The organism is Moritella sp. Urea-trap-13 (assembly GCF_002836355.1).
Classification (GTDB): Bacteria; Pseudomonadota; Gammaproteobacteria; order Enterobacterales; family Moritellaceae; genus Moritella.
The window spans coordinates 57,672-173,014 of the sequence record NZ_PJCA01000040.1 but is presented as its reverse complement, the minus strand read 5'-3'; the positions used below and the strand labels follow the sequence as shown (position 1 = coordinate 173,014).

Here is a 115,343-nt window from a genome sequence, read left to right as displayed (position 1 = left end):
CAATCTGTTTTAAGCTTAATCCCTGATATTGATTCGCAATTGCTTTCGCGGCGACACAAACATGCTGTTCTTCATACAACAACATCGACGGACAGGTGAGCGGAATAAACGCCGGAAAGGTTAAGGCTAAATCAATCTCGCCGGTGGCCATTAACTGATTTAAATTATCCGATTCAAAGCGACGAATAATGATTTTTAAGTGCGGCGCATGTTGTCTAATCTGCACCAATAAAGACGGTAAAATAACCCGCATGGCATAGTCTGAGGCACTGATTTTATAGACGCCATTTAAGCGTTGTGGGTCGAATTCCGCTAATTCAGTTAATTCACCAATGGCCATTAATATTTGTTGGATCTTAGGGGCGAGTTCTTGCGCTTTGGGCGTAGGCACCACACCATGACTGCTACGAATGAATAACCGATCTTGGAATATATCGCGGAGTTTTTTCAGTTGCTCACTCACCGCTTGCTGCGTGATCCCTAACTTAACCGCTGCCTTAGTTAAGCTATGTAGTTGTAATAGTGCAGCTAACACCCTTAATTGTTTTATTTCCAGCTTACTGATATCAGCCATACTTGTTTCTCATACATACTTCACTTGATTTTCATTGTACCTAAGCAGGCATATAGTTCAACTCATTAGCCACCCACTTTGATAGAAACCATGATGAAAAATGACGCATTATTCACTTCGACTACATTAGGTGCACACGTTTTAAAAAACCGTATCGTGATGCCACCATTAACCCGTTCACGTAGTACCCAACCTCACAATATTCCGAATGAATTAATGGCTAAGTACTATACGCAACGCGCTTCTGCGGGGTTTATGGTAACCGAAGGCACTCAAATTGAACCCCGTGGTCAGGGTTATGCGTGGACGCCGGGTATTTACTCTGATGCACAAATTGAAGGTTGGAAAATAGTAACTAAATCTGTGCACGATGCCGGTGGTATTATCTTTGCTCAGCTTTGGCACGTGGGTCGTGTTTCACATACCAGTTTACAACCAGATGGCGCAGCACCAATCGCCCCCTCTGCAATAAGAGCAGATAATGTAAAGGTGTTCATTGAAACCGGTCCTGGTGAAGGCGCACTAGCAGATCCAAGTATGCCACGTGAATTATCAACCGCAGAAGTAAAAGAACTCGTCGCCCTTTATGCTCAGGCTGCTCGCAATGCCATGGCTGCCGGTTTTGATGGTGTTGAATTACACTGTGCAAACGGTTATTTAGTGAATCAATTTATTTCTGAGCACAGTAATAAACGAACTGATGAATACGGTGGCAGTTTAGAAAACCGTTTACGCTTCTTAAAAGAAATTACTCAAGCGGTAGCAGATGAAGTGGGTAAAGAACATGTCGGCGTTCGATTTGCACCATTGTTTGCCACGACTGACGATGTACGTGTTTATCTTGGTTTAGTGGAAGAAAATCCACATGAGACTTATATCGAAGCAGTTAAAACTATCGAAAGTATCGGTATTGGTTACCTGTCATTAGCAGAAGCTGATTGGGATAATGCACCTGATTTACCTGACGCTTTCTATAAAGACGTTCGTGACACTTTCTCTGGCCTCATCATGTATGCAGGCAAATACACTGTAGAAAAAGCCAAGCATATCCTTGATCTCGGTTACGGTGATATATTTGGTTTTGGTCGTCCCTTTATTGCCAATCCAGATTTACCTGCGCGCATTAAGCACGATTGGTCATTTAATGACGCGGATCCGACAACCATGTACGGTGGTACAGAAGTGGGTTACGCGGATTATGCTGAATATAGCGCTTAGTTAAAGCCAGTCATGACCCCACGTTACCTGCTATAACAGGTAAACGGTGATTAACTTGTCCCTTCCCTTTTTCAAGGGGAAGGCTAGGATGGGGTTTGGATTAGCACGGGGTTAGTTTTAAGCTTGGCTTAATTGCCCTTGTTCTTTAGCTACTTGCTTATGTTGATGCCATTGCGCTAACAAGTACACAGCGCAGACTTGCAACACTAGCGCACCAACCAACACCAATGATGTTTCGAAGATTCCCGCGACAACAAAGCTGATTAGCGCGATGCCGCCATTTAATAACGCATACGGTAATTGGGTACGGAAATGTTCATACTGGTCACAGCCTGCGCCTGTAGATGACAAGATAGTTGTTTCCGAGATAGGTGAACAATGGTCGCCAAACAAACCACCTGACAATACCGCGCCGATGCTGGCGTATAACGGCGCATCAATAGCAACTGCGGTTGGTATCACTAACGGCATCATGATCGCAAACGTGCCCCATGAAGACCCCGTCGCAAACGAAATAATCGCCGCAAGCAAGAAAGCCACCGCAGGCACTAACCAACTTGGGAAACCACCCTGCGCTTGTTCTGCAATATAGGCAGCTGTGCCTAAGTCTTTACCGATACCACTTAAGGTCCAAGCCAACACTAAGATGATCGCTACTTGCATCATATTGCCCATGCCTTTTAAGTACACTGCAATACCGTCAGTTAAGTTACGCACGCCGTAAACCGCCATCAAAATCAATAACGTCATTGCCGCAAATAAATATGAGGTTGATAATGCGGCACGGAATGCCGAACCCGAGACTTTTTCAAATGGGAAACCTAATGGACCCAACATGCTAATCAATACCACCGCCATGACGAGTAATGGCGCCCATACAAAGGATGGTTTCGCATTTTTATGCGTAAACGCGGTCAGCTGATCTTGGCTTTGACCTGTGAATATACCTTTCTGCGCTTGGGCTTCCGCTTCTGCCATCGGTCCAAAATCTAGTTTTTTAATCGCCACTAACGGCACAATGAAAATAGCCAGAAACGCATAGAACTGAAACGGGATAGCATTAATAAAGGCCTGCCAATCGGAAGTCTCTAGCGCTAGCGCAGTAAACTCTTTTTGGATAAGTCCCATGATATACACACCCCAACCAATAAACGGGATCAGGATCGCTACAGGTGATGAGGTTGAATCAATAATGAAGGCGAGTTTTTGACGTGACAGTTTTAATTTTTCAAACAGTGGGCGGAATACCGGACCAACAATTAATGGCGTGCCGAGATCTGAGAAGAAGATAAAAATACCACCAAACCAAGCGGATAACTGTGCTTTGCATTTCGTGCTGATCCAATGTGTTACTTTCTCGGCAAACGCTTGACCACCACCCGACTGCTCCATCAAAGCAACAAAACCACCAATGAACACTAATAACACCAATACCCCGGCATTATAACCATCAGTTAATTGTGGCACCAGATGATCTTTGACCATAATGCCAAACGCGTCTAATGGCTGTAATCCATTCAGCATAAACACGCCAGTTAACACGCCCGCGAATAAGCCGATCACCACATTACGCGTAGACAGCGATAATACTAAGGTGATGATGATCGGCAGTAATGAGCTAATATCTGTTTGTTCCATTTCGTTATCCATCCTTGTTCACGCACTTAACGCAACACTTTAAAATCAATTAAATATTCACTATTAATGAATATACATTCAAAAGTTCATTTTTCATAGTCATATCCCTAATTTATTAGCCAGTAATAACAAATAAGGCTAAGTAATTAGAAGATATAGCTAAAAAAATCATCATTTAAATTATCATTGATTAATTACAGCGGATAACGACGAATAATATTGATTAACCTTTGCTTACTTCTTTAACGATAGCCAATTCAACCCAGCTATTTGGCGCTGCCGTTAACGTCATGATATAGCTGCCCCATTCATGCGTATTAACATGTGTAATTTGTTTATCTTCATCTTCGCAAGCCAAATTGGCGATGTTAGCACCGGTAATATCAGCACCTTTAATGGCTATCTTCATGTTGTTACTTGAGAATAAAACCAACTTCTCATTCCATTCGGTAATAGCGAGTTGTAAATAACCCACTCCATCTTCATTCATTTTCATACGATAACCACTATCAACATTTACATTGATCTCATGCTGGGCGGCGCTCTCTGTTGTTGCAGGTAACTGTAAGTCGGATTGCAGAAATTGCGTACATGCCTTGGCATAATCTTGCTTGAAATAGGCATTACGCTGTTGATTATCAGTGTTTTTAGCTTCATCGGCAGCCGCAAAAACAGCTGTATTCACTAGCAGTAAGACTGACGTTAATACCACTTTCTTTAACTTCATCATTCCATGTTTCCTGTGTTTTTATCGTATTTGTAATAGCGTTTATCGTATTGGTAATACTGTTTATCGTAAATACTGTTTATCGTAAATGCTGTTTATCGTAAATGCTGTTAATCGTAAATAGTACTAATCGGTATTTTCACTGCCGCGATAGATAAACGGCAAAATGCAATTAGCCGCATCTACCCTGCCGGGTAATTGCACCAAGGCACAAAATGGCGAGGCATGCTGATTTAATTGTGTTGGTGCAGGGATCGCTAGCGCTTCTAAAAAACCTAATAATTGCGATCTTTCTAATTGAGTTAAACTAAAACCAGTGATTAAGGGATCCTTTTGTGGGTGCTTGTTACCATCCCCTTGATTAGGTCCTGATACCGTCAATCGTCCGCCACGAGCATAACTATCGATAACAGCACCCAATGTACTAAAGCTGCCATCATGACCCCAAGGTCCCGTGGCAGTGACATTAACTAAAGACGGGATCCTGAATTTGCCATTATCTTCAATCCGACCCGTTGTGCTCTGTAAACCTGATGCTAGGGACGGATAGATATACCGCCCTTCAGACTCAATGCCATAAAGACCGGTATTGGCAAAATTAGCCTCGCGTTCATTTGCTCGACGATTTAACAACTCTCCACCATGACAAGCAGTGCAATTCAACCTGTCACTTTGAAACAGCATCAACCCTCTCTGCTGTGCTGGCGTTAATTGGTTTATATCAGCTTGCTCAAGATAGCGATGATAAGGCGTGTCAGTAGAACGGATTGTCTTTACGTATTCAGCTAACGCCAGCAATACTTTTCCCAGGGTTACTTGTGTACTACCAAAGGCGCTCATAAATAAGGGCGCATATACCAAAGATGCACGTTGCAGACGTGATACCAACAGTTGTTCTTGCATGCCCATTTCTTCGGGGGATGTTGATAATAACGGCCGTTTAATCGTTTCTGCTAAGTCGGTTAAATCTTCATTGGCTTGCATATAGGTCGTGAAGTCTATTGCATTAAGTAAGGATGGGGTATTAAGCGCGGTGATATTGCCATGAATATCAGGCGTCTTGCTAAAGGTATTACTCCAGCCATGGAAAGGCGAATGACAGAGTGCACAGCTACGGTTGCCAAATTTAGATAATCTGACATCGTTAAAGAGATAACGTCCTAACTCAACCTTTGGTGCTGATACTGATTCTGGGACTGATGCTGCGATTGATAGTTTAGCGCCAACAATACAGCTAATGACTAGCCAGCTTATACATTTAGTTATATACATTTAGTTATATACATTCAGTTATATACATTTATTTATATGTTAATCAATAAGATGAAAACGCAGAGTTTACTTAAAATATATTATCCTTCAACTACTTCCTTTTTGTTATGAGTTATTGATGGTAAAAAAAATGCCGCAGACCTAGGGTCTGCGGCATTAACAAGTAACCGACTAAATAATCCGAATATTAACGGATAATTATAGTACGTCTACGCTGTTTAGGTCTTTGTGAGCTTGTTCTAGACGAGCTACAAGACTTGTTTGACCAGCGCGTAACCATACACGTGGGTCATAATGCTTCTTGTTTGGAGCATCAACGCCAGTCGGGTTACCGATTTGGCCTTGAAGGAATTCTTTCTTACCTTCGTAGTAGTCTTTGATACCTTCCCAAGTAGCCCACTGTGTATCAGTATCGATGTTCATTTTGATAACACCGTAACCGATTGATTCTTGGATTTCAGCTTCTGAAGAACCTGAACCACCGTGGAATACGAAGTTTAGAGAGTTAGCTGGTAGGCCAAATTTCTCTGAAACGTATGCTTGTGAATCACGTAGAATAGTTGGAGTAAGTACAACGTTACCTGGCTTGTATACACCGTGTACGTTACCGAAAGAAGCAGCGATAGTGAAACGTGGGCTGATAGCGTTCAGTTTTTCGTAAGCGTATGCAACGTCTTCTGGAGAAGTGTAAAGCTCAGATGCGTCCATGTCAGAGTTATCTACGCCATCTTCTTCACCACCAGTACAACCTAGTTCGATTTCGATAGTCATGTCCATCTTAGCCATACGCGCTAGGTATTCACCACAAGTCGCGATGTTTTCTTCTAAAGATTCTTCAGAAAGATCTAACATGTGTGAGCTGAATAGTGGCTTACCAGTTTGTGCGAAGAATTCTTCACCAGCGTCTAGTAGTCCGTCGATCCAAGGTAGTAATTTCTTAGCCGCGTGATCTGTATGGATGATAACTGGAACACCATAAGATTCAGCCATAACGTGTACGTATTTAGCACCGGCGATAGCGCCCATGATAGAACCGCCGTGACCTTCAAGACCAATACCTTTACCAGCGAAGAATGCAGCGCCGCCGTGTGAGAACTGAATGATCACTGGAGAATTAGATTTTTTAGCAGCTTCTAATGTACCGTTGATTGAATCAGTGCTTACCATGTTTACAGCAGGTAGAGCGAAGTTGTTTTCTTTAGCAATTGCAAAAACTTTTTGCACGTCATCGCCTGTTACAACACCTGGTTTTACAACATCAAAGATCTTAGACATAATATTAGCCTTATTGTTTATATATTTAAGTACTGAATCATTCAGCACAAATTTTTAAAATATTTCTTGCCATCACAACCCGTGACAGCAAAACAACGATTAGTTATTATTTCTTTTTACTCATTGTTAGTTACGCGTTTTTAGCACGTTCTTCTAACATAGCTACTGCTGGTAATACTTTACCTTCTACAAACTCAAGGAACGCGCCGCCACCTGTAGAGATATAAGAGATACCGTCAGTTAGACCAAATTGGTCGATAGCTGCTAATGTGTCACCGCCACCAGCGATAGAGAAAGCATCACTTTCTGCAATTGCGCGGCCAATGATTTCTGTACCTTGTGAAAAGTTAGCGAATTCAAATACGCCAACTGGACCATTCCAGATAATTGTTTTAGCTTCTTTAATCATTTCAGCAAGTTTGTTTGCAGATTCTGGACCTAAATCGAAGATCATCTCGTCATCGTTTACGTCTGATGCTGCTTTCAATGTTGCTTCAGCTGTTTCTGAAAATTCAGTTGCTACTAATACGTCAGTTGCTACTGGGATTTCACATTTCGCCATTAATGCTTTTGCTGTATCAACAAGATCATGTTCACACAGTGATTTACCAACGTTGTGGCCTTGTGCTGCGATGAATGTATTCGCGATACCGCCACCAACTACTAACTGATCAGCAATAGTTGATAATGAATCTAACACTGTTAGTTTAGTCGATACTTTAGAACCACCAACAATCGCTAGCATTGGACGAGCAGGCTTGTCCATTGCTTTGCCTAGTGCTTCAAGTTCAGCACTTAGTAGTGGACCAGCACAAGCGATAGGAGCAAACATGCCCACACCGTGTGTAGATGCTTGTGCACGGTGAGCCGTACCAAATGCATCCATTACGAATACGTCACATAATGCTGCGTATGCTTTTGATAGACCTTCTTCGTTTTTCTTTTCGCCTTTATTAAAGCGCACGTTTTCTAGTACAACTAATTCACCTGCGTTTAGTTCTAAACCGTCTAGGTAATCACTTGCTAGTACAACGTTATTTTCTAACGCTTCTTTAAGGTAGTTTACAACTGGCTCTAGTGAGAACTCTTGTGCGAATTCACCTTCAGTTGGACGACCAAGGTGTGATGTAACCATCACTTTTGCGCCAGCAGCTAGTGCAAGTTTGATTGTTGGTAATGAAGCACGGATACGCGCGTCAGATGTTACTTTGCCATTTTTAACTGGTACGTTTAAATCAGCACGAATTAATACACGTTGACCTGCAAGATCAAGATCTGCCATTTTAATAATATTCATCGTTCAATCCTTAAAATATCAATTTTATAAAATTTATTTGAATTCGATTTATTTGACGTTATTCTTCGCTAATGTAGCGATGTAATACGTTGTATCAAGTAAACGGTTAGCAAAGCCCCATTCGTTATCGCACCAAGCTAACAATTTAACCAAGTGACCATCGCTGACTCGAGTTTGAGTGCCATCAATGATGCTAGAGCGTGGGTCATGGTTGAAGTCTATCGATACTAACGGTGCCTCGGTATAACCCAAGATGCCTTTTAATTCAGTTTCTGCTGCCGCGTGTAAGCAATTGTTAATATCTTCGATAGTGACATTTTTGCTTACCGTAATACTCAAGTCCATCGCCGTTACGTTCAAGGTTGGAACGCGCACTGCAATCGCTTCGAATTTATTGGCAAATTTAGGCAAGATACGTTCAATACCCGCCGCTAATTTTGTATCAACCGGAATAATAGAATGACTTGCTGCACGTGTGCGGCGCAAATCAGAATGATAAGAATCAATAACAGGTTGATCATTCATCGCGGAATGGATAGTGGTGATCGTGCCACATTTAATATCAAACGCTGCGTCGAGCGTATTAATCACTGGCACCATGCAGTTAGTTGTACAAGATGCACCAGAGATAAATGTTTCATCGCCGGTCAATTGCTGATGATTAACGCCAAATACAACCGTGGCATCAACATCCGAACTGGCTGGATGGGAAAAAATAACCTTTTTAGCGCCGGCTGCAATGTGTGCTTCAGCGTCTGCTTTAGTGCCAAAAATACCGGTACAATCGAGTACGATATCAATATCATGTTCCTGCCAAGGTAAGTCAGCAAGTTCAGGATGACGGACTAAATGAATACAATCATTTTCGATTTGTAGAATGTTATCGCCCAGCTGCACTGAGAAAGGAAAACGCCCATGCGTTGAGTCATATTGAGTTAAATGTACTATCGCTTCAGGATCGGCGAGTTCGTTGATCACAACGATCTTAATTTCGTCCTGACGGTTACTTTCATACAACGCTCGGACAACACTGCGTCCAATTCGTCCGTAACCATTAATCGCAACTCTAATTGACATAATCGGGGTTGAATACCTAATAACAAAAAACGAACTTCATTGTAGATTAAATTTAGGCATAAGCGAATATGCTGGGATAGGAAATGTATATAAATTTCGGGAAAGCATGATCCCGCCCACAAATTTTCGTAATAAAACAACATTTCGGCCTTTTAGACCGAAATTTTATACTATTAGGTAATTAAGTACGTAATTAAGCGATCTCTCGGTTACGAATTAACCCTTCTTGCATAGTGGTTGCTACCATTTTGCCGTCACGCGTAAAGAAACGACCGCGCACTAAGCCACGCGTACCTGAGGCACTCGAGCTATCAACCGCATATAATAACCAATCATCGAGACGGAAATCGCGGTGGAACCACATTGAATGATCTATGGTAACCACTTGCATATTCGGACTCATGAAACCTTTACCGTGTGGTTGTAAGGCCGTCGGTAAGAAACAGAAATCAGAAGCGTAAGCTAATAAATATTTATGAATACGCGCATCATCGGGCATTTGACCATTGGCTTTAAACCAAATGTAACGCTCTGGTGCAGACTTCTCTTCATTAAGCGGATCCAAGTAATGTACTGGGCGCATTTCAATCGGTCTTTCACACACAAATTTGGCGCAGATATCATCCGGTAACTCATCACGCAGGGATAACACATGGTCTTGTTCTGAAAGCAGGTCTTCCGGTGGTGGCACATCCGGCATCACATCTTGATGGTCGTAACCTTCACGCTCAATCTGATAAGACGCCGTCATATAAAAAATAGCTTTACCATTTTGGATGGCACGAATACGACGTGTGGTAATTGAACCGCCATCGCGAATTTTTTCAACTTCATAAATAATCGGTTTGTTAACATCACCAGCACGCAGGAAATAAGAATGAAACGAATGCACCTTACGATCGGCTGAAACGGTTTCTTTTGCTGCCGATAATGCTTGTCCCATCACTTGGCCGCCAAATACTGCGCCAAATCCTAAATCTTGACTTTGACCACGATAAATCCCTTCTTCAATGGTTTCTAACGTTAACTGTCCAAGCAGATCTTTTAATACCTTACCCATAAATGCCTTATTTTAAATCGAAGTGACTATTTTAGTGCGAATGAGCAACGCTACCCCTGTTATCAAAGATATTCAAGCGATAATTGCTGGTGTTGCAGGGCTGAAATAACATTTCGTTAACTAAATTTAGCGTTTAAGCCTTAATAATCAGCTTAGTAACTAAAATGAAGACAAAAAAATACCTTGCGGTCATGTCATCTATAAAGACATAACAACAAGGTATGCTCACAAAATGTGAGAGCCCGTTATTAAGGCTAGACTACGCCATTAAAAATGCACGTAATGCGGAAAAATCATTTGCCATATCAACCGATAAGTTTGGCTTGTCTGCACAATCAGCAAGTTCTTGTGGTAAACCAATATCACGACCAAGGATGTCTTCCACTGATTCTTTAAACTTCGCAGGGTGCGCTGTACATAAGAATAACCCGAATTCATCTTCGCTTAATTGCGCCGCTAGACGGTCATAAGCAATCGCGCCATGCGGTTCACATAAGTAACCTTGTGCATCTAACGCTGCGACGGCTTGTTTAGTGTCTTCATCAGACAAGAAATCTGATGCTAATTCAGATAAGTCCCAACCTTTAACACGCGCGAGTTCTTCGATACGTGGCCAGTTGCTTGGCACGCTCACATCCATGGCATTAGATAAAGTTGCTTGCGTAGCTTTTGGATCCCACTCACCGCTTTGTAAATAACGCGGCACAGTATCATTGATATTCGTTGCGGCAATAAAGCGCTTAACCGGTAGGCCTAATGTTTTAGCAAGTAAGCCTGCAGTTAGGTTACCGAAGTTACCACTTGGCACAGATACCACTGTTTGAGCACGTTGTGCTTTTGGCAGTTGCGCGAATGCTTCAAAGTAATAACAGATCTGCGCCATCAAGCGGCTAATATTAATCGAGTTCGCCGAGTTAAGGCCAATTGCTTGGCGCAGCTCTGCATCATCAAAAGAGCGCTTCATTAATGCCTGACAAGCATCAAAATCACCGTCAACTGCGATAGTGCGAATGTTGCCACCAAGGGTACAGAACATTTGTTCTTGTAAGAAACTGATCTTACCTTTTGGATACATCACCACTACTTCGATATTTTCAATACCGTAGAAAGCATGTGCAACCGCAGCGCCAGTATCACCTGATGTTGCAGTTAGGATGGTAATTTTCTCGCCGCGCCCTTTTTTATCAGCACTGAGACGAGATAGACATTGCGCCATGAAGCGACCGCCAAAGTCTTTAAATGCCAGTGTAGGACCGTGGAATAATTCTAGCGCGCTGATTTTATCGCTGATCTTGGTGACTGGCGCGGGGAAGTTAAACGCACCTTCAACAATGTCATGTAATTCTTGTTGGCTAAATTCATCACCAATCAAAGATTGTAAAATAACACGACTACGGTCTACTAGGTTCATCTCTAGTAATGCATCAATATCGTCAATTGGGTTGATTTCGCTCGGAAAGAACAAACCTTGGTTTTTACCCATGCCTTGTTTTACTGCTTGTGAAAAGCTGACCGTCTCTGCGTGATCTTTAATACTATATAATTTCATTGTTGTTCATTCCCTAAAACATTATTTTTGTAAGCTAACTTTTAACGGCTTATTACAATTCACTACCGACGACACGTGCGCCCTGTTTATCCAGTTTACAGATGTGGGTAAAACCATCACCGTTTTGGATAAAGTTAGCGTCTAACCACACTTTTAATTTTTCAGCTTGTGCTAAGTCAGTCATCACGTTAAATACCGTTGGTCCTGAGCCTGAGATACCAGTTGCTAACGCGCCCAGTTCTTTAGCATAGTCACGCACTTCATCAAATTTAGGAATAAGCTGTGAACGATACGGTTCCGCAATCACATCTTTTAACATCGCCGCGGCTAGATCTTGTTGTTTGCTATAACAGGCGTGGATAAAGCCCGCTAAGTGGCGGCCATACGTTAAACAATCACCACGGCTGTATTCAGTCGGTAAAATGTCACGCGCAGCAGCCGTTGAAATACTAATACCTGGATAAGCTACAACCCAATACCATTCATCGAAACAAGGCACAGATTGACTAACCACCCCATTCTCGCCCAGCATTAATTGCATGCCACCTAAAGCACAAGGCGCGACATTATCATAATGCACGCTACCACTGATTTTGCCTTCCAGTTCACCCATTAATAACACCATTTCGTGTTCATCTAGGGTGTTATCATGAAATACATTCAGCGCTTCTAGGCCAGCAACAATTGACGCTGCACTTGATCCTAAGCCACTACCAATCGGTAAGTTTTTTTCTAACTCCATGGCGATATTTTTAATCTTTAAACCACGTTTTTCTAACGCTGTAGCATAACCAAGATAACAATCATAAATGATGTTTTCACGGTAATCATCAGGCAGTTTATGCTTAAAACGACCACTAGAAACTAAGCTAAAGGCCGAATCAGCATCGGTAATGAATACTTTATCGCCGATGAGTGAGCCATCAATCGGCGCAATCGGAAAACCTAATGCATCAAAACCTGCACTTACATTTGCTACCGATGCCGGTGCGAATACAACAATGCTCATGACTAAACCTCTTGCTTCCAGTTAAGGGTACGTAATACATCGGCAAATACGCCTGCTGCAGTCACTTCTGAACCTGCACCATAACCACGTAATACCATCGGAATTGGTTGATAATAACGGCTGTAAAACGCTAATGCATTCTCGCCATCTTTGACTTTATTCAGTGGATCAGATTCCGGCACTGCGGCAATGGATACTTTACATTTACCGTCTTCAATCTGACCGATATAACGTAATACTTTGCCTTCTTGTGCTGCAGTTGCTTGTAAGTCAGCAAAATAAGCATCTGCTTTTGGCAAGTTAGCCATGAATTCTTCATTAGTCCCTGTGGCATCAAAGCCAGCTGGGATTGCTTCTTCAACTTCAACTTGGTCTAAGGTTAAATCCATGCCCGCTTCACGCGCAATAATTAACAGTTTACGAGCGATATCCATGCCGCTTAAATCTTCACGCGGATCCGGTTCAGTAAAACCATTATCACGTGCTTGTGCTGTCGCTTGCGAGAAGCTCATGCCTTCATCTAATTTACCAAAGATGTATGACATAGAACCCGATAAAATACCGTTAAAGCGTTCTAACTGATCGCCAGCACTTAATAAGTTCTGCAGGTTTTCGATAACCGGTAACCCAGCACCAACGTTCGTATCGTATAAGAAACGACGACGAGTTTTCAACGCGGTTAAACGTAATTCGTGGTAATAATCCATGCTCATGGTATTGGCTTTCTTATTTGCCGCGACTACGTGGAAACCACTGCCAAGGAAATCAACATACTGACTCGCCAGATTATCATTACTGGTACAGTCCACAATCACAGGGTTAATGATATGACTGTTTTTAACTAAGTCTTCCAGCGTCGTTAATGAGAATTCAATATCGCTGCCAGCAAGATCATCAGCCCAGCTTGTTAATGACAAACCTTCTGAGTCTAATAACATTTGACGGCTATTGGCGATACCACATACGCGGATCTCAATTTGACGTTCTGCTAAAAATGCTTTTTGACGTTTGATTTGCTCTACTAATGCCGCGCCAACACCACCACAACCTAATAAGAATAAGTCGATGTATTGTTGCTTACCAAAGAAGATATTGTGCGATGCTTTAATGGCTTCGTTGGCTTTGCTTTCATCAATAACGGCAGAAATTGAGCGTTCTGACGAGCCCTGGGCAATCGCCACAAGGTTAACCGATGCTTGGGCTAATGCGGTAAAGAAACGCGCCGCGATACCATTGGCTTTACGCATGCCGTCACCAACCAGTGACACAATAGCTAAACCATCACGCATCTCGATAGGCTCAAGTAACTGATTACTGATCTCTAGCTTAAATTCGCTATTCAATGCTAGCTTAGCTTTACCGGCATCATAACTGTGGATACAGAAGCTAACGCTGTATTCTGAAGATGACTGAGTGATAAGGGCAATGGATACACCCGCACGTGATACCGTTTCAAAAATACGGCCAGCCATGCCAACCATACCTTTCATGCCCGGACCTGATACGTTAATCATGGTCATGCCGCTTAGCTCTGATAATGATTTAACTTCGGCTTGGGTTTTTGACATCAAACCGCCGATCAGGGTGCCTTCGCCTTCAGGGTTTTTAGTATTCTTAATCAAACAAGGGATATGGTGCTGAGCAATCGGGGCAATGGTTTTTGGATGCAATACTTTAGCGCCAAAATAAGACAGTTCCATTGCTTCTGGATAACTTAATGTTTTAAGCAATTTGGCATCTTTAACTAAGCGTGGATCACAGGCGTAAACACCGTCTACGTCGGTCCAAATCTCACAACAGTCCGCATACAGACATGCAGCTAATACTGCCGCTGAATAATCTGAACCATTACGGCCAAGAACAACTGTGTTGCCCTCTTCGTCGCCCGCAGTGAAACCAGGCATTAAATAAATGTGGTCGGTTTTAATTGGCTCTTGTTCGAAACGCGCACGTGAGGCATCAATATCTACCGATGCTTCTAATACGCTGCCTTGGCCAACAAGTTTGTCTTGTGGCACGATCACTTCAACTTTAAAGCCGCGTGCTAATAACAATTGTTCCATGCACACAATACTGAGCTTTTCACCTGTGCATAAGATTTTTGCTTCAATATTTTCCGGGCATTGCGATAATAATTTAACGCCGTATAAGTATTCTCTTAATGTCGCTAACGATGTTGCTACCTGTGTTAATGCTAATTCGTCATTAAAATTAACGTACTGCGTTTTCAAGCCTGCAATAAGCGCACTAAAAATATCGTCGATTTCTGCGAGTGAAGACTCCGCGTCAAGGCCACGAACTGTTTGTTGCACCGCGGCAACCAAATTGTTGGTCACTTTTGCTGGTGCAGATAATACCAATGCTACCTGTGATTGTTCAATGTTACTCACAGAGATATCTGCAGCACAGGCAAATCGTTCAGCATTCGCTAACGATGTACCACCAAATTTTAAAACTCGCATCCTTTGCTCCCTTGTTGATACAAAAAAGCCCGTTCCTAAATGGTAACGGGCTTTTTCATTATTTCTGTCTTAGCCCTACGAATCATCCCACCGTTGTAATAACAGTGTTAATAATGGTGGTGGTAATGAACGCTAAGCAATAAGTCATAAAATATTTAATTAATCTGTTAATAATTTCAATACCTATAGCAATATCAAAAAATGCGATGTTAATCAAGTTTAAAATAGATTTAGTTGTTTCACTCTACATCGCTAAACAGGTGTAAAGATGTTGAAATAATGTAAAAACATTGCCATATTGTGACATGTCTTAAGTACAAGGATTTGTTGTATGGAAAAAGTATTAGAAGCGCAAATAGCCGGTTCTATATTAGCGTCGTGTGATGCTTTCTATAGCCGCTTTTTAGAAGTCACCCGTGGGGCAAAATTACGTTTTGAAAACGCCGACTGGCATGGTGTACAAATCGCCGCCAAAAAACGTATCAGCCTGTATGATTACCACGTCGGTAAAACCGCGCAACAAATGCAAGATCTCGCCGCCGAAACAGAAGCCGACCAGCCATTTCTACAAAGTATTAAATGCGAGTACGAAGCGCTATTACAACATTACCCCAATTTTGAAATTGCCGAGAGCTTCTTTAATTCGGTTTATCGCCGCGTGTTTAAACACACCAACATCTACAAAGACCAGTTATTTATTACCAACGCCAATCGCTTGCGTGACCCAACATACCCAAATAACTTTTATCGCAGCTATACTCGCGGTGGCAACTTTTCCGAGATCTTACGCAAGATCATCACGGGTTATACTTTTACAGCGCGCTGGGAGAATTTAAACCGCGATCTGGAAAATGTAGTGGATTACCTTAATCAACATGCCCCGAAGCAACTCACCGATGCTAAACACATCGAAGTGCACATGCTTAATGAAGTATTTTATCGTAACAAAGGCGCTTACCTGATGGGTAAGATCTTTGCTGATGGGCAAATGTATCCACTGGTATTTCCGATTTTAAATAACGAAGAAAACGAGATCTATTTAGATACAGTCATTTTTGAAAAAGAAGAAACCAGTATTCTATTCGGTTTTGCCCGCGCTTATTTCTTTGTCTATGCACCCGAACCCGGTGCCATAGTGCAGTTTTTAAAACCGATGATCCCAAATAAAACTAACTTTGAGATCTACTCGGCGATTGGTTGCCAAAAACATGCAAAGACCGAACTATTTCGCCACTATATAAAGCACCTCGATAACTCTGACGATCAGTTTATTATTGCCCCGGGTATTAAAGGCATGGTGATGAGCGTATTCACTCTGCCCTCTTATGATGTGGTATTTAAGATCATTAAAGATAAGTTTGCGCCGCCGAAGCAAATCGATCATGCCACGGTAAAAGCCAAGTATCAGATCGTAAAATCCCACGATCGTGTTGGTCGTATGGCCGATACCCAGCAATTTAAAAACTTTGCCTTTCCCAAAGAACGTTTCAGTCAAGAATTGCTCGATGAGTTATTAGTTGTCGCGCCGTCAGTCATCAAACTGACCAACACTAAAGTGGTGATCAAGCATCTGTATATTGAACGTAAGATGATCCCGCTAAACATGTATCTTGAACAGGCCAATGAACAAGAACTGGATAACGCCATTGATGAATACGGCAATGCCATCAAACAGCTCGCTGCCGCGGATATTTTCCCAGGTGATATGTTATTTAAAAACTTTGGCGTGACCCGCCATAATCGGGTGATTTTCTACGATTATGATGAGATCTCTTATATGCACGAGGTGAACTTCCGCTATATTCCCAAATCACGCTATCCAGAAGACATGATGATGGCGCAACCTTGGTTTGCCGTGGCACCTAATGATGTCTTTCCGGAAGAGTTTGAAACCTTCTTATTATCACGACCTGAAATTAACAAGCTGTTTAAGAAGTATCATGCTGATTTGCTGGATGCTAACTACTGGAAAGGACTGCAAGATAATATTAGCCGCGGTAAATACAATGATGTATTCCCTTATCGTCGGGCACGACGTTTTATTCGCGATGTATAGCGCGATAAATAGATTAATGGATTAATGAGTTGCTAGATAGGTAGCGTTAGTTTTCTACCACTAAAGCTGCCTATCTATTTACCTACTGGCAGTTTATCTACTTTATCTGCTTACCTACTTATCTACTTATCTACTTATAGATAGCTATAGATGAATATAGATAGCTAGTTACAGCAAGGGTTCTTTCGCGACCACAACACCGTTTAAATCAGCATAGATATAATCACCTTCTGCAATGCTCACACCGGCAAATTGTAAATCGATACCTGCATCGCCTAAACCACGCTTTTCAGTTTTAACCGGACAAGCTGTGATCGCTTTAACACCAAGCTCCAATGTATTAATCGTAGCAACATCTCTAATCGCACCATAAATTACAAACCCAGCCCAGCCATTACTGACTGCATTTTCAGCAATCATATCGCCCAGCAAGGCACGCCGTGTCGAGCCACCACCATCAATCACTAAAATACGTCCTTGCCCTGATGTGGCAGCGAGTTCTTTTACCAAAGAGTTATCTTCAAAACATTTAACCGTAACGGCTTGGCCACTAAAAATAGTCGCTTTACCATAACTTTGGAAAATAGGGTCCATCACGGATAATTTATCGAAATGTTGATCACACAGATCGGGTAATAGGTCTAACATAGTCCATCCTTAGCGTCGTTATTGTTGATAGCTGACAATCCCATAGCAATCTTGTCTAATTCATTAATAGTAATACTGTCTAATTCGTTAATAACTGCAAAATTAACTACAATTACTAACATATTAGCGCAGATCAATTATTCCAATCTATAATTAATTAACAAAGTCCATACATAGATAATTCTGTCTCAATAAAACTTACCAAGTTGTAATTTGATTACATTTTTACGAATTAAATAGTGCTTTTGCAACGCTTATTTTGACACTCCAAAATAAGTCGCTGAAAATAAATAATACAGCACTCTATTTATATCGATAAACTGTGCAAATAAGCACTATAAACCAGCAGTACAGGCATAAATGGATACGAATCCGGAGCCAAAATTAGATTAATGAAATTTTTTTTATCTTAAATAGCCGTTATCAACAGGCTTCATCGGTAAATATGTACTGGATTTAGCCTCATTGATACCGCTGTTAAACAACCTGAAAAATTAACATTATCAATGTAACAGATTGATTTATATACTTTAAACAACTATGAAATATAATGCTTAGTTACTATAATTAATTAAGCCTTACTTTGTAACCACCTTATTTAACTAAAATATAACCAATGAGGGTTAATTGATAAATATCAAATCATGTTTAGTTATTACGTAACATAATTACATTAGGTTGTTATGCGGCTGTTAATAACATATAATCCTATAGTTAAGGAAGCCATAAAACTAGATATTCTGCCGCAGCTCGCTGTTTTAGATAAATAGTCTTATATTTCATGGATGTATTACTCTTACTCCTGAGTTAATTGCGTAGATACTCTATCAATTAACAGGGCACTATTTGATCCAAAGCGGAACTAGGTACGTTTATGCAAACCCCAAACATTCTTATCGTAGAAGATGAACTCGTTACACGTAACACCCTAAAAAGCATCTTCGAAGCTGAAGGCTATTCAGTACATGAAGCAAGTAACGGCGATGAAATGTATGAGATCATTGCCAATAATCCGATCAGCTTGGTAATCATGGATATTAACCTTCCAGGTAAAAATGGCTTATTGTTAGCACGTGAACTACGTGACAAACATAATGTAGCTCTGATGTTTTTAACTGGTCGCGACAATGAAGTTGACAAGATTTTAGGTCTAGAAATTGGTGCTGACGATTACATTACCAAGCCATTTAACCCACGTGAATTAACTATCCGTGCGCGTAACCTACTTGGCCGTACTTTTACTAAGTTGCCTGTAGCAGACGAAGAAAAAGCCATCATTGAAGAATATGAATTCAATGGCTGGCGTTTAAATATCAACAGCCGTTCTTTAATTAGTCCGCTGGATGATTCATTTAAACTACCACGTAGTGAATTCCGTGCGATGCTACACTTCGTAGAAAACCCAGGTAAAATTCAAACACGTGCAATGTTATTGAAAAAAATGACAGGCCGAGAATTGAAACCACACGATCGTACTGTTGATGTAACGATTCGTCGTATCCGTAAGCATTTTGAAAGCATTGCAGATACGCCAGAAATCATCGCGACAATCCACGGTGAAGGTTACCGTTTTTGCGGTGAATTAAGCTAAGCAACAAACCGCTCAGCAATGAATGACAGATACAAAAAAAGCGCTTATTAGCGCTTTTTTTTATTTCTGTATAAAAATGTAATATCAACATTCTCACATTTTTATATTACATTAAGTAATATTTTCGCGACCTTTTACACCACGTAAAATAGCTTGCATTAACTCACTGGCATCAAATTTAGTTAGCGCTTCGTCGGCACCAATTTGCTGGGCACGTTCGGTACTAATTGCGCTGGATAATGACGTATGTAAAATAATATAAGTCGCCGATACATTAGGCGTACTACGCACTTCAAATGCCACTTCATAACCATCGAGTCCAGGCATTTCAATATCACTCACCAAGACATCAATTGGCTTACCCGATTCAACAGCCGATTGCATGGTAGTTAGCGCATCTTGACCATTTTTAGATACTTGATAATGGATCCCAGCAGCATCTAGCGCGCTAGCAAGTTGATTACGAGCAACCATTGAATCATCGACCACAAGGATCTCTTTATTACGTAACTCTTCAAGCTCTGCGGCCGTGAACTGAGGTAATTCGACATTCGCATCATCAGGGTAAATATCAGCTAACAAACGTTCTACGTCCATCAATTGCACTAATTTCCCTTCTAGCTCCATGACGCCAGTAGTGTAAATATTACAACCAAGCGTAGGGCTCGGTGCTGAAATATCTTTCCAGCTACACTCCATGATCTTGTCGATATGACGTACCAAGAAACCAACTATCTGACGACTACAGTCGGTAATAATAATATTACACGAATCGTATTCTTCTTTCGTGACTGGGCGGTAACCTACCGCACTCGCCATATCAATAATAGGAATAGTTCGACCACGTAGCGTCGCTGCGCCCATGACCATAGGGTGAGAACCTGGTAACGAATACAGACGTGTAGAAGGCACAATCTCTTGTACTTTCAAGGTACCAATCGCAAACTTCTGCTGCAGATTCAATTTAAATAATAATAAACCTTGTGACTGACCCATTATCCTTCCTACTCATAAATTAATATATTGACGACGACAATCGAGACTATAGCACAATTAAACATAGATATAATTTCATAGGGTTAAAATCACTTATTAAACAACCTTGCTATGATGCAAAGCAAAAAGCGCATCATCAATATAGTACGGATAAAATGCAAAAAAAAGGCCGCAATAATTGCGACCTTTTTTTATTAACACATCAACCGAATGACGAGTAACTTAAACGCTTAATTTAAGCCTTATTAGCCTAAGCTATTAACCTAAACTATTAACCTAAGTTAACGCGCGCATTACGGAACATACGCATCCATGGGCTATCTTCACCCCATTCTTCTGGATGCCATGAGTTGCTCACAGTACGGAATACACGTTCCGGATGCGGCATCATGATAGTTACGCGACCATCTGTGGTTGTTAAGCCAGTAATACCTAATGGCGAACCATTTGGATTTGATGGGTATTGCGTCGTTGGTTGACCGTAGTTGTCAACGAAGTTAAGAGCCACTGTACCACTGTTACTCAGTGCTTGCAGATGGGCATCATCGCGTAATTCAATACGACCTTCACCGTGAGATACAGCGATAGGCATTCTTGAACCAGCCATGTTACCTAAGAATAATGACGGATTTTTCGGTACTTCAACTAAGCTGAAACGTGCTTCAAAACGTTCCGATTGGTTAGTCACGAAACGTGGCCATAATTCTGAACCTGGGATAAGTTCACCCAAGTTAGATAACATCTGACAACCATTACATACACCCAGTGAGAAGCTGTCTTCACGTGCGAAGAAAGCCGCGAACTGGTCGCGTGCTTGTGGGTTGAATAAGATTGATTTAGCCCAACCTTCACCCGCACCCAGTACGTCACCGTAAGAGAAACCACCACAAGCGGCAAGGCCAGCGAAGTCTTCAAGGTTAACGCGACCACTAAGAATATCACTCATGTGAATATCTTGAGCAGCAAAGCCAGCACGATCAAATGCAGCCGCCATTTCCGTTTGCGAGTTTACACCCTGCTCACGTAAAATCGCCATTTTAGGCTGTACACCTGTCATGATGTAAGGAGCGGCAATATCTTCGTTGACGTCGAAGCTTAAGTTAACGTTAAGACCAGGGTCTTTCACATCAAGTTTAAGATCGAACTCTTGCTGTGCACAACTTGGGTTGTCACGCAGAGCTTGCATTTTAAGGGTTGTTTCAGCCCAAATTGCACGGAAGTAAGTACGGCTTTCAGCTAATACGTTTGCGCCATTACGCGTGAAACGCACCATGTCATCTGCATTTGTAGAACCAATTACATGACAACATGCAGCAAGACCGTGGCCTGCTAAAGTTGTCAGTACTTGTTCTTTCATTGCTGCAGAAACTTGGATAACTGCGCCTAACTCTTCTGAGTAAAGTGCAGCAAGATCATCCGTACCGAGCATATCAAGTTCAACATCAACACCACAGTGACCAGCAAATGCCATCTCTGTAATTGTTGAGAATAAACCACCGTCACTACGGTCATGATAAGCCAGTAAAGATTGCTCTTTCACTAATACTTGCATTGCATCGAAGAAGCCTTTCAGCTGCTCTGAGCTATCCACATCTGGTGTATGTTGACCCAGTTGCTTGTATACTTGTGCTAATGAAGATGCACCTAGACGGTTTTGACCATTACCTAAATCGATAAGGATGAGGTCTGTCGCGCCTTTGTCAGTACGTAGCTGTGGAGTGACCGTTTTACGTACGTCAGTCACACGACCGAACGCCGTAATAATCAGTGATAATGGTGAGATAACTTCTTTGTTTTCACCGTTATCTTCCCAGCGCGTCTTCATTGACATTGAATCTTTACCTACTGGAATAGTCAGGTTCAATTCAGGACAAAGTTCTTCACCAACCGCTTTAACAGCCGCGTATAAACCAGCATCTTCACCTGGGTGACCCGCTGCAGACATCCAGTTAGCAGAAAGGTTAATACGGGTTAAATCGCCAATTTCTGTTGCTGCAATGTTTGTTAATGCTTCAGCAACAGCCATACGGCTTGATGCAGGGAAGTTTAACAAGGCTAGTGGCGTACGTTCACCAATTGCCATTGCTTCACCAGCGTAAGTATCAAAACTTGCTGCTGTTACTGCACAATCCGCAACCGGAACCTGCCAAGGACCAACCATTTGGTCACGTGCAACTAAGCCCGTTACCGAGCGGTCACCGATGGTGATCAAGAAAGTCTTTTCAGCAATTGCCGGTAAACGTAATAAACGTTCTGACGCATCTTTAACGGTAATACCAGTAAAGTCTAATGCTTGACCTTCAGTCACTAGCGTTGTTGCGTCACGGTGCATCTTAGGTGCTTTACCTAATAATACTTCCATTGGCATATCAATCGGCGTTTCGTCTAATAACGAATCCGTTACAGTCAAATGCAACTCTTCAGTCGCGACACCAACCACAGAGAATGGCGTACGTTCACGCTTACAGATCGCTTCGAATGTAGCAAGATTTTCAGGTGCTACAGCCATAACGTAACGTTCTTGTGATTCATTACACCAAATCTCAAGCGGTGACATGCCTGGTTCATCGTTGTTAATATCACGTAATTCAAACTTAGCACCACGACCACCGTCATGTACAAGTTCAGGGAATGCGTTGGATAAACCGCCCGCGCCCACATCGTGAATGAAGGCAATTGGATTGTCTTCACCCATCTGCCAACAACGGTCGATAACTTCCTGACAACGGCGTTCCATTTCTGGATTTTCACGTTGTACCGAAGCAAAATCTAAATCTTCGTGTGATTGACCTGAATCCATTGATGAAGCAGCACTGCCACCTAAACCAATGTTCATTGCCGGACCACCCAGTGCGATAAGTTTCGCGCCTACTGGGATATCACCTTTTTGTACGTGTTGGTCACGGATATTACCGAGTCCACCCGCAAGCATAATAGGCTTGTGGTAACCACGTATTTCCACACCGTTATGGCTGTTAACTTCAGCTTCATAAGTACGGAAATAACCTAATAGGTTAGGACGACCAAATTCGTTATTAAATGCTGCGCCACCAAGTGGGCCTTCTAGCATAATGTCTAATGCACTAACGATACGACCTGGTTTACCAAAGTCGGTTTCCCACGGTTGTTCAAATGCTGGAATACGTAAATTAGATACGCTGAAACCAACTAAGCCTGCTTTAGGTTTCGAACCACGACCCGTTGCGCCTTCATCACGAATTTCACCACCAGAACCTGTCGCGGCACCAGGCCAAGGAGAGATTGCGGTTGGGTGATTGTGAGTCTCAACTTTCATCAGGATCTGAATATCTTCTTGATGATATTCATACTGCTGCGTTTGTGGATCAGGGAAGAAACGGCCGGCTTTTGAACCTTCCATAACAGAAGCATTATCTTTATATGCAGATAAAACATGATCACCCGTTTGCTCGAAGGTGTTCTTAATCATCTTGAATAATGATTTCTCTTGGTCTTGGCCATCAATAGTCCAATCCGCATTAAAAATCTTATGACGACAATGCTCTGAGTTTGCTTGGGCAAACATCATTAATTCGATGTCATTTGGATTACGTTTTAACTGCGTAAAGCTGGCAATCAAATAATCTATTTCATCTTCAGCCAGTGCTAAACCTAATTTAACGTTCGCATCAACAAGTGCCTCACGGCCACCCGCTAAGATATCAACAGACTTCAATGGGCGCGCTTGTGCTTGAACAAATAATTGTTCCGCTGCATCTAGACAGTCAAATACAGTTTCCATCATACGGTCGTGCATTAGGCTTGCAGCAGTTTGTAGTTGGGTTGGTGTAAGTGGTGTAGATGAAGAGAGGTAGTAAGCGATGCCACGTTCAAGACGTTTTACGTTAGCAAGACCGCAGTTGATTGCGATGTCGGTAGATTTAGAAGACCAAGGAGAGATAGTGCCGGGACGAGGAGTGACGAGAAGGAGAGTTCCTTCGGGAGCGTGCTCTGTAATTCTTGGCCCGTAGGTCAACAATTTTTCCAGGACACTCCGTTCTTTGTCACTGAGCGGGGTTGTTACATCGGCAAAATGGATGTACTCCGCGTAAATTGTTATATCCGATAATCCTACATCATTACATCGTTCGACTAGCTTGCTAGTACGAAACTCAGAGAGCGCTGGCGCTCCTCGCATTATATGCATTAACTTTTTCTCACTAATAAGGGTTACTGGGGAAAAATCCCGGCCATTATATGCAAATTATGACCATAACGATAGCGTTACATGAACAACAAGTTCATTTACTAATAAATTTTTTTGCGCCTTAGCCGATAACATCATTAACAGTACTGATAACATTATCATTTCATAATGATACCACCTGTGTTTTTATACAGTTCACAGTGATTAACTATTGTGTAATGGTAACGAAAACGCTATAAAGATAGATCTCATATAGATATTTATATCTTCATATTAAAAGGTTATGACTTGCAGACATTTTTAGCACGCTTACAGCTCTTTTTTAAACCTTGCTTGATCTTCATCTTAAGCGTGGCCGTTTCTGGCTGCATGCAAGAACAAGACACCAGAACCCAATTAGAAAAGATCCAAGCAGCGGGCGAACTGCATGTAAAAACTATTTATGGCCCTTCTAACTATTATATTGAAGGCAATAAACCGGCTGGTCTGGAATATGAATTATTAAAACAGTTCAGTGATTATCTCGGTGTGGAATTAATCATTCATCCTTACCATTCACTGAAAAGTATGCAGGAAGCAGAAGCCACTAGAAAGAAACCCTTTGCGTTATCAGCCGCAGGTTTAACCCGCACCAAAAACCGCCTCGAAGATTTCCGCATGGGCCCAAGCTACTATGAAGTAAAACAATTACTCATTTACCGTAAAGGCAGCCTGAGACCACGCAACCTACAACAAATTGTAGATCCTATATATGTGGTAAAAAGCTCTAGCCATGAAGAATATGTGCAAAAACTGCAACGTGAAAACCCTGAACTCAATATTACTTATAAGACCTTTCCTGACGAAGAGATCTTATTCAGTAATTTAGAACAAGGTAACATCAAGCTCGCAATCGCTGATGATACCTCTTTGTCTCAACATCAATATTATTACCCTCATCTAAATAAAGCCTTCGTATTGGAGGATGAACTTGATGTGGTTTGGATGATGGACAAAAGTGACGATGATTCGATAGCCAATGCTGTACTGGCTTTTTTTACCTTGCAGCAAATATCTGGATCGATGGAACAACTACAAGAAAAGTACTTTGGCCACATCGATACTTTTGATTTTGTTGATACCCGTACTTTCTTACGTCGGGTGGACTCACAATTACCTAAGTACGAGGCTTTATTTCGTGAGCATGCAGGTCAATTAGATTGGCGCTTACTCGCCGCTGTCAGTTACCAAGAATCCCATTGGAATCCAAAAGCAAAATCGCCGACTGGGGTACGTGGCATGATGATGTTGACCTGGCCGACTGCCAGAGAATTTGGTGTTACCTCACGTATAGATGCGACGCAAAGTGTACGAGCGGGCGCTGCCTATTTAACCAAGCTCATTAACCGGCTGCCTGATACCATTGCTGAACATGAAAAACCTTGGTTTGCCTTAGCCGCCTATAATATTGGTTACAGTCATTTAATTGATGCACGGAAAATCACCGCAAAACTCGGTGGTAATCAAAATAGCTGGACTGAAGTTAAAGCGATCATCCCGTTATTACAGCAACGTAAATGGTATAAATATACGCGTTTTGGCTATGCAAGGGGGAATGAAGCGGTGAAGTATGTCAGCAATATCCGTAAATATTACGATAGCTTGCGCTGGTTTGACGAACAAATAAACATGACCGAACAAGTTGCCCGTGACGTGGGTCTTGAAATTTCCACAAAAACAAATCAAGTATGGGAAACCAGTGCAGCAGAGTAACATTCATCCGCTGTCACAGCTGTCACAATAGTCACATAAAACTGACATAAAAGTTTCATGTGCAAGTTATTTATATTACTGTATGTTAATGAACATAAAGATAAAAAACGCCTAGGACTAGGCAGCGAAAATCAAAGGAAAGCATGATGCTAAAGAAAAGAGCAAAATTAAAAATAAAATCACCACGACGTCAAATAACACGTTCAAGAACCAACCGTTCGCTACTAAATCGTCAGCGATCTTTCTTTTTACAAAATGAATTTGACGGCCAACCCGCGATTCTAGACTAACCTTTCTGCAACAGCTTCAGGGCTTTTTTCTCTTTACGGCGACGTTTAAAAAAATTACTCAATAATGCGCCGGTCTCACTAGCAAAAACGCCTGAACGAACTTCAATTTGATGATTCAATTGCGCATGCTCTACCAAATTAAATACCGAGCCTGCAGCCCCCGTTTTTAAATCTACCGCGCCATATACCAACCGCTTCACCCTGCTATGCACCATCGCACCTGCACACATAGCACAGGGTTCTAACGTCACATACAGAGTGGCATCAATAAGACGATAATTCTCAACGGTTTTACCCGCTGCGCGCAATGCCATGATTTCAGCATGTGCAGTCGCATCGTGTAAGTTAATCGCTTGATTCCAACCTTCACCAATGACTTTATCATCAAGTACTACAACCGCACCGACCGGCACTTCATCAATCGCCTCCGCTCTACCTGCGAGCATGATCGCATGCTGCATCCAACGGTCGTCAGCTTGTCGCTGTTCGGGCGTAAGGGCTAAGTTTATATCTATATCTGATACTAGCGAACAATCTTCAGTAGTCGCTGCAATAGCTGATTCAGTAGTGGTTTCGATATTGTTTTCGGTACTTTTTTCGATATTGTTGTCGGTATTGCTTTCAGTCATGACTATCTTTGATTCAGGTGATTTATGTAGATCATAGCATAAATTACAGCGCATAAAAAAAGGGTAAGCCTGATTATCTCAGACTTACCCTTTTCGCGTTAATCTAGGTGATTAGCGTTATATTATGCCCAGTCGAGGATAACTTTACCTGACATGCCTGAACGCATAATATCAAAACCTTCTTGGAATTGATCAATTGGGAAGTGATGGGTAATGATTGGCGTTAAATCTAAACCTGACTGAATTAATGCAGCCATTTTATACCAAGTTTCAAACATTTCACGACCGTAGATACCTTTAATTACCAGACCTTTAAAGATAACATTGCCCCACTCGATACTCATCGTGCTTGGTGGAATACCTAACATGGCTACTTTACCGCCATGATTCATCTTATCTAGCATGTCGCTAAATGCAGATGGTACGCCTGACATTTCAAGACCAACATCGAAGCCTTCTGTCATTTTCAGCTCGTCCATCACATCTTTAAGTGATTCAGTTGCTACGTTTACAGCGCGAGTAACACCCATTTTACGTGCTAGGTCTAAGCGATATTCATTCACATCAGTGATCACAACATTACGTGCGCCAACGTGCTTACATACTGCAGCAGCCATGATGCCGATTGGACCAGCACCGGTGATTAATACATCTTCACCAACAACATCGAATGATAATGCCGTGTGTACAGCGTTACCAAACGGGTCAAAAATAGCAGCCATGTCATCAGAAACATCATCTGGTAGTTTAAATGCATTGAATGCAGGAATAACTAGGTATTCAGCAAATGCACCTTCACGGTTAACACCAACACCTGTAGTGTTACGGCATAAATGTGTGCGACCCGCACGACAGTTACGACAGTGACCACAGGTGATGTGACCTTCACCAGAAACACGATCACCTAAAGTGAAACCACGTACTTCTTGGCCAATGCCAACGACTTCGCCCACATACTCATGGCCTACAACCATAGGTACTGGAATTGTTTTTTGTGACCATTCATCCCAGTTATAAATATGGATATCAGTACCACAAATTGCAGTTTTACGGATCTTAATTAACAGGTCATTGTGGCCAAGCGTTGGCTTTTCCACATCTGTCATCCAAATACCTTGTTCAGGTTTTAATTTTGCTAATGCTTTCATTTTCTTAAATCCACTTGTCTCGATGATATTAAGCTTCGCCACTTAGACTCTAAGTCGTAGATAAGAACTACTTCGAAGCTTAACTAATTGTCTATTTAGATAATACCAAGGTCTTTACCGATACGGGTAAACGCGGCAATGGCAATATCAATTTGTTCTATGCTGTGCGCTGCTGACATTTGTGTACGAATACGGGCTTTACCATGTGGTACCACAGGGAAAGAGAAACCGATTACGTAGATGCCTTCTGCTAATAAACGCTCAGACATTTCAGCTGCAAGTGCTGCATCGCCGATCATTACCGGTACGATCGCATGATCAGCACCTGCAAGCGTAAAGCCTGCTGCACTCATTTCACGGCGGAAATGTTCTGCATTTGCTTTAACTTTTGCACGTAACTCATGACCATCTTCCATCATTTCGATAACGCGAATTGATGCTGCAACAATCGCTGGTGCAACAGAGTTTGAGAATAAGTATGGACGTGAACGCTGACGTAACCAATCAACGACTTCTTTTTTAGCCGATGTGTAACCGCCTGATGCACCGCCCAGTGCTTTACCTAATGTACCAGTGATGATATCAACACGATCCATTACGCCGCAATGTTCAGGAGTACCACGACCGCCTTCGCCAACAAAACCCACAGCGTGAGAATCATCAACCATAACCATGGCATTGTATTTGTCTGCAAGATCACAAACGCCTTCTAAATTAGCGATCACGCCATCCATTGAGAATACACCGTCAGTGGCGATTAACTTGTGACGTACACCAGCCGCATCTGCAGCAATAAGCTGTTCTTCTAATGATGCCATGTCGTTATTTTTGTAACGGAAGCGTTTTGCTTTACATAGACGCACACCATCAATGATTGATGCGTGGTTTAGTTCGTCGGAAATAATCGCGTCTTCTGCACCTAATATTGTTTCAAACAAACCTGTATTTGCATCAAAACAAGAGGTATACAAAATAGTATCTTCCATACCAAGGAAAGTACTGATTTTGCTTTCTAATTCTTTATGTTTGTCCTGTGTACCACAGATAAAGCGTACTGACGCCATACCAAAACCGTGGCTATCTAAACCTGCTTGTGCCGCTGCAATAAGATCAGCATGGTTAGCTAAACCTAAGTAGTTATTCGCACAAAAGTTAACGACTTCATTACCGGCCACTTGAATGTTGGCATTTTGGGCAGAAGTAATCACTCGCTCGTTTTTATAAAGGCCATCAGCTTTAGTTTGTTCTAGCTGAGATTGAATTTGCGAATAAAATGATGTGGTCATCCGGCCAACTCCTAAGGTTAATTTCAATTTGATAGGGAAACGCCACGCATTCTACTAAACATAGCTGGTCAAGCCAGAATTATATGTCCAATAGGTAAGTATTTTTTGCAAAATTGTTACTCAGCACCACTTATTGCAACATATACTCAATAAAAACAATAAAAAAACCAGCTAAAGTAGCTGGTTTTTTTGAACATCAGGAGAGAACACCTGTATGAATTATTTATTCAGGAGTATTAACTAGTTAGCAACGCGCTTGTAATCACGATATTCTGCCAACCAAAAATTCTTTTCAATATTTTTGCGGATCACATCATCTGATGTTTGCAGTGCCACACCTTGTAGTTGTGCTGTTTTTGCAACCCAAAAAGCAATCTCTTTACTAACTGAATGAATATCCGTTAATGACGGTAACAATGGACCTTGTCCATCACGACCTAACGGCGAACAATCAGCTAATGCACGACTTGCTGCCATCAACATTGCATTGGTTACACGTGTTGCTTCTGCTGCAAGTACGCCTAGACCAATACCGGGGAAGATGTAGCTATTATTACATTGGGCGATAGTGATCAACTCATCACCATAGCTCACTGGTGGGAACGGGCTACCAGTGGCTACAAGTGCACGACCTTCGGTCCAACGAATAATATCTTGTGGTGTTGCTTCAACACGCGAAGTTGGGTTACTTAACGGGAATACAATCGGGCGTTCAGTATTCGCGGCCATCGCTTTAATTACTTGCTCAGTGAATAAACCTGGCTGTCCTGATACACCAATAAGAATAGACGGTTTTGCATGTACCATTACATCAAGTAATGAAATCACATCGCTATCGATATTCCACTCATCACGTAAACCTTGATGTTGTACGAGCTTCTGTTGGAAATCTAATAAGTTTGGCATTTTGTCAGTGAGCACACCAAAACGGTCAACCATAAATACCCGAGCACGCGCTTGGCTATCAGATAAACCTTCAGATTTCATCTGCGCAACAATTTGTTCGGCAATACCACAACCTGCAGAACCCGCACCTAAGAAAGTGACTTTTTGTTCACTTAACTTAGTTTTTGCTGCGCGACAAGCAGCCATTAGGCTACCAAGAGTAACCGCTGCAGTACCTTGGATATCATCATTAAAACAACAAATCTTATCTTTATAGCGTTGTAATAACGGCATGGCATTTTGTTGAGCGAAATCTTCAAACTGTAACAATACGTTTGGCCAGCGACGTTTTACTGCGTCAATAAACAAATCTAAAAATTCATTATATTTATCTTGGTCAATACGCGGCTTACGCCAACCCATATACATAGGGTCTTGCAGCAGCTTTTCGTTATTAGTACCAACATCTAATACGATAGGTAAACAGTTCGCCGGGCTAATACCACCACACGAAGTATAAAGTGACAGTTTACCAATTGGGATACCCATACCACCGATACCTTGGTCACCTAAACCAAGAATACGCTCACCATCCGTTACTACGATGACTTTTACATTCTGCTTATTTACATTATGTAGAATATCATCGATATTTTCACGTTCAGGGTAAGAGATAAATAAACCGCGAGCACGACGGTAGATATTTGAGAATTGCTGACAAGCAGCACCAACCGTAGGGGTATAAATAATTGGCATCATCTCTTCAAGATGATTATCCACTAAACGGTAAAACAATGTTTCGTTAGTATCTTGGATATTACGTAAATAAACGTGTTTATCCATCGCACTTTCAAATCCAGAAAATTGCTTATATGCACGTTCAGATTGTTCTTGGATAGATTCAACCATCGGCGGGATTAATCCCGTAAGGTTAAAACTATGACGCTCAATAGCACTAAAACCACTGCCTTTATTTAATAAAGGTGTTTCTAATAATGCAGAGCCAGCGTAGGGTAAATACAGAGGACGGTTTGTGGTGCTCATTGATATCTCATATATATGAAAGAGTGCAGTATGCTACCGGTCGTAACTACTGGACGGGCTAAAATGACGAAGGAATATACTCGGCTAAGCTATCATAATCTAAAGAAAAAAACTAAAGATAACGATAATAGCTGAAAATATATTCCTTTTTACATATACAGAAAATTAGCGAGCACTGAGGACGATTATTTAATTGAGATAATCTTGTTTTTGTACTGTATTTTGCAGCAACTCAGGCTGAATTTTCTGTAAACTTAAATTAATTATTTGGCGAATTCGTTCTCTAGACATAGATAGACGTTCGCCGATAACATGCAGAGTCAGTGGATCTTCTTCACCTAACCCAAATCTTAATTCAATGATTTTTCTATCACGTTCAGATAAATGGCCTAATACTTCATTCAAATAGCATAATGTATCTGCATCTTCGAGTTCATCGTTTGGTTTACAAATAGAATAATCTTCTAACATATCAACCAAAGCCGTACTCGAATCACGATCCGTGACGATTGTTTTATCTAAACTTGCTTCATTGAAATAATAGGATAACACTTCGTTAACTTGTTGGTACTGCATTTCCAGAAATTCTGCCAATGCCATCACATCATGGGTACACTGCAAGTCTAATTCTTGTTCACGTGCGGTTTTTAAAATACGTTTATATACTTTACCAATATGAATTGGCACGCGAATAGTGCGTGATTGATTCATAATAAAGCGTTCGATATTATTCTTGATCCACCAAACTGCATACGTAGAGAAACGAAAGCCTTTAGTGGCATCAAATTTTTCGACCGCATGGATCAACCCAGTGTTCCCTTCCTGGATAATATCGACGAGCGGCAGTGAAGTATGTTGATAACGTTTGGCAATATTAATCACTAAACGTAAGTTAGATTGGATCATACGTTGTCGAGCTTTGACGTCACCGTCATTAGAAGCTAACGCGGTTTCGTACTCTTCCTCTTTAGTTAATAACTTACTGCTTTGGTTTACTTGATACATATATACGTCTAGTGCATTCGACTCGTTAGATAATTCCATTTTTCTATCTCCCTAAGCGAGTCTCTCCACATGAAACCACGCTTAAAATTAAACATACCTAGCAACAACTATAAAACTAACTAGAAACAAATTTTAATCAAAATATAATTCAGTAGAAATAAGGTTAGTCGGGAATTCAATTTTAGAAAGGTGTTCTTAACGAAATATTAAAAAAAACAGCAACATTCTTAGGTTAGTAACAAAAACAGATAAAACCAAGTAAGGTCAGACCAGTCAATGTGATTTAACCGCTATTTTTAAAAGTTTACTTAGAATATATAACACTAAAAAATAATATTAAACGACCAAAAGTTAGATACTTATCAGGACAGGACAACGACAAAGACAAAGAAGATGAAGAGAAGAATGTAGCTGAATAAAAATATTATTCGCGCTACATTTTATTGAATCTGCGATAAATAACGCAATGGAAGCGGTGATTTCACATCAACAAAGTCGACATAAAAGTCACCAACAACACTACTTAGACTTCACAGGTACGCTCAATACGACGTGACTTACCATTATCATCAATTGCGACATAGGTGAATGTCGCTTCGGTAACGATATAACGGAAGTTAAATTTAGGAGCGTTGATCACGGGCTTAACCCAAATTTCTAACTTAATCGTCATTGATGAATTACCAATGCGTGAACATGTACCATAGCAACAAACCACATCACCCACAGTAACAGGTTGGTGAAATGTCATGCCATCTACCGAAATAGTGGCCACTCTGCCCTGCGCGATCTCTTTCGCTAAAATACCGCCAGCGATATCCATTTGCGACATGATCCAACCACCAAAAATATCACCATTGGCATTGGTATCAGCAGGCATTGCTAACGTACGTAAAATCAAACTGCCCGTTGGGATCCTTGATTTGTCTGATGACGCTTTCTGGTTATTTTCTACTGCTGTTTTATCTGTCATGCTAACTCCGGCACTACTTTTATTATTATAATTATATTTTATCCACCTTATTTATACAAAATAAAGCTTCACTTTACAGTGAATGAAAATGTTTGATTTCTGCAATTAATAAGTCGATTGCGTCGACGGTAATATCTTGATGAACGACAAAACGGATCGCATTACTCGCACTAATAATAATACCTTTAGTACGTAAATAAGCGGCTAATGCTTTGCCATCTTTACCTGTGTATTGGGTAAAAATCATATTGGTTTGGACACTGTCTAAATCAAAAGTGAATTCAGATAGCGTCTGTAATTGTTGTGCCAAGTATTGCGTATTGTCATGATCAACGCTCAGTTTTTCAACTTGCTCATCGAGCGCCAAAATACCTGCCGCCGCTAAAATACCCGCTTGACGCATACCGCCGCCGAGCATTTTACGCCAGCGTCTAGCACTACGGATCAACGACTCAGAACCAAGTAATAATGAACCAACTGGTGCAGCAAGTCCTTTCGATAAACAAATTGATGCCGAATCAAAATATTGGGTAATTTCGCTGGCATCAACATTAAGTTTAACGGCCGCATTAAACACCCGCGCACCATCAAGGTGAATACGTAAGCCATGTTCAAACGCTAATGCCTGAGCTTGAGCGAGATACTCAAGGGATAAAACTTTACCACCTATGGTATTTTCTAATGATAATAGCTTGGTTTTTGCATGATGATCATCATCAGGTTTAATATTGTCACGTATCGCTTGCAGACAAATACTGCCGTCGGTTTCGTTGGCAATCGGCTGTGGTTGTACACTACCAAGTACCGCAGCACCACCGCCTTCCCAGCGATAATTATGGGCGTTTTGACCACAAATATATTCATCACCGCGTTGGCAATGCGCCATGATAGCTAACAAGTTAGCTTGGGTGCCTGACGAACAGAAGATAGCTGCATCAAATCCATAACGTTCAGCGGCCATTTCTTCGAGTTTATTTACTGTCGGATCATCACCATAAACGTCATCACCCACAACAGCCGTTGCCATCGCGTTACGCATTGCTGCCGTTGGTTGTGTGACCGTATCACTTCTAAAGTCGAACATTTGTCTCTTCCTTTTGCCACGCTTTATACAAAAATCTATTTTTGCATATTACACCGATGATTAATGTTTCAATCTATTAATATTTCGGTTATCCGAATTGTAAATGAGTATAACATCCGAGTAACAAGAGTCAGGTTAATTTCGTATTTTGTTACTCATTGTTACGTATTTAAAAACACCCCAAAATACTGCGTTAAAATTAACCAATAAAAAAGCAGGCCGTTATCGCTAACGGCCTGCCTATTGCTTAACTTATACGTCTTAATTTATAAAAATAGACTTACACAAGTTAATTTATATCACTCATCAGTTAAAACAAGTCAGACGAGTTGATTATTTTTACACGTCGGTTTTTCTTTCGTAGGCATGGCTCACTGCAGCTGTAAAGACCACATCAGTTGAACTGTTTAACGCAGTTTCTGCTGAGTCTTGTAGCACACCAATAATGAAGCCCGTTGCCACAACTTGCATAGCGATATCGTTATCAATACCAAATAAGCTACACGCTAATGGAATTAACAACAATGAACCGCCGGCAACACCTGATGCACCACATGCAGAAATAGCCGCAATTAAGCTCAGTAATAATGCCGTTGGTAAATCAACCGCAATACCCAAAGTATTAACCGCTGCCAGTGTTAATACCGTAATGGTGATCGCTGCGCCCCCCATATTAATGGTTGCGCCCAGTGGGATAGATACCGAGTAAGTATCTTTGTGTAAATTAAGTTTTTTACACAGTTCCATATTCACAGGAATATTCGCCGCAGATGAACGCGTGAAGAAGGCAGTAATACCACTTTCACGTAAACACTGGAAAATTAACGGATATGGGTTTTGACGTGACATCACAAACAAAATCATTGGGTTAATCACTAAGGCAACAACGGCCATCGAGGTTAATAATACCGCGAGTAAATGGGTATAACTGACCATTGCCGAGAAACCAACTGTCGCAAATGTTGATGCAACTAAACCAAAGATACCGAGCGGTGCAAAACGAATCACTACGTGTACAATTTTCGATACGCCATCAGCAATATCTTTGATCACTTGTTTTGTTGTTGGTGATGAATGCTTTAACGCCGCACCAAAACCAATACCCCAAGTTAACACACCAATAAAGTTACTGGTTACAATGGCATTAATCGGGTTATCAACAACCTTGTAGATCAAATTACGCAATACTTCGGTAATATTACTCGGCGCTGTATTGGTTGCAGCTTCCGTTACTAAGCTAAGTTGAACTGGGAATAAAAAACTTAAACTGACCGCTACAATCGCAGCAGCAAAGGTGCCTAATAAATACAAGGTCACAATCGGACGTATATTAGCATTCGTGTTAGATGCTTGATTTGCAATTGCAGAGATCACTAATACAAATACTAATAAAGGTGCGATCGCTTTTAGCGCACTGACAAATAACCCACCAAATAAACTTGCTTCGATAGCAATACTTGGTGCGGCATAAGCAAGCGCGATACCCGCAACAATACTAATTATGATTTGCTTAACCAAACTCAGTTGAAGAAGCCCTGCTACTTTACTACCCATATCACGTCCTATATCCATAAACATTAATAAAGGCAGGATAATACCAAATTAAATAGATGAAATGATATTAAATATTATCAATTCATCACAAAATAACGATAAATACTCAAGTTAATGCAAATTATAGTGCATCGCCCATGCATTTCATTCTTATCTCACAATAACGTCCTGATTCAGTATCGTGTTACTACTAATCATCTGCGCGGCATTGGTTTTATCCAGCCAATTAATTTTAACCTCCACTTCCTTTAATAGACTTGATGTGGAAAGTATTGTCAGCGCTGTAACTTGCCAGGTTAAACTAAACCCATGCTGATCATATTGAATATCTCCCGCGCTCAAATTACCGCCCAAATTTGTACTCAAAGACGTAAATCCAGCACTCGAGTCGGCCAAAGAACGTAACTCATTAAGCTTATACTCCATTAGCGCCCATGCAGCGGTATATTGTGATTGCTGCAATGCAATTTTAGCCTGAGTTAACTTTAAACCTGTGATACCAAATATAGAAGTACTCAGCATAAATAAACAGATCATCACCTCAAGTAAACTGCCGCCTCGTTGTAGCGTATCGTGTCTCCGGCGCATTTAAACACCGTACAAAGAACTTGGCTGCCAAGTCCAAGGCATTGATGTCGTCACCAGCTGACGCTGCATTACAAGTCGCTCAGTATTATTATAAGTAATCGCGATGGTAATGTTGAAAACAGCGGCCTTTTCAACGCATAAATAAAATGGTTCTGACAGCATATATTGCTGCATCATCGCATTCGGAGTGACTCGCTGATGATTATCTAATGCTAAGTTTGTACATGGCTGTAGCAAAGTAAGTAATTCAGGAGAATCGTAGATCACGATATAAAACAAATCCAATTTGTTGGCCGCTATAATTTTAGCTCGCAGGTAATTAAGATCAAGCTGATTACGGTGAATACGCTGTTGCTGCATATGAGCAAATGCCAAACTGCTGCTAATGGTAAGGAAAACTAAAATTAGCGTCATGGATAACATAGCAAAGCCTCGAACGGCCTTAAACATCATCATAGAAAAGCCCTCGCACTACTATTACGAAGAAAGTGAAGCTCAATATCGGCATATTGACGGTGACGAATACTCAGCGCGATACTGACATCCCCCTTAACGCGATCCGGTAGAGAATATAACTGTTGCGAAACCGTAAATTGCAATTGGATAATATCGGTACTCGCCGTATCTGAAATCATTTCCCAACCTAAACCACCATCGCAACTAACCTCACTGCCTTTACGCACCTGTAACCCACCGAGATGCAAACGAAAACCAAAGCTTTCATGACTAAAAATACCATCTTCATCACGATCATAGCGATAGACAATACAATCCTTGCTGGGGTTTAAAATAAAAACTTGGTCATCGCTATAGATAAAAGGATTCGCTTCAGCAATATTGCTTTTATAGCCTGCTCGAGCCAACTCTCCCTGCATAATAGTCAGTATACTCTGCGCCTCCTGCTGCACCTGATAATATTGTTCCGCTCGGGTATTTTGCACCTCATGGGCCGCGTATATATGACTCATACCGGTAAAAATAATACCCGCTAATGAGATTGACATCATCAGCTCAATTAACCCATGCCCGCACATGTAAACACGGTTCGGCAAAGCCGATATAACTAGTTGAACTGATAGCACTCGTTGAACTGATAGCACTAATTTAACAAGGTCCATAAATAGCACTATCTCCGCCTATCATACAAACTCGAATACGTCCCAGAGTACTAACAATAACCTGAGTGCTAAAGCGCCCTAAGGAAAGTTGATAGCTAGCGCCATTGGTGGCACCAAATAAGGGTGAGAAGGATAAACGGGCGCGATTAATGCTGATTTCAATATCACTTATCACAGAACTAACTTGGCCATATTGAGTTTGACATAAGGTGTGAGGTGCTAAGCAATCACAATTTTCGCTATCACTGATAACCCAACATGATTCGAATGTGCTAGTGACGGTGTTACTAACCTGCACATTAAAATAATGCCGTTGCCCCCGTACTATCGCTAATTGTTTAGTGATCGTTAACGCTTCAACGAATTGCCTAGTGAGGTTACTGAGTTTATGTTTATCCACGTATCCAGTATACGCAGGCACACTTACGGCCAGCAATATAGTCAGTATTGCCAAGCTTAAAAGTAACTCGATTAAGGTTATACCTGATAATTTTAATTTACAGTACATCATTAACATTCGCTTAATTTATTCGTGGTTCAGAAACACTAACCCTAGAATAAAATGCAATCACTGATACTTTTATGCCAATAAACAGGTAAAATGTTCCACAATTATTGATATACCCACAGTAATTACTTGTTCACTTTGATTAAACCAAGCAACATGAATAAGTAAATAACAGGTGTAATTAAAGAAAAAAACACGCACAATTAAAGAGTTATTATGTCAAAAATAGATTTTTCAGCGATTAACAAAAGCAGTTCCAACTCATTTCATGAGCAGCGTAATACCATCAAAAAAGTATGCCTTGGAAAAACTGTTTTATGCCCAGTTTGTCAACAAGCATTAAAATTATTACCACCAAAAAATAAAAATGATGCGTCGAAGACCGGCGTGAGTTGTGCAAAAGGTTGCACCTTTATTGAATTGGAATTTGAACTGTAATTGAAACTGTCGTTGTAGTCTCTGTCACTCGGCGCTGACTGTTGCTAATCATCATAAATTGCAGATATAAAAAAACCTCGCTACTGCCTTAAACAGCAATAACGAGGTTTTTTATTAACTATGAATCGCGATTACTTAATGCGAGTATGTAGCTCTTGGATTGAGCGAACTGTACCACGGTCATCAGCAGAGTGCGCTTGACACGTTGCGAATGCAGCATTCATTGTTGTTGTGTAGTTAACTTTATAACGTAAAGCCGCTGCACGAAGTTGACGAGAATCTTCAATAGCAACACGACCTTCCGTCGTATTAATAATGTAGCTGTACTCGCCATTTTTGATACGGTCAAGAATATGAGGACGACCTTCATGTACCTTGTTTACTAAGCGAAGATTAACACCTTCTTCACCCAGTGCCACAGCAGTACCGTGAGTCGCGTCAATTTCAAAACCAAGTGCAATAAGTTGCTTCGCTAATTCAGCTGCGCGGGCTTTATCACCGTTACGAACTGAGATAAGCGCACGACCACTCTTAGCAACTTCAGCAGAAGCACCAAGCTGTGCTTTAGCATAAGCTTCAGCGAATGTATCACCCACACCCATCACTTCACCAGTAGAACGCATTTCAGGGCCTAGTAACGGATCTGAACCTGGGAACTTACCAAATGGTAATACTACTTCTTTAACAGAGTAGTATGGTGGGATAACTTCTTCTGTGAAACCAAGTTCAACTAACGTTTGACCAGCCATTACACGTGCAGCAACTTTCGCAAGTTGTACACCTGTTGCTTTTGAAACAAAAGGCACTGTACGTGCAGCACGCGGGTTAACTTCAATAAGATAAACTTCGTTATCTTTAACAGCGAACTGGGTATTCATTAGACCAATAACACCTAACTCTAATGCTAATGCACGTACTTGGTCGCGCATAACATCAAGAATTTCTGGGCTTAATGAATAAGGAGGTAATGAACAACCTGAGTCACCTGAGTGAACACCTGCTTGTTCGATGTGCTCCATGATGCCGCCAATAACAACATCTTTACCATCACAGATTGCATCAACGTCAAGCTCGATAGCGTTATCTAGGAAACGGTCAAGTAGTACTGGTGATTCGTTAGAAACACTTACCGCTTCTTTAAAGTAACGACGTAAATCGATTTCGTCATATACAATTTCCATTGCACGGCCACCAAGTACATATGATGGACGAACAACTAACGGATAACCGATAGATTCAGCAGAAATAACCGCTTGTTCAGTCGTTGTTACCGTTGCATTGTCAGGCTGTAATAAACCTAAACGGTCAACAGCTTGTTGGAAACGTTCACGATCTTCTGAACGGTCAATTGCATCCGGTGATGTACCGATAATAGGTACGCCAGCCGCTTCTAATTCACGTGCTAGTTTAAGTGGCGTTTGACCACCGTACTGAACAATCACGCCTTTCGGCTTTTCTACACGGACGATTTCTAATACATCTTCTAATGTAATAGGTTCGAAGTATAGGCGATCTGATGTGTCGTAATCTGTTGAAACAGTTTCAGGGTTACAGTTAACCATGATAGTTTCGTAGCCGTCTTCACGCATCGCTAATGCCGCGTGTACACAACAGTAATCGAATTCGATACCTTGGCCAATACGGTTAGGACCGCCACCAATGATCATGATTTTATCATTATCCGTTGGTGCTGCTTCACATTCTTCATCGTAGGTAGAATACATGTAAGCCGTGTCGCTTGAGAATTCAGCGGCACAGGTATCAACACGCTTGTAAACCGGTAATATGTCTAAACGATGACGAAGTTTACGTACTTCGTTTTCGCTTACACCTGCAAGTTTAGACAGACGTATATCAGAGAAACCTTTACGCTTAAGTTGACGTAATACCGTTTCATCTAAGCCAGACAGGCCGATTTTACTTACGTTTGCTTCCGCTTTAACTAGGTCTTCAATTTGTACTAAGAACCAATGGTCAACACACGTAATTGCATAAATCTCATCACACGTCATGCCGCTACGGAACGCGTCAGCAATATAGAAGATACGCTCTGCGCCAGCTTCCATTAATTCATGACGAATTGTTGCAGCTGCAGTATCATCGTTTAGATTAACTTCAGGGTCTAAACCATTCTTGCCAATTTCTAAGCCGCGTAATGCTTTTTGCAGTGACTCTTGGAAGTTACGGCCAATTGCCATTACTTCACCAACAGATTTCATCTGGGTAGTAAGACGGTCGTTCGCGCCAGCAAATTTTTCGAAGTTAAAGCGTGGCAGCTTAGTTACAACGTAATCAAGTGTTGGTTCGAATGATGCTGGAGTTGCGCCGCCAGTAATATCATTTGATAACTCATCTAACGTGTAACCTACCGCTAGTTTTGCCGCAATTTTAGCAATTGGGAAACCCGTAGCTTTTGATGCAAGAGCAGATGAACGTGATACACGTGGGTTCATCTCGATGATAACCATACGCCCATCTTCAGGGTTGATACCAAACTGAACGTTTGAACCACCCGTTTCAACACCAATTTCACGTAGAACAGCCATCGATGCATTACGCATGATTTGGTATTCTTTATCCGTTAATGTTTGTGCTGGTGCAACCGTAATTGAGTCACCCGTGTGGATGCCCATTGGGTCGAAGTTTTCAATTGTACATACGATGATGCAGTTGTCGTTTTTATCACGTACAACTTCAGTTTCGTATTCTTTCCAACCGATTAATGATTCATCGATCAATAATTCTGTGGTTGGAGAGAGGTCTAAACCTAACGTACAGATGTCGATGAATTCTTCCATGTTATAAGCGATACCGCCACCCGTACCACCCATAGTGAATGATGGACGAATAATACATGGGAAACCGACTTCAGCCAGTACGCCTTTAGCTTCTTCAATTGTATGCGCAATACCAGCACGCGGTGTTTCAAGACCAATGGCTTTCATGGCTTTATCAAAACGACTGCGGTCTTCCGCTTTGTCGATTGCATCAGCAGTAGCACCAATCAGTTCAACGTTAAACTCTGCTAAAACACCTTTGCTGTCTAGCTCAAGTGCACAGTTTAATGCTGTTTGACCACCCATAGTCGGTAGAATCGCGTCTGGACGTTCTTTTTCGATGATGTTACGTACAACTTCCCAGTGGATCGGCTCGATGTAAGTCGCGTCCGCCATTTCTGGGTCAGTCATGATTGTAGCTGGGTTTGAGTTAACTAGAATAACTCGGTAACCTTCTTCACGAAGTGCTTTACAAGCTTGAGCACCGGAATAGTCAAACTCACACGCTTGACCGATTACGATAGGACCTGCGCCCAAGATTAGAATACTTTTTATATCATTACGTTTTGGCATAGTTCAATTCTCTACTAGGTATCAGGCTTAGGCGTTGCTTTTTTCCATACTCTTTTCCATCAACTCTATAAAGTGATTGAAAAGTGGAGCGGCATCGTGTGGACCAGGACTTGCTTCAGGGTGACCTTGGAAGCTAAATGCGGGTTTATCAGTACGATGAAGACCTTGTAAAGAGTCATCAAATAATGACTTATGCGTCATGACTAGATTTTCAGGTAATGTAGTTTGATCAACTGCGAAACCATGGTTCTGCGCCGTAATCATTACTACGCCACGCTCCATGTCTTTTACAGGGTGGTTAGCACCATGATGACCAAATTTCATTTTTAATGTTTTAGCACCACTTGCTAATGCAAGTAATTGGTGACCTAAACAAATACCAAATACTGGAATATCGGTAGTCAAAATTTCTTTAATTGCTGCGATTGCATAATCACACGGTTCTGGATCGCCAGGGCCGTTTGATAAGAAAATACCATCTGGATTTAACGCTAATACTTCTTTCGCAGTTGTTTGCGCAGGTACAACCGTAATACGGCAACCACGGTCAACTAACATACGTAAGATATTACGTTTAACACCATAATCATAAGCAACAACGTGGAAACGTGAATCGGTTGCGTCTGCAGGTAAGCCACCTGTTAAAGTCCAGCTACCTTGGTTCCATTCGTATGCTTCTTTTACTGTCACTTCTTTCGCTAGATCCATGCCTTTTAAGCCAGGGAATGCTTTAGCAAGTTCCAATGCGAGTGTTTCATCTATACTTTCACCGGCGATGATACAACCCGCTTGCGCACCTTTTTCACGTAAGATACGTGTCAGTTTACGCGTATCAATATCCGCGATACCAACAACATTACGTTCTTTTAGATAGTCAGTAAGTGTTTGTTGATTACGGAAGTTAGAAGTAACTAAAGGAAGATCTCGAATGATTAGTCCACAAGCATGAACATCTGGAGACTCAGCGTCTTCATCATTGGTACCGGTATTTCCGATGTGTGGGTAAGTAAGAGTAACGATTTGGCGAGAATAGGAAGGATCGGTTAATATTTCTTGATAACCAGTCATTGAAGTATTAAAAACTACTTCACCTACCGAATGACCTTCTGCACCGATAGACACACCACGGAATACTGTTCCGTCTTCCAACACCAACAAGGCGATATTACTCAAGACAACCTCCAAAAAAAATAGATAGAAAAATAATAAAATAAATCAACTATTTACCCCAGGCTGTCACACAGCATAGTAATTCGAGATTAAAAAAACCAACCTCTGAATTACTAAATTTTGGCAAATTCCGCGAATCATACAGATAAAATAAATGTTACGCAACTGTTTTATTTTATGTTTTTAATTTAAGAATTAAGACCAAGTACATCTTGCATTGTATACAAGCCTTTATCTTGGGCAAATACCCATGCAGATGCACGTATCGCGCCCTTTGCAAAAGTCATACGGCTCGACGCTTTATGCGTAATTTCAATACGTTCGCCAATATCAGCAAACATAGCGGTATGTTCACCGACTAAATCACCGGCACGAATGGTAGAAAAACCAATGGTTTCGCGCTCGCGCTCACCGGTAAAACCTTCACGACCATAAACCGCGACTTTTTTCAAATCACGGCCGAGTGTATCCGCGATCACTTCACCCATACCTAAAGCTGTACCAGAAGGCGCATCAACTTTATGACGGTGATGACCTTCGATGATTTCAATATCGGTATAATCGCCCATCACCTTGGCAGCCATTTCTAACAACTTAAACATCACATTAACACCAACACTCATGTTTGGCGCAAAGACGACGCCAGTGATATTACCCGCGGCATGAATCAGTTGTTTTTGTTCGTCACTAAAGCCTGTTGTACCAATAACTATTTTCTTATCGTTCGCCACAGCAAACTCAAGATGCTTCAATGTCGCATCCGTCGCCGTAAAATCGACAATCACATCAAAATCGTCCGCAACTTCAGCAAGACTACTTACGACTTTAACGCCTAATGAGCCTAAGCCTGCTAATTCACCAACATCTGCGCCCAAGAAGTTACACTCAGGACGTTCGATTGCTGCGCCAACAACAGCCGCGCCATCACTATCTTGAATGGCTTCTAAAATTGTACGACCCATACGGCCATTACAACCCATAACTGCAATTCTTACTGCTTGTCCCATCTAGATTTCTCCCTGTGTTTATCATAATCAAATAGCTAAAGTACTTCGATGATAACACTCCTCGAAACACATCAACAGGGTCTACGAGCCTATTTATTAGGTATAAAAAAACCCACGATTCTAAGTGCTAGAATGCGGGTTCATCATACTGAGTATCAGCCATTAACCGAAAATACCAAATAGGCCAGCCCATAGGTGCATTGTCGGTATTGTTAAAAATACAATTAAGAACACTACTGCGTACTTCCAGTTAAAATCGTTATACGTTGCCATTACTCACTATCCATAAAGTTGATCTAAATCAACATTCATCTTACCTAAATAATAATAACAGGGCAGCAACTATCTCTCCACTGCCATTAATTTATATCTTTTTAGGTAGTGCCGAATGAAAATTTATGTCTAAAGGGTTTAAGCTGGAATAGTACTAAAACGCTTATTTTAAGCATAAAAAAACGCCTTGCTCATATCACTATGAGCAAGGCGTTTCGCTAGTCTGTAATAGGACTGATTAGATGATGTCTAATAGTTCTACTTCAAATACTAGTGCTTGGAATGGACCGATTGCAGCGCCTGCGCCCTGTTCGCCATAAGCAAGTGTGTGTGGGATAGATAGTTTAAATTTATCACCAACGTTCATTAGTTGTAGTGCTTCAGTCCAACCAGCGATAACGCCGCCAACTGGGAATTCAGCAGGTTGACCACGTTCAACAGAACTATCAAAAACCGTACCGTCTGTTAGTGTGCCATGGTAATGAACACGTACTGTAGATTCTGCAGTCGGTTTTTGATCGATGTCACCAAGTGCGATAACTTCGTACTGTAGACCAGATTCAGTGATTGTTACTTCTTCACGTTCTGCGTTTGCAATTAGGAATTTTTCACCTTCCGCTGCGAAGATTTTTGATTTTGCTTCTTTCTCAGCTTCTAATTTCTCATGAATTAGTTGGAAAGCTTGGTTTAGCTCTTCATTGCTAACTTTGCTTTCTTCACCAGCGAACGCATCAGCAAGACCAGCTTGAACAGCTGAAATGTCTAGACCTTCGAAAGGGTTAGCAGCAAGCTGTTGACCCATTTGAAGACCAATACCGTAACTACCTTTTTGTTCACTTGTTGCAAATTCAGACATAATTAAACTTCCATAATTCTTAATGATAAGCACAGTTACTGTGCTACTTAAATAACTAGGTATGGGCGATTTATATAAAAACAAGGGAGAGCATAAAAATTTTCTCCCTTAATTCTATCTGTTAATTAGTGTTCCCCCATACTTCCATGCCAAAACGGTTATTTATAATTCAACAGTGCTGCGCCACGCACACCACCTTCACCACCAAACTCAGCGAGTTTTAATTGTGGTAACTTCATATTATCAAATACATAAGCCTTTATCTTTTCAGGCAGTTGCGAATACAAGGCCTCAAAACGCGCCAAGCCGCCACCAAACACCACGACATTCGGATCGAGGATCATGATAAGACTGCCGAGTGCTGCCGCTAAAATATCTAAAAATACCGTGATAGTTTTCACAGCAACAGTTTCATTCGCTTCGTAGGCAGCAATAATATCTGGGCCTTTTAACGCCTGTTCTTCAGTGCATGTTCCATCGATATGAATTTTGTAATGCTTATATAACGCCGCAAGACCAGTGCCAGAGCAATAGGTCTCTAAACAAGAATGGCCACCGCAACCACAATGAGTCAATGGCAGTTCAGGATAACGCTGCAACATAGTGCCCGGGATCGCCATATGACCAAACTCACCAGCGCCAAAGTTATGTCCAGACAAAATCGTTTTATTAATACAGATTGCACCACCCAAGCCAGTACCTAAGGTGACCGCGATGGCGATCTCGGCATCTTCCGCCGCACCTTTAAAACATTCAGACAAAGCGAAGCAGTTAGCATCATTCTGCACTTTTACATCACGACCAATGCGTTTCTGTAAATCAATTTGTAAGTTTTGACCATGTAAACTGGGTAAATTAGAGCACACTAAGGTATGCGTTTCTGGATCCATCACCCCAGGGTAACCAATACCCACCATGCCTTTACAATCAAACTGTTTATCCGCTTCAAAAATAAAGCTATCGAGTGCATCTAATAGTTCTTCATAATCTTCAGTAGGTGCGGGGATCCGCTCATTGAAAACACACTCAAGCGCTGTGTTGTATACCGAAAATTCTATCTTGGTACCGCCAATATCAAAACCGTAATACATTTAACCTCCATGACCGTTAAATAACAGCAAACTAATTGATGATAATTTTATAAAATATTTATAGTAGTAGTTTATAAAATATAATGATATTGAGCTGAGTTATATCTGTGTAATCAATCACACATCAACAATTTACTACTATTAAGAGGTATTTAGGTTAATTAAGAGGCAGACGGGAATAAACCGGATATATAAAAAAGCCGCGATTAAATCGCGGCTTAGCATAGTTAAATCAATAATATGATGTAGCTATTTAGTTAGGTCATCAAAGAAGCTTTTAACACCATCAAAGAAACCTTCTGATTTAGGCTTATGTTTCTTTGCTGATGCATTATTTAGCGATGATTCAAACTGATGTAATAACTCTTTTTGCTCTGCGTTTAATTTAACAGGCGTTTCAAGCGTTACTTTACACAGTAGATCACCGGTAGCACCACCACGTACAGACTTAACGCCTTTACCGCGTAAACGGAACATGCGACCAGTTTGAGTTTCAGCGGGTACTTTTAATTTAACGCGACCATCTAAAGTAGGTACTTCAATTTCGCCACCAACAGCTGCATGAGTGAAGCTAATTGGCACTTCACAATAAAGGTTGCTACCATCACGTTCAAAGATAGCGTGTTGACGCACACTTACTTGAACATATAGATCACCAGCACCGGCACCAACATCGCCAGCTTCGCCTTCGCCAGTTAAACGAATACGATCGCCCGTATCAACACCCGCAGGGATGGTTACTTTTAGATCTTTGCTGCGTTCGTAACGGCCTTCACCGTGACACTTACGGCAAGGATCTTTAATGATTTTGCCTTTACCATGACAGGTTGGGCATGCTTGGTTTACCGCAAAGAAACCTTGACGCATTTGTACTTGGCCTTGGCCATGACAAGTGCTACAAGTTGCGGCTTTAGTACCTGTTTTAGCACCTGAACCATTACACACTTCACAGTGACATTGGCTTGGGATACGAATCGTTTTGCTTACGCCACGAACCGCTTCTTCAAGCGTAAGTTCCATGTTATAACGCAGATCACTACCACGTGCAGCACGCTGTTGACGACCACGGCCGCCGCCACCGCCAAAGATGTCACCGAATACATCGCCGAATACATCACCAAAGTCACCGTGACCACCGTGACCACCACCTTGTTGATTTACACCGGCATGGCCATATTGGTCATAAGCTGCTTTTTTCTGTGAGTCATTAAGCACTTCATAGGCTTCTTTAACTTCTTTAAATTGCTCTTCCATGCCTTTATCACCCTTGGTTCTATCTGGGTGATATTTCATAGCAAGGCGCTTATAGGCCTTTTTAACATCTTTTTCGCTAGCGTCGCGTGATACACCTAGCACTTCATAATAATCGCGTTTTGACATAATAATCAGCTTAAATTTAAATAATTTAGATATACGAAAGGCGTTGGTGAAGCACCAACGCCTTTGCTATTTAAAAAGTAATAACTTAGGCGTTACTATTTTTTGTCGTCTTTTACTTCTTCAAATTCAGCATCAACAACATCACCAGCCACATCTTTTTCTTGTGACTGTTCTGAACCAGCGCCAGCTTGCTGTGCTTCAGCTTGCTGTTGAGCAATTTCCATTAATTTTTGAGCGGCTTCCATCAACGTTTGAGTTTTTGCTTCAATCGCTTCTTTGTCTTCGCCTTTAATTGCAGCTTCTAGTTCAACAATAGCAGCTTCAATTTTTTCTTTTTCATCAGCAGGTAGTGCTTCGCCAGCTTCTTCGATTTGCTTACGCGTACCGTGAACCATTGCATCAGCTTGGTTACGTGCTTGTACTAGCTCTTCAAATTTAGCATCTTCAGCAGAGTTTGCTTCAGCATCACGTACCATTGCTTCTACTTCTTCATCAGAAAGACCAGAAGACGCTTGGATTGTGATTTTTTGTTCTTTACCAGTATCTTTATCAGTAGCAGATACGTGTAGGATACCATCAGCATCAATATCGAAAGCAACTTCGATTTGTGGGATACCACGTTGTGCAGGACGGATACCTTCTAGGTTGAATTGACCTAGTGATTTGTTGTCTGCAGCACGTTTACGCTCGCCTTGGATTGCGTGAACAGTTACAGCAGCTTGGTTATCTTCAGCTGTTGAGAATGTTTGTGACGCTTTAGTCGGGATAGTTGTGTTTTTCTCGATAAGCTTAGTCATAACACCACCCATAGTCTCAATACCTAGAGATAGAGGTGTAACGTCTAGAAGAAGTACATCTGTTTTGTCGCCAGAAAGTACCGCACCTTGAATCGCCGCGCCCATTGCAACAGCTTCATCAGGGTTAACGTCTTTACGTGCTTCTTTACCGAAGAATTCAGTAACAGCAGCTTGAACCATAGGCATACGTGTTTGACCACCAACTAGGATGATATCGTTGATATCTCCAACAGCTAGGTCTGCATCTTGTAGTGCAATACGTAATGGTTCAATTGTTGCTTTAACTAGGTCTTCAACTAGAGATTCTAATTTAGCACGTGTAACTTTGATGTTTAAATGTTTAGGACCTGATGCATCAGCAGTGATGTAAGGTAAGTTAACATCTGTTTGTTGTGCTGAAGACAGTTCGATTTTCGCTTTTTCTGCAGCTTCTTTAAGACGTTGCATTGCTAGCGGATCGTTCGTTAGGTCGAAGCTTTGTTCTTTTTTGAACTCTGCTACTAGGTAGTTGATTAGACGTGTATCGAAATCTTCGCCACCTAGGTGAGTATCACCGTTAGTTGCTAGTACTTCAAACGTCTTCTCGCCATCTACTTCATCGATTTCGATGATAGAGATATCGAATGTACCACCACCAAGGTCGTATACAGCAACAACGCTGTCGCCTTTAGCTGTGTTTACGCCATATGCGAATGCAGCAGCAGTTGGTTCGTTGATAATACGTTTAACTTCAAGACCAGCGATACGACCAGCATCTTTCGTTGCTTGGCGTTGTGAATCGTTGAAGTATGCAGGTACAGTAATAACCGCTTCAGTTACTGCTTCACCTAAATAGTCTTCTGCTGTTTTTTTCATTTTTTTCAAAACTTCAGCAGAAATTTGTGGCGGAGCCATTTTTTGGCCTTTCGCTTCAACCCATGCATCACCATTGTCAGCTTTAACAATTTTGAACGGCATGATTTTGATGTCACGTTGGATTTCTTCATCTTCAAAACGACGGCCGATCATACGCTTGATTGCAAACAGCGTGTTTTCAGGGTTAGTTACAGCTTGACGTTTTGCAGGTTGACCTACTAAAGTTTCACCATCTGCGCTATAAGCGATGATTGATGGAGTAGTACGATCACCTTCAGCATTCTCGATGATACGAGCAGTGCCGCCATCTAAGATTGATACACAAGAGTTAGTTGTACCTAAATCGATACCAATGATTCTACCCATAATCGTAATTCTCCAATAAATACTTCATTTACAAATTTGATACAGAATAAATGGTGACAGTTAAAGCAATTTCAAGTCTATCGAAATACTTTTTCTGTCACTGACAACCCGCACATTGCAAGGTTATCTCTGCGATTGAAAATAAATATGGGGGCGAAATTGAAAGCTTCAAGCAGAAAGATGAATTTATTAAAAAAAAATTGAATATTTTGTATAAAAAAACCGGAATATACCGATTGCCACTATAAATAGCGTATATTTAAGCCATGTTAGGTAGCGATTATTCGACAACTATACCTGAATCTAATGCTGAGACCGCCACTGGTAGCTGACTGGCGAGTGTCGTGACTGTTGAACGTAAATAAAGTAAACAAATTAAAAATACCGCCCGCGATGTGCCAATATGCCGAAATGAGAGATGTGATCGTTCGATGATATAATCTGCTCGCATTATACCTTCCTTAACTAATGAATACTGTTTAGGTAGCAATTAATTTAACATACAAATTTTGCTCAACAATGTAATAAATCACATTCCCCAAATCCTAAAAATAGTTTACTATCAAGAGCATAATAGATTGTAAACGTATAATTAAACCAACATAAAAAGGAAGTAAGCAAGATGTTCTGGAGCAAAACACTAAAATTAGCGGGTCTCACATCATTAATGATGTTCTCAACAGCGCAAGCAGCAACGTTTGATAAAGCGGAAACAGATATTAAATACCGTCAATCAGCATTAACGATGATCGCCATCAACTTTTCTGATATGGCTGATATGGTTAAAGGCAAAAAACAATGGGACGACTCGCAGTTCCAACTACGTGCAATGCAGTTATCACATCTTGTACCAATGGCACATGCTGGTTTTGCTTCTGCTGACAGCCAAGAAGGCAATACCAAAGCAAAATCTGAAATTTGGAAAGATACAGCTGGTTTTGACAAAAAGTTTGCTAAGTTTACTGCTGACACAAAGAATTTAGCATTTGTTTCTGCAAGAGGTGAACGCGGCGACATTAAAAAAGCATTTGGCCAAACAGCGAAAAACTGCAAATCTTGCCACAGCGACTACAAATTCAAATAACCGCTTAGGATAAATAAAAAAAGCGAACAATATACATTGTTCGCCTTTTTTATTGCATTTTATTTTAATTATTCGTAATTACCAATAATTCATTTATAGCAAACCTATCCAGTCAGGCTGCCTCATGCCGAATTAACAGATACCACTGTATGCGTATAAGGTCGTTCCGCTAACCAAGGTGACAAATGCTTTTGTAACATCAGCGTTAGTAACTGCTTGCTAACGGGCTTGGCCATAAAGTCATCCATCCCTGCCGCAAAGCAATTATCTTTTACGGTTTGCAGTACATTCGCAGTTAACGCAATGATGGGGATATGTTGATCTGCCGCTTCATTTTCACGAATGATTTTTGTTGCTTCAAAACCATCAAGCACCGGCATTTGGCAATCCATTAAAATCAAATTAAACGACTGCTCTTTACATAAATCAACAGCAATTTGGCCATTTTCAGCAAGCGTTACCTCAATGCCCAGCTTTTGTAGCATCATAATCGTCACTTTCTGATTAATAAATGTATCCTCAACTAAGAGCACTTTCATAACATCGCTAGCAGCTGTTTTATCTTCCACACTGGTGATCTCATCAATGCTTTCAGCTGGTTGATCCAACATAGTGCTAAGTACCACCGCTTTTAAGGTATCCGCTTTATATGGGCGACTCAAAAACGTTTTTATGCCGAGCTGTTTTGCTAATACATCATCACCTATCTGCGCATCTGCAGACATCAACATTAACCGAGGCGTGAGTTCAGCAAACTCATCAATTAATTGTTTCGCGACCGTAAAACCATCCATATGTGGCATGATTTTATCAAGAATGACTAAATCAAAAGGTGTTTCCCTGCCCAATGCATCCAGCACCATTTTTTTACTTAAACTGGGATCTTCGCAATATGCTGTTCTGGCACCAAAATTTTGTAATTGCGCCGCGGTAATACGCATATTTAACATACTGTCATCGACTAACAATATAGATAATCCAGCAAGACTTTGCTCTGAATCAGCACCCAACAACAGTTCGTCAATAGATTCAAATTCAACCACAAACTCAAAGCGGCTACCTTTACCAGGCTTACTATAAACAAGAATGTCACTATTCATTAATTTTACAATGCTACGACAAATGGCTAAACCTAGACCAGTACCACCGTAATTACGTGTTGTACTGCCATCAGCTTGCTGAAACTTTTCAAATATTTTTTGTTGGCTCTCGGCAGCAATACCAATACCGCTATCGATAACCTGGAACATAACACCGGCACTATTATCTTTTCGATCCATTAATTTTATATTCAAATGCACATAACCTATCGATGTAAACTTGATCGCATTAGATAATAGGTTATTCAATACTTGGCGTAATTGGGTGATATCACCGAGCACCATATCAGGTATTTGTTCATCAATATGACAGACTAGCACGATCTGTTTTTGCCCTGCCATAATAGAAAAATTGCCTTCAATCTCTTTACATAACTCAAACAGATTTAGTGGGTTTTTAGCAAGTATTAATTGGCCCGATTCAATTTTCGAGAAATCCAGAATGTCGTTAATCAAATCAAGTAACGTCATCGATGACGAATACAACATATCAACAAATTCTTTCTGCTCGCGACCCATCGGCATTTCTTGTAATAAGGATGCTGTACCAATAACCCCATTCATTGGCGTGCGGATCTCGTGACTCATATTGGCCAAAAATTCACTTTTCTTCAAATTGGCATCTTCAGCTTGGCGCTTTGCAACTTCAAGCTCATTATAATTATGGCGAATCTGTTTAATTGAGGCGTTGTAACTGGTGGTTAAATTGGTAATTTCATCATCAAATAAACGTGGTTCAAGCTCTAATGGAGGAGGTAATTTGTCACGATCAAACTTGCTCACCGCATCTGACATTTCAGTTAACGGCCGAACCACAATCTTATACACCACAAAGATGATAAATAGCGCCACAATAAAGGTTTTAATGACTTGCGATAGTAACAACATCACAAATTTATCCCATAAACCTTTATAGATAGAATACAAGTCAGATTGTATTTTGATAGTCGCCAGATCGAAATTCTTATTACCGAAGTCTTGCTGCATAAGCCAAGAAACTTCGTACTGATACTCGGATAATTGCGTGCCTAATTGCAGTACAAAACCAGTATCATCTTTGATCTCAAGATAATGCACACTGGGCAGTTGCATGATACCTTCGGCTTGCAGCTTAAGCTGCTCACGGTCTTCAATCCATAGACTTGCCGTTAAACTCGATAAGTAGCTTTGCTTTACTTGCTCAAGCTGAGTTTCAACATAGGAGATATCTTTTTCATAATCAAGATAGACATTCAAGCCTGTAATGAGTAATGTAAAAATAGAGCTGATAAGTATAATTGAAACAAGTAATTGCCTCGCGATACCAACTCTTTTTTTGTGCAACGTCGCTTTAATCATCCCTAAACTCACATCCTGTTGTCCGTCGACTAACCTAATAATAGACACTACTATGGAATTACTACTATAAGGAAGTAAAAATGAAACGCTTTATTTCAATAATGTTAACTCTGCAGCTTTGCATTGCTAGCTTTACAGCTAATTCAGAATCAATCAACTACTATGTCATTGCTAAACAAGCCATGCCATTTCAAATAACGACGGATGATGAGCAACACTCAGGTATCGTATCAGACATTATTGCCAAGATATTTATGGATAAATATACCGTTAATTATCATGTCTACCCATTCAATCGGATGATTTCAAAGTTAGAGGCCGGAGGAGAAAAAAACTGGGTCACTTACGGCAGTCCAAATTGGGGCAGTGTCCAAGCAGAAAACTTATCTGATAAACCAATTTACACCGTTAGTCACAGTATCTTAAGCAATGCCAAATCAGACTTTTCATATACAGATATTAGCGACATAAAAGACAAAGTATTTGTTTTACTCTATGGCTTTGATTATCCAACGCTACAACCTTATATTGATAGTGGCGTAATTCAAGAACTAAGAGTGAAAGACTACGCTGCAGCTTTCAGGATCTTAGATAAAATGCCGAACGATGCTATTTTTATCGAAATGACATCACGGATTAAATACAACCTTAAAATTCAGTCTAAAGACCTCAGCAGTTATCACTTACAAAATTTTTCAGCCTTGATACCAACTTACCCTATTTATCTTGCATTTGATCCGAATATGGATAGCGAACTGCAACTGTTTATTAATCGACAACTTTCAGCCTTAGAAGATGCCGGTACGTTAACAGACATCATTAACCACTACATCTGATCCCATAACATCGATACAAAAACACCAGTCACTTAAACTGACTGGTGTTTTTCGCAATATGAATACTCTTTATGATTCTGGCTAATTAATAAAATCAGCCGCAAACATGTGCCCCATCTTATCGGCTTTAGTTTTAAGGTAACCTTGATTATGGGGGTTATTACCTTCTTGAAGTGGCACCCGCTCTGCAATATTCATTCCCGCTTTAATTAACGCATTCACCTTACGAGGGTTATTGGTCATTAACTTAACACTATTAATATTCAAGTGACCAAGCATGCCTTTGCAGAAGGTGTAATCTCGCATGTCTGCAGCAAAGCCTAGACGCTCATTGGCTTCAACAGTGTCAGCGCCATCATCTTGTAAATGATAAGCTCTTATCTTATTTAACAAGCCGATACCACGTCCTTCTTGACGTAAGTAAAGGATCACACCACTGCCTTTCTCGACAATGTTTTGCATTGCTTTGGCTAATTGAAAGCCACAATCACAACGCGCGCTAAATAACGCATCTCCGGTTAAGCATTCAGAATGTAAACGGATTAGAACGGGTTCACTGGGATCCAATGTTCCATACACTAAAGCAAGGTGTTCTTTACCTGTCGATCTTTCTATAAAGCCGTTCATCTGGAACATGCCAAATTGGGTTGGTAGTTTGGCGCTATCAACATAGGTGATCAGGTTATAAGGTTCCTGCTCGATTAAATCACTACGTACTGCCATCAATATTTGGCCAAGTTCATTGCGACCACTGCCATCACCACCGTCCCCCCAAAAGCTATCTTTATGCGAATGCTCTGTTAATACCTGCTCTCCAGTCGCGACAAGTTGATAGGCGTAATAAGGATTTTGACTAAATTTTTCGGTGACAGCATAGCGCATAATAGACTCGCGTTGCTGCAACCAATCAGATTTTACCAACTGTGCATATTCACGACTTAAGCGAAACGCTTCATCAGGAGTCGGTGCTTGGCGGATTAAACGTTGTAATTGCGGGTCGTTAAACTTTTGCGCTTGATAAAAATGTTCACTGCTTGGCCATTCAACCCCTTCCACCTTGATCGGGGCCAAGGCTAAATTTGACAAGAATCCGAAATCATCATTAGGTTCATAAAACTGAATTTCATCTATCATTATTTCTACTCCATGAATTTTTGGTATTCAATATATATCAGATAGTTATAGATAAAGGTTACGTATGAAAATGAGTATAGAGGGGATAACAAAGAATGACTTTTAACTGGTGTAATAGTGCTACCTAGTTAAAAGATTCAGACATTAAGGCTAACTATTTAACCTTAATGTCTGCAGATATTAATTTTATGCTTTATATTTTATGTTTTAAACCAGTCATTAATCTACGGTTCAATACTACAGTTCAATAAAGTCATCAATACAATAAGTAACCGAAGTTTTCATGTCCCCATTGCCACCAAACGACACCAGCAATACCAGCGTAGATAGCCCAAGCCACTAAACCATTCAGTATTTTGGGGTGGGCAATAGAGTTCACTAATGGGTATTCAGCAACGCCAGTGAACATGGCTTTTACTAATGGCTGTTTTTTTAATTTGTAAGCCATGATAGCAATCACATGCAGACCGATTGCCCAAAGTAACACATCAAAGTTTACGTGATGTAACCAGGTCAAGAAGCTCACCGTATCAGCAGAAAAATATTGCGCCAATGGCCCTTCTGATAAAATGTCATCGCTGGCACTTAGCCCACTAAATAATTGAGTCGCAAGCAAGGCTAAAAATAACACCACCATGCAGGCACCAGCAGGATTATGGCCAAATTTAACGCGATCAAATTTATTATTATCTTTAAGGTAGCCAATTAGCGCTTTTGGTGTTTTTATAAAATAACTGAATTTAGCGGTATCACTGCCAATCAAGCCCCAAATAAATCGCGTAATCCAAAGCGCAAGTAAGGCATAACCAAATACAAAGTGCCATTCCATTTCATCGTTATCAGCGCAATACCATAATCCGAATAACAAGCTGACTTGTAACCAGTGATAGCCACGAATAAATCCGTCCCAAACTTTAACCTTAACCATACAATCCTCTGCAGATAACAAGCGATAGATACATTCGTTAAAATGAGTTCACAGCGACTGTTATTGTTACAATCGCCATCAACATTGAATGTCCATTATGAACTAATCGGGTAACCTTTCATTTTCCACTCACGGATACCGCCATCCATTGAGATAACATCTGTGTAGCCCATACGTTGAATGAACTCAGCTGATAATGCTGAGCGATAACCGCCACCGCAATACAGTACGATACACGTATCTAGCTCAGGATATTTAGCTTCTAGGTCACGCTCGATTACACCACGGCCAATGTATTCAGCACCGCTGATACGACTTGCAGCCCATTCGCTTTCTTCACGTACATCAACAAGCACAAATTGCTTACCTTCGTCTTGCCACTGCTTCACATCAGCACAGCTACATTCTTTAACTACTTTACGGGCTTCGTTACATAAATCTAGAAATCGTTGACTATGAGCCATGTTATTATCCTTTTCATTTTAATACCAAGTGGTTACTAAGCGACTATTTTACTTAACTATAATTTCATTTTATGTTTGATAATTCAATAACTAAAAATATAAAAAAAACCCGCACGAGGCGGGTTTTATGGCAATCAAAAGACTAATGCGTTAGCTAGGTTTCCCCTAAGGCTTACGACATTGGGTCTTGGTCTGCGCCTTCTTTTTCAATCACTGGTGGTAACATAGTTTCACGCGTTACGCCAAGCCTCAGTGCTAATGCACTCGCTACGTAAATCGATGAATATGTACCAACCACGATACCGATTAGCAATGCTAAAGCAAAACCGTGGATCAGAGCACCACCTTTCAGGAACAATGATACTAATACCATTAATGTTGTACCTGACGTGATTAACGTACGTGATAATGTCTGCGTTAATGATACATCCATGATTTCCACAGAGTCATCAATGCGCATGCGACGGAAGTTCTCACGAATACGGTCAAATACCACGATAGTATCATTCAATGAATAACCAATAACGGTCAATAGCGCCGCTAAAATAGTTAAATCAAATTCAATCTCTAACGCCGAGAAGATACCAAGTGTGATGATAACGTCATGTGCCAATGCTGCTACCGCACCAGAAGCTAAACGCCATTCAAAACGTACACCAACATAAAGTAGGATACAAATTAACGCCGCAATCAGCGCTAGGCCACCCTGCTCGGTTAATTCATCACCGACGTTGGGACCAACAAACTCGATACGACGCATTTCTACGCTTTTATCGTAACCTTGTAATGCAGTCAGCATTTGACTACCAAGGTGAGCACTGTCCACACCTTCACGTGGAGCGATACGGATCAATACATCACGGCTTGAGCCGAAATGTTGAATAACCGCATCACTAAAGCCTTCAGCTGCTAACAACGGACGAATCACTTCAAGATCCGCTGGTTTGTCATAACCTACTTCGATCACCGTACCACCGGTGAAATCAAGACCCCAATTAATGCCTTTAATAGCAATTGAAGATATCGATAAAAGAACTAATAGCGCAGATAATATAAACGCCGGTTTAGCCATTTTCATAAAGTGGATCGTGCGTTCTGTTTTAATAATTTCAAACATAATTAATCCCCTTAGATTGAAAGTTTATCGATCTTTTTATTACCCCAAAGGAAGTTCACGATTGCACGTGTACCAATGATTGAAGTAAACATAGAAGCGGCAATACCAATTGCTAGCGTAATAGCGAAACCTTTAATCGCGCCCGTACCAACAGCAAACAAGATGATTGCGGTTAATAGCGTAGTAATATTCGCATCGGCAATGGTAGATAATGCATTATCATAACCACGATGAATCGCTTGCTGAACACTACAGCCTTCTTTAAGCTCTTCACGGATACGTTCAAATACCAATACGTTGGCATCGACAGCCATACCAATGGTTAATACGATACCGGCAATACCAGGTAGCGTCATTGTCGCACCAGGGATCATCGACATAATACCAATGATCATGATGATGTTTGCAGACAAGGCAACGTTAGCAACCAGACCAAATTTACGATAGTAAATAGCCATAAAGATAACGATTGCAATCATGCCATAAATCATCGCTGCTAAGCCGTTTTCGATATTTTGCTTACCTAAGCTAGGACCAATGGTACGTTCTTCTACGATTTGCACTGGCGCAACTAACGCACCTGCACGTAATAATAACGCCAAGTTTTTAGCTTCGTTGCTACTGTCTAAACCTGTAATTCGGAAACTACGACCTAATTGCGCTTGAATAGTAGCAACGTTAATTACTTCTTCCATTTTCTGCAGTTTAGATTTGCCATCAGCGGTTTTCTCACCCGTTGGCTTGTATTCAATGAATACCGTTGCCATTGATGTGCCGATTGCTTTCTTCGTCGCACGAGACATTTTACTGCCGCCTTGCGAATCAAGATCGATATTTACCTGTGAACGACTAAACTCATCTAAGCTCGATGTTGCACCTGTGATGTGGTTACCCGTTAAGATAACTTGTTTCTTCAGAACAACTGGACGACCGTCACGCGTAGTGTATTTTTTACTACCAGCAGGTACACGAGTACTATAAGGATCCGCTTTATTATCAACTAAGCGGAATTCTAGGGTTGCCGTTGCACCTAAGATTTCTTTAGCACCAGCAGTGTCCTGAACACCCGGTAATTCAACCACAATGCGGTCTGCACCTTGGCGCTGAACTAGCGGCTCAGCTACACCTAATTGGTTTACACGGTTACGGATAATAGTGATGTTTTGTTGCAGGGCATATTCTTTGATTTCAGCAAGTTTTGCTTCAGTCATTTTTGCCGATACACTAAATTGACCATTATTTTCGCTGTCATTTAACAGTAGGTCTGGATATTTAGTTTTAAGGAATTGTTCTGCTTTATCGCGAGTTTCAGCATCACGGAAACGCACTGTCACACCGTTACTGTCTTTACGCACTGCGGTATAACGCAGCTTTTCTTCACGTAAATCGGTACGGAAGTCTTGTAACATTTGATCTTCAGCTTTCACTAACGCTTCTTGCATATCAACTTCAAGTAAGAAGTGAACACCACCACGTAAATCAAGACCTAATTTTAGTGGTTCAGCGCCAATGCTTTGTAGCCAGTCCGGGGTTGCAGGGGCAAGGTTTAAAGCGACAATGAAGGTTTGACCAAGTTGCTCTTTTAATACTTCACTAGCAAGTAATTGCTGTTCGCTATCAGTTAAGCGAATTAATACTTGGTTTTGTTCTAATGAAACACTTTTATAAGAAATGGCTTGTTTATCGAGTTCTGCTTTTACTTTATCGAGTGTTGAGACTTCAATAGCAGCACCACGTGCAGCAGAAACTTGAACAGCGGGGTCTTCCCCGTATAGATTCGGTGTGGCATAGAGTAAACAAATGGCGATCGTAGCGATCACCATTAGATACTTCCACAGAGGATATTTATTTAACAAAATATTACCTTACTGGGATACGGAAAAGATTAAAGCGACTGCATGCTACCTTTTGGTAATACAGCGGCAATGTAATCACGTTTAATCGTGATATTTGTTGCATCAGCAATCGAGATCACAATGTAATCATTACCTTCAGAAATCTTTGTTATTCTACCTACGATGCCACCAACAGTAAGTACTTCTTCACCTTTTGACAACGATGACATTAGGCTCTTCTGTTCTTTTTGACGTTTCGCTTGTGGGCGATAGATCATGAAGTAAAAGATCACACCAAAAATACCTAACATGATCAACATTTCGTAACCACCACCAGCTGGAGTTGGAATACCTTCAGCAGCAACTGCATTTGCAATGAAAAAACTCATTTTTATTTCCCTTTATAAATTTTAATATTGATATGATAAACCAATCACATTACATTACTACTAATGAGAAAGGTTTACCAAACTTAGATCGACTATCAGGTTAGTGTTTGCTTAATAATTAAGCGTCAGACTTCGCTAAAGGCGGCACTTCACGGCCTTGTTTAGTATAGAAGTCGGTAACAAACTGCTCAAACGTATCAGAATCAATTGCGTCACGGATACCTTGCATCAGATTCTGGTAATAACGTAAGTTATGCATAGTGTTTAAACGTGCGCCTAAGATCTCGTTACATTTGTCTAAATGGTTCAGGTAAGAACGTGTGTAGTTCTTACATGTGTAGCAATCACATTCAGGGTCAAGCGTACTGGTATCTGTTTTATGCTTAGCATTACGGATCTTAATAACGCCTTCACTTGTGAATAAGTGACCATTACGGGCATTACGCGTTGGCATAACACAGTCAAACATATCCACACCACGACGAACACCTTCAACCAAATCTTCAGGTTTACCAACGCCCATAAGGTAACGTGGTTTGTCTTCTGGAATTTGTGGGCAAGTGTGCTCAAGAATACGGTGCATGTCTTCTTTCGGCTCACCTACAGCTAGGCCACCAACAGCATAACCGTCAAAGCCGATGTCTAATAAGCCTTTTACAGAAATATCACGTAAATGCTCGTAAACACCACCTTGAATAATACCAAACAAGTTATTTTTATTTTCTAACTTATCAAAGTGATCACGTGAACGTTGTGCCCAACGTAATGACATGCTCATTGATTTTTCAGCTTCTGACTCAGTCGCTGGGTATGGCGTACATTCGTCAAAAATCATCACCACGTCAGAACCCAAGTCATCTTGGATTTCCATCGATGTTTCTGGGTCTAAGAAGATCTTGCTGCCATTAATCGGATGACGGAAATGCACACCCGCTTCAGTAATTTTACGCATTTTACCGAGGCTGAATACTTGGAAACCGCCTGAGTCAGTCAGGATAGGACCCTGCCAGTTCATGAAGTTATGTAAACCACCGTGCAGTTTCATCACTTCTTGACCAGGACGTAGCCATAAATGGAAAGTATTACCTAACAGAATATCTGCGCCAGTATCGTCAACTTCTTCTGGTGTCATACCTTTAACTGTACCGTAAGTACCTACTGGCATGAATGCAGGCGTTTCAACAACACCACGTTCAAAGATCAAACGACCACGACGTGCATTACCAATCGTTTTATCTAATTCGTATTTTAACTTCATATAAACCTCAAGTCAGAGAAACAGTCTGACATTACTTCTTTCAAAAAATTCAAACAACATACGTTATCGTCGTTGTTTATCGTTAATAAACTAGCAGTAAGCTAATAAGCACTAGCCCACTACTAATTAAATTTATACTGCAGTCTGCTTGGTCACAAACATCGCATCGCCATAACTGAAGAAACGGTATTTCTCAGTAATAGCATGTTGATAAGCTGGCATCACATGGTCATAACCAGCGAATGCAGATAACAACATAATAAGGGTTGATTCAGGTAAATGGAAATTCGTTACCATGGCATCAACAAGTTGGAACTTATAACCAGGATAAATAAAGATTTCCGTGTCTTCAAAAAATGGCGCTAGCGGTAGGCCTTTTGCCATGGTTGCTTGCGCGGCACTTTCTAACGAACGTACTGACGTAGTACCCACTGCAATCACGCGACCGCCATTGGCTTTAGTCGCAGCAATTTTAGCCACAACGTCTTCAGACACTTCAGCATATTCAGAATGCATATGGTGATCGAGAATATTATCAACACGTACTGGTTGGAACGTACCCGCACCCACGTGCAGCGTTACAAACGCGGTGTTTACGCCTTTTTCAGCTAATTGCGCTAACAATGCTTCATCAAAGTGTAAACCTGCTGTAGGCGCCGCTACTGCACCCGGTTTTTCGTTGTAAACAGTTTGGTAACGTTCTTTATCTGAATCTTCATCTGGACGGTCAATATAAGGCGGCAGTGGCATATGACCAATGTCTTCTAATACTTCCAGTACATGACGCTCGTCTAAGAACTTAAGTTCGAATAACGCATCATGACGCGCAACCATTTCAGCATTTACCGTGCCTTCTAAGATAAGTTGCGCACCGACTTTCGGTGATTTTGATGAACGTACGTGTGCTAATACTGAATGATCGCCAATAACACGTTCAACAAGTACTTCGATTTTACCGCCTGAAGCTTTTTGACCATACATACGCGCAGGGATAACACGGGTATTGTTAAATACCATCAGATCGCCAGCTTCAACTAAATCAAGAATGTCTGCGAACTGCTTATCAACAAGCTCACCGCTGTTACCGTTTAATTGGAGTAGACGGCTTGAACGGCGATCCGCTTTCGGATAACGCGCAATTAACTCGTCAGGAAGACTAAAATTGAAATCTGAAACCTGCATGAAGGTACCTTAAAATCGAACTTAAAATTGAAATAGTCCGCTAGTCTAGTTATCAACAGAGATAATATCAAGGGAAGAAGAGATTTGTTCCGATTATGACGGATTAAATAACCACTTAATAACCTCAACCCGAGATCGGCGCTAAGGTTATCAGCGAAAAGCGGATTCTGACTTAAGATGACGTACCCTTTTGATTATCTGCTTGCTTTGTAGGTAGGTAAATTAGTTATCCGCATAATAAATTTTATTATTCATCAAGTGAATATCAAACTCAGTATCAAACGACAAGACCCCGCCATCGAGCTTATGTAACCAACGCCAACTGTCTTGTTCTGCGTTTCTAAACATAACAAACATGGCAATGTACTCAGCATCATCAACTTGCACAAATTCATAATCTAATTTGGCATTTGGTTTTACGCTGAACGCTTGTTTATCAACAAGGTCTGCGCCAAGGACCAATTCGTCGGCTTGCCATAACTGATCAAAACTGGCATTGCGAAAAGCACTGACCGCCGATAATTGATAGATCCGAACCATTACCGGTAAAGATTCGTTATACTTATTGCTATTAAGATCTGCAGAAGCGGATAAGTTTAATCGAACATCAGTGCTACTACAGGCACTCAACAGTAATAAAGCAGCACTAGTTACAAGCAGCTTAAGCCATTTTTCAAGAGTGAAAAAAGAGGGGTTGATTGTTATCATACGCTTCAACATCCATTGTTATGAGCTAATAGTTTAGAGGAGTGGTATCCATACCAATCCTTGTTATAGCAAAATACCTCCTAATATAAAACTACCTAAATGGGGAATACTCTGCAGATCACGACAGATCATACTAAGAACAACACAAACACTAGCGGATTACTGGCAAGTAAATGTCATAATTGAATTTATTCGAGGGTAGAATCATAAAATCAAGTCCTTAAGTCTAAACTCAATTTTATAAAAAAAGCAGCGCTTAGCGCTGCCTTAAATGACGGTGAATGGTAACAAGCACCACCCCATAATGATTGATGGTACGCCTCATCAACAATCAGACGCACCGCCTTTCTGGTTAAGGATGTACTTTTTCAAATACAGCCACAGACCACGCTGGGGTATTAATTTTATTGTTGGTTATACTCGATATATCAACACCATTTTGGGCAATAGATTGACTACCTTTGGTTGTTTGAATCGAATGTAAGGTATAACCTTCGGCATCAAAATTTTGAAAACCTTCGATTGCTGCTGGAGTCGCGTTAATCACAACCACTAAACCATCACGATCCTTATCAATAGTAGCGTTGTAGTTAGCCCCACTATTATCAATACTCATGACAATGACACCAACCGTTTGTGCACTGCCAGTATTATGAAATTTAACACGTTTAATAATCTCGTCACCATGGCCTAAAGTCAATAGACCAGAAGAAGCGCGTAATGAAGCAAACTCTTCATAAAATGACTTCATATCGTTGATATTATCAAGCGTTGGTATGGTATTTTCAGCTGAAGTATCAATAACGTCTTGAATGACTTTCCAATTACTACCATCTTTGTCTTCACGTGGTAAACCGACATCCCAATTATTATCTTGCGCGGTAAAATCAACACGGTTATACCAATCGCCTGAATCATAAGAATCACGCTGCATTGATTTAGATCTCAATAACTCACTGCCCATGTGGGTAAACGGCACACCTTGACCTAACATTGCCGTAGCCAGTGATACCGCTTGCATACGAACACGTGTTTCAGTTTTTACCTCATAGCCAATCTTGTATTGGTTATTATCCCATAATGTTTGATTATCGTGTTTTGATACGTAATTTTGCACTTCCCATGCATCTTTGGCATAGCCCGCAGCTTGACCATTGTAATCTAAGCCTGACCCTATGATGCTGCTATCTTTACTATCAACAAATGGGTAATCAGCTAAATTCCCAGCCATGCCTAAGCGTGTTAAATCAGCTAAATGTAATGCTATTTCTTTAGTGACTTTATTTTGCTCATTGGCTAATACATATGCACCGTTACCAAAACCTTGGCCTTCTCGTAACCCTATTTCGGAATCAAATGGACCACCACCACGGACAGAATCTCGGAGGCGGTCAGAGAATGTACCAACACCCGTACCATACATATTGGCTTGCGTTGCTTGAGTAAATTGACGGTCATTCTCTACCTCACCAAAGTTCCAACCTTCGCCATAAAAGTAGGTATCAGGATCAACGGCTGTTACTGCAGCGAGTGAATCTAAGATCTGCGCTTTCGGATGATGCCCCATCAAATCCCAGCGGAACGCATCAACTTTGTAATCTTCAGCCCAAACTACCAGCGAGTCTGAAATCAATTTACCCATCATCGCATTTTCCGGCGCGGTGTTTGAACAACATGTTGAGTTTTCGACATCACCAGAGAGTTCATTTAAACGCTGGTAGTACCAAGGTACAATACGGTCTAACACTGACTTGTCACTGACACCCGCTTCATTGGTGTGGTTATACACAATGTCCATCACCACATTCATACCGATATCATTTTTAACCGCCATGACCATTTCACGAAACTCTTTAATTCGCGTCATACCATCAGGGTTACTGGAGTATGATCCTTCTGGCACAGTGTAATGAAATGGGTCGTAACCCCAATTGAAACCATCCACATCTCGAACATAAGTATTCAAACGTTGAACAACTGCATTAGTCGGTGAATCACTTGGTAATAACTGCTCAAACACAGATTCAATTGTTTCACTACTGCTGCAATAGTCCGCAAACGCAGCATCATCTTTGATCTCAGGTTTTAGCGTACATAATTTAGAGAAAGGTTCATCAATATTCGCCACCTGCGAGCTATCTTCATTGATGGTGGCTATATCAAATACTGGTAATAAATGTAGATGGGAAACACCCGAATCAGCTAATGATTTTAAATGCTTAACCGGAGCAGAATCACGTTGACCAAAAGCTGAATACTTGCCTCGACTTGCTTGCGGGGTGGATGTATCTAATGCAGAAAAATCACGAACATGTGCTTCATATAAAATAAACTCAGCAGGATTGTTTTGCGCATGCGGCGCTTTTAACTCATCCCAACCAGCAGGGGTAACGGCTGCATTTTTTAAATCAATAACTTGACTCAGTTCAGAGTTAGTTGAAAGGCTTAATGAGTAAGGGTCAGTTACTTGATAGGTTTCTATTTTGTCTGTCGCGGGATGATAAACGGTCACTTCATACTTGTAAAAATCACCGTGTGCGAGTGCTGTATTTTCTGCAACCCAACTACCGGAATCTTGGTCAAAGGTCATCGGTATTTTTGTACCTTCGACCTTACTTTCACTATAAGGAACTAAACTAACTGATTGCGATGTTGGTGCCCATAAGCGGAAAGTAGTACCACTAGAGTTGATTATCGCACCAAATTTTTCGGTTAGCGCTTGAGAGGCATAAAGTGCATCTAACGCACTCGCAGTTTGCACTTCGGTGACTTTAATCACCCCTGAAGCATCGGAAGCGACTAAAATCAATTGGCCTTTCAACGCTTCTTTTAAACTGATACTCGCCTTTGTAAAATCGAGGTCAAAGGCGATAAAATCCTGCGCTAAATGCGGTTTATTTTCCGAACCTTGCCACTCTTCAGATGCACTTCTTGCGTCGCTGCTAATCACGCTATCTGCCGCAGTGATTTTTTTGGTCGCACTATCAAACGTCATACCCGCATTTTTAGCGTAATATAATTCAACCTTAGTGGCTGATTTGCTGTTGATTAATAGCACTTTATCACTAGAAAAAATAGCACTTGCACCCGACTGCTCAATGATATTCGCTGGTTTATTTGCTAATGCATCATAATAGACTTTATCGGAGCCCTTAAAAATGAAACCTATATTACCTATTGCCGTAGAGCTATCAAATTCAAATTTAAGGTTAGCGCTTTGAAAGTCGCCATTACTCTTGGTATTAGCGATGATATTAAGGCAGTTATCTGTACCGTTAACAGGAATATCCCAGTAAACACCATAAGTATCGCTGACTCCGGTAGATTCAAGGCCTGGCCAAGCAGAATCACTACCGTCTAAATTGCTGCACTCTCCTTCATTCCATACATGCAGCCTAAAATCATTACTGTCGCCATCAAGCGTGTTCATGTATATCCGAGCATGATTTGCAGGTACATCACCAGTTGTGATCAGTTCTGGGTAAACAGCGCCCACTCCCTCTTGAGTAAAGATTTCATCTTTGTCATTGGTCTGGGTTAGCTGTAATTTGGGATTGAACTCCCCTAACGGTTTACTATTATCATCCCCTATCCGCGGAATAAAATTAACACATTGCGATGCTTCTTGTTGATCCGCATCTAATGACCAATAAATACCAAATTCAGGATCTTTACCATCCGGTTTAAGCCCTTTATTCCAATCCCCAGCATCCGGATTACTGCCAGCATAAGCTCCACAAGTACTATCATTCCATACGTATAAACTGGCATTCGCATAGTTATCTGTGGCTGACTTAAAATAGACTTTGTACTCGGAGTCTTTAACAGGTGCAGTATAGTTATCATCCGAAGATGAATTACAGCCAAAAAGTAAAGAAGAAGCCATAACCGCAATAATCGACTTGGTTAAATAAGAACGTTTGAACAGGGTATTAATATTAGTCATTGTTACATCCATTTATTATAAATAATAGTTAATGCTGGAGGACTGTAGAATAAGAAAATATCTATATAAATCAATCATCCTTGCATAATAAAATTGAAGGCGTAGATCGATGGATTAGAAAAACAGAGATGGTGGTTTTGTTGATAAAAATCACAATTGGTAAGCGTGGATTAATGACTTTAGATGATAAGTATCACAGTCAGGGAGATGTTTACATTAAATTCAGGAGATAAGCCTATATAATCAAGGGAATAGAAAATATAGAATATGTGAACTCACGAACCTTAGCCGGTATTCAGCTAGACGTAATGCTACGCCAGAAATAAAAAAGCCGCTCACCTTAAGTGAACGGCTTTAACAGCAAGCGCTGTTTTTCAATATTTATCTACTGCTTAGCTAGCGTTAAACTCTCGCTTAATTAGCGATTATTCCCACTCAATTGTTGCAGGTGGCTTACCAGATACATCGTAAACAACACGAGAAATACCATCAATTTCGTTGATAATACGGTTTGATACATGACCGATTAAATCATACGGAAGATGTGACCAACGCGCAGTCATAAAGTCAATTGTTTCAACACAACGTAGTGATACAACCCAATCATACTTACGGCAATCGCCCATTACGCCAACAGAACGTACTGGTAAGAATACAACAAATGCTTGGCTTACTTTATGGTAAAGTTCCGCTTTGTGTAATTCTTCAATGAAGATAGCGTCTGCACGACGTAATAGGTCGCAATATTCTTTCTTCACTTCGCCAAGTACACGCACACCTAGACCAGGTCCAGGGAATGGGTGACGGTAAAGCATGTCGTATGGTAGACCTAATTCAAGACCAATCTTACGCACTTCATCTTTAAATAATTCACGTAATGGTTCAACAAGACCCATTTCCATATCGTCAGGTAAACCACCTACGTTATGGTGTGATTTAATCACGTGTGCTTTACCATTCTTAGTCGCAGCAGATTCGATAACGTCAGGGTAGATAGTACCTTGCGCTAACCAGCGAGCATTGGTTAATTTCTTAGATTCTTCATCAAAGATTTCAACAAATACACGACCAATGATTTTACGTTTAGCTTCAGGATCACTTTCGCCAGCCATTTGCTCTAGGAAACGGTTTTCAGCTTTAACATGAACAATTTTCAGACCAAAACGATCACCAAACATGTCCATTACTTGCTGGCCTTCGTTTAAACGAAGTAGACCGTTATCAACGAATACACATGTTAGCTTATCGCCAATTGCGCGTTGTAATAACATAGCAACAACAGATGAATCAACACCACCAGATAAACCTAGGATAACTTCATCATCGCCGATTTGCGCTTTCATACGTGCAATCGCATCATCAATGATTGACGTTGAAGTCCAAAGTCCATCACAGCCACAAATGTCTTTTGCAAAGTGAGCAAGCATACGCTCACCTTGACGAGTATGTGTTACTTCTGGGTGGAACTGAACGCCATAAAAACGTTTTTCTTCGTTTGCCATCGCAGCAAACTGACAAGTCGCTGTATTAGCAACTGTTACAAAGCCTTCTGGAATAGCAGAAACTTTATCACCGTGGCTCATCCATACGTCTAATAGTGCTTTACCTGATTCAGATACTGCATCTTCGATAGAGTTGAATAGCGCAGAAGGCGCTTGCATTTCGATTTGTGCATAACCAAATTCGCCTTCGCCAGTACCTTTGATGACTTTGCCACCAAGTTGCTCAGACATTGTTTGCATACCGTAACAGATACCCAATACAGGTACGCCTGCATTGAATACATATTCAGGTGCACGAGGTGAACCCGCTTCAGTTACGCTTTCTGGGCCACCAGCAAGGATAATACCGTTTGGATTGAATTCACGGATTGCCGCTTCATCTACATCCCATGTCCATAATTCACAGTAAACACCGATTTCACGGATACGACGAGCGATTAACTGCGTATATTGAGAACCAAAGTCCAAGATTAGGATTTTTTGCTCATGAATATTTGTGGTCATTAAAGATATTCCTGTAAATATATTTAGTTGTTATGTTTATAATAATAGCAAGAGGAGACATTTGTCTCCCCTTGAATTATCAGTTTCGAACTATCTATTTTGCTAAAACTAACTTAGTTTGAACGGTAGTTTGGCGCTTCTTTAGTCATGATAACATCATGAACATGGCTTTCTGTGATACCAGAACCCGTGATACGAACGAATTCAGCTTTCGTGTTCATGTCATGGATAGTTGCACAACCAGTTAGACCCATTGAAGAACGAATGCCACCCATTTGTTGATGGATGATTTCTTTCAATTTGCCTTTATAAGGAACACGGCCTTCAATACCTTCTGGTACTAATTTGTCAGCAGCGTTTTCTGATTGGAAGTAACGGTCAGATGAACCCTTAGACATAGCGCCTAATGAACCCATACCACGGTATGACTTGTATGCACGACCTTGGTAAAGTTCAACTTCACCTGGTGCTTCTTCAGTACCAGCGAACATAGAACCAACCATTACACATGATGCACCAGCAGCAAGTGCTTTCGCGATATCACCAGAGAAACGGATACCACCATCAGCGATAACTGGAATACCAGTACCTTCTAATGCCGTTACAGCGTCATTGATTGCTGTAATTTGTGGCACTCCAACACCAGTAACGATACGTGTAGTACAGATTGAACCAGGGCCGATACCAACTTTAACACAGCTAACGCCGGCTTCTACTAATGCCAGAGCACCAGCGCCAGTTGCTACGTTACCACCAACGATTTCTAAATCAGGGTATGCAGCGCGTGTTTCTTTAATACGGTTTAGAACACCTTGAGAATGGCCGTGAGATGAATCAATTAATAATACATCAACACCAGCTTCTACTAATGCGTCGATACGTTCAGCAGTTGAACCACCAGCGCCTACAGCAGCACCTACACGTAAACGACCTAATTCGTCTTTACATGCATTGGGTTTTTTCTCTGCTTGTTTAAAATCTTTAACCGTGATCATACCCGTAAGTTTAAAGTCTACGTTTACCGCAAGTACTTTTTCAATACGGTGTTTGTGCATCAGACCAAGTACTTCTTCACGAGAAGACTTTTGACCTACAGTCACTAAACGATCTTTCGGTGTCATCACTGATTCAACTAGGGCAGTTAAATCATCTACAAAACGTACATCACGACCAGTAATGATACCCACTAGGTCATTGGCTTCGGTTACTACAGGAAAGCCAGCAAAACCGTATTGCTTAGCTAGTTCAGCTACATCAGCAATAGTCATATCAGGTTTTACAGTAACGGGCTCAGCAACAATACCACTTACATATTTTTTAACTAAACGTACTTCAGCAGCTTGACGCTCGATTGACATGTTCTTGTGAATAAAACCAATACCACCTTCTTCAGCTAGCGCAATCGCTAAACGACCTTCAGTTACTGTGTCCATCGCAGCAGCAAGCATAGGTATGTTTAACGAGATTTTTTTCGTTAGTTGAGTTTTTAGGTTAGCATCGTTCGGTAGAACAGTTGAATGAGCAGGTACAAGCAGTACGTCATCAAAGGTAAGGGCTTCTTTGGCAATTCTTAGCATGGGCAATATCTCACCTTGTAAAGGTATAAAATGGACGACATAATTGGTACAAATATTGCGGACGAAGTATATGGATGGTTTGAGCTAAAAGCAAATTATATTTCAACCTTTTCTCATTTTGATTGATCTTTATGCCCATTAAAAAGCAAATCTGCTACAATATGCCGATATTATTTTATACAGATAACTGATAAAAGTTCATCTAACTGAACAACTAACGCTGAGAGAGCCCTATTTTGAACAATCCAAATATTTATACCGTAACTCACTTAAACGCCAGCGTTAGGCAATTGATCGAATCAGAGATGGGCACCTTGTGGTTAACCGGTGAAATCTCCAATTTCGTTGCGCCCGCTTCAGGGCATTGGTATCTATCCCTTAAAGATAGTCGCTCACAAGTGCGCTGCGCGATGTTCAAAGGCAACAACCGTCGGGTGACATTTCGCCCAGCCAACGGTCAACAAGTATTAGCCAAAGTACGTGTCACTATGTACGAACCCCGCGGTGAATATCAATTAGTCATTGAATCTTTAAGCCCCGCAGGCGATGGTTTATTACAACAACAGTACGAGCAACTAAAAGCCTCGTTAGATGCCCAAGGTTATTTTTCCCAAGCGCATAAAAAGCCACTGCCGCTACATGCGAAAAAAATTGGCATCATTACTTCAGCAACTGGTGCTGCGGTACACGATATCCTTACCGTGCTTGAACGTCGTAGCCCTAATTTACCGGTGATCATCTATCCGACATTAGTGCAAGGTGCACAAGCAGCACCAGCGATTGTCAATGCTATTAATATTGCCAATCAGCGTAACGAGGTCGACCTGTTAATTGTCGGTCGTGGTGGTGGTTCGTTAGAAGACTTATGGTGCTTTAATGAAGCCAGTGTGGCACAGGCTATTTTTAACAGCCAATTACCGATTATCAGCGCCGTTGGCCACGAGATCGACGTCACTATCGCCGATTTCGTCGCCGATATGCGTGCACCGACGCCTTCTGCAGCTGCTGAATTGGTCAGCCAAGACCAAGCCCATTTACAGCAGCAGGTAACGAACCTTAGCAACCGTTTAAACAAGGCCATACAAAACCAGCTAGCAAGAAAACAACATCAACAGCGCTACTTACAGCAATCTTTGATGAGCCAGCATCCACAGCATAAGTTGCAGCAACAAAGTCAAAAACTTGATGAGCTGAATTTACGCTTGAACCAAGCGGTAAATCGCCATATCGCTAAGCAGAAGTTACATTTAACTCAACTAACGGGTCGCTTACAGTCATGCTCTCCGGTGCATAAACTGACTGCGATGCAGCAACAGCAAGCCAACTTGCAGACGCGCTTACACAGTGCCATGCAGCGCCGTTTTCAGCAAGAACAGAACCAACTACAAAACTTGGTGCAGCAGCTGCAAACAGTCAGCCCATTGGCAACCCTGACACGTGGTTATTCAATTACCAAAAATGACAAACAACAAGTCATTACCTCGGTGGCGAAACTGAAATCAGGCGACAAACTATTCACTCGTTTTACCGATGGTGAAGTACGCTCTACTGTCGATTAATGTAATTTAAAGTCTTACCCTTAATGACAATATATCAGCGAGTGTAAGACTTTAAATTATAAATAATCAATAAAAAACCTCGTGATTCCCGTCCTATGGTCGATAACCTGATTAGCTTCAATCATGGAATAACAAGGCAGTCATACATGACCTCGATTAAAAACATTTACTCTTCTTACTTTATTGCGTTTATGCTCGCAATTATGGTGTTAACAACTATTGGTATTAAAACCTTTGTCTCACCACAACTACTCGAATCTTCGGAAGACATTATCCGCAAGTCATTACAAACAGTCTCTGAAAACGTATTTACTAAACTGAGTAAAGTAGAAGCACAGCAGAAAAATATTACCCAAGTTATTCCTGAGTTATCGAGTGAACAAATAGATCAACTCCTGCCAGCCTTGGTTGATCAATATGGTGATAGTAATGTATTCGGTGGCGGTATTTGGCCATTACCAGAGCAACGTCAAGATGATGTACGTAAATTCAGTTCTTTTGTCCACCGCGATAGTAACAACCAACTTATCAGTAATGATTATTGGAATACTGCGGCAGCGCCAAATTATTTTGAGCAGTCTTGGCATAAGGCCGGACAAAATGCACCGAAAGGCAGCTGTGCTTGGGCACCAGCCTATAAAGATTCTGCAAGTCCCGAAGCGCGTACTAACTGTAGTATGGGTATCTATAAAGACGGTCGTTTATATGGTGCAGCAACCATTGACGTCACACTTGGTTTCTTTAACCAACTTGCGAAAGATCTAGAACAAGAGTTTGGCGGTTATATTCTGGTGGTCGAACAAGATGGCAAGATCCTGAATAATACCTCGGCAACGTCAGGTGAGTTATTATTAAAGACAACCGCTTCACTTGCTTCACGCTCCGCGTTTATTAATGCCGTAAACAACAATTTAAACAATCAAAATAACAGTAACTATATTAGTTATGCTGCAGATAATGGTGAAGAGTACGCATTGTATTTCCAACCATTAACAGATACGCCATGGTCAATCGCGTTAGCCGTGCCAGTGAGTTCTTTGCATGAGAATGAATCGGTTATTTTATCAATCATAGCGGCAATCCAACTGCCACTTATGTTGGCGATCATTTGTTTTTGCTACATTACATTTAAACGTTTATCGCAACGCCTTATCGTATTACGTGAAAACATCGACTTGCTTTCACAAGGTAATGCCGATCTAACTACACGTGTAGAGATCAAGGCAAACGATGAAGTCGGTGATATTGGTCATTCAGTGAATAACTTTATCAATTATTTACATACCTTAATGTTATCGGTGAATGATTCATCTATAAAAATATCGGGATCACTAGCCCAAGTAGAAGAACAAACTCACATCACCAATAACATTGTCATTAGCCACGCGCAAGAAACAGAACAAGCGGTGACTGCGATGGAGGAAATGAGTACCACAGCCACTATTGTGGCAACCAATGCAGCTGATGCGGCCGCTTCTACCCAGCAAATGCACGACGCAGTTTCACAATCAAAACTAACGGTGATACGTGCATCAAATAATGTTCAAACACTATTGGATGATGTGGAAGACACTGTAGTCAATATTGAGAGCATGGCGCAGCATACCCAACAGATAAGTAAGGTATTAACCGTGATTGGTGATATTGCTGAGCAAACTAACTTACTGGCGCTAAATGCCGCCATTGAAGCAGCGCGAGCTGGCGAGCAAGGTCGCGGGTTTGCCGTAGTCGCAGATGAAGTAAGAGCATTAGCAGCGCGTACACAAAATAGTACCTCAGAAATTAATACCATGTTATCCAAGCTTAATTCCGGTGTTAATGCCGTGGTGACAGCAATGGATAAAACCAAAGAGCGCTGTGTAACGACTGCAACCGATACTCAAGAAGTCAATCAAGATTTAGACAGTATGGAAGTTGCGATTGCCACTATTAGTGAACTGACGATCCAGATCGCTTCAGCGGCAGAAGAACAGAGTACAGTAAGTAATGAAGTCACGCGTAACATGAGTGAAATACAGCACATCGTTAGCGAACTCTCAAGTAATGCTGAACATACAGCAACAACTACGAAAGAGCTTGGGGTAATGAATACCGAGTTAAAAGATGTGGTAGGGAAATTTAATTTATAACGGCATTCTTCACAAAATTAATAGTCACAACAGTAATAGTCACTAACATGATCTGAACATCAGCCTTGTTTGTTATCGCAGACAAGGCTTTTTTGTTGCAAAGCTAGTTTAATCAAACGTGACACTCTTAAAGTGTGGATTATCGACCTGCACTTCGAGTGTTAATATCGTATCAAGAACAACAAGACTTGTCTCACCATCAATCGTCATCTTAATACACTCTTCCCTCGACTCATTACGTTTAGTATCGACGCCGACACCCACGATTTCACAACCCGATTTAAGGATTAATTTAATGGGGTATTGATACATACATACTATTTCAATGTAATCATATTGCTCGCATTTCATCATAACTCCTCGTCATTGCGGTCCCGACATTAGCCCTGCTCATGATAGCGTAGATATTTTGCCGGTGTTGAGCCAGTATGTTGGCGAAAAAAACTAATAAATGCACTGTCACTGGTAAAGTCTAAGTCAAATGCAACAGTCGAAATACGCTGTCCTTCAGCTAAGCGTTCGATGGCATTAAGCAACCGCCATTGCTGCCGCCACGCTTGATAAGGCATGCCAGTTTCCCGAGAAAATATGCGACTTATGGTTTTACCACTAGCACCAATCTCCGTTTGTAATTGGTTTAGTGGTTGCGGAGGCAAGTCATTTGCCATTAGCGCCGTTAACCATGTTTGTAATCGTGGATCTTGTGGTAACGGTAGGTGTAACTGCTGCACAGGGGCCACAGCCAGTTCGTCACAAAATAACGCTAGAGTATTGGCTTGTTCTAATTCCGGTTTATCCCAATCCCAAAATGCCATACGTTCAATCAATGCTTGTAATAATACGTTCACTTCGACAATGCACATCGTCGTCGGTAATAACATCGCCAGCTCGGTGCTGAAATATAACGAACGATACGACACCACATTACGCATACGCGCGCAGTGCATCATCCCCGCCGGGATCCAAGCAGCACGTGTCGGTGGTAATACCGATTGCATGCCATCGAGGGTAATACTGATACAACCTACGGGTGCATATAATAACTGACCTTTATTATGCTTGTGCATCCCCGAGTCATGCTGACCGATATCCGTGGCGATACCTATGACCTGATTGGTTAACGTATCCGCATTAAATTGCTGACCTTCTGCAATACTTGCCATGCCTGTCCTATTTTTGATATTAACTGTTCTAATGTTTGTAATACGAATATCCCATCATAACTATAATGCCAACATATTAATAATTCTGAGAAAGCATGGCATGAACAAAAAACCACACATCGGCCTTATATTGGCTTTAATGATGTTTCCACAAATTGTCGAAACCATCTACAGTCCGGTATTGCCACACCTTGCAAACAGTTTCGATGTCAGCATTCATACCGCGACGCAAACCTTATCTATTTACTTTAGTGCATTTGCATTGGGTGTCATCTTTTGGGGACGTATCGCCGATCTAATTGGCCGTCGACCGACTATACTAATTGGCTTATGCACTTACGGGTTAGGGTCTATATTGGCGCTAGTCGCCACGGATTTTAATATGGTGATGGTGGCCCGATTTACGTCTGCATTTGGCGCAGCAGTTGGTTCAGTCGTGACTCAAACTATGCTGCGAGATAGCTATAACGGTAATGATTTAGTTAAAGTGTTCACGCTAATGGGTATGGGGATCTCACTGAGTCCGGTCATCGGTTTAATATCAGGTGGCTTTATCGCTGAGTACGCGGGTCATTTGGGCGTGTTTTCAGTGTTACTTATACTGGCGATATTATTATTTTTAGTGACACTTAAAGCATTGCCCGAAACGCGCCCTGACAAGATAGTAAAAGTTAACCTAATTACTTTACTCATGCGAATGCTTAAAGACAGTAACATTCGTTACAACGCTATTTTGGTCGCCCTGTTTAATTTAGTGTTATTTAGCTATTATTCACTCGCGCCATTTATCTTTAGCAAACTCGATTTTAGCTCGATTGAATTTGGTTACACTGGCATCGCATTAGCGTTTGGCAGTTTACTCGGTAGCATCCTTAACAAACGTTTGCTGCAAGCGAAATATACATCACAGTCATTACTACGTTTAGCCTGTTGTTTAGTATTGTTAGGCAGTGCAGGGGTTTACCTCACCCAAGACAGCGTTTGGTTATTAGCACCTATGCTAATTGTGGTAATGAGCTACGGTATTGCCATCCCTAATATTCTTGCGCACGCACTCGCACAATATAAAGATATCGCGGGATCTGCAGGCGCAGTATTTGGCTTATTCTATTATTTGCTCTTAGGCGCGGCATTGGCCATCACTGGTATCTTAAATAACTTAGGCTTGGTGCTGATGCTAGCAGCTGTCATCATCTTAGTCTGCACTGTTCAGCTTAATCGAGCAGTGCAGAAAAACGGCCGCTAAGCTAAACGTTTAGTCCAATTGCCGCCATTATCATGAGCACAGTTTTCTTCACTATCAAACTTGATCTGTTTATTGGGATTTTTGAGTTTTACATCCATCGACATAAGTGCTTGCGTTAACAGTCCTTGCAAACGCAAGTCTTGCTTCGATGCTGTCAACTGGGCAATATCAGCATTGCTATCAAACACACAAGTCAGCTTTAACGATGCCGGAAAATTAGCGTAATTAACCTGATGTGTTAACCATTGAAAACCCTGAATGTCGTCCTTTGCCGTTTCACAAACATCGGTAAGCACTTTACATAAATTATTATCAATCTTCTTTTCTGTTTTAGTCATCTTGCGCCCGCGGTTAGATTCTTAATATTTATAACGCTATCCTACCGTAAATCAGACGTAACAAACAATATAACCAGCCCGAAGGCTGGTTATATTGTTTGCTATACAGAGTGTTGTTATAAAAGGTACTGCAACAACAAGTGCAGGGTTAGTTAAACCCCAATCTCACCACCGTCATTTTTACGAATAATTACAGTTGCGGCGCGCGGTCGAACCGTTTTATTACGCGGTGTTGCCATCGTCGCATCGCTGCTATACGGCCAGTTAGATGGATGCTGAACGTTCAAGAACAGATCCGTTTGTGCTGGACTAAAGGCTAAGCCCGTTACTTCTGCGCCATTAGGGCCAACGAAGAAACGTTTTAGCGCCGCCTGGTTATCACTGTTAATGGTATCAAGATCGCCCGAATTCGTGGTTAACTGACTTGGTATTACAGCCAACATCTGATCATTGGTGTACTCGGTCAATTCCGGTGCGCCATTATCGGTTTGCATCCACATGATGCCACGCGCATCAAATGCTAAGCCATCTGGACTGGCGAATTGGTTTAGTTCTGCCAATCCTGAAATATTCACTTCTGGAACAGCATCTTCAGCGGCACCAAACACGAAGATATCCCAGCTAAATAATTCAGCATTATCGCCTTCTTGCCAACGAATAATATGACCCGTGCTGTTATTTAATCTTGGGTTAGCAACGTTGGTTTCCCTGGTACGTTTAGTATTATTGGTCAAGGTCATGTAAACCGCGCCATTAACCGGATCTACCGCTGCCCACTCAGGACGATCCATAGGTGTCGCGCCAACTAAATCGGCAGCGCCTGCGGTATTTAAAATAATGCCAGCCAGACTAGTAAAGTGATCAGCCAATACACCTTGGTCTTTAGTCGCCGCAGTCATGGTTAATGGTAACCATACACCAACGCCACTATCATCGAATCGAGCAACGTATAACGTGCCTTGATCCATATACTTTTCACCGACAGTTAAACGATCTGTTCTATTCGCGTCAGCGGGTTCCCAAAGTACATCAGACACAAATTTATAAATATATTCAAAGCGTGAATCATGGCCTGAATAAAATACGATTGGTTTGCCTTCAACAACTTGTCCAAACACACAACCTTCATGACGGAAACGCCCCAGAGCGGTACGTTTAGTCGCACTAGACTGATTATTATAAGGGTCTATTTCGACAATATAACCGTGGCCATTAGCTTCATTACGGTAATCTTCAGTGGCATTATTTCCCGTTTCAGTAATATCAAAACGCGTAAATTCATCATCAATTTCATCACGATTACCGGCTAAATCATCCCAGCCATAACGCGTGTTTTTATCATCAATACCGATACGAGACTGATCAGGCGCTTGGGTGCCAGTATTAACAAAATAACCCGGCCAGTTTTCTTCGCAAGTCAAGTAAGTACCCCACGGTGTATAACCATTACCGCAGTTATTTAGTGTGCCACGTACTTTGTCACCGTTTGGAGAGAAAGGCGTTTCAAGTAGCGTTTTATTAGCCACAGGGCCACTAATATCCATAGTAGTAGCAGCAGTAAAGCGGCGATTATGACTATCATTTTTCACTACATCCCAACGACCATTTGTTTGTTTAATACGCACCACAGTTACACCATGAGCATTAATCTCTTTGCGCACTTCATCAAGAATTGTACGTAAGCCCTTATAGTCAGTTCCGGTTGGATGTAATGCCTTTTGATCTATGTATTCGTGGTTAATACATAACAAGCCATCGGTAGAGCTACCGTTTAGCGGAAAGTAATGCATACCGTCATGATGCATACCTAATGAATTAGCTTGATCGATCGCGCTGTTAGAGCCATCAACTTGCCACTCTTGAGCAAGATCATTTAGCGGCGTACCCCAAGGTGCAAGCACTTGCGCGCTGTAACCTTTTGGTACTGCGACAGCATCAAGTTTAACACCCGCAATAGAATCGAAACCTAATTTAACTTTAGTGCCAGTTACCACTGTTGAATTAGTCGCTGAACTGGAACAACCCGCCAAACCAACACCACTTAGCATGCCAACAGCAGCCATGCCCATGCCTGCTCTTAATATACTGCGGCGAGAGAGTTCTCTCTCCATTACCGACGCAAATGGTTCATTGTTACTGTTATTATATTTAGTCGGATCAAATGTATCTTTGCTCATGCTTTATCAACTCAGTTATAATTTAAGACCGATATAAACTAACAAGTAATTATGTATATCCTATTTCAGAAATGTGACAGTTTTTATACATTTTTATTGAGCACCCCACACAACCAACGCTGAGCCATGGTTATATCCCTCACGTTGGCATATACGCTGCTATGGTTAAGAGTACGTTATTAATGATGGTGATAAAATGAAGTTACGCACTCTCTTCGCATTACTTTTTCCATTACTCTTTCCGTTACTCTGTGCATTAATAGCTGCGACCTCATCAAGTGTGGTGGCGTCTGAGCAGCCAACCATTACATTCGCCTTCGATAATGATGGTATTTTCGGCGTTGACCAAGACTACAGCAACGGTGTTTTTGTCGCTTATACTTCTGCTGCCATCAGCGTTCCTTCAATACTGACGCCTTTAAGTCTGTCTGTATGGGGCGCTGCATCTTTAGATAAATTTCAGCTCGCGATAGGTCATAAAATATGGACCCCTTCAGATATTGAATCTTCGGAACCAGTCGCCAACGATAGACCTTACGCTGGATACTTTTATAGTGAATTTAATTTCATCAGCCTGAGTCCACAACAAACACAACGATTTAACATCACACTTGGCGTCACAGGTGAAAGTTCACTGGCAGAGCAATCACAAAAATTGGTGCATAGCATCACAGGTTCTGATGAACCAAACGGCTGGGAATATCAAGTAGACGATGGAGTGGTTGGTAGTATTGGTTACCTCACTCACTTTAACTTGAGTCGTAATAGCTTATTTGATAGTTCTGAGTTTAATAACACAGAGTTTGAAATATCAAATGTTAGCGAAGTTAATATTGGTGGGTTTAGGAGTGATATCGCCAGCGGGATAATGTTGCGCTGGGGACGCGACCTTAGCAATAATATGGGCGCAGCTGGTATTTCAACCGAGCACCCCTTTCGCCCAAGCATGATTGGCGCGTCAAATACAGCCTGGTTTGTATTTACTGGCATTGAAGGCCGTTACCGATTTAACGACATTACCATTGAAGGTGAACGACCTAATATTCCCGATCCAGAAAACTATCCATCGACACTTGAGAATTGGCAATCAAGCGCGGTATTAGGGGTTGTCTGGTATAACAAAAATGCAGGTTTTAGCCTAACATTTACGGCTAAAACACCTGATTATGAAGAAGCATCGACTGCGTTGTACGGTACTTCCACTCTTGCTCTGTTTGCTTTTTTCTAACGTCAGCATCACTCCCGCTAATACACCTCAACAGGCAACAATAGTTCATTATGCACGACCGCTTTTTCGAGTAAATAAATCGAAAATGTCGAACCGATACCCAGATCTGATTGCACCGATATCTTACCACCGACCTCACTAATGATCGTTTGACTCACCGATAGCCCTAAACCAGTACCGCTGCGACGCGTAGTAAAAAACGGATCAAAAATACGCGCTAAATTATCTTCGCTAATACCACAACCATGATCGCTAATATGCACAGCTGCGCCAATAACATCACCGTTATCATCGTACCAATCTTCAGTTTTAATCTTCAACAGGCCTTTGTCATCCATGGCATGCACACCATTCATTTGCAAATTAACCAATACTTGCAACAATTGATGACGATTCACTTCCACGCAGCATTTGGCTTCGAGTTGCGATTCAACTTGGACATTGGCGGATTTGGTGCCGGAACGAACCAAGGTCAGACTTTCTTTAACGATAAGGTTTAAATGCTGCCAAGTAACTTCATCTTGCACACCACCTTGGCGACTGTACTGCAGTAAGCTACGGGTAATATTACGGATACGATCGATTTGTTCGTGGATCGCTTCTAGCTCTTCGCTCACCCGCAGGCTGTCATCGCCGAGCTCAAGTTGCAACAACTCCACATTACCTAAAATAACTGCGGTCGGATTATTAATTTCATGGGCAATACCAGCGGTGAGTTCGCCCAGCGCTGCCAGTTTTTCACTCATCACCAGTTTACTACGGGTTTGATTTAATAACTTAATGTACTGTTCTAACTCTTGGGTTTTATCATGTAAACTTTGGGTACGCGTACGCACTTTATCTTCAAGCTCCACAGACGCTTGTTTAATCACATCATTGCGTTGCTCTAATTGATCGAGCATGGAATCAAATTGCTGACCAAATGCCGCTAACTCATGATCTTTACATAACCCCAGATCGCCAATACGACGATTTAGTCCTAGCGGTACCACTCTCACCACATTGTGGATCTTCTCTATCGGCCTGAATAAATCACGCGCACCACGATATACCAAGCCACCCGAGAGTAATAATACCGCAATAATCCCGACACTAAATTCCGCAATATTGGTTAAAAATGTTTCGACTAATGGCCATTCTAAATAGCCCGTATACAGCATGCCGATGACATTACCATCATAATCACGTAATGGTTCATAAGCAGAGATATACCAATTGTCATAAACAAAAGCACGACCCACCCACTCCTGTCCATCAATCAGAACTTGCTGCTTCACCTCAGCAGAAACCCGGGTACCAATAGCACGTCCGTTAATTGCATCACTGTCTAATGGTACATTCGTGCTCACCCGAATATCATCCATAAACAGCGTTACCGTACCAATACTGCCCAACGGCAATTTTCCAGGGGTATAAACAAGGTCACGAATACGATCAACTAACAAGGTACTGTTATTTAATAACATACCGCCATCAACAATCCATTGTAGCTGCTTATTATTATCAAAAATAGGCAGTAAATTACGGCTAACTAAGCCTTTTGACTCTAACTTGTTTTCCCGTAATAACGGGATTTGCGCATTGATGGGCAGATTTTTGTTCAGCGCGAACAACTGCTCACTGTTTAATACTTGAAAAAATGTTTGTGCTTTACCCGCCAGTAATGACTGCTGATTCACTAATGGGAAAGTATCCAAATCTGTAGCCGGATGTAACACCACAAAGTCCAACGAATTACTTGCTGTCTGTTGCTTTACCCAAGCGGGCAATTTAGCTTTATCGGTGCGTAATAATTGCTGAAAATCGTACGAAGATGACAACGATTTAAGCTGCAGGCGCTGCTCTTTCTGCAACAGAGCAATGCTATTATGTGCCACCGTACGATCTGCTTTTACATTCATTAAGGCATTTTGCCAGGTATACGTCACAGTCCAATACATGGCCAGTGCGAACAACGCAAATAACGTCAGAATAATCGGTACAGAGGTAAGCACCAACAAGCGGTAACGCACCATAGTCCGAAAACGTTTAATCCATAACAGTATAAATTGCTTCATTTTCATAAGGCAGCTTCATCAATCCATTCTTTATATTTACGCTCTAACGTTTTACGTGCTACGCCAAGCTTACGCGCCGCTGCTGATTTATTCCCTTCATGAGAATCAACAACCTGCATGATATGTGCTTTTTCGACTTGTTTTAATGTCCATGCCGTTGGATAGCAATATTGCTCTTCATCACCATCGATTATTGATGAACAGTGACATGGGTTTTGTAGATTAGCTTCATCGATACTGGCTTGTTCAAACTCAGTAATAGCCGCTCTTGCTAACGGCACTATATCACCTTGTAGCTCGCGCCAATATTCCGCAGGCGGTTTACCCAGCAAAATACAGCGCTCCATCATATTGCGTAATTCACGAATGTTACCTGGCCAGTCATATGCTTGCATAGCTTGTATATCTTCATGCGTCCAGCTTACGCTTTTCATGCCTAAATCATTAGACAACTTCAAGGTAAAGTGATGCGCCAATGCCGGAATATCTTCAACGCGATCACGCAGCGGTGGTAACTCAACCGTTAATACATTTAGACGATAATACAGATCTTGACGAAAACGGCCTGCATCGACTTCTTGTTTTAAATTACGGTTAGTCGCTGCAACAATACGTACATCAACGGGGATCTCGCGTTCACCACCGACTGGGCGGATAGCTTTTTGCTCTAATACTCGTAATAACGATGACTGCATGGCTAATGGCATTTCACCAATCTCATCCAGAAATAGCGTACCGCCATTAGCGACGCGGAATAACCCTTCACGGCTTTTTTTAGCGCCAGTAAACGCCCCTTGAGTATGACCAAACAATTCACTTTCTAATAAATCTGGGGCAATAGATCCACAGTTTAACGGCACAAAAGGACCATTGCGTAAACTCAACTGATGCAACGCTCGCGCGACTAATTCTTTACCCGTGCCAGACTCACCTTCGACTAATACAGCGGCCATCGACGGCGCAATCTGCGTGATCAGTTTTTTCATCGCCAAGGTTTTGCTGGCGTCACCAATAATATCTATCGGGAAGGTGCGTTCAATATCGCGCTGCAAGGCAAAGTTCTGACGTTCAACTAAACGGCGCTCGATACAACGACTCACCGATTGCATCATTTGCTCGAGGTTAAACGGCTTTAAAATAAAATCGGATGCACCAGCACGCAAGGCTTTAATCGCAGTATCTAAATCCGCATAACCTGTCATGAAGATCACATCGCTGCGGCGCGTTTGCGGATCAAATGCTTCGTGCCATTCAATACCTGAACGACCCGGTAAGTTGATATCGACAATCAATAAATCGAAATGACAACGCTTACGCAGTTCTTCCCCTTCTTCGATGCTACCCGCGGTATCAACTTGCGCAAATTTTTTGCTTAAGGCTTTCTTTAAGATCGCGCGCATACCCGGTTCATCATCAACAACAAGTACCGAGACTGCAGCCCAAGAGGGAGAAGAAGTAAATTCAGACATAAATATAAATAACTACCGTAATTTTTAAGTTGCGACATTTTGTCTCATATCGACTAACAAAGTCAAAACTGTTTCAAGCCTTTATTTTCACTCAATTTAATAAAAATATTATTTACCTTTTAAATTAACTACTTATTGGTAGATATAGTGTTTTATATGGTGTATTTTTTAATTTGGCATCTAATTTGCTTTATAACGACAAATACTGTGATTTTTCAACTAACTTTTCTTATATAGCTAACTTAAACGTCAGGAAGACCTAATGACTGTAAAACCGATGACTGTAATACCGATGACATGTATCCAAACATTACTTGCGCTATTCGCACTTGCAACAACCACAGGTGTTAATGCCGCAGACGACATGAAGATCCGTTTGGCTACGACCACCAGTACTTACCATTCAGGACTGCTTGATTTCTTACTGCCTGAATTCAAAAAAGACACAGGTTACACAGTCGACGTACTTGCAGCGGGCACCGGTAAATCATTACGTATGGGTCAAAATGGCGATGTTGATTTGGTGATGACTCACGCGGCAAAAGCCGAAGCTAAATTTGTTGAGGCAGGTTACGGCGTACTACCACGTAAATTGATGTATAACGATTTTGTCTTGGTTGGTCCAAAAAATGATCCTGCAAAAATCAATACCGATAAAGATGTAGTAAAAGCACTCGCTGGCATCGCATCTTACAACGCTACTTTCATCTCTCGTGGTGATGACTCAGGGACTAACAAGAAAGAATTAGGTCTGTGGGCACAAACTAAAATGGAACCCAACTTTACTGGCTACAAAGCGGTAGGCCAAGGCATGGGACCAACACTGAACATGGCATCGGAACTACAGGCATACACATTAACTGACCGCGGTACTTGGTTAGCTTACCAAAACAAACTCGACCTGCAGATTGTAGTGCAAGGTGACAAACGTTTATTTAACCCGTACCAAGTTATCTTAGTGAACCCAAGCCGTTACCCAAGCATCAACTATCAAGGTGCAAAGATTTTCAGCGATTGGTTAGTGAATCCAAAAGCACAGACTATGATCAACAGTTATAAACGTGGTGGCGAACAATTATTTGTAGCTAATGCCAAGTCTTAATCAACGAACGAGTAACTTAGATAGCTAATGAATATCTGGCAAACGACCCAAGACGCAGTACAACTTCTCTTCAGTGGCGATATGGCACTGTGGGGAATTGTTGGTGTGTCATTCTCAGTGTCTTTGCTGGCGATCACCTTGGTTCTCGTACCAGCATTAGTGATCGCCTTTGCCCTCGCCTACGGAAAATTCCCTGGGCGCTGGTTAATACTGTCTTTATTTAATACCTGCCAATCCATCCCCACGGTGGTGATTGGCTTGTTACTTTATATGATGCTGTCTCGCGCTGGTCCACTCGGTGATTGGCAAATGCTGTTTACCCAAAAAGCGATGATCTTGGGACAGATGCTAGTGTGTTTTCCGATTTTAGTATCAATGATGCACGCCGCGTTCCAAAACAGTGATCGCCGTGCCTGGGAAACCGCACTGACATTAGGGGCAAGTTTACCCCGCGCCTTGTTAAGTTTGATGTGGGAATGTCGATTCCCGTTACTTGCCGCGGTTATCGCTGCATTTAGTCGTATTATTACCGAAGTTGGCTGTTCGATGATGGTCGGCGGTAATATTCTCAATTCGACCCGTAATATCCCCACCGCAATCGCCCTAGAAAGTTCAAAAGGCGCGTTTGCACAAGGGGTCGCCCTAGGCATGGTGTTATTGATCTTGGCACTAGGACTTAATTTTTTATTATCTATCGCCCGTGGTAAAGCCCACTTGCGTACCAACTAGGCTGAGGTATAGGTCATGTCGCAAATTACTATTCAAGCAGAAGATATCTCAATCCGCTTTAAAGATCGGCTGCTATTTCACATACCTCACCTTAAATTCGGCCCGCAAGAAGCGATTTACCTCACAGGAGCCAATGGCGTGGGTAAAACCACCCTGTTAAAAATATTATCCGGCTTACAAAGCCCGACCACAGGGAAAGTTAATCTGCAGTGTCAGCACTGGTTTAGCCGTTTATTTAAAAGTAATGCGAAAAATGGTGTTATCTATATGCATCAAACACCGTATATGTTTGATGGTAGCGTACTGGATAATGTCTGTTATGGTTTAAAATTCGCCATAAGAGGTCGCCAAGCACAACGAAGTGAAGCGATAACAGCCTTACGTATGGTAGGGTTAGAGACCTTAGCTAATGAACATATTTCGGTATTGTCAGGTGGCGAACGCCAACGCGTAGCAATGGCAAGAGCTTGGGTACTAAAACCGAGCGTGCTATTGATGGACGAATCAAGTGCCAGCATGGATAAAGAATCCATTGAACGCCAAGTGGTGTTAGCCAAAGATTTACTCGAGCGCGGCTCAACCTTAGTCATCACCAGCCACCAGCAAAATGCGCTTACCGCACTTTGTCGCCGTCAGTGGTGCATTAGCAATAGCAAACTAATCGAACGAGCAGATTTACAGCTCATTAAAAAAGATAAGGATAACTATGCTTTCGGCTGAACAAACAAGTTGGGTAATTTTAGCAGGCGGGCAAGCAAGCCGCATGGGTGGAAATGATAAAGGGTTAGTACAATTAGCGGGTAAAGCCATGATTGAACATGTTATCGATACTTTAGCACCGCAGACAGCTGATATTGCTATTAACGCCAATCGCAACCAAGACAGTTATAGCCAATATGGCGCCGTGTTTGGCGATCAATTACAAGGTTACCCAGGACCACTCGGTGGTATGCATGCTGCTATTTTACATTTAGCTGATTCAGAGTGGATTGGCTTTGTACCTTGTGACTGCCCACAATTACCCCATGATTTAGTCGCGCGTATGGCCAGCGCTTGTCAAGCCGATACCGATATTCTCGTGGCCCATGATGGTGAACATATTCAACCTGTGGTGACACTATTACATCGTCGCATTTTACCGAAATTAGAAGCATTTTTAGATAATGGCGATCGTAAAATCATCCTGTTGTATCGTCAGTGCAATATGCTCACGGTAGATTTTAGCGATCAGCCAGACGCCTTCGTTAATTTAAATACCCCAGTAGAATTAGTCCAATTTGGACAAACAAAATGAGTCAACAACAATGAGTAAAATATACGCATCATTACCTTTACTCGGCTTTGCAGCATTTAGTGGTACAGGCAAGACCACACTACTCGAAGCCATGTTACCCAAGTTGGTGGCGCGTGGGATCCGGGTTGCGGTGATTAAACATGCGCACCACGATTTTGATATCGACCAACCGGGCAAAGACAGCCACCGCTTACGCAAAGCTGGTGCGAGTCAAATGCTGATTTCATCTCGTTGTCGCCGTGCGCTCGTCACGGAAACCCCTGATGAGGAAGCAACATTACCGCATTTGATCGCCCAACTAGATCAAACTAAGCTCGACCTTATTTTGGTTGAAGGCTTTAAAAATCTCAGTTTCCCTAAGATTGAACTACACCGTAGTGAAGTAGGCAAACCTTGGTTGCATCCAACAGACGATAATATTATTGCCGTTGCAGCCAATGTAGCAGTGCCAGCGCTTTTACCAGAGCAAATCGCATTACCACAACTGGATATTAATAACCTTGAACAGATCACTGATTTTGTGGTGCGTTTTATTCAAGGTGAAGTTGGTACCAGTGCAACAGTAAGACCACAAGGTTTGCAATGTGGCGATCTAACACCACAAGGCATGCTCTCGGTAGCAGAAGGCCGTGATCGTATTCTTGGTCATATTGTACCAATTAAGCAAACGCAGACTGTTGATTTAAAAGCAGCTTTGGGTCAAATTGTCGCACATGACATTCTATCGCCCGTCAATGTACCGCAACACACCAATTCAGCAATGGATGGTTATGCCATTCGTGGTGACGATTTAACCTGTGCAGACTATGACGTGGTAGCCCATGTCATGGCTGGGCACAGCTACGACTTACCGCTCGAAAAAGGTCAAGCAGTACGCATCATGACAGGTGCCGCGGTACCAGAATGTGCTGATACTGTCGTCATGCGCGAGCAAGCACAGCAAACGAACGATGCTCTAGACAATTCAGTAAAGAATACAGTACGCTTTGATCTGACAATTGCAGCGATTCATCCTGGTCAAAACGTGCGTCAAGCAGGTGAAGATCTGGCATTAGGCCAAACAGCCGTTGCTGCGAATAGCAAGATCACCGCACCAGAGTTAGGCATGATCGCCTCACTGGGGATCAATCAAGTATCCGTAAAAAGAGCGATTCGCGTGGCGATTTTCTCCACCGGTGATGAAGTTCAACATCCGGGTGAAGCGCAAAAGAATAACTGTATCTACGATTCAAACCGTTACACCTTACACGCGATGTTAACGCAAGCAGGTTGTGAAGTGATTGACTTAGGCATTATCGAAGACAATGAAGCAGCATTGGAAGCCACCTTAGCGCAAGGCAGCCAGCAAGCTGATTTGATCTTATCTTCTGGAGGTGTATCGGTTGGCGATGCTGATTACATTAAGACGGTATTAGCAAAACTCGGACAAATTAACTTTTGGCGTATCAATATGCGCCCAGGTCGGCCGCTTGCCTTTGGTCACATCGATGACACGCCGTTTTTTGGATTACCGGGTAATCCGGTGGCGGTGATGGTGGTGTTTTTACAATTTGTCGAACCTGCGATCCGCAAGCTGCAGGGCATGGACAATTGGCAGCCACAAGTATTCAATGCTGTGGCAACAGAAAGATTCCGCTCTCGCCCTAATCGCACTGAGTATACCCGTGGTATTTTTGGGTTTGATGCTAACGGTCGTTTAACCGTAAAAAGTACCGGACAGCAAGGCTCAGGCATCTTACGTTCGATGAGTGAAGCGAATTGCTTGGTTGAAGTATTACCTGAACAGGCAAATGCAGAAATTGGCGATTTGGTGCGCGTTGTACCACTACAGGGTCGTGTTTAGTACTAATCCTTTCGGTGATGACAGAATGTTATTACAGAAAACTCATTTAATCCTACGTTAGCAACGACGTAGCGTTAAAAAACCGCTATAAATAAAATAGTGGCGTGCTCACATCACGCCACTATGTCCCAATTACATCTACTCTTATTATTACTTATTACTTATTACTTATCACTTATCACTTATCACTTATCATCTGATTTTGATGGCGATTCGCTTGTAGGCTGATTCTCTGGTAAGTCTTTTACTTTTTCATACCAGATATCATGGTGCTCTTTGGCCCACGTTTCATCAACTTCGCCAGTAACCATGCCTTCTAGTGATGCTTCAATACCCACTAAGCCAACATAGATATGGAATACAAAACCACAGATCAATACTAACGATGCCAGCATATGCACTAGATTCGATAGTTCCATATCACGACGAGTTTGATCAAACAGCGGGAAATCGAGAATAAAGCCGCTAAAGATAATGAACACACCACAAAATATCAGTAACCAAAACAGCGCTTTTTCACCACCGTTAGAGAAGTCTGCAGATGGGTGCGTGCCTTTATGTTTACCGACCATACCGCCCATTTTCATGAACCACTTAATATCGACCTTAGTAAACAGACTCTTACGCCACCATTTTATCATCACCGTAAACAGTAAGATGGCAAACAATGGGCCGACATAGTTATGATATTGTTTTACACCATAAATAATCATCGCCCAAATATCACGCGGAATAATCGGTTTAATAAAGTGTTTCCCATACACCAAAGTCAGTCCCGTCACGGCGAGACTTAAAAAGGTAAAGGCCATACTCCAATGTAAAGTACGATCGACCAGACTCCAACGTTTAATCTTCCGGCCGGTTTTAGCTTTACTTAATCGCAGTGGACCAATAGTAAAATAAGCCAGTACCACTAACCCGATACTGCCAAAAATCGCTAATGCCCCTAATGGTGACATCCACTTCTCTTTCAGAATAAACCAAGCTTGTCCCGGTACACTGATCAATACACCGTGTTCCGGTGATTTTGATGTGGTGTACCCCTCTTGACCATCTCGTACTGCACGCCAATAATCAGCGCCTGCAAAACCAGCAAGCTCACCTTTTACTGACGATTCGCCTAAACGTTCACTGCTCGTCTTGTTATCTGCGGTTTCACTCGCAAGTGCTGACAAGGTAAAGCTCAGCATTAATACACTCACCAATAGAGTGAACCAATGTTGAATTCGCTTAGTCATTAAATCTCCTCACTGTGTCTACACAACAGCGCTAAATAGACAGCGGTTTATCACGAAACCAACTGCCTATGCTTATATTAAAACTAATCGGTATTACTGCTAATCAATGAGGATGAACCAAACAATAATAATCAGTTCATATCCACGTGATGACGGCTAGCTAATTTGCATTAACCAGCGAATCTATATTAGCTTTCTTGCGGTTTGCTTGCGTCATAAGCGAGGTCAGCAGTACTTGCCCAACCTGCATTTTTCGCACCACGCGCAACAACACGCTCAGCATAAACATCAGAGATCTTAGATGCATCACCAGCAAGCAAAGCTTTAGTAGAACAAAGCGATGCACACATAGGTAACTTACCTTCAGCAATACGGTTAGCGCCGTATTTTTCTTTCTCTTCTGCAGAACCGTCTTCTACATTTGGTCCACCAGCACAGAAGGTACATTTGTCCATTTTGCCACGTTCACCAAAGGCATCTTGTTTTGGAAATTGCGGCGCGCCAAATGGACAAGCAAACAAACAATAACCACAACCGATACACAAGTCTTTGTCGTGAAGCACGATGCCATCTTCAGTACGTTCAAAGCAATCTGCAGGACAAACAGCCATACACGGTGCATCGGTACAATGCATACATGCTACAGAGATTGAGCTTTCACCCGGTTCACCGTCGTTTAAAGTAACAACACGGCGGCGTTGGATACCCCATTCTAGGGCATCATCATTTTCGTTCTTACATGCGGTAACACAACCATTGCATTCAATACAACGTTTAGAGTCACACAAAAATTTCATACTCGCCATCGGAATGACTCCTTACGCTTTAAAGATCTTACAGAGGGTTACTTTCGTTTCCTGCATTTGTGTCACAGGATCATAACCATAGGTTGTTACAATATTTGCTGATTCGCCCGATACATAGGGCGTTGAACCTTCAGGGTAGTTCCCGCGTAAATCTTCACCTTGGAAATAACCACCAAAATGGAACGGCAGAAAGGCCAGTCCCGGTTTAACCCGACGTGTAACCATAGCTTTCACATGGATACGACCTTTTTCAGGACCTTCAACCCATACCATTTCACCGTCTCTAAAGCCTAAATCGTTAGCATCTTTCGGGTTAACTTCAACAAACATTTCTTGCTGTAATTCTGCTAACCAAGGATTTGAACGCGTTTCATCACCACCACCTTCATACTCAACCAAACGACCCGAAGTTAAGATAATTGGGTATTCGCCCGATACATCTTTGTCTTGGATTGATTTGTATAACGTCGGTAAACGGAACATCGCTTCACTGTCATCCCATGTTGGATAATCAGCAACTAAGTCACGACGTGGCGTATACAAAGGTTCACGATGAATTGGCACCGCATCAGGGAACGTCCATACCACAGCTCGCGCTTTAGCGTTACCAAATGGGATACAACCGTGTTTAATTGCCACACGTTGAATACCGCCAGATACATCAGTTTTCCAGTTCTTACCTTCTGCTTTTGATTTCTCATCAACGGTAAGTTCGTCCCACCAACCAAGTTGCTTAAGTAACTTGTCACTGAATTCTGGGAAGCCGCCTTCTAGCTCACAGTCTTTTGAATAACTGTCAACAGCCAGTAAGCTTTCGCCATTACGTTCAACACCAAAACGGGCACGGAAGTTACCGCCACCCAGTGCCACAGGCTTAGATGTGTCATAAAGAATATGGGTACCAGGGTGTTTCATTTCTGGCGTACCCCAACATGGCCAAGGTAGACCGTAAGTCTCACCATCAACAACACCACCTTCAGCAGCGAGCGTGGTTTTATGGAAAGTATGCCAATTTTTCTGGTGTGCTTTCAAGCGTTCAGGACTTTGTCCAGTATAACCAATGGTCCACATACCCTTGTTATATTCACGGGTAATGTCTTCAATCACCGGTTGGTTATTTTTAACCGCTATGTTTTTAAACAACTGCTCATCTAAACCCAGTTTCTTGGCAAGCAAGTACATGATCTCGTGATCGGGTTTAGACTCAAACAATGGCTCAATTACTTGGTCACGCCATTGGATTGAACGGTTTGTTGCGGTAACCGAACCTGTAGTTTCAAACTGGGTTGTCGCTGGTAACAGATAAACATTGTCAGTACGACCGTTCATTACCGCCGCAACACCTGGATACGGGTCAACAATAACCATCATGTCCAGTTTACCCATTGCGGTGCGCATTTCTGGACCACGGGTTTGTGAGTTAACCGCATGACCCCAATAGAACATGGCACGGATATTATCGTTCTGTTCGATATTGTCTTTGTTTTCTAATACGCCATCAATCCAACGCGATACCGGAATACCAGCATGGTTCATTGGCAGCTTGCCACGGTAGTCTTTTTGATCAAAACGGTTTTTCAGCCATTCATAATCAACATCCCATACCCCAGCCCAGTGTTTCCATGCGCCTTCAGATAAACCGTAATAACCCGGTAAGTTATCTGATAACACACCAAAATCTGTTGCGCCCTGTACGTTATCATGACCACGGAAAATATTAGCACCGCCGCCTGATTTACCCATGTTGCCTAACGCAAGTTCAAGGATACAATAAGCGCGGGTATTGTTATTACCCGTTGTATGCTGGGTACCACCCATACACCAAACTACGCAACCAGGACGGTTTTCAGATAACAGTTTTGCGGTTTCATATACTTCAGCTTCCGGTACACCAGATACACGTTCAACTTCTGCAGGTGTCCATTTAGCCACTTCAGCACGGACTTCTTCCATACCATAAACACGTTGATGGATAAATTCTTTATCTTCCCATTCATTTTTAAAGACGTGATATAGCACACCCCAAACGAAGGCAACGTCAGAACCAGGACGTAGTGATACGTAATGATCGGCTTTTGCGGCAGTACGGGTGCGACGAGGGTCGGCAACCACAATTTTACAACTGTTCTTTTCTTTGGCGATGAGGATATGCTGCATAGCAACAGGATGTGCTTCAGCAGGGTTTGAACCAATGAACAAGATAGATTTACAGTTATGCATGTCATTAAGCGAGTTCGTCATCGCCCCATAACCCCAAGTATTGGCAACGCCGGCTACTGTGGTTGAGTGACAAATTCGTGCTTGGTGATCGACATTGTTGGTGCCCCACATCGATACCATTTTACGGAACAAATACGCTTGTTCATTGTTGTGTTTTGCTGAGCCTAACCAGTACACAGAATCAGGACCTGACTCTTCACGGATCTTAAGCACTTGCTGACTAACTTCTTCAAGTGCTGTTTCCCAGCTCATTTTTATCCATTTACCGTTAACCAGCTTCATTGGATATTTTAGACGTTTAGCACCATGACCATGCTCACGCAATGCTGCACCTTTAGCACAGTGACCGCCCGCATTGAACGGGTGATCAAATGCCGGTTCTTGCCCTGTCCACACACCTTCTTGTACTTCAGCGTAGATACCGCAGCCCACAGAACAGTGCGAGCAGATAGTACGTTTAATTTCCACTGGCGATTCAGCATCAACTGATTTCGCTTCAGCCTTTTTCATCATGCCCGGTGCGAACATACCCACACCAACAGCACCACCTGCGGCAGCGATTGAAGAGTTGCGCATAAAAGCACGGCGTGAAATACCGAGTTGTTTTTCGTCCTTACTGACCGTATCGGAACGTTTAGTTAATTTCATTTAGAGCTCCGCTTACAAAGTATCGTAATAGTCACGAATGTGTTGAGTTTCATGGTAACCTGTTGTTTTTTTTTGTTTATCATTCTTTTCTTGGCTATCAACAGACGCATTCGCAGTGGTGGATACACCCGTTGCGATAGCCCCTACTGCAACACCTAAACCAATGTTTTTTAACAGTTGGCGACGGTCTTCATCCGGCTTATTTTGTTTACTCATCGAGTTTGCTCCTTTATCGTTATTATTTTTTTACGTCGATAAAACGTATTTTTTCAATACTTAAAAATTGCCAAGCTAATTCTGCGACTGCGCTGTAAAACACGGCACTTTTCGCTTTTTTCAAATCTTGGCAAAAACGTTCAAACCAAGTGTCGATATGACGATTAAAAAACTCAGCTTGATCGCTATGATTACTTTCGCTCACCAACATGGTCATCACTTCTAACAAGGCGGCGATATGATCTTCCGGTTCTTTTACTGATTCATCACGTTGAAAACCCAGTTTTTTCAAATCATGACGCAAATGTGCAAGCGGCATTTCCATTAATGATCCGGTAAGAAACCAAGAGCCAAACGGGACAATTTCACCATGGCCGATACCAATAAACAGGTCTTGATATTCATCTTCCGCGGCTGTTAATAAGGTTTTTTGTGCGGCCAACTTCAATAGTGGCCAAGCAGCTGACATACCCGTGGTTTGAATTAATGCATTCGGCGCATCAACGTCGAGATTCGCTAACCAATCAATAACCTCTGCATCAGGTGCTTTACGTAATAAATGTGCGAGTAAGCTGTAAATATCGATGCGCAATGCAGCATCTTCAGTAAATGACTGTGACATATTTTGTGATCCCATAATGTAGCCCTACACGTTTAACTGACGTAGTGGATCGTCAGCCATGTCTGAAAAAATATCGCGAACACGACAGTCTTCACACATAGATAAACGGCGAATTGCATCACCTTGAAATTGGCTGTGACCTTGGAGTTTCTCGGTTAACATGGCAATCATCGATGCAGGTGCAAACGCTTTGCCACAACTTAAACAACAAGCCGCCTCTTCTTCGTGGATCATCACCACACTACGACGACTTTCCGCGTCCCAATTCAGACCCGGTTTAAGACTAATCACTTGTTCAGGACAGGCTTTTTCACAGAGACCACACTGCACACAATCTTGTTCTCTAAACTGTAGACCAGGGCGATCACCAACAGCATGTAATGCACTCGTTGGACACACTGCGACACAACCCATGCACAAGGTACAATCATCGGTTTTACATTCCACACCGCCATAAGGTGCATTTTCAGGCATGACTGAATGTGTCGGTTGCAGTGGACTTTGTGCAGATAATTTATCTAACGCAGTAAATAATTTTTCACGCTTAGTGCCAGACAGTTGCTCTGCTAATACCGCGTTATCCATTACGGCGATCTTATTCTCAACAACAGGTAATACCGGTTGAGTAAACGCCACAAAGTCTGCTGCCGAATCTAAATCAAACAAACAAATACGCCCGGCTTCAAAACCCATCTCCGTTAAGAAGGTATTGGCAATGGCCAGTTCATCATTAAGCACGCGATCAATCGTCGCCGGGATATAGGCGATGTTAGTGGCCAGTAATACTTGATGCGCACCATAGAGTAAGGCGCTAAACCAAGTATCAACACCAACCGTAGCCAGCTCTTCTAAAGCAATAGGAATAACATTTGATGGTAATAACGGTAATTTTTCTGCCACCGTTTGTTCGTCACGATTACCAAAGAATAAAATCGTTGGCTGTTCGCCACCCGCCATTTGATAACTGTTTAATAAACGGTAAATAAAGTTCTGAGTCTTTTCTGGTTCTGGTAATGCGTAAGTAATCGCTTCAGTCGGACAAGCCGTGGCACACGTCCCTACGCCTTGGCATAAGAACGGATTAATTTCGATAGCGTGACCATTACTGGTTAACGCACCTGCAGGACAAGCATCAACACAACGCGTACAACCGCCCACGCCACGTGATGAATGCGCACAAATATCATTGTCTAAACGAAAGTATTTTGGTTTATCAAACGTACCTAGCATTTCAGGTAAGGTTTCAATGACATCGGCAATCGCTGCTTTACCGCTACCAACAGGGTAATAACCAGGCGCTGGTATTTCGGTTTGAATAAGGCTATCCGCGCTCATATCAACGACTAAATCAAAACTATCACCACCAATGGTCACTTCCGCTAAATTGGTAAAAGTACTCAGTAAGCTACCCGCTACACGGCAGTTCACTTCGAACGCACCAAGGTAACCTTTAATTGTTACTTCATTACTAAAAAATACTTTGTCATTGCTATCGTTCGTCGCTGGCGCGGCATCTGTTGCAGCAGACGTCGCCAGCAGTGTTACTGAATTCAATGTTGCAAATTGCGGTGCTAGTGCCGTGATAATATCGTAAGCACCAATGATCAATAAGTTGCCACGACTTTCGTAAGATACCGTCGGCGGGATCAGATTAGATAATTCAACGGTATCGGCTATCGCCGCAAAGCGTGCTTGACCGTTGCTATCAGTAAATGTTTCTAAAGTACTTTTTAACATTGCTATTCCTGTATCTCGTCACCGTTATAAGGGTGTCGATTAAACTGCGAGTAATTACTCGCTGCTCTCTGCTAGCGTACGTTCATATTCGTACTTTTTGCTGTCGCTATTTTGCTGTAGCTAATAGAGCAATAACCGAACCAACTTTTAACGGAATAAAATGACCTATAAAGAGTTAAAGTCAGAGAGGGATTGTTTACTTATTCCTAAACGGGACATAATGTCGCTATAAACAATCGTGCATGGAACAAAATGTCCCGATTAAAATTAGGGTTATTTGTCCCTTTATGTCTCACCCGTCTGTTGAAGGTATTGCTGAAGCTGGTTTTTTTGTTCACCACCGCAATTTTTTTCACCACCGCAAGACGTCGAACTATTATCAGCCGAGATAGATTGAGTCGTTTCATCAACAGTGGCTTTTGGGGCTGCTATTACTTCCGTTTCCGGTTCAGTTTCCGTGGCGGCTAATACTTCACTTTCTTCAACGAGTTTAGTTTCTTCAATCAATTCAGCTTCAGGCTCTTCCAATACTGTCTTAACCCAACCGCGCAACTGTTTCGCGATACTCTCATCAAGCTTAGGTATATTAGAAAAGTCCTCGGTGTGATCATCCATATCACTGATATAGTTAAATTCATCAGCATGAAACAATTTTGCTAACGCTGCTTTTTTTACTGACTTATCAACGCCATGCTGTAAAAAAGAAGCGACGCCACTATCAAAGGTAACCTTATCGGCATCATCAATAGTCAGCACTTCTTCGACATGCTCATCAATCAGGTCTGTAGATGAGTTAGATAAATCAGAATTAGAGTCTACAACCGATGTCTCATAAGGTGCAGAGTCATTAGTAGTGTCGATATCCAGTTCAGCAACAACGTCTTTACTTGCTTCTAAATCAGTTTCTGCATGGTCTTTTGTCGCCAGTGATCTATCTGACCAACGTTGAAAAAAGTTACTGGCCACTTGAACGCCCTTTTCTGTCTTTACAACGTTTCTTTTTAAATTCAATCAGTTCGCCATTTCTACCAATGAATGCTTCCATCCAAGCTTGTATTGGTAATGGCATTTGAATATGCAGCACTTGATAGTCACCATCCATATAGCTACTGGCGACACTTTGCGCTGCAGTGATAAGTAATGGCGAAAACTGCTCGTCAGCTACTTCACAAACAATAAATAGATGAGGGTCTTGTGAACTGAGGTTAAAACGGTAATCAGTCCGTTCATCGCGATACAAAAACAGCGTTTTTTCATAGTGAGTTGTACTACCAGCACGGCTACTATCTTCTGTAGCAGTGATAACAGGTACTTGCTGATACAACTCAACATCTTCAATAGACCAAGACAAAGTAGTCCAGCGTCCAACTTGCTTTTCTTCAGAGCGAAGACTGAAGGCGATTGGCCAACTTGACTCGTCTTTCTCTAAGCGCTTATGTTCATCACCTTTATTTAGGTGTTTATCTTCATCACATAGTTGCACACATGCTCCTTTATTCTATTTTTATAATTATTTAGAATTTTTTACCTAACTTCCCCTACTCAGCAAAATTTAGACCAAGTTAGAAAGAAATGACAAATAAAACAGTTAAGTTGGAATGAACTTTGCTTTACCTCTTGATAGATATATAAACCAACAGGAATTTCGGATGCCGCAATTACCAAAAATAATTAGAACCAATTCTTCAGTTGAGCACACTATTACCGTTGACATCATGGATGAATATGGCGATACCATGACCAAGGAGATCGCCTGTGAACACCCGTTAACGATCTACTTAAATTGGGTAGAAATCGTGACAGTGATGACACTCGGCGCACGCCCAGCCGATCTGGTATTAGGGTATTTAAAAAACCAAGGGTTTATTGAAGACATCAGTGCCATTGAATCATTAATCATTGACTGGGACACTAATTCAGCCGCAGTAATTACGCACGAGAGTACTGATGGTTTAGAAGCTAAGTTATCGAAGAAGACAGTTACCTCAGGCTGTGGTCAAGGCACCATGTTTGGTAATGTCATGAAGACACTAGAAGGTGTCACTCTGCCGCAACCTGAGCTACTTCAATCAAAGTTGTATGGGCTGTTAGAAGCATTAACGCATCATAACGCGACTTATAAAGCCGCCGGAGCCGTCCATGGTTGCGCAGTATGCAAAGATACCGAGATCTTGTCGTTTGTCGAAGATGTTGGTCGTCACAACGCAGTTGATACCTTGGCCGGGGAAATGTGGTTAAAAGGCCAAACTGGTGAGGATAAGATCTTTTATACTACCGGTCGCCTCACCTCTGAGATGGTCATTAAAGTCGCGCAAATGGGTATTCCAGTATTGCTATCGCGCTCTGGTGCGACACAAATGGGTTACGATTTAGCTAAAAAGCTAGGTATCACTATGGTGGCCCGCGCCAAAGGTAATCGCTTTCAAGTATATAACGGCATGGCTAACTTGATCTTAGATGTCAAAGGTCCAGACGCAGAAGTGCAAGCTGTAGTAGAAGTAGCAGCTAAATCAACACAAAACCCAAGCATTGTCGGTAAACCTGCATGAATGAGCAATTTCCCGCGTTTATGAATGTAAAGCAAGTGGCGGAGTATTTAGACCTAAATGAAAAAAAGGTCTATACCCTGGCGAATGATGGTCACTTGCCTGCGACAAAAGTAACGGGTAAATGGTTATTTCCCAAAGCCATGTTAGATAAATGGTTACTGGAGTCTTGTCATAACGGCGTGCTTAACGACCGCTTACTTATCGCTGGTTCAGATGATCCACTGTTACAGTTGGTCGTGGGAAAAATGGCGCAGAAACTTGGCAGTACCGCACTGGTTGGTTATACCTCGACTGGTACACGCCAAGGTTTAGCGATGCTCAGTAAAGGCCACGTGGACATATGCGCTATCCATTGGGGACACGCAGAAGAAGCAGCATTACGTCATCCGGCTTTATTACAACAATATCCAGGACATAAAAACTGGGTACTTATCCATGCTTTTGAACGTCAACAAGGGTTAGTGGTGAGTAAGGAATTAGCTGATTTAGTTAATTCACGCTCGTTAAACTTACCAGAATTACTCACGTCACGCTGGCGCTGGGCACTTCGTCAAGAAGGCGCTGGCAGCATGCGCGCTTTGGGAGAGTGGTTACACAATCATGCTTATACGGTCGATATGCTCACCGCTGCTGAAACGTGTCACAGTGAACGTGAATTAGCATCATGCATTGCCCGTGGTGAAGCAGACGTCGGTTGTGCCAGTCAAAGTACAGCTGGTGAATTTGGCTTGGGCTTTATTCCACTAGGCACTGAAGCGTTTGAATTAGTGATCCCGAAAAATATCTACTTCCGTACTTTGCAGCAACAATTACTGCAGGCGTTATCGTCAATGGAGATCCAAGCCAAAGGCGACCAACTTGGCGGTTATAACTTCAGCCGTACTGGTCAACAAGTTTGGAGTGCCAGCTAGTAGCACCACTTACAACATTAGCAACGATGAAAAAAGCTAGATGTAAAAAAGCCCAGATATCGAAACGCGGTCTGGGCTTAATTACATTACCTTACTGGAGTTCTTTTACTTTTAACTAACCAACAGCTTACATCGCTGCGTTAAAGATGGCGCAAATCTCTTCATGAGTTGCTTGTTTTGGATTAGTAAAACCACAAGCATCATTCAATGCGTTTTTAGCTAATTCAGGAATATCTTCAACTTTTACATTTAAGCTTGTAAGTCCTGTTGGAATACCAACCGCTAACGCTAATTCTTTAATTGATGCAATCGCCGCTTCAGCGCCTTGCTCTGGTGTCATTTCTGTTACATCAACGCCCATCGCTTTAGCAACATCACGTAGACGTTCTGGACACACTTGCGCGTTATAAGCTTGTACATGTGGTAGTAACACCGCATTACATACACCGTGTGGCAAGTCATAGAAACCGCCTAATTGATGCGCCATTGCGTGTACATAACCTAGTGAAGCATTGTTAAATGCCATACCAGCCATGAATTGTGCATAAGCCATTTGTTCACGCGCTTCGATATTTTCACCGTGCTCTACTGCAGTGCGTAAATTTGCTTGGATAAGTTCCATGGCTTTAATCGCTACCGCATCTGTGATCGGTGTCGCGGCAATTGATACATACGCTTCAATCGCATGCGTCAATGCATCCATACCGGTTGCAGCTGTTAATGAAGCTGGTTTAGCTAACATTAATTCTGGATCATTCACTGACATTAACGGGGTGGTATTCTTATCCACGATCGCCATTTTGATATGCGTTGTTTCATTAGTAATAATACAAAAACGTGTCATTTCAGAAGCCGTACCTGCTGTGGTATTAATTGCCACTAATGGTAACTGTGCTTTTGCTGATTGATCAACACCTTCGTAATCGGCAATATGGCCGCCATTAGCAGCAACTAAGGCAATACCTTTCGCGCAATCATGCGGTGAACCGCCACCTAATGAGATGACAAAATCACACACTTCGGCATTTAATATTTCTAGACCACTGGCAACATTGGCTGTGGTCGGGTTTGGCTGAGTACCATCAAAAACCGCAGATTCAACATCGCGAGCAGTTAATAAATCTTGTACTTGTTTTACCATGCCGATGCTATTAATCACTTTGTCAGTGACGATTAATGCTTTTTTGAAACCATGAGATTTGATCGCGTCAGCTGCTTGAATTAAACAACCAGCGCCCATTAGATTGTATGCAGGAATAAAGAATGCAGTGCTCATAATATATCTCCAAAAGAAATTAATAATTGTTGCTGCAATACACTTTGCAAATGCATTGTAAGCAATAATCATCTAGCTAATTTAACCAGCTAACTACTATGAGGTAATTATAACTTTTATCCTTACAAAATAAATGGCTATATCAAATGAAACCACCTTATATACCCACTTTGGAATAGCTGTCACATAATTCGGTAATTTAGGGGCTAATTACAGGCTGCGCAGTGGGTGTGACGTTATTGCCCAAGGCGAACTGAACAAGTTATCAACAAAATTAATCGGTACAGCATTGATTTGCTTATATAACCAATGCGGTTGATGGTCTTTATCGACCAGCAAAGCTCTCACCCCTTCGACCAGATCTGCGTTTAAACAAACATTCACCGCTAGATCTAATTCCAACCGAAAACAGGCCGCTAAAGAGAGTTCGGTATATTGGTTTACCTGTCGGTATAAGATGTGCGCCGATATTGGGCTACCTAACAGTAGTTTTTTAATACTGGTTTGTAACCAAGGATCACAACTGTCATGCGTTTGGATACAGGCCATCACATCAGCGAGTTCAGTATAAGTACTCAACTGGGTAAACAAGGCTTGGTGCTTAGCTAAATTACCAGTAGCAAAGTCAGCATCGGCATACTGCGCCGTTAATAACTGATCAACTTGGTGATGATATAACTCAGTATCGCCTTGCCAATCAAGCGTGGTTAATGCCTTTATCACATCGGCATATTTTGCTGCCGGAATTAAATACTCGCTGAGACCAAGGTATTTGGCGTCGTTAGCGTTAATGCTTGCACCTGTTAAACCTAAAAATAATCCGACACCAGGTTGTGGTAAACGATTTAAGAACCAAGTAGCACCGACATCAGGGAATAAACCTATGGTGATCTCCGGCATGGCAATACGTGCGGTTTCGGTAACAACGCGATGACTCGCGCCCATGAACAGCCCTAACCCGCCGCCCATAATAATACCGTCACCCCACACAATTAACGGTTTGCCAAAGTTATGTAATAAATAATCAACCTGATACTCGGCAACAAAGTAGTCACTAACGACTTGCTGCTTAGCTTCACTGCCCGTGGTATTGACTAACATTTGTTGCAGCGATTTAACATCGCCACCAGCGCAGAATGCTTTCTCACCGGTACTTGTCAGTAGCACACTAACAATACGCGGATCAGACTGCCACGCGAGCAGTTGCTGGCGCAGTAATGGAAACATATCTGCACTTAATGCATGTAACTGACGCGCCTTATTAAGGGTAATAATACCAACTGCATGACCATCATCCGTGGCTAACTCATCAAATAATACACTGGCTTCCATGTGAACTCCGACTGAACAAAAAATCAGTGTAGCGAGGTTAGATGGCTAAATTCAACTAGCTAAGTTGCTGATTGTGATATTAGCAAAGTAGATTTAGCGATTTAAGCAATTATTTAACGACTAACATCAAGGTCACATCGATTGTGAGATACCCAAAATACTCACGTTGTGGCATAATAGCCCCACAAAATCTAGAGGATTAATTCAATGTCTATCGAAACAACGTTATTACAACGCAGTGGTTCTAAATGTGAAATGTGCACAGCAGAATCTAACCTATCAGCTTATGAGCTACCTGAATCACCAGAAAAAAGCTCTGACTGTGCAGTAATGCTTTGTGGTACTTGCCTTGATCAAATTAGCAACCCAGAAACGCTTGATGAAAATCATTGGCGTTGCCTAAACGACAGCATGTGGAGCCAAGTACCTGCAGTACAAGTACTTGCATACCGTATGCTAAACCGTTTAGATGCAGACTGGTCACGTGACCTTCTTGATATGATGTATCTAGAAGAAGACGTAAAAGCATGGGCTGAAAAAGGCGTGCTAATTGCAGCAATGACTGATACTCCAGCACGTGACTCTAACGGTACTATCTTACAAGCTGGCGACAACGTAAACATCATCAAGGATTTACCTGTTAAAGGTTCAAGCTTAGTGATCAAACGTGGTACCGCGGTACGTAATATCGGTTTAACAGATAATCCATTACACATTCAAGGCCGTGCCAACGGTACTGCGATGGTGATCATTTCTGCATACTGCAAAAAAATGTAATTTGCTTAGTCACTCTCGTTCTTAAGAACATGTTAAGGTCGTGACGACTAACCAGATCAAAAAAGGCCGGTTACCATTCTGATAAAGAAACGGTAATCGGCCTTTTTTATGCACGGTGTTAAACACCACAAAGCATTAACTTAACGATTAATTAAGCAACGATCGCATTGTGATAAATTTCTTGAACGTCATCACTGTCGTTTAGTGCAGCAAGAAAACGTTCGAACATTTCAGCATCATCACCAACAACTTCAGTTTCAATTTGCGGTAGGAATGTGATGTCTTCAGCATCAAATTCAATATCTGCAAAGGCTTCTGATAATGCTACTTTAGTTTTGAAGAATTCAGTGTGTGGAACATAAACAGTAATAGTACCGTCTTCATTCTCTACATCAGCAACATCAACTTCAGCTTCCATTAACGCTTCTAATACCGCATCTTCATCATCAAATTTGAATTCAAATACTGCTTGATGATCAAACATGTGCGATACCGAACCTTGCGCACCCAGTTTCGCGCCATTCTTAACGAATGCTTGACGAACATCTGTGAAAGTACGTTTACCGTTATCCGTTAGACACTCAACGATAACCATACAGTTACCAGGGCCAAAACCTTCATAACTTGCACGTACATAATCTTCACCGCCAGCGCCAGCTGCTTTTTCGATAGCACGGTCAATAACATGAGTAGGTACTTGATCTTTTTTCGCTTTTTCAATGATACGGCGAAGGCTTAAGTTGTGGTCAGGGTCACCACCACCCGTTTTTGCGCATACATAGATCTCTTTACCATATTTAGAGTAGATCTTAGTTTTCATGCCAGCTGTTTTAGCCATCGATAATTTACGGTTTTGGAATGCTCTGCCCATCTTAATTCACTCTCATTTTAAATTTGAAATAAATACTGGTCGATTTTAGCAGGATTAGTACCATTTTTTCCACAAAAGCGTAAATATCTTATCTGTTATCAACAAAAATTAACCAAACCAGCCTAGGAACTTTACCTATTATGGGCCGTCTGACTATTTGTCATTGTTATCGGTTAATAATATGTTCTACTATGTTAACTAGATTTACTTAGTTTTCATCGCATAGGTCGCCACTTGTATTTAAAAAGAATGTATCTCAAAAAAATATTGCGTGTAACCAGTACCGCATTATTTGTCGGCGCATTGGGCTTAATAAGCTCAGTGCAAGCGACTAATAAGCTTCCGGAAATCGGTACCGCTGGCGTTACCGCTTTATCTATCGACCAGGAACGCCAATATGGCGCAGCCTTTATCAAAGTCGCGCGTGGCTCTTTTCCGATGGTCAGCGATCCAGTCCTACAAGAGTACATTGCCGAATTAGGGGCTAAATTAATTAGCCAAACCGATTCAGTGCGCTTTCCGTTTAATTTTTTCTTAATCAAAGATGATGAAATTAATGCCGCCGCTTTTCTCGGTGGTTATGTCAAGGTGCATACCGGGTTATTCTTATATGCCGAAAACGAATCAGAATTTGCCTCGGTTATTGCCCATGAGATCTCACATATTACCCAGCGCCATCTTGCGCGCAGTTTAGAAGCACAGGCAGGAAATAGCCAATTAACCGTGGCAGGTTTGGTCGGTGCGGTATTATTAGGTATCGCCAACCCGGTTGCTGGTATTGCTATGTTACAAACCACCGTGGCAATTAATGCACAATCAGCAATTAACTATACCCGTGCCAATGAATTTGAAGCGGACCGTATTGGTATTCAGGTCATGGCAAATGCTGGTTTCGATCCGGCAGCTATGTCGACATTCTTTGGTAAATTAGCAGAGCAATATCGCTTTAGCTCAACGCCGCCACAAATGTTGATCACTCACCCACTACCAACCACCCGTGTTACCGAAGCACGTGATAGGGCGGCACTGTACCCAAGTCGTTACTATCAACCTAGCCTAGACTATCAATTAGCTAAAGCGCGTATTCAAGTCCGTTATGGCACCTTAAAACCGCAAGAAGCCCTGCAATTCTTTGAACATCAACTTAAAACTAAAAAATTCATCTTAAAAGATGCCGCATTATATGGCCAAGCACTGGCGTTAATCCAACTCGGCAAGAATGCAGAAGCGAAGAACATCGTGGTCGCATTGGCAAGCAAGCAGCCCAATAATCTGTTTTATCTGGATACCCTTACTGATATCGATTTAGCACTCAAACACAATGACGAAGCCATCGCGCGATTACAAAAAGCCAATAATAGGTATACCAATAATCCGGTTACTACCATTAATTTAGCAGTCGCATTACAGCAAGCGAAAAAGTATGACCAGGCGAAAAAGCTAATTAGGGATTATCTACGTAGTAATGAAACAGATATGATTGCCTTGAGTATTTATATTGATTTATTACGCCAAACCGATGATAACGTCAAAATGTACGTACAACGCGCCAACTTGGCACAGCTCAAAGCAAATTATCCCAGAGCCCTTAACGAACTACAATCTGCACGCACACTGGCAACAGGTTCGGCAGACATAGCTCGCATTGATGCGCACATGGAACAAATTGAGGCCGAAAAGCTAGAAATGCAGGCATTACAAAACTAGCCAAGGGACAGGAAAAAAGGCAAAATGGGGACTTTAAGGATCCCCATTTTTTTTAAGACTTGTTTTAAGGAATAGGCCAAGCCATGACTAGTGTCACTATTTATCATAATCCACGTTGCTCTAAAAGCCGTCAAACGCTTGCACTATTAGAAGAGCAAGGTGTCACACCCAGCATCGTAAAATACCTAGAAACACCACCATCTGCAGCGCAATTACAACAAATTCTGAATTTACTCGCATTAGCGCCACGTCAATTGATGCGTATTAAAGAAGCTGAATATAAAGCTTTAGGTTTAGATAACGAAAATCTGTCTAATGACGAACTTATCGCCGCCATGATCGCAACACCGAAACTGATCGAGCGCCCTATCGTATTAGCAAACGGCAAAGCTGCGATTGGTCGTCCTCCTGAAAATGTTTTAGCAATACTCTAACAACGAGCAAATAATGCAAACGATTCCAACAACACAAGATACACAAAAACGTATTACTCGATATCGATTCTTAGGACTGTTTGGCTATTTTGGCCTGATCATACTGATGTTCGTATGGCAACTGTGGTTAACACCAGAAAAAATACAAGATCATACGCAATCACAAGCACTGGCAGAACTCACTGCGATGGCTGACGTGAACCCTGAATTATTACCACAGGTTGAGGCCGAAAAACAAAAATGGTTAGAGCGTCAAGCTGCACATGAGTCGAATCCATTAGCCAAAGCCTTCATTTGGATCTTCCCCTTGTTAATCCCCTTTTACGGTTTAGTAAAAGGTAAGCCTTATACCGCGGCGTGGAGTAACTTTGTGGTGATGATCTATTACATGCATTCATTAACCATCATGTATACCGACCCTGATGAGCGTTATTTAGCTATATTAGAGTTTGCCTTAGCCAACTGTATGTTATTTGGTAATGGCATTTATGCACGCATGCAGGGCAAAGAGTTAGGGCTAGGTCTGGATAAGCTAAAAGTCGTGATGGCTGAAGAAAAAGAACGAGAAGAAGCATATAAAGCACAGCACAAAGATTAATTAACTGTCGCGGAATAACAAAAAAGGAAATAGTGTCATCGAACCTATTTCCTTTTTTTATCTGCTATAAAAAGATTTCAGCAGTGTCGATAGAAGAGTCGACTTACAGAGAAAGTATTTCTTTGACGAATGGAATAGTTAACCGACGTTGCGCACTAATTGACGCTTGATCTAATCGATCTAATGTCGCAATCAGGGTTTTCATATCACGCGATGAGCGGTTTAACAGAAAGCGGCCAACATCAACAGGTAACTTCAATCCTCTAAACTCTGCACGTAATTGTAATGCAGCCAACTTGCCATCATCATCAAGTAGTTGTAATTGGTAACTTACTCCCCAATCTAATCGAGATAACAGATCCGGTAATTGAATACCTAAATGGCGCGCCGCACTATTGCCGGTGACGATCAGAGAGCCTGGATTAGCTTGCTCATGACTATCTCGCCAGCGGTTATAAAAATTAAATAGTGCAACTTCCCACTCACGGATCCCGGCGATCATTTCAATATTATCAATACAAACCATATCGAGATGTTCCATACCATCTAATACTGATGGTGACATCATGGCAGACATTTCCATTGGTAAATAGGCAGCTGAACGATCGGAGTCTGTACACTCGGTACAAGTTGCATGGAGTAAATGGGAGGTGCCCGAACTCCGGTTACCAAATAGATAAATAAATGGATCACCGTCGCCTACAGCAGCATTTTTTAACGCTGTGAGTAACTGGACATTAGCACCGGGATAAAAACTCGCGAAAGTTTCACCATCGGGCAATTGGACTGGTAAAGAAAGTTGTGCTGGAGTGTTCAATATCACCCTTTCATACAATCATTAGATTAGTGTGGCCATTGTAGCACCTCAATGGCCGATAGAGAACGGCTACCCAAAAAACACAATATAAAATTGCTTAATTTATCGCGTTCCACTGAAAATTCATGTCATCAAAGGCATTTTTACTACTTTTGATCCGTAGATCTAACGACAATTCAGTTAATAGATCTTGCTGGGTGCCAAGCAATACTAATTTTAGCTGTATGCTAGATCCAGAAACGGCTTCAAGATCAACTTGTGCTACCGCTGATAAATCCGCAAACATAGCGATTAATTTTGCGTAATCAGTAATGCCAGTAACAGCATCTACATTTAAAAACACCACTTCATTGTTACCAGATGCTTTTACGCTATAACGTTCCGCAAGATGATTAGCGAGGCTATTGGTTAACTTAGTGCCGATTACAGCAAGCTCACCTTGAGCTTGGCCATTCAACCAAATCTCGAATGCTTGATTGCTATTACTACGACCGTACATGCTCCAAGTTAATTTATAATCATCATTCTGCTTAATGATCTTAGCAATAATATAATTATCTGCAGCATAGCGGGTTGAAGCAAGTTCGACTGGATCTGTAAACTGGCCCCACAAATCGCTACTGCTGACTTGCAATTGATCATCAAGATCCATCACAGGGAATAAAACGGGGATCGCACGCTTATTGGCTTGCGCTTTAATCGCATCAATAAACTCAGCATAATCAGTGTCAGTTTCGCCTCTGACACTGCGGTTAAAATCTTCATCAACTACTAGCCAGACAATTTGCTGTGGACGATTCTGACTCCATACTCCAAATTCACTGCCGCGCAATAAACGATTTACTTTTTTTTCATTAAAGCTTGTTTGTAAATAGCGCTCGCCATCGACATGTTCTTCAGCTTGCTTGACTAAGTACTCACGGGCATTGATCAATGCTTTTTTGATTACCGGATCCGCCGCTATTGTGGCATTACCAGAAACTTTAACCAGCACTTCTGCAAAGGCCACTTTTTGTAGATCACGGTTAGACTTATTATCAACCGCTATAACTGATGCTGAATAAAGTTGCTCAACCTCAACCGCCTGCGTGGTTAAGGGAAGAAGAGATAACAGTGATAATAAAACAGGAAATAAACGCTTCATACGATCCTTTTTAACAGTAACGTGATGACTCAAATTGATGATTTGAATAATAACATAGCCAGCATGATTAATAGACCTCAAATAATAACCAAACCATTGGCTATGTCCAAACATATTCTATCGCATTAACTAATTAGCGAGATAGAGAAACAGTTACCATACTAAAGTATCAAGGAGTTAGATTAAAATGAAGGGATCATATCTATGGATAATAAACAAATTAAAAATGACCGATACTTTAATATCGATATTGAAGAGATCTATGTGCTAAATGTGCTATTGCTGTGGGGCGGATATTTAGTGGGGAATCAAGTTGATTAAAAGCAAGAAGCAAATAAAAAAGCAGACATCAACGGTAGTTGATGTCTGCATTACTCAATTAAAAAAATTAATTAAGTATCTTGTGACTGTAGTTATTTAGTACCGAAGATCTTATCGCCAGCGTCACCTAGACCTGGAACGATATAACCTTTTTCATCTAGACGTTCGTCAATAGATGCAGTGTAAAGCTCGATATTTGGGTGTGCTTCTTCTAACGCTTTTAGACCTTCTGGTGCAGCAACAAGTACAAGTACTTTAATGTGCTTACAACCTTTAGCTTTTAACAGGTCTAATGTTGCGATCATAGAACCGCCTGTTGCTAACATAGGATCAACAACAATCGCTAAACGTTCATCAATGCTGTGAACGATTTTTTCGAAATAAGGAACTGCTTCTAGCGTTTCTTCATCACGGTAAATACCAACAACACTTACACGTGCACTTGGCATATGTTCTAACACACCATCCATCATACCTAAACCAGCACGCAAAATTGGCACTACTGTTACTTTTTTACCTTTGATTTGATCAACGGTAACATCGCCATTCCAACCTTCAATAGTCTTCTGTTCTAATTCTAAATCAGCCGTTGCTTCATAAGTAAGTAAGCTACCCACTTCTGTTGCAAGTTCACGAAAACGTTTAGTGCTGATATCAGCAGCGCGCATTAAACCCAATTTATGACGTACTAAAGGATGTTTAACTTCAACAACTTTCATGGAATCTCCTAATAAAATCAAAGTAACTACGATATAAAAACGCGCAATATTACCAATAATGGCACTATAATGATAGCTTATTCCAAGGAAAAGCCAGAGTTAAGAATAAAATCTATTAGCAGGTCAAACAAGCTATAATTTTGTTTCTATTATGTGGTTAAAGTTGTTAACATGGCGGCGATTTTTTAATCCAATTGATACGATTAGTTTGTGAGGGATCCAGTGAGCAACCAAAATACTTCTCTAAGTTATAAAGATGCAGGCGTTGATATTGACGCAGGTAATGCATTAGTAGAACGCATTAAAGGTGTAGCGAAAAAAACTAAACGCCCAGAAGTGATGGGTGGTCTAGGTGGCTTCGGCGCTCTTTGCCAATTACCTACTGGTTATAAAGAACCAGTGTTGGTCGCAGGAACAGACGGTGTAGGAACGAAACTACGCCTCGCTATCGATTTAGCTAAATATGATACGGTAGGTATCGATTTAGTTGCTATGTGTGTGAATGACCTTATTGTACAAGGTGCTGAACCACTATTCTTCTTAGATTACTATGCAACAGGCAAGCTAGATGTAGATGTAGCTACAGCTGTTGTTACCGGTATTGGCGAAGGTTGTTTATTATCTGGTTGTGCGTTAACAGGCGGTGAAACTGCTGAAATGCCAGGTATGTACGACGGTAAAGATTTTGACATTGCTGGCTTCTGTGTTGGCATTGTAGATAAAGAAAACATCATCGACGGCACTAAAGTTGCTGCGGGTGACAAACTGATTGCTTTAGGATCGAGTGGCCCTCACTCGAACGGCTATTCTTTAGTTCGTAAAATCCTTGAAGTTTCAAAAGAAGATCCAAGTCAAGCATTTGGTGATTCAACACTAGGTGATACTCTTCTAACGCCTACTAACATCTATGTTAAGTCTGTGCTAGCTGTGCTGAAAGAGTGTGAAGTTCACGCTTTATCACACATTACTGGTGGTGGTTTCTGGGAAAATATTCCGCGTGTACTACCAGCACTAACAAAAGCTGTCGTTGATGAAAGTAGCTGGCAGTGGCCTGAAATTTTCAACTGGTTACAAGAAAAAGGTAACGTTGAACGTACTGAAATGTATCGTACGTTTAACTGTGGTGTTGGTATGGTTATCGCCCTACCTGAATCACAAGTTGAAAAAGCACTGGAAATCTTCACTGCCCATGGCGAAAATGCATGGTTAATCGGTGACATTGCAGACGCTGAAGAAAATGAAGAACAAGTAGAGATAAAATAATGTCTAAACAAGCATCTATCGTTGTATTGGTTTCAGGTAATGGCAGTAATTTACAAACCATTCTTGACCAGTGTGAACAAGGTTCTATTAACGGTAAGGTAACTGCTGTTTTTAGTAATAAGAGTACTGCTTACGGCCTAGAGCGAGCACAGCAAGCGGGTGTAGATGCAATCTCACTTAGCCAAGCTGATTTCGCTGATCGCGCTGCATTTGATGCAGAGCTAATGGCGCAAATTGATCAATACCAACCAGATCTAATTGTGTTAGCGGGTTACATGCGTATTTTAAGTGATGACTTTGTACAGCATTATGCTGGCAAGATGCTGAATATACATCCTTCTCTATTACCTAAATATCCAGGTTTAGATACTCATCAACGCGCTATGGATAATGGTGATGAAGAGCATGGAGCATCAGTACATTTTGTAACGCCAGAACTAGACGCAGGTCCAGTAATCTTGCAAGCAAAAGTACCGGTATTTTCAGAAGATGACATCGAAGAATTAAGTTCACGAGTGCATACTCAAGAACACATGATTTATCCGATGGTTATCCAATGGTTCTGTGCTGGACGCCTTGCGATGACAAATGGCAAAGCGGTTCTTGATGGTGAAGCATTAGCTGAAAGCGGCTACGCTGCGGACTAAGTTAATACCCTAATCCTAGATAATAAAAAGCCTTTATCGCATTACTGCATAAAGGCTTTTTTTATGGCTATCCATTAATAACATGTGTTAATTAATTACATATTAGTCAACATAACAGTACCACGACAAAATACACAAAATTCACCCGGCTGCATTTTGTGCCACACTTCATTATCCGTCAGCGGTTGCGTGGCAATAATAGCAACAACATCCGAATCTGACGTTTCGGTCTCAAAGTTGATTTCAATATTTTCATCAATCAACTGGGCATGCCCAAACGGCGCCTCGCGAATAATATGATGTAAATTATTGGTACAGTAAGCAAATACAAAATCGCCATCTGTTAATAATAAATTAAACACACCTAATGCTCTTAACTGATCGCATAGGCTGGCAATAAAACGGAATGCAGCTTTCATATCATCAGGTTTGCTCGGGAATTTTTTAGCTACTTCCTGCAAAATCCAACAAAATGCTAATTCACTATCCGTTTCACCAATCGGTGTATAAAACCCCGTTGCTAAACCTTGGTAGTCGGTCAACTGGCCATTATGCGCATAGGTCCAGTTCTTACCCCAAAACTCACGGGTAAAAGGATGGGTGTTTTCTAATGCCACACCACCACGATTAGCTTGACGAATATGCGAAATAACCGCCTGGCTTTTAATCGGATAATTTTTCACTAATTGCGCGACTTTCGATTCGCAACTTGGCTTAGGATCACGAAAAGTTCGGCAACCCTTGCCTTCATAAAAAGTAATTCCCCAACCATCAGAATGTGGTCCAGTCTTACCACCACGCTGCATCAGCCCAGAAAAACTAAAACAAATGTCGGTAGGTACATTTGCGCTCATACCTAATAATTCACACATATACTGATAACTTCACTTTTATGGTTTACAACAATAGCCCTAAGGCTAAATTCATTTAACTATCTTTCATTCTACTTATTGCCAAGCAACTGTCTATGGTAAATAACGCGATAGCATGCACAATTATGCAATATCATATAGCCAAAAGATCGAGATTAATCAGCATAACCCATCATTTTTTCGACTAACTGAATCAGTAAATGGATCACTTTAATGTGGATCTCTTGAATACGGTCAGCATAACCAAAATGTGGCACACGAATTTCGATATCAGCGATGCCCGCCATTTTACCGCCATCTTTGCCGGTTAAGGCTATGGTCTTCATGCCTTTGGCTTTCGCAGCCGCAAACGCATTTAAGACATTTTGCGAATTACCACTGGTGCTAAGCCCTAATAACACATCACCTTGCTGGCCAATACCTTCAACATAACGTGAAAATACATATTCATAACCAAAGTCATTACTCACGCAAGACATATGGCTCACATCAGAAATAGCAATACCAGGCATTGCTGGACGATTTTCACGATAGCGTCCTGATAACTCTTCTGCAAAATGCATCGCATCACAATGGGAGCCACCATTGCCACAAGATAACACTTTGCCACCAGCTTTAAATGAATCTGCTAATAATGCGGCAGCGGCTTCAATATTTGCACCATTTTTCGGGTCAGCTAAAAAATCATTTAAAACTTGTGCTGCTTCGACTAATTCTTGCTGAATTAAGCCTTGATAATTTGTCATTTTTTATCGCCTCTACGACTAAAATATATTGCTATAATAGTACTATTATTTCACAAAATAATGTACCTGTATCACCCACATAAATAAAAGGTTAAGCATAACCAAAATAAGCTTTAGGTATGAATAAATGCTTAGTTAACAGCCACTAAGTACCTACTTGTGAGTAACGTCGAGCACTATTTCTTGGCCGAACTGACCTAAAATAAAAGCAATTAGGCAATTAAATTATCAATTCAACAACGCTATTATCGGTGAACACTTGTAAACCCAATAGGTTAAAAACAAGCGTTTAACTACAGGTTCTATAAATACTATGTAAATTAGATGTAAAAAACTTGCTAATTTAATAATTATCAACTAGAACTAATACTCAAACCAGCGTTCTGGTCTGACCTCTGACTTTGCTATTTAGTTGCTTAATGAAAGGAGAAAATCATGGCAACCACAATCTCACTATTAGCCTTAGTGGCAATATTTGGTACATTATCTTACCAAAGAGCATCATTAGCTGCCTTTACTGGTGCATTTTTTATTGCACTTGCAGCCGTTTCATATTTCGGTGATGTGCCATTAGCTATTTGGATAATAACTGCTGTAATTGCGCTACCATTAAATATCACCAGTATTCGTCAAGGCTATTTAACAACGCCTATCTTAAAAGGCTTCCGTAAAATAATGCCGGAAATGTCTCAAACAGAGACTGAAGCATTGGAAGCTGGTACAACTTGGTGGGACGCGGATTTATTCAGCGGTAAACCAAATTGGGAAAAACTGCACAACGTACCTGCGCCTGCATTAACTGCTGAAGAACGTGCCTTTCTTGACGGTCCAGTAGAAGAAGCTTGTCGTATGGCTGACGAGTTTGATATTACCCACAAACGTGCTGATTTACCTCCTGAGCTATGGGAATTCCTTAAAACTAAGGGTTTCTTTGCCATGATCATTAAGAAAAAGTACGGTGGTCTAGAATTCTCTGCATTAGCACAATCTATGGTACTGCAGAAACTAACTGGCTCAAGCTCAGTAATGGCGAGCACGGTTGGTGTACCTAACTCATTAGGACCTGGTGAATTATTACAACACTACGGTACTAAAGAACAACAAGATTACTACCTTCCTCGTTTAGCGGTTGGCGACGAAATTCCATGTTTCGCACTAACAAGCCCTGAAGCAGGTTCTGATGCAGGCGGCATTCCTGATTTCGGTATCGTGTGTAAAGGCGAATTTGAAGGTAAAGAAGTTCTGGGTATGAAACTGACTTGGAACAAACGTTATATTACTTTAGCTCCGGTTGCGACAGTACTTGGTCTAGCGATTAAACTGCGTGATCCAGATGGTCTATTGGGTGATAAAGAAGACATCGGTATTACTTGTGCGCTTATCCCGACGGATATCCCAGGTGTTGAAACCGGTCGTCGTCACTTCCCACTTAACTTACCGTTCCAAAATGGTCCAACTATAGGTAACGAAGTATTTGTACCATTAGATTATATCATTGGTGGTCCAGAGATGGCCGGTAAAGGCTGGAGCATGCTCGTTGAATGTCTGTCTGTTGGTCGTGGTATTACCCTACCG

95 protein-coding genes (2 of these 95 cut by a window edge) are annotated in these 115,343 nt (G+C 41.6%); 26 read left to right on the top strand and 69 right to left on the bottom strand.

Annotation, left to right across the window (positions count from 1 at the left end):
* On the bottom strand, positions 1-574 hold the 5' portion of the coding sequence (locus tag CXF93_RS21240; RefSeq protein ID WP_101064499.1) for a LysR family transcriptional regulator. It extends 323 nt beyond the left edge of the window; only the first 574 of its 897 coding nucleotides appear in the window; its start codon is at positions 572-574; the stop codon falls past the left edge of the window.
* 90 nt (positions 575-664) lie between these two features.
* Here CXF93_RS21240 and CXF93_RS21235 point away from each other — a divergent pair, with 90 nt between their 5' ends.
* Positions 665-1,792 carry an alkene reductase gene (locus CXF93_RS21235; protein ID WP_101064498.1) on the top strand — a complete coding sequence of 376 codons (1,128 nt, stop codon included), beginning with the start codon at positions 665-667 and terminating at the stop codon, positions 1,790-1,792.
* Between the two features lie 117 nt (positions 1,793-1,909).
* Here CXF93_RS21235 and CXF93_RS21230 read toward each other — a convergent pair whose 3' ends face one another.
* From CXF93_RS21230 to thrA, 10 genes are all read right to left on the bottom strand, one after another.
* On the bottom strand, positions 1,910-3,430 hold the full coding sequence (locus CXF93_RS21230) for a Na+/H+ antiporter NhaC family protein (protein ID WP_101064497.1): 1,521 nt from the start codon (positions 3,428-3,430) through the stop codon (positions 1,910-1,912).
* A 223-nt stretch (positions 3,431-3,653) separates the two neighbouring features.
* Positions 3,654-4,160: a hypothetical protein gene (locus tag CXF93_RS21225; RefSeq protein WP_101064496.1), complete on the bottom strand. Its 507-nt coding sequence runs from the start codon at positions 4,158-4,160 to the stop codon at positions 3,654-3,656.
* A 123-nt stretch (positions 4,161-4,283) separates the two neighbouring features.
* Complete coding sequence (locus tag CXF93_RS21220) at positions 4,284-5,429, bottom strand: cytochrome-c peroxidase (RefSeq protein ID WP_101064495.1); 1,146 nt, start codon at positions 5,427-5,429, stop codon at positions 4,284-4,286.
* 198 nt (positions 5,430-5,627) lie between these two features.
* The gene (gene fbaA, locus CXF93_RS21215) at positions 5,628-6,704 is read right to left on the bottom strand and encodes a class II fructose-bisphosphate aldolase (protein WP_101064494.1); all 1,077 of its coding nucleotides are present in this window, start codon (positions 6,702-6,704) and stop codon (positions 5,628-5,630) included.
* A 130-nt stretch (positions 6,705-6,834) separates the two neighbouring features.
* A complete protein-coding gene (locus CXF93_RS21210) occupies positions 6,835-8,001 on the bottom strand; it encodes a phosphoglycerate kinase (protein ID WP_101064493.1) in 1,167 nt (388 codons plus the stop codon).
* A 48-nt stretch (positions 8,002-8,049) separates the two neighbouring features.
* The gene (gene epd, locus CXF93_RS21205) at positions 8,050-9,078 is read right to left on the bottom strand and encodes an erythrose-4-phosphate dehydrogenase (RefSeq protein ID WP_101064492.1); all 1,029 of its coding nucleotides are present in this window, start codon (positions 9,076-9,078) and stop codon (positions 8,050-8,052) included.
* Between the two features lie 193 nt (positions 9,079-9,271).
* The gene (tesB, locus tag CXF93_RS21200; protein ID WP_101064491.1) at positions 9,272-10,138 is read right to left on the bottom strand and encodes an acyl-CoA thioesterase II; all 867 of its coding nucleotides are present in this window, start codon (positions 10,136-10,138) and stop codon (positions 9,272-9,274) included.
* Positions 10,139-10,397: 259 nt separating this feature from the next.
* A complete protein-coding gene (gene thrC / locus CXF93_RS21195; RefSeq protein WP_101064490.1) occupies positions 10,398-11,687 on the bottom strand; it encodes a threonine synthase in 1,290 nt (429 codons plus the stop codon).
* A gap of 52 nt (positions 11,688-11,739) precedes the next feature.
* On the bottom strand, positions 11,740-12,696 hold the full coding sequence (thrB, locus tag CXF93_RS21190) for a homoserine kinase (RefSeq protein WP_101064489.1): 957 nt from the start codon (positions 12,694-12,696) through the stop codon (positions 11,740-11,742).
* 2 nt (positions 12,697-12,698) lie between these two features.
* Positions 12,699-15,158 (bottom strand): bifunctional aspartate kinase/homoserine dehydrogenase I, encoded by a 2,460-nt coding sequence (thrA, locus tag CXF93_RS21185; RefSeq protein WP_101064488.1) that lies wholly within the window; start codon positions 15,156-15,158, stop codon positions 12,699-12,701.
* Between the two features lie 331 nt (positions 15,159-15,489).
* On the opposite strand from thrA, the gene aceK reads away from it, so the two are divergent.
* Positions 15,490-17,214, top strand: a complete 1,725-nt coding sequence (aceK, locus tag CXF93_RS21180; protein WP_101064487.1) for a bifunctional isocitrate dehydrogenase kinase/phosphatase — start codon at positions 15,490-15,492, stop codon at positions 17,212-17,214.
* A gap of 168 nt (positions 17,215-17,382) precedes the next feature.
* Here the strand turns inward: aceK and CXF93_RS21175 are convergent, their stop codons facing one another.
* Positions 17,383-17,862, bottom strand: coding sequence for a putative 4-hydroxy-4-methyl-2-oxoglutarate aldolase (locus tag CXF93_RS21175; RefSeq protein ID WP_101064486.1), 480 nt, complete (start codon positions 17,860-17,862; stop codon positions 17,383-17,385).
* Positions 17,863-18,736: 874 nt separating this feature from the next.
* Between CXF93_RS21175 and arcA the strand changes: the two genes are divergently transcribed.
* Entirely contained in the window at positions 18,737-19,453 is a 717-nt protein-coding gene (arcA, locus tag CXF93_RS21170) for a two-component system response regulator ArcA (RefSeq protein ID WP_101064485.1), read from the top strand.
* Between the two features lie 111 nt (positions 19,454-19,564).
* Here the strand turns inward: arcA and CXF93_RS21165 are convergent, their stop codons facing one another.
* Both CXF93_RS21165 and purL read right to left on the bottom strand, forming a co-directional pair.
* A complete protein-coding gene (locus CXF93_RS21165; protein WP_101064484.1) occupies positions 19,565-20,449 on the bottom strand; it encodes a chemotaxis protein in 885 nt (294 codons plus the stop codon).
* Between the two features lie 271 nt (positions 20,450-20,720).
* Complete coding sequence (purL, locus tag CXF93_RS21160) at positions 20,721-24,614, bottom strand: phosphoribosylformylglycinamidine synthase (RefSeq protein ID WP_101064483.1); 3,894 nt, start codon at positions 24,612-24,614, stop codon at positions 20,721-20,723.
* A gap of 288 nt (positions 24,615-24,902) precedes the next feature.
* On the opposite strand from purL, the gene mltF reads away from it, so the two are divergent.
* Entirely contained in the window at positions 24,903-26,366 is a 1,464-nt protein-coding gene (mltF, locus tag CXF93_RS21155) for a membrane-bound lytic murein transglycosylase MltF (protein ID WP_101064482.1), read from the top strand.
* Positions 26,367-26,652: 286 nt separating this feature from the next.
* Here mltF and tadA read toward each other — a convergent pair whose 3' ends face one another.
* From tadA to CXF93_RS21095, 12 genes are all read right to left on the bottom strand, one after another.
* Positions 26,653-27,285: a tRNA adenosine(34) deaminase TadA gene (tadA, locus tag CXF93_RS21150; protein ID WP_369832249.1), complete on the bottom strand. Its 633-nt coding sequence runs from the start codon at positions 27,283-27,285 to the stop codon at positions 26,653-26,655.
* 122 nt (positions 27,286-27,407) lie between these two features.
* Positions 27,408-28,433, bottom strand: a complete 1,026-nt coding sequence (gene tdh, locus CXF93_RS21145) for an L-threonine 3-dehydrogenase (RefSeq protein ID WP_101064481.1) — start codon at positions 28,431-28,433, stop codon at positions 27,408-27,410.
* 95 nt (positions 28,434-28,528) lie between these two features.
* On the bottom strand, positions 28,529-29,719 hold the full coding sequence (locus CXF93_RS21140) for a glycine C-acetyltransferase (protein ID WP_101064480.1): 1,191 nt from the start codon (positions 29,717-29,719) through the stop codon (positions 28,529-28,531).
* A 240-nt stretch (positions 29,720-29,959) separates the two neighbouring features.
* Positions 29,960-31,648, bottom strand: a complete 1,689-nt coding sequence (locus CXF93_RS21135) for an NAD-dependent malic enzyme (RefSeq protein ID WP_101064479.1) — start codon at positions 31,646-31,648, stop codon at positions 29,960-29,962.
* 189 nt (positions 31,649-31,837) lie between these two features.
* Positions 31,838-32,692, bottom strand: coding sequence for an RNA polymerase sigma factor RpoD/SigA (locus CXF93_RS21130; RefSeq protein ID WP_101064478.1), 855 nt, complete (start codon positions 32,690-32,692; stop codon positions 31,838-31,840).
* A 484-nt stretch (positions 32,693-33,176) separates the two neighbouring features.
* On the bottom strand, positions 33,177-33,626 hold the full coding sequence (yciA, locus tag CXF93_RS21125) for an acyl-CoA thioester hydrolase YciA (RefSeq protein WP_101064477.1): 450 nt from the start codon (positions 33,624-33,626) through the stop codon (positions 33,177-33,179).
* Between the two features lie 73 nt (positions 33,627-33,699).
* Entirely contained in the window at positions 33,700-34,710 is a 1,011-nt protein-coding gene (gene ltaE / locus CXF93_RS21120) for a low-specificity L-threonine aldolase (protein ID WP_101064476.1), read from the bottom strand.
* 339 nt (positions 34,711-35,049) lie between these two features.
* Positions 35,050-36,264, bottom strand: coding sequence for a serine/threonine transporter SstT (gene sstT, locus CXF93_RS21115; protein ID WP_101064475.1), 1,215 nt, complete (start codon positions 36,262-36,264; stop codon positions 35,050-35,052).
* A 150-nt stretch (positions 36,265-36,414) separates the two neighbouring features.
* A complete protein-coding gene (locus CXF93_RS21110; RefSeq protein WP_101064474.1) occupies positions 36,415-36,852 on the bottom strand; it encodes a hypothetical protein in 438 nt (145 codons plus the stop codon).
* Positions 36,853-37,308 (bottom strand): hypothetical protein, encoded by a 456-nt coding sequence (locus CXF93_RS21105; protein WP_101064473.1) that lies wholly within the window; start codon positions 37,306-37,308, stop codon positions 36,853-36,855. It lies immediately after the preceding gene.
* Positions 37,305-37,859, bottom strand: a complete 555-nt coding sequence (locus CXF93_RS21100) for a hypothetical protein (protein ID WP_232784286.1) — start codon at positions 37,857-37,859, stop codon at positions 37,305-37,307. The genes CXF93_RS21105 and CXF93_RS21100 overlap by 4 nt, the downstream gene beginning before the upstream one ends.
* Before the next feature lie 97 nt (positions 37,860-37,956).
* Positions 37,957-38,370 (bottom strand): prepilin-type cleavage/methylation domain-containing protein, encoded by a 414-nt coding sequence (locus tag CXF93_RS21095; protein ID WP_232784285.1) that lies wholly within the window; start codon positions 38,368-38,370, stop codon positions 37,957-37,959.
* A 324-nt stretch (positions 38,371-38,694) separates the two neighbouring features.
* Between CXF93_RS21095 and CXF93_RS21090 the strand changes: the two genes are divergently transcribed.
* Positions 38,695-38,916, top strand: a complete 222-nt coding sequence (locus CXF93_RS21090) for a hypothetical protein (protein ID WP_101064471.1) — start codon at positions 38,695-38,697, stop codon at positions 38,914-38,916.
* A 131-nt stretch (positions 38,917-39,047) separates the two neighbouring features.
* Here CXF93_RS21090 and carB read toward each other — a convergent pair whose 3' ends face one another.
* The 8 genes from carB to CXF93_RS22010 form a co-directional block, all read right to left on the bottom strand.
* A complete protein-coding gene (carB, locus tag CXF93_RS21085) occupies positions 39,048-42,266 on the bottom strand; it encodes a carbamoyl-phosphate synthase large subunit (RefSeq protein ID WP_101064470.1) in 3,219 nt (1,072 codons plus the stop codon).
* Positions 42,267-42,293: 27 nt separating this feature from the next.
* Positions 42,294-43,439 (bottom strand): glutamine-hydrolyzing carbamoyl-phosphate synthase small subunit, encoded by a 1,146-nt coding sequence (gene carA, locus CXF93_RS21080; protein WP_101064469.1) that lies wholly within the window; start codon positions 43,437-43,439, stop codon positions 42,294-42,296.
* 185 nt (positions 43,440-43,624) lie between these two features.
* Positions 43,625-44,443: a 4-hydroxy-tetrahydrodipicolinate reductase gene (gene dapB, locus CXF93_RS21075; RefSeq protein WP_101064468.1), complete on the bottom strand. Its 819-nt coding sequence runs from the start codon at positions 44,441-44,443 to the stop codon at positions 43,625-43,627.
* A 511-nt stretch (positions 44,444-44,954) separates the two neighbouring features.
* On the bottom strand, positions 44,955-45,572 hold the full coding sequence (locus tag CXF93_RS21070; RefSeq protein WP_101064467.1) for an FKBP-type peptidyl-prolyl cis-trans isomerase: 618 nt from the start codon (positions 45,570-45,572) through the stop codon (positions 44,955-44,957).
* Between the two features lie 158 nt (positions 45,573-45,730).
* On the bottom strand, positions 45,731-46,663 hold the full coding sequence (locus CXF93_RS21065; RefSeq protein ID WP_101064466.1) for an ROK family protein: 933 nt from the start codon (positions 46,661-46,663) through the stop codon (positions 45,731-45,733).
* 249 nt (positions 46,664-46,912) lie between these two features.
* On the bottom strand, positions 46,913-48,043 hold the full coding sequence (gene dnaJ / locus CXF93_RS21060) for a molecular chaperone DnaJ (RefSeq protein ID WP_101064465.1): 1,131 nt from the start codon (positions 48,041-48,043) through the stop codon (positions 46,913-46,915).
* A gap of 95 nt (positions 48,044-48,138) precedes the next feature.
* Positions 48,139-50,061: a molecular chaperone DnaK gene (gene dnaK, locus CXF93_RS21055; protein ID WP_101064464.1), complete on the bottom strand. Its 1,923-nt coding sequence runs from the start codon at positions 50,059-50,061 to the stop codon at positions 48,139-48,141.
* Between the two features lie 280 nt (positions 50,062-50,341).
* Positions 50,342-50,512 (bottom strand): hypothetical protein, encoded by a 171-nt coding sequence (locus tag CXF93_RS22010; protein ID WP_157824469.1) that lies wholly within the window; start codon positions 50,510-50,512, stop codon positions 50,342-50,344.
* A 171-nt stretch (positions 50,513-50,683) separates the two neighbouring features.
* Between CXF93_RS22010 and CXF93_RS21050 the strand changes: the two genes are divergently transcribed.
* Positions 50,684-51,145, top strand: coding sequence for a cytochrome c (locus tag CXF93_RS21050; RefSeq protein ID WP_101064463.1), 462 nt, complete (start codon positions 50,684-50,686; stop codon positions 51,143-51,145).
* A gap of 122 nt (positions 51,146-51,267) precedes the next feature.
* On the opposite strand, the gene CXF93_RS21045 is transcribed toward CXF93_RS21050, so the two are convergent.
* Positions 51,268-53,595, bottom strand: coding sequence for a response regulator (locus tag CXF93_RS21045; protein WP_232784284.1), 2,328 nt, complete (start codon positions 53,593-53,595; stop codon positions 51,268-51,270).
* A 68-nt stretch (positions 53,596-53,663) separates the two neighbouring features.
* Between CXF93_RS21045 and CXF93_RS21040 the strand changes: the two genes are divergently transcribed.
* Positions 53,664-54,419: a transporter substrate-binding domain-containing protein gene (locus CXF93_RS21040; protein WP_101064461.1), complete on the top strand. Its 756-nt coding sequence runs from the start codon at positions 53,664-53,666 to the stop codon at positions 54,417-54,419.
* Positions 54,420-54,500: 81 nt separating this feature from the next.
* Here CXF93_RS21040 and ribA read toward each other — a convergent pair whose 3' ends face one another.
* The 12 genes from ribA to guaB form a co-directional block, all read right to left on the bottom strand.
* Entirely contained in the window at positions 54,501-55,553 is a 1,053-nt protein-coding gene (gene ribA, locus CXF93_RS21035; RefSeq protein ID WP_101064460.1) for a GTP cyclohydrolase II, read from the bottom strand.
* Between the two features lie 256 nt (positions 55,554-55,809).
* Positions 55,810-56,481, bottom strand: coding sequence for a cytochrome b/b6 domain-containing protein (locus CXF93_RS21030; protein WP_101064459.1), 672 nt, complete (start codon positions 56,479-56,481; stop codon positions 55,810-55,812).
* Positions 56,482-56,576: 95 nt separating this feature from the next.
* Complete coding sequence (locus CXF93_RS21025; RefSeq protein ID WP_101064458.1) at positions 56,577-56,945, bottom strand: rhodanese-like domain-containing protein; 369 nt, start codon at positions 56,943-56,945, stop codon at positions 56,577-56,579.
* Between the two features lie 172 nt (positions 56,946-57,117).
* Entirely contained in the window at positions 57,118-58,062 is a 945-nt protein-coding gene (gene secF, locus CXF93_RS21020; protein WP_101064457.1) for a protein translocase subunit SecF, read from the bottom strand.
* 11 nt (positions 58,063-58,073) lie between these two features.
* The gene (secD, locus tag CXF93_RS21015) at positions 58,074-59,918 is read right to left on the bottom strand and encodes a protein translocase subunit SecD (RefSeq protein ID WP_101064456.1); all 1,845 of its coding nucleotides are present in this window, start codon (positions 59,916-59,918) and stop codon (positions 58,074-58,076) included.
* Between the two features lie 29 nt (positions 59,919-59,947).
* Positions 59,948-60,286 carry a preprotein translocase subunit YajC gene (gene yajC / locus CXF93_RS21010; protein WP_101064455.1) on the bottom strand — a complete coding sequence of 113 codons (339 nt, stop codon included), beginning with the start codon at positions 60,284-60,286 and terminating at the stop codon, positions 59,948-59,950.
* A gap of 118 nt (positions 60,287-60,404) precedes the next feature.
* Positions 60,405-61,544 carry a tRNA guanosine(34) transglycosylase Tgt gene (gene tgt, locus CXF93_RS21005; RefSeq protein WP_101064454.1) on the bottom strand — a complete coding sequence of 380 codons (1,140 nt, stop codon included), beginning with the start codon at positions 61,542-61,544 and terminating at the stop codon, positions 60,405-60,407.
* 132 nt (positions 61,545-61,676) lie between these two features.
* Positions 61,677-62,726 carry a tRNA preQ1(34) S-adenosylmethionine ribosyltransferase-isomerase QueA gene (gene queA / locus CXF93_RS21000; RefSeq protein ID WP_101064453.1) on the bottom strand — a complete coding sequence of 350 codons (1,050 nt, stop codon included), beginning with the start codon at positions 62,724-62,726 and terminating at the stop codon, positions 61,677-61,679.
* Between the two features lie 222 nt (positions 62,727-62,948).
* The gene (gene tssJ / locus CXF93_RS20995) at positions 62,949-63,434 is read right to left on the bottom strand and encodes a type VI secretion system lipoprotein TssJ (protein ID WP_232784283.1); all 486 of its coding nucleotides are present in this window, start codon (positions 63,432-63,434) and stop codon (positions 62,949-62,951) included.
* Between the two features lie 352 nt (positions 63,435-63,786).
* On the bottom strand, positions 63,787-67,380 hold the full coding sequence (gene pulA / locus CXF93_RS20990; protein ID WP_232784282.1) for a pullulanase-type alpha-1,6-glucosidase: 3,594 nt from the start codon (positions 67,378-67,380) through the stop codon (positions 63,787-63,789).
* Between the two features lie 425 nt (positions 67,381-67,805).
* A complete protein-coding gene (gene guaA / locus CXF93_RS20985) occupies positions 67,806-69,386 on the bottom strand; it encodes a glutamine-hydrolyzing GMP synthase (protein ID WP_101064450.1) in 1,581 nt (526 codons plus the stop codon).
* A 113-nt stretch (positions 69,387-69,499) separates the two neighbouring features.
* Positions 69,500-70,963 (bottom strand): IMP dehydrogenase, encoded by a 1,464-nt coding sequence (guaB, locus tag CXF93_RS20980; protein ID WP_101064449.1) that lies wholly within the window; start codon positions 70,961-70,963, stop codon positions 69,500-69,502.
* Between the two features lie 233 nt (positions 70,964-71,196).
* Here guaB and xseA point away from each other — a divergent pair, with 233 nt between their 5' ends.
* Positions 71,197-72,522 carry an exodeoxyribonuclease VII large subunit gene (gene xseA, locus CXF93_RS20975; protein WP_101064448.1) on the top strand — a complete coding sequence of 442 codons (1,326 nt, stop codon included), beginning with the start codon at positions 71,197-71,199 and terminating at the stop codon, positions 72,520-72,522.
* Positions 72,523-72,668: 146 nt separating this feature from the next.
* Positions 72,669-74,651, top strand: a complete 1,983-nt coding sequence (locus tag CXF93_RS20970) for a methyl-accepting chemotaxis protein (protein ID WP_101064447.1) — start codon at positions 72,669-72,671, stop codon at positions 74,649-74,651.
* Between the two features lie 108 nt (positions 74,652-74,759).
* On the opposite strand, the gene CXF93_RS20965 is transcribed toward CXF93_RS20970, so the two are convergent.
* Positions 74,760-75,005, bottom strand: a complete 246-nt coding sequence (locus CXF93_RS20965) for a Rho-binding antiterminator (RefSeq protein ID WP_101064446.1) — start codon at positions 75,003-75,005, stop codon at positions 74,760-74,762.
* A 26-nt stretch (positions 75,006-75,031) separates the two neighbouring features.
* Entirely contained in the window at positions 75,032-75,814 is a 783-nt protein-coding gene (locus tag CXF93_RS20960) for a helix-turn-helix transcriptional regulator (RefSeq protein WP_101064445.1), read from the bottom strand.
* 100 nt (positions 75,815-75,914) lie between these two features.
* Between CXF93_RS20960 and CXF93_RS20955 the strand changes: the two genes are divergently transcribed.
* Positions 75,915-77,060, top strand: a complete 1,146-nt coding sequence (locus tag CXF93_RS20955) for a multidrug effflux MFS transporter (RefSeq protein WP_101064444.1) — start codon at positions 75,915-75,917, stop codon at positions 77,058-77,060.
* Here CXF93_RS20955 and CXF93_RS20950 read toward each other — a convergent pair.
* On the bottom strand, positions 77,057-77,398 hold the full coding sequence (locus tag CXF93_RS20950; RefSeq protein ID WP_101064443.1) for a Fis family transcriptional regulator: 342 nt from the start codon (positions 77,396-77,398) through the stop codon (positions 77,057-77,059). The genes CXF93_RS20955 and CXF93_RS20950 overlap by 4 nt on opposite strands.
* Before the next feature lie 152 nt (positions 77,399-77,550).
* Positions 77,551-79,575 (bottom strand): PhoX family phosphatase, encoded by a 2,025-nt coding sequence (locus CXF93_RS20945; protein WP_101064442.1) that lies wholly within the window; start codon positions 79,573-79,575, stop codon positions 77,551-77,553.
* A 196-nt stretch (positions 79,576-79,771) separates the two neighbouring features.
* Between CXF93_RS20945 and CXF93_RS20940 the strand changes: the two genes are divergently transcribed.
* A complete protein-coding gene (locus CXF93_RS20940; RefSeq protein WP_101064441.1) occupies positions 79,772-80,803 on the top strand; it encodes a lipid A deacylase LpxR family protein in 1,032 nt (343 codons plus the stop codon).
* Between the two features lie 17 nt (positions 80,804-80,820).
* On the opposite strand, the gene CXF93_RS20935 is transcribed toward CXF93_RS20940, so the two are convergent.
* Both CXF93_RS20935 and CXF93_RS20930 read right to left on the bottom strand, forming a co-directional pair.
* Entirely contained in the window at positions 80,821-82,866 is a 2,046-nt protein-coding gene (locus tag CXF93_RS20935) for a cache domain-containing protein (protein ID WP_101064440.1), read from the bottom strand.
* Positions 82,863-84,329, bottom strand: coding sequence for a sigma-54 dependent transcriptional regulator (locus tag CXF93_RS20930; protein ID WP_101064439.1), 1,467 nt, complete (start codon positions 84,327-84,329; stop codon positions 82,863-82,865). Before CXF93_RS20930 ends, CXF93_RS20935 begins: the two co-directional genes overlap by 4 nt.
* Before the next feature lie 277 nt (positions 84,330-84,606).
* Here CXF93_RS20930 and CXF93_RS20925 point away from each other — a divergent pair, with 277 nt between their 5' ends.
* Genes CXF93_RS20925 through CXF93_RS20905 form a run of 5 tightly spaced genes read left to right on the top strand, consistent with a single transcriptional unit; the run spans position 84,607 to position 89,297 of the window.
* Positions 84,607-85,431, top strand: a complete 825-nt coding sequence (locus CXF93_RS20925; protein WP_101064632.1) for a substrate-binding domain-containing protein — start codon at positions 84,607-84,609, stop codon at positions 85,429-85,431.
* Positions 85,432-85,458: 27 nt separating this feature from the next.
* Entirely contained in the window at positions 85,459-86,160 is a 702-nt protein-coding gene (locus tag CXF93_RS20920; RefSeq protein ID WP_101064438.1) for an ABC transporter permease, read from the top strand.
* A gap of 15 nt (positions 86,161-86,175) precedes the next feature.
* Entirely contained in the window at positions 86,176-86,880 is a 705-nt protein-coding gene (locus tag CXF93_RS20915) for an ATP-binding cassette domain-containing protein (RefSeq protein ID WP_101064437.1), read from the top strand.
* The gene (mobA, locus tag CXF93_RS20910; RefSeq protein WP_101064436.1) at positions 86,867-87,454 is read left to right on the top strand and encodes a molybdenum cofactor guanylyltransferase MobA; all 588 of its coding nucleotides are present in this window, start codon (positions 86,867-86,869) and stop codon (positions 87,452-87,454) included. Before CXF93_RS20915 ends, mobA begins: the two co-directional genes overlap by 14 nt.
* A 10-nt stretch (positions 87,455-87,464) precedes the next feature.
* A complete protein-coding gene (locus tag CXF93_RS20905) occupies positions 87,465-89,297 on the top strand; it encodes a bifunctional molybdopterin-guanine dinucleotide biosynthesis adaptor protein MobB/molybdopterin molybdotransferase MoeA (protein WP_101064435.1) in 1,833 nt (610 codons plus the stop codon).
* A gap of 185 nt (positions 89,298-89,482) precedes the next feature.
* Here the strand turns inward: CXF93_RS20905 and CXF93_RS20900 are convergent, their stop codons facing one another.
* From CXF93_RS20900 to CXF93_RS20865, 8 genes are all read right to left on the bottom strand, one after another.
* Positions 89,483-90,535, bottom strand: coding sequence for a formate dehydrogenase subunit gamma (locus CXF93_RS20900; RefSeq protein WP_101064434.1), 1,053 nt, complete (start codon positions 90,533-90,535; stop codon positions 89,483-89,485).
* Between the two features lie 188 nt (positions 90,536-90,723).
* Positions 90,724-91,341: a formate dehydrogenase FDH3 subunit beta gene (gene fdh3B / locus CXF93_RS20895; protein ID WP_101064433.1), complete on the bottom strand. Its 618-nt coding sequence runs from the start codon at positions 91,339-91,341 to the stop codon at positions 90,724-90,726.
* A gap of 12 nt (positions 91,342-91,353) precedes the next feature.
* Entirely contained in the window at positions 91,354-94,209 is a 2,856-nt protein-coding gene (locus tag CXF93_RS20890; protein WP_101064432.1) for a formate dehydrogenase subunit alpha, read from the bottom strand.
* Positions 94,210-94,221: 12 nt separating this feature from the next.
* The gene (locus CXF93_RS20885) at positions 94,222-94,425 is read right to left on the bottom strand and encodes a twin-arginine translocation signal domain-containing protein (RefSeq protein WP_101064431.1); all 204 of its coding nucleotides are present in this window, start codon (positions 94,423-94,425) and stop codon (positions 94,222-94,224) included.
* A 22-nt stretch (positions 94,426-94,447) separates the two neighbouring features.
* A complete protein-coding gene (locus CXF93_RS20880; protein ID WP_017221973.1) occupies positions 94,448-95,062 on the bottom strand; it encodes a molecular chaperone in 615 nt (204 codons plus the stop codon).
* Positions 95,063-95,071: 9 nt separating this feature from the next.
* Positions 95,072-96,784: a 4Fe-4S dicluster domain-containing protein gene (locus tag CXF93_RS20875; protein WP_101064430.1), complete on the bottom strand. Its 1,713-nt coding sequence runs from the start codon at positions 96,782-96,784 to the stop codon at positions 95,072-95,074.
* 285 nt (positions 96,785-97,069) lie between these two features.
* Positions 97,070-97,750, bottom strand: a complete 681-nt coding sequence (locus CXF93_RS20870) for a DUF3306 domain-containing protein (RefSeq protein ID WP_101064429.1) — start codon at positions 97,748-97,750, stop codon at positions 97,070-97,072.
* A complete protein-coding gene (locus CXF93_RS20865) occupies positions 97,740-98,267 on the bottom strand; it encodes a DUF3305 domain-containing protein (RefSeq protein ID WP_101064428.1) in 528 nt (175 codons plus the stop codon). Before CXF93_RS20865 ends, CXF93_RS20870 begins: the two co-directional genes overlap by 11 nt.
* Before the next feature lie 166 nt (positions 98,268-98,433).
* Here CXF93_RS20865 and CXF93_RS20860 point away from each other — a divergent pair, with 166 nt between their 5' ends.
* Together CXF93_RS20860 and CXF93_RS20855 are read left to right on the top strand one after the other, a co-directional pair.
* Positions 98,434-99,333, top strand: coding sequence for a formate dehydrogenase accessory sulfurtransferase FdhD (locus CXF93_RS20860; RefSeq protein WP_101064427.1), 900 nt, complete (start codon positions 98,434-98,436; stop codon positions 99,331-99,333).
* On the top strand, positions 99,330-100,244 hold the full coding sequence (locus CXF93_RS20855) for a helix-turn-helix transcriptional regulator (protein ID WP_101064426.1): 915 nt from the start codon (positions 99,330-99,332) through the stop codon (positions 100,242-100,244). Before CXF93_RS20860 ends, CXF93_RS20855 begins: the two co-directional genes overlap by 4 nt.
* A 127-nt stretch (positions 100,245-100,371) precedes the next feature.
* On the opposite strand, the gene yiaY is transcribed toward CXF93_RS20855, so the two are convergent.
* Positions 100,372-101,520, bottom strand: a complete 1,149-nt coding sequence (gene yiaY / locus CXF93_RS20850; RefSeq protein ID WP_101064631.1) for an L-threonine dehydrogenase — start codon at positions 101,518-101,520, stop codon at positions 100,372-100,374.
* 210 nt (positions 101,521-101,730) lie between these two features.
* Positions 101,731-102,852, bottom strand: coding sequence for an enoyl-CoA hydratase/isomerase family protein (locus CXF93_RS20845; RefSeq protein WP_101064425.1), 1,122 nt, complete (start codon positions 102,850-102,852; stop codon positions 101,731-101,733).
* A 207-nt stretch (positions 102,853-103,059) separates the two neighbouring features.
* On the opposite strand from CXF93_RS20845, the gene CXF93_RS20840 reads away from it, so the two are divergent.
* Positions 103,060-103,629, top strand: coding sequence for an alkylphosphonate utilization protein (locus CXF93_RS20840; RefSeq protein ID WP_017221965.1), 570 nt, complete (start codon positions 103,060-103,062; stop codon positions 103,627-103,629).
* 151 nt (positions 103,630-103,780) lie between these two features.
* Here the strand turns inward: CXF93_RS20840 and CXF93_RS20835 are convergent, their stop codons facing one another.
* Positions 103,781-104,500, bottom strand: coding sequence for a YebC/PmpR family DNA-binding transcriptional regulator (locus tag CXF93_RS20835; protein ID WP_101064424.1), 720 nt, complete (start codon positions 104,498-104,500; stop codon positions 103,781-103,783).
* Between the two features lie 234 nt (positions 104,501-104,734).
* Here CXF93_RS20835 and CXF93_RS20830 point away from each other — a divergent pair, with 234 nt between their 5' ends.
* From CXF93_RS20830 to CXF93_RS20820, 3 genes are all read left to right on the top strand, one after another.
* A complete protein-coding gene (locus CXF93_RS20830) occupies positions 104,735-106,207 on the top strand; it encodes a M48 family metalloprotease (RefSeq protein WP_232784280.1) in 1,473 nt (490 codons plus the stop codon).
* A gap of 83 nt (positions 106,208-106,290) precedes the next feature.
* Complete coding sequence (gene arsC / locus CXF93_RS20825; protein ID WP_101064422.1) at positions 106,291-106,641, top strand: arsenate reductase (glutaredoxin); 351 nt, start codon at positions 106,291-106,293, stop codon at positions 106,639-106,641.
* Between the two features lie 13 nt (positions 106,642-106,654).
* Complete coding sequence (locus tag CXF93_RS20820) at positions 106,655-107,239, top strand: DUF2069 domain-containing protein (protein WP_101064421.1); 585 nt, start codon at positions 106,655-106,657, stop codon at positions 107,237-107,239.
* Positions 107,240-107,342: 103 nt separating this feature from the next.
* Here the strand turns inward: CXF93_RS20820 and hda are convergent, their stop codons facing one another.
* Complete coding sequence (gene hda, locus CXF93_RS20815; RefSeq protein ID WP_101064420.1) at positions 107,343-108,056, bottom strand: DnaA inactivator Hda; 714 nt, start codon at positions 108,054-108,056, stop codon at positions 107,343-107,345.
* A 97-nt stretch (positions 108,057-108,153) separates the two neighbouring features.
* A complete protein-coding gene (locus tag CXF93_RS20810; RefSeq protein WP_101064630.1) occupies positions 108,154-109,200 on the bottom strand; it encodes a DUF2066 domain-containing protein in 1,047 nt (348 codons plus the stop codon).
* A gap of 204 nt (positions 109,201-109,404) precedes the next feature.
* Here CXF93_RS20810 and CXF93_RS20805 point away from each other — a divergent pair, with 204 nt between their 5' ends.
* The gene (locus tag CXF93_RS20805) at positions 109,405-109,521 is read left to right on the top strand and encodes a uracil phosphoribosyltransferase (protein ID WP_101064419.1); all 117 of its coding nucleotides are present in this window, start codon (positions 109,405-109,407) and stop codon (positions 109,519-109,521) included.
* Between the two features lie 92 nt (positions 109,522-109,613).
* Here the strand turns inward: CXF93_RS20805 and upp are convergent, their stop codons facing one another.
* Positions 109,614-110,240 (bottom strand): uracil phosphoribosyltransferase, encoded by a 627-nt coding sequence (gene upp / locus CXF93_RS20800; RefSeq protein ID WP_101064418.1) that lies wholly within the window; start codon positions 110,238-110,240, stop codon positions 109,614-109,616.
* 222 nt (positions 110,241-110,462) lie between these two features.
* Here upp and purM point away from each other — a divergent pair, with 222 nt between their 5' ends.
* Both purM and purN read left to right on the top strand, forming a co-directional pair.
* Positions 110,463-111,503 (top strand): phosphoribosylformylglycinamidine cyclo-ligase, encoded by a 1,041-nt coding sequence (gene purM / locus CXF93_RS20795; protein WP_101064417.1) that lies wholly within the window; start codon positions 110,463-110,465, stop codon positions 111,501-111,503.
* A complete protein-coding gene (purN, locus tag CXF93_RS20790; RefSeq protein ID WP_101064416.1) occupies positions 111,503-112,150 on the top strand; it encodes a phosphoribosylglycinamide formyltransferase in 648 nt (215 codons plus the stop codon). Before purM ends, purN begins: the two co-directional genes overlap by 1 nt.
* Positions 112,151-112,245: 95 nt before the next feature.
* On the opposite strand, the gene CXF93_RS20785 is transcribed toward purN, so the two are convergent.
* Both CXF93_RS20785 and lpcA read right to left on the bottom strand, forming a co-directional pair.
* The gene (locus CXF93_RS20785) at positions 112,246-113,022 is read right to left on the bottom strand and encodes a class II glutamine amidotransferase (RefSeq protein WP_101064415.1); all 777 of its coding nucleotides are present in this window, start codon (positions 113,020-113,022) and stop codon (positions 112,246-112,248) included.
* Between the two features lie 155 nt (positions 113,023-113,177).
* Entirely contained in the window at positions 113,178-113,768 is a 591-nt protein-coding gene (gene lpcA / locus CXF93_RS20780) for a D-sedoheptulose 7-phosphate isomerase (RefSeq protein WP_101064414.1), read from the bottom strand.
* A gap of 435 nt (positions 113,769-114,203) precedes the next feature.
* Between lpcA and fadE the strand changes: the two genes are divergently transcribed.
* Positions 114,204-115,343: the beginning of an acyl-CoA dehydrogenase FadE gene (fadE, locus tag CXF93_RS20775; RefSeq protein WP_101064413.1), read on the top strand. 1,377 nt of this gene lie beyond the right edge of the window; the window shows 1,140 of its 2,517 coding nt (coding positions 1-1,140); the start codon lies at positions 114,204-114,206; its stop codon lies beyond the right edge, outside the window.

Bases quoted from the DNA above. Each gene is read 5' to 3' on its own strand.
- CXF93_RS21235 (WP_101064498.1), top strand. From the start codon at position 665: ATGATGAAAAATGACGCATTATTCACTTCGACTACATTAGGTGCACAC.
- CXF93_RS21230 (WP_101064497.1), bottom strand. From the start codon at position 3,430: ATGGAACAAACAGATATTAGCTCATTACTGCCGATCATCATCACCTTA.
- CXF93_RS21225 (WP_101064496.1), bottom strand. From the start codon at position 4,160: ATGATGAAGTTAAAGAAAGTGGTATTAACGTCAGTCTTACTGCTAGTG.
- CXF93_RS21220 (WP_101064495.1), bottom strand. From the start codon at position 5,429: ATGTATATAACTAAATGTATAAGCTGGCTAGTCATTAGCTGTATTGTT.
- fbaA (WP_101064494.1), bottom strand. From the start codon at position 6,704: ATGTCTAAGATCTTTGATGTTGTAAAACCAGGTGTTGTAACAGGCGAT.
- CXF93_RS21210 (WP_101064493.1), bottom strand. From the start codon at position 8,001: ATGAATATTATTAAAATGGCAGATCTTGATCTTGCAGGTCAACGTGTA.
- epd (WP_101064492.1), bottom strand. From the start codon at position 9,078: ATGTCAATTAGAGTTGCGATTAATGGTTACGGACGAATTGGACGCAGT.
- tesB (WP_101064491.1), bottom strand. From the start codon at position 10,138: ATGGGTAAGGTATTAAAAGATCTGCTTGGACAGTTAACGTTAGAAACC.
- thrC (WP_101064490.1), bottom strand. From the start codon at position 11,687: ATGAAATTATATAGTATTAAAGATCACGCAGAGACGGTCAGCTTTTCA.
- thrB (WP_101064489.1), bottom strand. From the start codon at position 12,696: ATGAGCATTGTTGTATTCGCACCGGCATCGGTAGCAAATGTAAGTGCA.
- thrA (WP_101064488.1), bottom strand. From the start codon at position 15,158: ATGCGAGTTTTAAAATTTGGTGGTACATCGTTAGCGAATGCTGAACGA.
- aceK (WP_101064487.1), top strand. From the start codon at position 15,490: ATGGAAAAAGTATTAGAAGCGCAAATAGCCGGTTCTATATTAGCGTCG.
- CXF93_RS21175 (WP_101064486.1), bottom strand. From the start codon at position 17,862: ATGTTAGACCTATTACCCGATCTGTGTGATCAACATTTCGATAAATTA.
- arcA (WP_101064485.1), top strand. From the start codon at position 18,737: ATGCAAACCCCAAACATTCTTATCGTAGAAGATGAACTCGTTACACGT.
- CXF93_RS21165 (WP_101064484.1), bottom strand. From the start codon at position 20,449: ATGGGTCAGTCACAAGGTTTATTATTATTTAAATTGAATCTGCAGCAG.
- purL (WP_101064483.1), bottom strand. From the start codon at position 24,614: ATGCATATAATGCGAGGAGCGCCAGCGCTCTCTGAGTTTCGTACTAGC.
- tadA (WP_369832249.1), bottom strand. From the start codon at position 27,285: ATGACTGAAAGCAATACCGACAACAATATCGAAAAAAGTACCGAAAAC.
- tdh (WP_101064481.1), bottom strand. From the start codon at position 28,433: ATGAAAGCATTAGCAAAATTAAAACCTGAACAAGGTATTTGGATGACA.
- CXF93_RS21140 (WP_101064480.1), bottom strand. From the start codon at position 29,719: ATGACCACATCATTTTATTCGCAAATTCAATCTCAGCTAGAACAAACT.
- CXF93_RS21135 (WP_101064479.1), bottom strand. From the start codon at position 31,648: ATGAGCACCACAAACCGTCCTCTGTATTTACCCTACGCTGGCTCTGCA.
- CXF93_RS21130 (WP_101064478.1), bottom strand. From the start codon at position 32,692: ATGGAATTATCTAACGAGTCGAATGCACTAGACGTATATATGTATCAA.
- yciA (WP_101064477.1), bottom strand. From the start codon at position 33,626: ATGACAGATAAAACAGCAGTAGAAAATAACCAGAAAGCGTCATCAGAC.
- ltaE (WP_101064476.1), bottom strand. From the start codon at position 34,710: ATGTTCGACTTTAGAAGTGATACGGTCACACAACCAACGGCAGCAATG.
- sstT (WP_101064475.1), bottom strand. From the start codon at position 36,264: ATGGGTAGTAAAGTAGCAGGGCTTCTTCAACTGAGTTTGGTTAAGCAA.
- CXF93_RS21110 (WP_101064474.1), bottom strand. From the start codon at position 36,852: ATGCGCCGGAGACACGATACGCTACAACGAGGCGGCAGTTTACTTGAG.
- CXF93_RS21105 (WP_101064473.1), bottom strand. From the start codon at position 37,308: ATGATGATGTTTAAGGCCGTTCGAGGCTTTGCTATGTTATCCATGACG.
- CXF93_RS21100 (WP_232784286.1), bottom strand. From the start codon at position 37,859: ATGATGTCAATCTCATTAGCGGGTATTATTTTTACCGGTATGAGTCAT.
- CXF93_RS21090 (WP_101064471.1), top strand. From the start codon at position 38,695: ATGTCAAAAATAGATTTTTCAGCGATTAACAAAAGCAGTTCCAACTCA.
- carB (WP_101064470.1), bottom strand. From the start codon at position 42,266: ATGCCAAAACGTAATGATATAAAAAGTATTCTAATCTTGGGCGCAGGT.
- dapB (WP_101064468.1), bottom strand. From the start codon at position 44,443: ATGGGACAAGCAGTAAGAATTGCAGTTATGGGTTGTAATGGCCGTATG.
- CXF93_RS21070 (WP_101064467.1), bottom strand. From the start codon at position 45,572: ATGTCTGAATTTGCAACAAGTGAACAAAAAGGTAGTTACGGTATTGGT.
- CXF93_RS21065 (WP_101064466.1), bottom strand. From the start codon at position 46,663: ATGTATTACGGTTTTGATATTGGCGGTACCAAGATAGAATTTTCGGTA.
- dnaJ (WP_101064465.1), bottom strand. From the start codon at position 48,043: ATGTCAAAACGCGATTATTATGAAGTGCTAGGTGTATCACGCGACGCT.
- dnaK (WP_101064464.1), bottom strand. From the start codon at position 50,061: ATGGGTAGAATCATTGGTATCGATTTAGGTACAACTAACTCTTGTGTA.
- CXF93_RS22010 (WP_157824469.1), bottom strand. From the start codon at position 50,512: ATGCGAGCAGATTATATCATCGAACGATCACATCTCTCATTTCGGCAT.
- CXF93_RS21050 (WP_101064463.1), top strand. From the start codon at position 50,684: ATGTTCTGGAGCAAAACACTAAAATTAGCGGGTCTCACATCATTAATG.
- CXF93_RS21040 (WP_101064461.1), top strand. From the start codon at position 53,664: ATGAAACGCTTTATTTCAATAATGTTAACTCTGCAGCTTTGCATTGCT.
- ribA (WP_101064460.1), bottom strand. From the start codon at position 55,553: ATGATAGATGAAATTCAGTTTTATGAACCTAATGATGATTTCGGATTC.
- CXF93_RS21030 (WP_101064459.1), bottom strand. From the start codon at position 56,481: ATGGTTAAGGTTAAAGTTTGGGACGGATTTATTCGTGGCTATCACTGG.
- CXF93_RS21025 (WP_101064458.1), bottom strand. From the start codon at position 56,945: ATGGCTCATAGTCAACGATTTCTAGATTTATGTAACGAAGCCCGTAAA.
- secF (WP_101064457.1), bottom strand. From the start codon at position 58,062: ATGTTTGAAATTATTAAAACAGAACGCACGATCCACTTTATGAAAATG.
- yajC (WP_101064455.1), bottom strand. From the start codon at position 60,286: ATGAGTTTTTTCATTGCAAATGCAGTTGCTGCTGAAGGTATTCCAACT.
- tgt (WP_101064454.1), bottom strand. From the start codon at position 61,544: ATGAAGTTAAAATACGAATTAGATAAAACGATTGGTAATGCACGTCGT.
- queA (WP_101064453.1), bottom strand. From the start codon at position 62,726: ATGCAGGTTTCAGATTTCAATTTTAGTCTTCCTGACGAGTTAATTGCG.
- tssJ (WP_232784283.1), bottom strand. From the start codon at position 63,434: ATGATAACAATCAACCCCTCTTTTTTCACTCTTGAAAAATGGCTTAAG.
- pulA (WP_232784282.1), bottom strand. From the start codon at position 67,380: ATGACTAATATTAATACCCTGTTCAAACGTTCTTATTTAACCAAGTCG.
- guaA (WP_101064450.1), bottom strand. From the start codon at position 69,386: ATGACCACAAATATTCATGAGCAAAAAATCCTAATCTTGGACTTTGGT.
- guaB (WP_101064449.1), bottom strand. From the start codon at position 70,963: ATGCTAAGAATTGCCAAAGAAGCCCTTACCTTTGATGACGTACTGCTT.
- CXF93_RS20970 (WP_101064447.1), top strand. From the start codon at position 72,669: ATGACCTCGATTAAAAACATTTACTCTTCTTACTTTATTGCGTTTATG.
- CXF93_RS20965 (WP_101064446.1), bottom strand. From the start codon at position 75,005: ATGATGAAATGCGAGCAATATGATTACATTGAAATAGTATGTATGTAT.
- CXF93_RS20960 (WP_101064445.1), bottom strand. From the start codon at position 75,814: ATGGCAAGTATTGCAGAAGGTCAGCAATTTAATGCGGATACGTTAACC.
- CXF93_RS20955 (WP_101064444.1), top strand. From the start codon at position 75,915: ATGAACAAAAAACCACACATCGGCCTTATATTGGCTTTAATGATGTTT.
- CXF93_RS20950 (WP_101064443.1), bottom strand. From the start codon at position 77,398: ATGACTAAAACAGAAAAGAAGATTGATAATAATTTATGTAAAGTGCTT.
- CXF93_RS20945 (WP_101064442.1), bottom strand. From the start codon at position 79,575: ATGAGCAAAGATACATTTGATCCGACTAAATATAATAACAGTAACAAT.
- CXF93_RS20940 (WP_101064441.1), top strand. From the start codon at position 79,772: ATGAAGTTACGCACTCTCTTCGCATTACTTTTTCCATTACTCTTTCCG.
- CXF93_RS20935 (WP_101064440.1), bottom strand. From the start codon at position 82,866: ATGAAAATGAAGCAATTTATACTGTTATGGATTAAACGTTTTCGGACT.
- CXF93_RS20930 (WP_101064439.1), bottom strand. From the start codon at position 84,329: ATGTCTGAATTTACTTCTTCTCCCTCTTGGGCTGCAGTCTCGGTACTT.
- CXF93_RS20925 (WP_101064632.1), top strand. From the start codon at position 84,607: ATGACTGTAATACCGATGACATGTATCCAAACATTACTTGCGCTATTC.
- CXF93_RS20920 (WP_101064438.1), top strand. From the start codon at position 85,459: ATGAATATCTGGCAAACGACCCAAGACGCAGTACAACTTCTCTTCAGT.
- CXF93_RS20915 (WP_101064437.1), top strand. From the start codon at position 86,176: ATGTCGCAAATTACTATTCAAGCAGAAGATATCTCAATCCGCTTTAAA.
- mobA (WP_101064436.1), top strand. From the start codon at position 86,867: ATGCTTTCGGCTGAACAAACAAGTTGGGTAATTTTAGCAGGCGGGCAA.
- CXF93_RS20905 (WP_101064435.1), top strand. From the start codon at position 87,465: ATGAGTAAAATATACGCATCATTACCTTTACTCGGCTTTGCAGCATTT.
- CXF93_RS20900 (WP_101064434.1), bottom strand. From the start codon at position 90,535: ATGACTAAGCGAATTCAACATTGGTTCACTCTATTGGTGAGTGTATTA.
- fdh3B (WP_101064433.1), bottom strand. From the start codon at position 91,341: ATGGCGAGTATGAAATTTTTGTGTGACTCTAAACGTTGTATTGAATGC.
- CXF93_RS20890 (WP_101064432.1), bottom strand. From the start codon at position 94,209: ATGAAATTAACTAAACGTTCCGATACGGTCAGTAAGGACGAAAAACAA.
- CXF93_RS20885 (WP_101064431.1), bottom strand. From the start codon at position 94,425: ATGAGTAAACAAAATAAGCCGGATGAAGACCGTCGCCAACTGTTAAAA.
- CXF93_RS20880 (WP_017221973.1), bottom strand. From the start codon at position 95,062: ATGGGATCACAAAATATGTCACAGTCATTTACTGAAGATGCTGCATTG.
- CXF93_RS20875 (WP_101064430.1), bottom strand. From the start codon at position 96,784: ATGTTAAAAAGTACTTTAGAAACATTTACTGATAGCAACGGTCAAGCA.
- CXF93_RS20860 (WP_101064427.1), top strand. From the start codon at position 98,434: ATGCCGCAATTACCAAAAATAATTAGAACCAATTCTTCAGTTGAGCAC.
- CXF93_RS20855 (WP_101064426.1), top strand. From the start codon at position 99,330: ATGAATGAGCAATTTCCCGCGTTTATGAATGTAAAGCAAGTGGCGGAG.
- yiaY (WP_101064631.1), bottom strand. From the start codon at position 101,520: ATGAGCACTGCATTCTTTATTCCTGCATACAATCTAATGGGCGCTGGT.
- CXF93_RS20845 (WP_101064425.1), bottom strand. From the start codon at position 102,852: ATGGAAGCCAGTGTATTATTTGATGAGTTAGCCACGGATGATGGTCAT.
- CXF93_RS20840 (WP_017221965.1), top strand. From the start codon at position 103,060: ATGTCTATCGAAACAACGTTATTACAACGCAGTGGTTCTAAATGTGAA.
- CXF93_RS20835 (WP_101064424.1), bottom strand. From the start codon at position 104,500: ATGGGCAGAGCATTCCAAAACCGTAAATTATCGATGGCTAAAACAGCT.
- arsC (WP_101064422.1), top strand. From the start codon at position 106,291: ATGACTAGTGTCACTATTTATCATAATCCACGTTGCTCTAAAAGCCGT.
- CXF93_RS20820 (WP_101064421.1), top strand. From the start codon at position 106,655: ATGCAAACGATTCCAACAACACAAGATACACAAAAACGTATTACTCGA.
- CXF93_RS20810 (WP_101064630.1), bottom strand. From the start codon at position 109,200: ATGAAGCGTTTATTTCCTGTTTTATTATCACTGTTATCTCTTCTTCCC.
- CXF93_RS20805 (WP_101064419.1), top strand. From the start codon at position 109,405: ATGGATAATAAACAAATTAAAAATGACCGATACTTTAATATCGATATT.
- upp (WP_101064418.1), bottom strand. From the start codon at position 110,240: ATGAAAGTTGTTGAAGTTAAACATCCTTTAGTACGTCATAAATTGGGT.
- purN (WP_101064416.1), top strand. From the start codon at position 111,503: ATGTCTAAACAAGCATCTATCGTTGTATTGGTTTCAGGTAATGGCAGT.
- CXF93_RS20785 (WP_101064415.1), bottom strand. From the start codon at position 113,022: ATGTGTGAATTATTAGGTATGAGCGCAAATGTACCTACCGACATTTGT.
- lpcA (WP_101064414.1), bottom strand. From the start codon at position 113,768: ATGACAAATTATCAAGGCTTAATTCAGCAAGAATTAGTCGAAGCAGCA.